The organism is Micromonospora sp. NBC_01655 (assembly GCF_026339755.1).
Classification (GTDB): domain Bacteria; phylum Actinomycetota; class Actinomycetes; order Mycobacteriales; family Micromonosporaceae; genus Micromonospora.
In genome coordinates this window covers 2,813,078-2,926,300 of record NZ_JAPEQF010000001.1, presented here as the reverse complement: position 1 = coordinate 2,926,300, position 113,223 = coordinate 2,813,078, and the positions used below count along the sequence as shown (strand labels likewise).

At 71.1% G+C, this 113,223-nt stretch carries 105 protein-coding genes, 1 tRNA gene and 10 pseudogenes (2 of these 116 only partly in view); 53 read left to right on the top strand and 63 right to left on the bottom strand.

Translation table 11 applies throughout. From position 1 onward, the window contains the following. The 4 genes from OOK41_RS13805 to rpmB all read right to left on the bottom strand — a co-directional run. A protein-coding gene (locus OOK41_RS13805; RefSeq protein ID WP_266265122.1) for a choice-of-anchor M domain-containing protein crosses the window boundary here: on the bottom strand, positions 1–140 show its beginning. It extends 1,333 nt beyond the left edge of the window; only the first 140 of its 1,473 coding nucleotides appear in the window; the start codon lies at positions 138–140; its stop codon lies off the left edge, out of view. A 106-nt stretch (positions 141–246) separates the two neighbouring features. After that, entirely contained in the window at positions 247–552 is a 306-nt protein-coding gene (rpsN, locus tag OOK41_RS13800) for a 30S ribosomal protein S14 (RefSeq protein ID WP_266265121.1), read from the bottom strand. After that, on the bottom strand, positions 552–719 hold the full coding sequence (gene rpmG, locus OOK41_RS13795; RefSeq protein WP_266265119.1) for a 50S ribosomal protein L33: 168 nt from the start codon (positions 717–719) through the stop codon (positions 552–554). Before rpmG ends, rpsN begins: the two co-directional genes overlap by 1 nt. Continuing rightward, the gene (gene rpmB / locus OOK41_RS13790; protein WP_266265116.1) at positions 719–955 is read right to left on the bottom strand and encodes a 50S ribosomal protein L28; all 237 of its coding nucleotides are present in this window, start codon (positions 953–955) and stop codon (positions 719–721) included. Before rpmB ends, rpmG begins: the two co-directional genes overlap by 1 nt. A 245-nt stretch (positions 956–1,200) precedes the next feature. Here rpmB and OOK41_RS13785 point away from each other — a divergent pair, with 245 nt between their 5' ends. Genes OOK41_RS13785 through OOK41_RS13770 form a run of 4 tightly spaced genes read left to right on the top strand, consistent with a single transcriptional unit; the run spans position 1,201 to position 4,045 of the window. Next, complete coding sequence (locus tag OOK41_RS13785; protein WP_266265114.1) at positions 1,201–2,490, top strand: GTP-binding protein; 1,290 nt, start codon at positions 1,201–1,203, stop codon at positions 2,488–2,490. Beyond that, positions 2,487–2,747 (top strand): type B 50S ribosomal protein L31, encoded by a 261-nt coding sequence (locus OOK41_RS13780; protein ID WP_266265113.1) that lies wholly within the window; start codon positions 2,487–2,489, stop codon positions 2,745–2,747. The genes OOK41_RS13785 and OOK41_RS13780 overlap by 4 nt, the downstream gene beginning before the upstream one ends. Continuing rightward, positions 2,744–3,613 carry a class I SAM-dependent methyltransferase gene (locus tag OOK41_RS13775; RefSeq protein ID WP_266265111.1) on the top strand — a complete coding sequence of 290 codons (870 nt, stop codon included), beginning with the start codon at positions 2,744–2,746 and terminating at the stop codon, positions 3,611–3,613. The genes OOK41_RS13780 and OOK41_RS13775 overlap by 4 nt, the downstream gene beginning before the upstream one ends. A 6-nt stretch (positions 3,614–3,619) precedes the next feature. Next, on the top strand, positions 3,620–4,045 hold the full coding sequence (locus tag OOK41_RS13770) for a Fur family transcriptional regulator (protein WP_266265109.1): 426 nt from the start codon (positions 3,620–3,622) through the stop codon (positions 4,043–4,045). 161 nt (positions 4,046–4,206) lie between these two features. On the opposite strand, the gene OOK41_RS13765 is transcribed toward OOK41_RS13770, so the two are convergent. Continuing rightward, complete coding sequence (locus tag OOK41_RS13765; protein ID WP_266265107.1) at positions 4,207–4,692, bottom strand: Fur family transcriptional regulator; 486 nt, start codon at positions 4,690–4,692, stop codon at positions 4,207–4,209. Positions 4,693–4,749: 57 nt separating this feature from the next. After that, positions 4,750–5,604: a class I SAM-dependent methyltransferase gene (locus OOK41_RS13760; RefSeq protein ID WP_266265105.1), complete on the bottom strand. Its 855-nt coding sequence runs from the start codon at positions 5,602–5,604 to the stop codon at positions 4,750–4,752. Positions 5,605–5,696: 92 nt separating this feature from the next. On the opposite strand from OOK41_RS13760, the gene OOK41_RS13755 reads away from it, so the two are divergent. Next, entirely contained in the window at positions 5,697–5,993 is a 297-nt protein-coding gene (locus OOK41_RS13755; protein WP_266265102.1) for a hypothetical protein, read from the top strand. On the opposite strand, the gene OOK41_RS13750 is transcribed toward OOK41_RS13755, so the two are convergent. From OOK41_RS13750 to rpmF, 3 genes are all read right to left on the bottom strand, one after another. Continuing rightward, a complete protein-coding gene (locus tag OOK41_RS13750; protein ID WP_266265100.1) occupies positions 5,988–6,716 on the bottom strand; it encodes a trans-aconitate 2-methyltransferase in 729 nt (242 codons plus the stop codon). The genes OOK41_RS13755 and OOK41_RS13750 overlap by 6 nt on opposite strands. Before the next feature lie 62 nt (positions 6,717–6,778). Next, positions 6,779–8,008, bottom strand: coding sequence for a GTP-binding protein (locus OOK41_RS13745; protein WP_266265098.1), 1,230 nt, complete (start codon positions 8,006–8,008; stop codon positions 6,779–6,781). Further along, positions 8,005–8,184: a 50S ribosomal protein L32 gene (rpmF, locus tag OOK41_RS13740; RefSeq protein WP_208813386.1), complete on the bottom strand. Its 180-nt coding sequence runs from the start codon at positions 8,182–8,184 to the stop codon at positions 8,005–8,007. Before rpmF ends, OOK41_RS13745 begins: the two co-directional genes overlap by 4 nt. Positions 8,185–8,425: 241 nt before the next feature. Here rpmF and OOK41_RS13735 point away from each other — a divergent pair, with 241 nt between their 5' ends. Continuing rightward, on the top strand, positions 8,426–9,148 hold the full coding sequence (locus tag OOK41_RS13735) for a trans-aconitate 2-methyltransferase (protein ID WP_266265094.1): 723 nt from the start codon (positions 8,426–8,428) through the stop codon (positions 9,146–9,148). A gap of 226 nt (positions 9,149–9,374) precedes the next feature. Here the strand turns inward: OOK41_RS13735 and OOK41_RS13730 are convergent, their stop codons facing one another. The 11 genes from OOK41_RS13730 to OOK41_RS13680 all read right to left on the bottom strand — a co-directional run bounded on the left by OOK41_RS13730 (position 9,375) and on the right by OOK41_RS13680 (position 18,437). Further along, entirely contained in the window at positions 9,375–10,070 is a 696-nt protein-coding gene (locus OOK41_RS13730) for a hypothetical protein (RefSeq protein ID WP_266265092.1), read from the bottom strand. Between the two features lie 38 nt (positions 10,071–10,108). Next, positions 10,109–11,200: a hypothetical protein gene (locus OOK41_RS13725; protein WP_266265089.1), complete on the bottom strand. Its 1,092-nt coding sequence runs from the start codon at positions 11,198–11,200 to the stop codon at positions 10,109–10,111. Continuing rightward, a complete protein-coding gene (locus tag OOK41_RS13720) occupies positions 11,197–11,829 on the bottom strand; it encodes an ATP-binding cassette domain-containing protein (RefSeq protein ID WP_266265087.1) in 633 nt (210 codons plus the stop codon). Before OOK41_RS13720 ends, OOK41_RS13725 begins: the two co-directional genes overlap by 4 nt. Further along, entirely contained in the window at positions 11,820–12,923 is a 1,104-nt protein-coding gene (locus OOK41_RS13715) for a peptidoglycan-binding protein (protein ID WP_266265084.1), read from the bottom strand. The genes OOK41_RS13720 and OOK41_RS13715 overlap by 10 nt, the downstream gene beginning before the upstream one ends. A 142-nt stretch (positions 12,924–13,065) precedes the next feature. Then, on the bottom strand, positions 13,066–14,268 hold the full coding sequence (locus tag OOK41_RS13710) for a HAMP domain-containing sensor histidine kinase (RefSeq protein WP_266265081.1): 1,203 nt from the start codon (positions 14,266–14,268) through the stop codon (positions 13,066–13,068). Next, entirely contained in the window at positions 14,265–14,912 is a 648-nt protein-coding gene (locus OOK41_RS13705) for a response regulator transcription factor (protein ID WP_266265079.1), read from the bottom strand. Before OOK41_RS13705 ends, OOK41_RS13710 begins: the two co-directional genes overlap by 4 nt. Before the next feature lie 129 nt (positions 14,913–15,041). Continuing rightward, positions 15,042–16,007 (bottom strand): AraC family transcriptional regulator, encoded by a 966-nt coding sequence (locus tag OOK41_RS13700; RefSeq protein ID WP_266265076.1) that lies wholly within the window; start codon positions 16,005–16,007, stop codon positions 15,042–15,044. Positions 16,008–16,020: 13 nt separating this feature from the next. Continuing rightward, positions 16,021–16,311, bottom strand: coding sequence for a hypothetical protein (locus tag OOK41_RS13695; protein WP_266265074.1), 291 nt, complete (start codon positions 16,309–16,311; stop codon positions 16,021–16,023). Between the two features lie 219 nt (positions 16,312–16,530). After that, positions 16,531–17,238: a hypothetical protein gene (locus OOK41_RS13690; protein WP_266265071.1), complete on the bottom strand. Its 708-nt coding sequence runs from the start codon at positions 17,236–17,238 to the stop codon at positions 16,531–16,533. Beyond that, the gene (locus OOK41_RS13685; RefSeq protein ID WP_266265069.1) at positions 17,235–18,131 is read right to left on the bottom strand and encodes an ABC transporter ATP-binding protein; all 897 of its coding nucleotides are present in this window, start codon (positions 18,129–18,131) and stop codon (positions 17,235–17,237) included. Before OOK41_RS13685 ends, OOK41_RS13690 begins: the two co-directional genes overlap by 4 nt. A gap of 15 nt (positions 18,132–18,146) precedes the next feature. Continuing rightward, entirely contained in the window at positions 18,147–18,437 is a 291-nt protein-coding gene (locus OOK41_RS13680) for a hypothetical protein (RefSeq protein WP_266265067.1), read from the bottom strand. Positions 18,438–18,704: 267 nt separating this feature from the next. On the opposite strand from OOK41_RS13680, the gene OOK41_RS13675 reads away from it, so the two are divergent. From OOK41_RS13675 to OOK41_RS13665, 3 genes are read left to right on the top strand one after another with little or no spacing between them, the layout of a single operon-like run. Continuing rightward, a complete protein-coding gene (locus OOK41_RS13675; RefSeq protein WP_266265065.1) occupies positions 18,705–19,838 on the top strand; it encodes a histidine kinase in 1,134 nt (377 codons plus the stop codon). Further along, positions 19,835–20,437, top strand: coding sequence for a DNA-binding response regulator (locus OOK41_RS13670; protein WP_266265062.1), 603 nt, complete (start codon positions 19,835–19,837; stop codon positions 20,435–20,437). Before OOK41_RS13675 ends, OOK41_RS13670 begins: the two co-directional genes overlap by 4 nt. Positions 20,438–20,460: 23 nt before the next feature. Beyond that, on the top strand, positions 20,461–20,763 hold the full coding sequence (locus tag OOK41_RS13665; RefSeq protein WP_266265059.1) for a hypothetical protein: 303 nt from the start codon (positions 20,461–20,463) through the stop codon (positions 20,761–20,763). 90 nt (positions 20,764–20,853) lie between these two features. Here the strand turns inward: OOK41_RS13665 and OOK41_RS13660 are convergent, their stop codons facing one another. From OOK41_RS13660 to OOK41_RS13640, 5 genes are all read right to left on the bottom strand, one after another. Next, positions 20,854–21,213, bottom strand: coding sequence for a nuclear transport factor 2 family protein (locus OOK41_RS13660; RefSeq protein ID WP_266265057.1), 360 nt, complete (start codon positions 21,211–21,213; stop codon positions 20,854–20,856). 22 nt (positions 21,214–21,235) lie between these two features. Next, the gene (locus OOK41_RS13655; protein WP_266265054.1) at positions 21,236–22,015 is read right to left on the bottom strand and encodes an SDR family NAD(P)-dependent oxidoreductase; all 780 of its coding nucleotides are present in this window, start codon (positions 22,013–22,015) and stop codon (positions 21,236–21,238) included. Between the two features lie 80 nt (positions 22,016–22,095). Continuing rightward, on the bottom strand, positions 22,096–22,650 hold the full coding sequence (locus OOK41_RS13650; protein ID WP_266265052.1) for a TetR family transcriptional regulator C-terminal domain-containing protein: 555 nt from the start codon (positions 22,648–22,650) through the stop codon (positions 22,096–22,098). A 14-nt stretch (positions 22,651–22,664) separates the two neighbouring features. Then, positions 22,665–23,627 (bottom strand): hypothetical protein, encoded by a 963-nt coding sequence (locus tag OOK41_RS13645; RefSeq protein ID WP_266265050.1) that lies wholly within the window; start codon positions 23,625–23,627, stop codon positions 22,665–22,667. Next, a complete protein-coding gene (locus OOK41_RS13640; RefSeq protein WP_266265048.1) occupies positions 23,563–24,099 on the bottom strand; it encodes a hypothetical protein in 537 nt (178 codons plus the stop codon). The genes OOK41_RS13645 and OOK41_RS13640 overlap by 65 nt, the downstream gene beginning before the upstream one ends. 70 nt (positions 24,100–24,169) lie before the next feature. Between OOK41_RS13640 and OOK41_RS13635 the strand changes: the two genes are divergently transcribed. The 3 genes from OOK41_RS13635 (at position 24,170) to OOK41_RS13630 (ending at position 25,415) form a co-directional block, all read left to right on the top strand. After that, complete coding sequence (locus tag OOK41_RS13635) at positions 24,170–24,955, top strand: pentapeptide repeat-containing protein (RefSeq protein WP_266265046.1); 786 nt, start codon at positions 24,170–24,172, stop codon at positions 24,953–24,955. Then, positions 24,952–25,212 (top strand): transposase domain-containing protein, encoded by a 261-nt coding sequence (locus tag OOK41_RS32040; protein ID WP_353962216.1) that lies wholly within the window; start codon positions 24,952–24,954, stop codon positions 25,210–25,212. Before OOK41_RS13635 ends, OOK41_RS32040 begins: the two co-directional genes overlap by 4 nt. A 71-nt stretch (positions 25,213–25,283) precedes the next feature. Then, positions 25,284–25,415 (top strand): hypothetical protein, encoded by a 132-nt coding sequence (locus OOK41_RS13630; RefSeq protein WP_266265044.1) that lies wholly within the window; start codon positions 25,284–25,286, stop codon positions 25,413–25,415. A gap of 20 nt (positions 25,416–25,435) precedes the next feature. Here the strand turns inward: OOK41_RS13630 and OOK41_RS13625 are convergent, their stop codons facing one another. The 6 genes and pseudogenes from OOK41_RS13625 to OOK41_RS13605 all read right to left on the bottom strand — a co-directional run. Continuing rightward, positions 25,436–25,987, bottom strand: coding sequence for a hypothetical protein (locus OOK41_RS13625; protein ID WP_266265042.1), 552 nt, complete (start codon positions 25,985–25,987; stop codon positions 25,436–25,438). Next, the gene (locus tag OOK41_RS31895) at positions 25,984–26,181 is read right to left on the bottom strand and encodes a hypothetical protein (protein ID WP_323136164.1); all 198 of its coding nucleotides are present in this window, start codon (positions 26,179–26,181) and stop codon (positions 25,984–25,986) included. Before OOK41_RS31895 ends, OOK41_RS13625 begins: the two co-directional genes overlap by 4 nt. Further along, the gene (locus tag OOK41_RS13620) at positions 26,153–26,659 is read right to left on the bottom strand and encodes an ATP-binding cassette domain-containing protein (RefSeq protein WP_323136163.1); all 507 of its coding nucleotides are present in this window, start codon (positions 26,657–26,659) and stop codon (positions 26,153–26,155) included. The genes OOK41_RS31895 and OOK41_RS13620 overlap by 29 nt, the downstream gene beginning before the upstream one ends. 397 nt (positions 26,660–27,056) lie before the next feature. Next, complete coding sequence (locus OOK41_RS13615) at positions 27,057–27,323, bottom strand: DddA-like double-stranded DNA deaminase toxin (RefSeq protein WP_266265039.1); 267 nt, start codon at positions 27,321–27,323, stop codon at positions 27,057–27,059. Between the two features lie 213 nt (positions 27,324–27,536). Further along, positions 27,537–27,772, bottom strand: a pseudogene (locus OOK41_RS31890) (DUF6244 family protein). A gap of 5 nt (positions 27,773–27,777) precedes the next feature. Then, positions 27,778–27,918: pseudogene (locus tag OOK41_RS13605) on the bottom strand (IS5/IS1182 family transposase); the annotation flags it as partial. 185 nt (positions 27,919–28,103) lie between these two features. Here OOK41_RS13605 and OOK41_RS13600 point away from each other — a divergent pair. Then, positions 28,104–29,426, top strand: coding sequence for a M23 family metallopeptidase (locus OOK41_RS13600; protein WP_266265037.1), 1,323 nt, complete (start codon positions 28,104–28,106; stop codon positions 29,424–29,426). A 23-nt stretch (positions 29,427–29,449) separates the two neighbouring features. Beyond that, positions 29,450–30,769, top strand: a complete 1,320-nt coding sequence (locus OOK41_RS13595; RefSeq protein WP_266265035.1) for a phage tail tip lysozyme — start codon at positions 29,450–29,452, stop codon at positions 30,767–30,769. An 845-nt stretch (positions 30,770–31,614) separates the two neighbouring features. Here the strand turns inward: OOK41_RS13595 and OOK41_RS13590 are convergent. Continuing rightward, positions 31,615–32,338, bottom strand: a pseudogene (locus OOK41_RS13590) (IS256 family transposase); the annotation flags it as partial. Further along, complete coding sequence (locus OOK41_RS13585) at positions 32,271–33,524, bottom strand: IS701 family transposase (protein WP_266267818.1); 1,254 nt, start codon at positions 33,522–33,524, stop codon at positions 32,271–32,273. The gene OOK41_RS13585 and the pseudogene OOK41_RS13590, both read right to left, overlap by 68 nt. Before the next feature lie 278 nt (positions 33,525–33,802). Here OOK41_RS13585 and OOK41_RS13580 point away from each other — a divergent pair, with 278 nt between their 5' ends. Next, positions 33,803–34,696 (top strand): IS5 family transposase, encoded by an 894-nt coding sequence (locus OOK41_RS13580; protein WP_117673546.1) that lies wholly within the window; start codon positions 33,803–33,805, stop codon positions 34,694–34,696. Between the two features lie 18 nt (positions 34,697–34,714). Here the strand turns inward: OOK41_RS13580 and OOK41_RS13575 are convergent. Then, positions 34,715–35,317 (bottom strand): annotated as a pseudogene (locus OOK41_RS13575) (transposase); the annotation flags it as partial. Further along, positions 35,296–36,323 (bottom strand): annotated as a pseudogene (locus OOK41_RS13570) (DUF5954 family protein). The pseudogenes OOK41_RS13570 and OOK41_RS13575, both read right to left, overlap by 22 nt. Before the next feature lie 326 nt (positions 36,324–36,649). Here OOK41_RS13570 and OOK41_RS13565 point away from each other — a divergent pair. The 4 genes and pseudogenes from OOK41_RS13565 to OOK41_RS31885 all read left to right on the top strand — a co-directional run bounded on the left by OOK41_RS13565 (position 36,650) and on the right by OOK41_RS31885 (position 39,058). Further along, a complete protein-coding gene (locus OOK41_RS13565; protein ID WP_266265033.1) occupies positions 36,650–37,375 on the top strand; it encodes a GntR family transcriptional regulator in 726 nt (241 codons plus the stop codon). A gap of 180 nt (positions 37,376–37,555) precedes the next feature. Next, positions 37,556–38,047 carry a winged helix-turn-helix domain-containing protein gene (locus OOK41_RS13560; protein WP_266265030.1) on the top strand — a complete coding sequence of 164 codons (492 nt, stop codon included), beginning with the start codon at positions 37,556–37,558 and terminating at the stop codon, positions 38,045–38,047. After that, complete coding sequence (locus OOK41_RS13555) at positions 38,026–38,460, top strand: hypothetical protein (protein ID WP_266265029.1); 435 nt, start codon at positions 38,026–38,028, stop codon at positions 38,458–38,460. Before OOK41_RS13560 ends, OOK41_RS13555 begins: the two co-directional genes overlap by 22 nt. Positions 38,461–38,557: 97 nt before the next feature. Next, positions 38,558–39,058: pseudogene (locus tag OOK41_RS31885) on the top strand (metal-dependent hydrolase). Here OOK41_RS31885 and OOK41_RS13545 read toward each other — a convergent pair. From OOK41_RS13545 to OOK41_RS13535, 3 genes are all read right to left on the bottom strand, one after another. Further along, the gene (locus tag OOK41_RS13545; protein ID WP_266265027.1) at positions 39,048–39,788 is read right to left on the bottom strand and encodes a hypothetical protein; all 741 of its coding nucleotides are present in this window, start codon (positions 39,786–39,788) and stop codon (positions 39,048–39,050) included. The pseudogene OOK41_RS31885 and the gene OOK41_RS13545 overlap by 11 nt on opposite strands. A 436-nt stretch (positions 39,789–40,224) precedes the next feature. After that, positions 40,225–40,608: a hypothetical protein gene (locus OOK41_RS13540; RefSeq protein ID WP_266265024.1), complete on the bottom strand. Its 384-nt coding sequence runs from the start codon at positions 40,606–40,608 to the stop codon at positions 40,225–40,227. A 190-nt stretch (positions 40,609–40,798) separates the two neighbouring features. Further along, positions 40,799–41,056: a GntR family transcriptional regulator gene (locus OOK41_RS13535; RefSeq protein WP_266265022.1), complete on the bottom strand. Its 258-nt coding sequence runs from the start codon at positions 41,054–41,056 to the stop codon at positions 40,799–40,801. 200 nt (positions 41,057–41,256) lie between these two features. Here OOK41_RS13535 and OOK41_RS13530 point away from each other — a divergent pair. From OOK41_RS13530 to OOK41_RS13505, 6 genes and pseudogenes are all read left to right on the top strand, one after another. After that, a pseudogene (locus tag OOK41_RS13530) lies at positions 41,257–41,514 on the top strand (hypothetical protein); the annotation flags it as partial. A 510-nt stretch (positions 41,515–42,024) separates the two neighbouring features. After that, complete coding sequence (locus OOK41_RS13525; protein WP_266265021.1) at positions 42,025–42,357, top strand: hypothetical protein; 333 nt, start codon at positions 42,025–42,027, stop codon at positions 42,355–42,357. 353 nt (positions 42,358–42,710) lie between these two features. Continuing rightward, positions 42,711–42,814: pseudogene (locus tag OOK41_RS13520) on the top strand (IS5/IS1182 family transposase); the annotation flags it as partial. 1,802 nt (positions 42,815–44,616) lie between these two features. Beyond that, positions 44,617–45,639: a tyrosine-type recombinase/integrase gene (locus tag OOK41_RS13515; protein ID WP_266265020.1), complete on the top strand. Its 1,023-nt coding sequence runs from the start codon at positions 44,617–44,619 to the stop codon at positions 45,637–45,639. A 1,707-nt stretch (positions 45,640–47,346) separates the two neighbouring features. After that, complete coding sequence (locus tag OOK41_RS13510) at positions 47,347–47,886, top strand: hypothetical protein (protein WP_266265019.1); 540 nt, start codon at positions 47,347–47,349, stop codon at positions 47,884–47,886. Positions 47,887–47,919: 33 nt separating this feature from the next. Further along, positions 47,920–49,200, top strand: coding sequence for an IS256 family transposase (locus tag OOK41_RS13505; protein ID WP_266265017.1), 1,281 nt, complete (start codon positions 47,920–47,922; stop codon positions 49,198–49,200). 1,199 nt (positions 49,201–50,399) lie between these two features. Here OOK41_RS13505 and OOK41_RS13500 read toward each other — a convergent pair. From OOK41_RS13500 to OOK41_RS13490, 3 genes are all read right to left on the bottom strand, one after another. Beyond that, on the bottom strand, positions 50,400–51,398 hold the full coding sequence (locus tag OOK41_RS13500; protein ID WP_266265016.1) for a tyrosine-type recombinase/integrase: 999 nt from the start codon (positions 51,396–51,398) through the stop codon (positions 50,400–50,402). Beyond that, positions 51,395–51,922, bottom strand: coding sequence for a hypothetical protein (locus OOK41_RS13495; RefSeq protein WP_266265014.1), 528 nt, complete (start codon positions 51,920–51,922; stop codon positions 51,395–51,397). Before OOK41_RS13495 ends, OOK41_RS13500 begins: the two co-directional genes overlap by 4 nt. Positions 51,923–52,291: 369 nt before the next feature. Further along, positions 52,292–52,765: a hypothetical protein gene (locus OOK41_RS13490; protein WP_266265012.1), complete on the bottom strand. Its 474-nt coding sequence runs from the start codon at positions 52,763–52,765 to the stop codon at positions 52,292–52,294. 648 nt (positions 52,766–53,413) lie between these two features. Between OOK41_RS13490 and OOK41_RS13485 the strand changes: the two genes are divergently transcribed. Then, the gene (locus tag OOK41_RS13485) at positions 53,414–54,643 is read left to right on the top strand and encodes a PIN domain-containing protein (protein WP_266265009.1); all 1,230 of its coding nucleotides are present in this window, start codon (positions 53,414–53,416) and stop codon (positions 54,641–54,643) included. Positions 54,644–54,735: 92 nt separating this feature from the next. Continuing rightward, positions 54,736–55,047, top strand: coding sequence for a DUF664 domain-containing protein (locus OOK41_RS13480; RefSeq protein ID WP_266265007.1), 312 nt, complete (start codon positions 54,736–54,738; stop codon positions 55,045–55,047). A gap of 434 nt (positions 55,048–55,481) precedes the next feature. Here the strand turns inward: OOK41_RS13480 and OOK41_RS13475 are convergent, their stop codons facing one another. The 4 genes from OOK41_RS13475 to OOK41_RS13460 form a co-directional block, all read right to left on the bottom strand. Continuing rightward, positions 55,482–55,769, bottom strand: coding sequence for a hypothetical protein (locus tag OOK41_RS13475; RefSeq protein ID WP_266265004.1), 288 nt, complete (start codon positions 55,767–55,769; stop codon positions 55,482–55,484). A 47-nt stretch (positions 55,770–55,816) separates the two neighbouring features. Next, positions 55,817–56,836, bottom strand: a complete 1,020-nt coding sequence (locus OOK41_RS13470; protein ID WP_266265001.1) for a site-specific integrase — start codon at positions 56,834–56,836, stop codon at positions 55,817–55,819. Further along, complete coding sequence (locus OOK41_RS13465; protein WP_266264998.1) at positions 56,833–57,204, bottom strand: AbrB/MazE/SpoVT family DNA-binding domain-containing protein; 372 nt, start codon at positions 57,202–57,204, stop codon at positions 56,833–56,835. The genes OOK41_RS13470 and OOK41_RS13465 overlap by 4 nt, the downstream gene beginning before the upstream one ends. Positions 57,205–57,431: 227 nt before the next feature. Further along, positions 57,432–57,515, bottom strand: a tRNA-Leu gene (locus tag OOK41_RS13460). A gap of 223 nt (positions 57,516–57,738) precedes the next feature. On the opposite strand from OOK41_RS13460, the pseudogene OOK41_RS13455 reads away from it, so the two are divergent. Further along, a pseudogene (locus OOK41_RS13455) lies at positions 57,739–57,942 on the top strand (tetratricopeptide repeat protein); the annotation flags it as partial. Positions 57,943–59,069: 1,127 nt separating this feature from the next. Here OOK41_RS13455 and OOK41_RS13450 read toward each other — a convergent pair. Beyond that, on the bottom strand, positions 59,070–59,330 hold the full coding sequence (locus OOK41_RS13450) for a hypothetical protein (protein ID WP_266268064.1): 261 nt from the start codon (positions 59,328–59,330) through the stop codon (positions 59,070–59,072). Between the two features lie 379 nt (positions 59,331–59,709). Here OOK41_RS13450 and OOK41_RS13445 point away from each other — a divergent pair, with 379 nt between their 5' ends. The 5 genes from OOK41_RS13445 (at position 59,710) to OOK41_RS13425 (ending at position 67,913) form a co-directional block, all read left to right on the top strand. Next, positions 59,710–60,426: a fibronectin type III domain-containing protein gene (locus OOK41_RS13445; protein ID WP_266267817.1), complete on the top strand. Its 717-nt coding sequence runs from the start codon at positions 59,710–59,712 to the stop codon at positions 60,424–60,426. Between the two features lie 173 nt (positions 60,427–60,599). Then, on the top strand, positions 60,600–63,212 hold the full coding sequence (locus tag OOK41_RS13440) for a fibronectin type III domain-containing protein (protein ID WP_266267816.1): 2,613 nt from the start codon (positions 60,600–60,602) through the stop codon (positions 63,210–63,212). Between the two features lie 27 nt (positions 63,213–63,239). Further along, positions 63,240–64,241 (top strand): MoxR family ATPase, encoded by a 1,002-nt coding sequence (locus tag OOK41_RS13435; protein WP_117669574.1) that lies wholly within the window; start codon positions 63,240–63,242, stop codon positions 64,239–64,241. Between the two features lie 16 nt (positions 64,242–64,257). Further along, positions 64,258–65,520 (top strand): DUF58 domain-containing protein, encoded by a 1,263-nt coding sequence (locus OOK41_RS13430; RefSeq protein WP_266264995.1) that lies wholly within the window; start codon positions 64,258–64,260, stop codon positions 65,518–65,520. Then, the gene (locus OOK41_RS13425) at positions 65,514–67,913 is read left to right on the top strand and encodes a transglutaminase domain-containing protein (protein WP_266264993.1); all 2,400 of its coding nucleotides are present in this window, start codon (positions 65,514–65,516) and stop codon (positions 67,911–67,913) included. Before OOK41_RS13430 ends, OOK41_RS13425 begins: the two co-directional genes overlap by 7 nt. A gap of 140 nt (positions 67,914–68,053) precedes the next feature. Here OOK41_RS13425 and OOK41_RS13420 read toward each other — a convergent pair whose 3' ends face one another. Both OOK41_RS13420 and OOK41_RS13415 read right to left on the bottom strand, forming a co-directional pair. Beyond that, positions 68,054–68,845 carry an SDR family oxidoreductase gene (locus tag OOK41_RS13420; RefSeq protein ID WP_266264991.1) on the bottom strand — a complete coding sequence of 264 codons (792 nt, stop codon included), beginning with the start codon at positions 68,843–68,845 and terminating at the stop codon, positions 68,054–68,056. A gap of 32 nt (positions 68,846–68,877) precedes the next feature. Beyond that, positions 68,878–69,831: an LLM class F420-dependent oxidoreductase gene (locus tag OOK41_RS13415; RefSeq protein WP_266267814.1), complete on the bottom strand. Its 954-nt coding sequence runs from the start codon at positions 69,829–69,831 to the stop codon at positions 68,878–68,880. A gap of 272 nt (positions 69,832–70,103) precedes the next feature. On the opposite strand from OOK41_RS13415, the gene OOK41_RS13410 reads away from it, so the two are divergent. Further along, complete coding sequence (locus OOK41_RS13410; protein ID WP_266264989.1) at positions 70,104–70,949, top strand: DUF1028 domain-containing protein; 846 nt, start codon at positions 70,104–70,106, stop codon at positions 70,947–70,949. Positions 70,950–71,059: 110 nt separating this feature from the next. Here the strand turns inward: OOK41_RS13410 and OOK41_RS13405 are convergent, their stop codons facing one another. Next, a complete protein-coding gene (locus OOK41_RS13405; protein WP_266264987.1) occupies positions 71,060–71,731 on the bottom strand; it encodes a maleylpyruvate isomerase N-terminal domain-containing protein in 672 nt (223 codons plus the stop codon). Positions 71,732–71,779: 48 nt separating this feature from the next. Next, positions 71,780–72,850 (bottom strand): LacI family DNA-binding transcriptional regulator, encoded by a 1,071-nt coding sequence (locus OOK41_RS13400; RefSeq protein WP_266264986.1) that lies wholly within the window; start codon positions 72,848–72,850, stop codon positions 71,780–71,782. 181 nt (positions 72,851–73,031) lie between these two features. On the opposite strand from OOK41_RS13400, the gene OOK41_RS13395 reads away from it, so the two are divergent. The 4 genes from OOK41_RS13395 to OOK41_RS13380 all read left to right on the top strand — a co-directional run bounded on the left by OOK41_RS13395 (position 73,032) and on the right by OOK41_RS13380 (position 79,518). Then, positions 73,032–74,735, top strand: coding sequence for a DUF4127 family protein (locus tag OOK41_RS13395; RefSeq protein WP_266264983.1), 1,704 nt, complete (start codon positions 73,032–73,034; stop codon positions 74,733–74,735). A 20-nt stretch (positions 74,736–74,755) separates the two neighbouring features. Then, on the top strand, positions 74,756–76,324 hold the full coding sequence (locus OOK41_RS13390) for a hypothetical protein (RefSeq protein WP_266264981.1): 1,569 nt from the start codon (positions 74,756–74,758) through the stop codon (positions 76,322–76,324). A 53-nt stretch (positions 76,325–76,377) separates the two neighbouring features. After that, positions 76,378–78,840 (top strand): DUF4127 family protein, encoded by a 2,463-nt coding sequence (locus tag OOK41_RS13385; protein WP_266264979.1) that lies wholly within the window; start codon positions 76,378–76,380, stop codon positions 78,838–78,840. Between the two features lie 225 nt (positions 78,841–79,065). Further along, positions 79,066–79,518, top strand: coding sequence for a YbhB/YbcL family Raf kinase inhibitor-like protein (locus OOK41_RS13380; RefSeq protein ID WP_117669584.1), 453 nt, complete (start codon positions 79,066–79,068; stop codon positions 79,516–79,518). 29 nt (positions 79,519–79,547) lie between these two features. Here the strand turns inward: OOK41_RS13380 and OOK41_RS13375 are convergent, their stop codons facing one another. Then, positions 79,548–80,432, bottom strand: coding sequence for a phosphatase PAP2 family protein (locus OOK41_RS13375; protein WP_117669585.1), 885 nt, complete (start codon positions 80,430–80,432; stop codon positions 79,548–79,550). A 94-nt stretch (positions 80,433–80,526) separates the two neighbouring features. On the opposite strand from OOK41_RS13375, the gene OOK41_RS13370 reads away from it, so the two are divergent. After that, positions 80,527–81,273, top strand: a complete 747-nt coding sequence (locus tag OOK41_RS13370) for a DUF3159 domain-containing protein (protein WP_243639806.1) — start codon at positions 80,527–80,529, stop codon at positions 81,271–81,273. Between the two features lie 327 nt (positions 81,274–81,600). Here the strand turns inward: OOK41_RS13370 and OOK41_RS13365 are convergent, their stop codons facing one another. Beyond that, the gene (locus OOK41_RS13365) at positions 81,601–84,498 is read right to left on the bottom strand and encodes a glycoside hydrolase family 48 protein (RefSeq protein WP_266267811.1); all 2,898 of its coding nucleotides are present in this window, start codon (positions 84,496–84,498) and stop codon (positions 81,601–81,603) included. Positions 84,499–85,414: 916 nt separating this feature from the next. On the opposite strand from OOK41_RS13365, the gene OOK41_RS13360 reads away from it, so the two are divergent. Then, positions 85,415–86,917 carry a GH1 family beta-glucosidase gene (locus OOK41_RS13360; RefSeq protein WP_266264975.1) on the top strand — a complete coding sequence of 501 codons (1,503 nt, stop codon included), beginning with the start codon at positions 85,415–85,417 and terminating at the stop codon, positions 86,915–86,917. 106 nt (positions 86,918–87,023) lie between these two features. Here the strand turns inward: OOK41_RS13360 and OOK41_RS13355 are convergent, their stop codons facing one another. The 3 genes from OOK41_RS13355 to OOK41_RS13345 form a co-directional block, all read right to left on the bottom strand. Next, positions 87,024–87,437: a roadblock/LC7 domain-containing protein gene (locus tag OOK41_RS13355; RefSeq protein ID WP_207892795.1), complete on the bottom strand. Its 414-nt coding sequence runs from the start codon at positions 87,435–87,437 to the stop codon at positions 87,024–87,026. A 5-nt stretch (positions 87,438–87,442) separates the two neighbouring features. Further along, a complete protein-coding gene (locus tag OOK41_RS13350) occupies positions 87,443–90,094 on the bottom strand; it encodes a nitrate- and nitrite sensing domain-containing protein (protein WP_266264972.1) in 2,652 nt (883 codons plus the stop codon). A gap of 96 nt (positions 90,095–90,190) precedes the next feature. Then, entirely contained in the window at positions 90,191–91,603 is a 1,413-nt protein-coding gene (locus tag OOK41_RS13345) for an FGGY family carbohydrate kinase (RefSeq protein WP_266264969.1), read from the bottom strand. A 283-nt stretch (positions 91,604–91,886) separates the two neighbouring features. Between OOK41_RS13345 and OOK41_RS13340 the strand changes: the two genes are divergently transcribed. Next, a complete protein-coding gene (locus tag OOK41_RS13340) occupies positions 91,887–93,839 on the top strand; it encodes a chorismate-binding protein (RefSeq protein WP_266264967.1) in 1,953 nt (650 codons plus the stop codon). A 69-nt stretch (positions 93,840–93,908) separates the two neighbouring features. On the opposite strand, the gene wrbA is transcribed toward OOK41_RS13340, so the two are convergent. Further along, on the bottom strand, positions 93,909–94,529 hold the full coding sequence (gene wrbA / locus OOK41_RS13335; RefSeq protein ID WP_117669596.1) for an NAD(P)H:quinone oxidoreductase: 621 nt from the start codon (positions 94,527–94,529) through the stop codon (positions 93,909–93,911). A gap of 104 nt (positions 94,530–94,633) precedes the next feature. Here wrbA and OOK41_RS13330 point away from each other — a divergent pair, with 104 nt between their 5' ends. From OOK41_RS13330 to OOK41_RS13315, 4 genes are all read left to right on the top strand, one after another. Beyond that, a complete protein-coding gene (locus tag OOK41_RS13330) occupies positions 94,634–95,122 on the top strand; it encodes a GNAT family N-acetyltransferase (RefSeq protein ID WP_266264966.1) in 489 nt (162 codons plus the stop codon). Positions 95,123–95,155: 33 nt separating this feature from the next. Continuing rightward, the gene (locus OOK41_RS13325; RefSeq protein WP_266264963.1) at positions 95,156–95,512 is read left to right on the top strand and encodes an HAD family phosphatase; all 357 of its coding nucleotides are present in this window, start codon (positions 95,156–95,158) and stop codon (positions 95,510–95,512) included. A 438-nt stretch (positions 95,513–95,950) separates the two neighbouring features. Next, complete coding sequence (locus OOK41_RS13320) at positions 95,951–96,658, top strand: YsnF/AvaK domain-containing protein (RefSeq protein WP_266264961.1); 708 nt, start codon at positions 95,951–95,953, stop codon at positions 96,656–96,658. Positions 96,659–96,869: 211 nt separating this feature from the next. Next, positions 96,870–97,946 carry a winged helix DNA-binding domain-containing protein gene (locus OOK41_RS13315; RefSeq protein WP_266267809.1) on the top strand — a complete coding sequence of 359 codons (1,077 nt, stop codon included), beginning with the start codon at positions 96,870–96,872 and terminating at the stop codon, positions 97,944–97,946. Positions 97,947–98,104: 158 nt separating this feature from the next. Here the strand turns inward: OOK41_RS13315 and OOK41_RS13310 are convergent, their stop codons facing one another. The 4 genes from OOK41_RS13310 to OOK41_RS13295 are packed head-to-tail and all read right to left on the bottom strand — an operon-like array spanning position 98,105 to position 102,419. After that, positions 98,105–99,310 (bottom strand): ABC transporter ATP-binding protein, encoded by a 1,206-nt coding sequence (locus tag OOK41_RS13310; protein WP_266264959.1) that lies wholly within the window; start codon positions 99,308–99,310, stop codon positions 98,105–98,107. Between the two features lie 10 nt (positions 99,311–99,320). Continuing rightward, positions 99,321–100,154, bottom strand: a complete 834-nt coding sequence (locus OOK41_RS13305) for a carbohydrate ABC transporter permease (RefSeq protein ID WP_266264958.1) — start codon at positions 100,152–100,154, stop codon at positions 99,321–99,323. Between the two features lies 1 nt (position 100,155). Next, positions 100,156–101,142: a sugar ABC transporter permease gene (locus OOK41_RS13300; RefSeq protein ID WP_323136162.1), complete on the bottom strand. Its 987-nt coding sequence runs from the start codon at positions 101,140–101,142 to the stop codon at positions 100,156–100,158. Next, on the bottom strand, positions 101,139–102,419 hold the full coding sequence (locus tag OOK41_RS13295; protein WP_266264956.1) for an ABC transporter substrate-binding protein: 1,281 nt from the start codon (positions 102,417–102,419) through the stop codon (positions 101,139–101,141). Before OOK41_RS13295 ends, OOK41_RS13300 begins: the two co-directional genes overlap by 4 nt. A gap of 43 nt (positions 102,420–102,462) precedes the next feature. On the opposite strand from OOK41_RS13295, the gene OOK41_RS13290 reads away from it, so the two are divergent. From OOK41_RS13290 to OOK41_RS13280, 3 genes are all read left to right on the top strand, one after another. After that, a complete protein-coding gene (locus OOK41_RS13290) occupies positions 102,463–102,708 on the top strand; it encodes a VOC family protein (protein ID WP_117669604.1) in 246 nt (81 codons plus the stop codon). A gap of 230 nt (positions 102,709–102,938) precedes the next feature. Beyond that, complete coding sequence (locus tag OOK41_RS13285; protein WP_117669605.1) at positions 102,939–103,370, top strand: hypothetical protein; 432 nt, start codon at positions 102,939–102,941, stop codon at positions 103,368–103,370. Positions 103,371–103,417: 47 nt separating this feature from the next. Next, the gene (locus OOK41_RS13280; RefSeq protein ID WP_117669606.1) at positions 103,418–103,693 is read left to right on the top strand and encodes a hypothetical protein; all 276 of its coding nucleotides are present in this window, start codon (positions 103,418–103,420) and stop codon (positions 103,691–103,693) included. Between the two features lie 448 nt (positions 103,694–104,141). On the opposite strand, the gene OOK41_RS13275 is transcribed toward OOK41_RS13280, so the two are convergent. Beyond that, positions 104,142–104,852, bottom strand: a complete 711-nt coding sequence (locus tag OOK41_RS13275; protein WP_266264954.1) for an HAD family hydrolase — start codon at positions 104,850–104,852, stop codon at positions 104,142–104,144. A gap of 63 nt (positions 104,853–104,915) precedes the next feature. Continuing rightward, positions 104,916–107,642, bottom strand: coding sequence for a glucosidase (locus tag OOK41_RS13270; RefSeq protein ID WP_266264953.1), 2,727 nt, complete (start codon positions 107,640–107,642; stop codon positions 104,916–104,918). A gap of 42 nt (positions 107,643–107,684) precedes the next feature. Between OOK41_RS13270 and OOK41_RS13265 the strand changes: the two genes are divergently transcribed. The 5 genes and pseudogenes from OOK41_RS13265 (at position 107,685) to OOK41_RS13245 (ending at position 112,866) form a co-directional block, all read left to right on the top strand. Then, the gene (locus OOK41_RS13265; protein WP_266264952.1) at positions 107,685–109,628 is read left to right on the top strand and encodes an amylo-alpha-1,6-glucosidase; all 1,944 of its coding nucleotides are present in this window, start codon (positions 107,685–107,687) and stop codon (positions 109,626–109,628) included. A gap of 102 nt (positions 109,629–109,730) precedes the next feature. Next, entirely contained in the window at positions 109,731–110,030 is a 300-nt protein-coding gene (locus OOK41_RS13260) for a hypothetical protein (RefSeq protein WP_243639808.1), read from the top strand. Between the two features lie 150 nt (positions 110,031–110,180). Continuing rightward, positions 110,181–110,609, top strand: a pseudogene (locus tag OOK41_RS13255) (protein kinase); the annotation flags it as partial. Positions 110,610–110,685: 76 nt separating this feature from the next. After that, positions 110,686–111,840: a hypothetical protein gene (locus tag OOK41_RS13250; RefSeq protein WP_266264950.1), complete on the top strand. Its 1,155-nt coding sequence runs from the start codon at positions 110,686–110,688 to the stop codon at positions 111,838–111,840. Between the two features lie 216 nt (positions 111,841–112,056). After that, a complete protein-coding gene (locus OOK41_RS13245; RefSeq protein ID WP_117669611.1) occupies positions 112,057–112,866 on the top strand; it encodes a metal-dependent hydrolase in 810 nt (269 codons plus the stop codon). Positions 112,867–112,953: 87 nt separating this feature from the next. Here the strand turns inward: OOK41_RS13245 and OOK41_RS13240 are convergent, their stop codons facing one another. After that, positions 112,954–113,223: the end of a glycosyltransferase gene (locus OOK41_RS13240; RefSeq protein ID WP_117669612.1), read on the bottom strand. It continues 1,014 nt past the right edge of the window; 270 of the gene's 1,284 nt are visible here — the last part of the coding sequence; its start codon lies off the right edge, out of view; it ends in the stop codon at positions 112,954–112,956.

The following is a 113,223-nucleotide window of genomic DNA, read 5'->3' as shown; positions in this document are numbered from 1 at the left end:
TCGACCGCGTCGGTGTGTCCTTTGGACAGCACCACCTTCTCGGCCGCCGACGCGGCGGCGGGAGCCAGCACCGTGCCGGCGACCACCACCGCCCCAGCAACCAGGGCCGCGAAACCGCGAGCCCTCAGAGACGCATTCATACCTCCCCTTTCCACACCGCGCCTTCCAGTGCACGGTGGTGCCTGTGGCCTGTTCGGGCGGTGAGCCCTCTGCCGGCCGCCACGTCGCTGGTGAGATGTGGTGACATCACCACGACGCCTTGCGGATTCCGGGCATCTCGCCGCGTAGGGCCAGCTCACGGAACCGCACCCGGGACAGCCCGAACCGGGACAGCACCCCACGCGGGCGGCCGTCGACCTGGTCCCGCGACCGCAGCCGTACCGGGCTCGAATCCCGCGGCAGCCGGCTGAGCCGGCGGACCGCCTCGGCGCGTACGTCCGGGTCGGTGTCCGGGTGGCTGACCAGCCGCTTCAGCTCCGCCCGCGCGTCGGCGTGCCGGGCCACCATTTCCTCGCGGCGGGCCTGCCTGTTGACCAGGCTTTTCTTGGCCATCAGCGGACCTCGCGGAACTCGACGTGCCGGCGCACGACCGGGTCGTACTTGCGCAGGACCAGCCGGTCGGGGTCGTTGCGGCGGTTCTTGCGGGTCACGTAGGTGTAGCCGGTGCCGGCGGTGCTGCGCAGCCGCACGATCGGCCGCACGTCGGTCTGCCGGGCCATCAGAGCTTCACCCCCCGGCTGCGCAGTTCCGCGACGACCTTCTCGATGCCCTTGCGGTCCACGGTCTTCAGCGCCTTCGCGGTCAGGGCCAACCGCACCCAACGGCGTTCCGAGGGCAGCCAGTAGCGGTGGTTCTGCAGGTTCGGGTTCCAGCGGCGGCGGGTGCGCCGATGGGAGTGGGAGACGGCGTTGCCGAAGCTTGGCTTCGCGCCGGTGACGTCACAGCGTCTGGACACAGTGCTTGCTCCTTGCTCGAATCTTAATGGTAACGACAACGGTTTTCAGTCTCACATCAGCCGTTCGGACACACCTACGCCGGGTCCTTGACGATCTCGACGGCACAATTCGGACCTCCGTTGCACCGTGACGGCGCCGGTGCACCGTCGCCCCGGCTCCCATGCGCCCGCGCCTCGCCACTGGCTTAGGCAACTCCCATGTGCTTAGAATGACAATCGTTTTCGGTTAAGTCGAGAGGAACCTGATGTCGTCGTCACCACAGGCCCCGACACACGACGTGGCCGCCGACGCTGATACCCGCCCGTCGCTGACCGTGCTGTCCGGGTTCTGGCCGGTGGCGACCTTCGCCGTCGCTCGCGCGCTGCTCGCCGCCGATGAGTCGCTGCTGCTGGTGCGGCACGACCTCACCGGAATTCGCGATGGCGTCGTCCGCCGGGTGATCCGTTCCGGCGCCGGCATCGTCGAGGACGAACAGGTCGCGTTGCGGCACGGGTGCGTCTCCTGCACCCTGCGCGAGGACGTGCTGCCCACCCTCGTTCGGCTCGCCCGCACCCACCCTCGCCGGGACTTGGTGCTGATGCTGCCCGAAGTCGTCGAACCGGAAGCCGTCGCCGCCGCCTGCGCCCACTGCCTCGTCGACGGCGCACCGATCACCGAGCTTCTCCGCGTCGACTCCTACGTCACCGTCGTCGACGCCGAGCACCTGCTCGACGGCCTCGCCAGCACCGACGACCTCCCCACGCTCGGCATCGAGGCCGCCGAGGACGACGACCGCGGGCTCGCCGACGTGGTGGTCCGGCAGATCGAGTACGCCGACACCCTGGTGCTGTGGGGAAAGTCCCGGGAGGGCGAGTTCGACACCGGCAGGTTGGCGGTCCTGCTACAGCGGATGGCGCCCTGGGCGGCTCACGTCCGCGTCGACGGCGATCTCGTCGACGCCGGCGCGCTGACTCGTCAGCTGCGCCACACCGATCGGCACCGGCCGGAAACTCCCGGGGTGCTCGGCCGCGGTCTGCAGGGATACGCCCTCGGCGCGCACGAACCGGAGCCTGACTGCGGAGTCGTCTCCGCGGTCTTCCGAGCCCGCCGTCCGTTCCATCCGCAGCGACTGCACGACGTCCTCGAAGAGGTCAATGCCGAGGTGATCCGTTCCCGAGGCCATTTGTGGCTGGCCAGCCAGCCCGACACGGTGGTGGCCTGGGAGTTCGCCGGCGGCGGTCTGGCCATGGGCTCCCTCGGGCACTGGCTGGTCAGCCTGCCCGAGGACCGCTGGGAGCACGTCAAGGACCAGCGCCGCCTCGCCGCCGCCCTCGACTGGGACCCCTACTACGGCGACCGCCACCAGCACCTGGTCTTCATCGGCCTCGACCTCGATGCCGTCGAGTTGCACCGCACCCTCGCCGGCTGCCTGCTCACCGACACCGAACTCGCCGACGGCGAGGAGATCTGGCGGACCTACCACGACCCGTTCGCCGGCTGCTTCCCCCTCGGGGCGGAAGAGCTGATCGACACCGAAGGAGTTCAGCGCACATGAAGCCCGGAATCCACCCCGCGTACCGACCCGTCGTCTACCGCGACAAGGGCGCCGACTTCGCCTTCCTCACCCGATCCACCGCCACCAGCGACCAGACGATCGAGTGGACCGACGGCAACACCTACCCCGTCATCGACGTCCAGATCTCGTCAGCCAGCCACCCGTTCTGGACCGGCAAGCAGCGCCTGCTCGACACCGCCGGCCGAGTCGAGAAGTTCCGCCAGAAGTACGCCCGCCGAGGGCCTCAGGGCGGATGAACGCGGACCCGCCAGTCGACTGGACCGACCTGACGCCGCAACTGGTGGACGCCGCCCGGCGGGACCGGGCCTGGTACCTGACGATCGCGCGTGAGCTGGTCGGTCCCGCCGACCGGCTCGCGGTCGACGTCGGTTGCGGCGCCGCCGGGATGGCCCTCGCCGTCGCCCGGATGATGACCTGCGGCCGGGTGGTCGCGGTGGACGCGCACCCGGCCGTCCTCGACGCCGCCCGCGACCACATCCGCGCCGAGTGGTCGGACCCACGTGTACGCGTCGAAGCACTGCGCGCCGCCATCCCCGCCGACACGGCCGCCCTGCGCGAGACGCTCGGCGCTCCGGCCGACCTGGTCTGGGCATCCGCCGCGGTGCACCACGTCGCCGACCAGCAGGCGGCGGTCACCGCCCTCGCCGGCCTGCTCGCACCCGGCGGACGGCTGGCCCTCGCCGAAGGTGGCCTGCCAGAGCACCACCTGCCCTGGGACGTCGGCCTGGGCGAACCCGGCCTGGAAATGCGACTGAACGCCGCCCAGGACTGCTGGTTCGCCCAGATGCGGGCAGGACTTCCCGACAGCCGACGGATGCCGTACGGGTGGACCGAAGCGCTACGGCAAGCTGGTCTGTCGCCGGTGACCACCCGCACCACCCTCGACGAGCAACCACCGCCGCTGCCCGACATCGTACGGCGGGCCGTCCTGGAAGCCCCCGCCGGACGAGTCGGCCGGATGCGGACCACCGGCCTGCTCACCGCCACCGACCTCGACGCCTGGAACCGGCTCCTCGACCCGACAGACGAGCGTTGGCTAGGTGACCGCGACGACCTGTTCCGGCTCTCCGCACGCAGTGTGCACCTCGGCGTACGCCCCTGACCCGCCGTGACCACGCCGCCCCTCGTCCCGGACGCGCAGTTGCGCGGCGCAGGTCTGACGCCCACCGTGCAGCGCCGCGCCGTCCTGGCGCTGCTGGTCGGACGTTCCCGCCCGCTCACCGCCCAACAGGTGCACGCCGAACTCACCGACACCGTGCGGCACATCGGCCTGACCACCGTCTACCGGGCGCTGCACAGCCTCGCCGACGCCGGCCTGCTGCACACCTTCGAGTTCGACGGTCAACGCGCCTACCGCCACTGCGGTACGGCACCCCACCAGCACCTCATCTGCACCCGCTGCGAGGCGGTGACCGAGTGCCCGCCTGACATCGTGACGAGCTGGCTCAACGAACTGCACCAGCACACCGGCTTCACCCCGCACCCCGACCGCCTCGACCTCAGAGGCGTCTGTGCGACCTGCGCCGACAGGTGACCGCCCCCGGAGGGGCGGCGGACGGGCCTGGCCGTACCGACCCGACTGCGAAACGCGGTTCGGCGGTCTGCGGCACGAGCCTCCGGCTGCAACGCGAAGCACGGACAGCCGCACAGCGCGATCCGGTCGAGCCCGGGCCGCCCCGCGCAGGACGGCGGTGATCAGCGAGAGCACTCCGCGCAGCTACCGAAGATCTCCAGGGTGTGGCCGACGTCGGTGAAGCCGTGCTGGGCCGCCAACTGGTCGGCCCACCGCTCCACGGCGGGCCCGGCGACCTCCACCGTACGGCCGCAATCGCGGCAGACCAGATGGTGATGGTGCTTGCTCTGGCTGCACCGTCGGAACAACTGCTCCCCGCCGGGCAGCCGAGTGGAGTCGATCTCGCCGGCATCGACCAGCATCTGCAACGTCCGATACACCGTGGTGAGGCCGACGCGCGCCCTCCGGGCGAGCAGCATTTGGTGCAGGTGCTGCGCCGAATGAAACCCCTCGACCTCGCGCAGCAATGCCAGCACCTCGCCACGCTGGCGGGTGTTGCGGCTCGCCTTCGGCGTCGCCTGGGTCACCGTGATCGCGTCCTCCTGGGCTGGCGGCGGCGGTATCCTGCCGGCGCTTTCGATCTCACCTTCTATCTGCGATGCCACCATTATGCCTCGCGGGGACAGAGGTCCCTGCCTCGCCCGTACGCTCGCCGAACGAGCTGGCTACGACGGGCTCTCTTGACGCGCGGCGGCGGGCCGCGCCGTCGCGACGGTGATCCGGATCGCGGTGGTCAAGGTCAGGCCGCCGCCGGCCAGGCGGGCGGGTTCGAGCGCACGGCCGGCGTCGGTGGTAGCGGCGTCGAGACGGTCGGCCGGGATGTGCCGCAGCAGCGCGCGTCCGCCGTGCGACCACATCCACTCCGTCCAGTGATCCACGTCGCGGAAGCGGCTCTCGACCCGGTACTCACTGATCGCAGTGACGGCGAATCCGGCCGCCGCCATGGTCGCCGTGATCACTCGATCGTCGGCGAACGGGTCAGCGGCCGGCGCCGGTCGCTGCCGGTCCGTCGGCAGGTGGGCGGCGAGGGCGTCCATGGCGGCGACGAAGGCCGGATCCACGGCGGCGAAGGTGCTGATCGCCAGTCGGCTCGCCGGTCGTAGCAGCCGCCTGTATGTCCCGAGGGCCTGCCCAGGTTCGGGCAGCAGAAAGACGACCAAACCGGCCAGAACCACGTCGAAGCCGCCGGGCGGAAAGTCAGGCCGCTGGGCGTCGCCCAACCGGACGTCGACGTGGGTCAGGCCGGCACGGGCGACGTCCTCGGCGGTGAGCGTCACCATGGCCGGCGCGAGATCGATGCCGGTGACGTGACCGGTCGGCCCGGTGGCCTCCGCCGCGGGAAACAGGACGGCTCCCCGGCCGCAGCCGACGTCGAGGACGCGCTCACCTGGCCGGATGCCGGCACGGCGGACCAGTTCGGCACCGAACGGTCCGAAAAAGGACACACCGGTACGGTCGTAACTCGTCGCGGCCTGCTCGAACACCTCAACGGTCCCGTTCGGCCGCCCACCACTGGTCATCTACGCTGCCTCCTCGTTCTCGTATCTCGCCGGTCCGCCGCCGTCGGCACCTGCCAACCGGCAGCGCGACGGTCGCGCCACCGTGAGTGTTGGTGGCCGATGACCACGTCGGTTGGGTTCCATCAGGGCTCGGTTCTGTCCGCCCGCCGGATGAGTTCGACAACAGCATCGATGTGTCGGGGTTCCTCGATCGGACCGATCAGCAGTCCACGTCGCTGCGCGGGGCGGGTGCCGGTGAGCAGGAGCAGTGCGGGTGCGCGATGGCAGGCGCCGAGGCACTCGGCCCGAATCAGGACGCCGCCGCAGCTGGCCCGGACTGCTTGGCGGAGGGCCTCGGTGAGGTCCGCCGGCTCGCCGTCGGGCTCGTTCAGGCGCTTGCGGTGTCATAGCGCGTGGCAGCGGTGACCGTCGCAGTAGTAGGCGATGGTGGCGCTGGCACCGCGCGGCGGTGAGCTGCTCATCGGCGGAACGCCATGAGGGCGTGGTTGGCGTCTTGGTGGAGCACCGTCGCGTCGCTGAATCGGGCGCGCCGGGCCGTCTCGCGGTGCCAGTCGGCCGGCGCGACGAATTCTGCTGAGTGCAGGCCGCTGAGCGCGGGCTGTCCGCTCCTTCAGCAGCGATCTCGTCGAAGGTTCCTCGTTCAGCGTGCTCCACCACGTTGTCCACGGGTCATCTCCGTTGTCCTGTGGCGGTGTGGTGGCGGGGGCGTCGGGCATGGCGTCGGCGACGAGGAGCAGGCCGTGCGGGTGCAGTAGGTGTCGGGCCTCGGCGTACCAGTCGCGTATCCGGTCTTCGGGGAGGTAGTGCAGGGTCATCAGGGCCAGCACCAGGTCGTATGGGCCGCCGGCCGACTGGAGCCAGCGGGGCGAGCTGATGTCGGCCCGCGTCGTACGCACCTGCGGCAGGGCGGTGTCGGCCAAGGCGAGTAGGGCCGGATCGACGTCCAGCACGGTGACGCGTGCGTCTGGCCACCGCCGCAGTACCGCCTCGGCGGTGGTGCCCGGGCCGCCCCCGACATCGAGCACCCGCGCGGGTGGGCGCCCGTGGGCAGTTTCGACGGCGGCGAGACCGGCGGCGAGAAGATCGTCGCGGCCGGGCTGGTAGTGGCGCATCATGGTTTCCCAGTCACGCCGCCACCGGGCGACGTCGTCCGGGTTCAGCTTGCTCCGCATGATCAGGCCGGGACCGGCTCGGCGTCGTGCTCGTGCAGGTTGCCGAGGTCCCAGGCGGGGAACGGGTCGGGCAGTGCCCGCCAGGCATCCTCTCCGGCAGCGATCTCCGTGTCGCTGAGCAGACAGGCTGCCAGGGCCGCCCGCAGGCCGTGGCCGTTCATGGCGACGCCGATGAGGACGAGTTCCTGCTGCCGGTCGCCGAAGACGGGATGCCAGCGGGACTCCAGCTCCGCGCATTCGTCGGGATCCTCTGGCCACTGCCCCGACACCACCACCGGCACGGCGACCGGGTCACACCGCGCGGACGGGCCGGCCTGCGACCACAGCGCCTGCACGTCCGGACGGGCGGCCAGCCACAGGAATCCCTTCGAGCGCACCACCCCGTAGGCGTCCAGCCCGTCGGCGAGCAGGTTCCACAGCCGCTGGGGATGAAATGGTCGGTGGTCGCGGAACACGACGCTGGAGATGCCGTACTCCTCGGTCTCCGGCACGTGTCCGCCGTTGAGTTCCGCGACCCAACCGGGAGCGGTCTCCGCCCGCTCGAGATCGAAGCGGCCGGTGTGCAGGATCTCCGTCAGCGCCACCCGGCCGTGCACGGCCGGAAGTTGCCGAGCCGCGGGATTCAACCGGGTCAGCAGCGCCTGCACCACCGCCAGTTCGGCTGGCGCGATCAGGTCGGTCTTGTTCACCACCAGCACGTCGGCGAACTCGATCTGGTCGACCAGCAGATCGGCGATGCCGCGGTCGTCGCCCTCGTACGCGGCCAGTCCGCGCGTCTCCAAGCTCTCCCCCTCGTCGATCATGCGGCGCAGGCTGGCCGCGTCGACGACGGTGACGGTGGTGTCCAGGCGGGCCAGGTCGTCCAGGATCTGCCCGTCGTCCACACCGAAGGCGAAGGTTGCGGCCACCGGCATCGGCTCGGAGATGCCACTGGACTCGATCAGCAGGTAGTCGAAGTGGCCCTGTCGCGCCAGCCGGGCCACCTCGTCGAGCAGGTCGTCGCGCAGCGTGCAGCAGATGCAGCCGTTGGTCAGCTCCACCAGCCGCTCCTCCGTGCGCGACAGCGTCCCGCCGTCACGCACCAGCGCGGCATCGATGTTGACCTCGCTCATGTCGTTGACGATCACGGCCACCCGCAATCCGTCCCGGTTGCCCAGGACATGGTTGAGCAGGCTGGTCTTGCCGGCACCCAGGAACCCCGACAGCACCGTCACCGGCAGCCGCCCGGTCACGGCTGATCCACCACCTGGCGGCCCTTGTAGAGACCGCAGTGGGCGCAAGCCCGGTGCGGCACCACCATCTCCCTGCGGGGGCACGGGCAGGGGGTCAGCTGGGGCACACTCGCCTTCCACTGCGCTCGCCGGTGCCGGGTGTTCGACCGCGACATCTTCCGCTTCGGTACAGCCACGAGGGTCTCCTTCAACGAGAGGCAGAGCAGCATCCTAACGATACTGGTTTTCGTTTTTCATTACGAGTCGGTGTCGGGCGACGCCAGGACGAGCCGCATGCCGAGGAGTGCGACGAAGCCACCGGTAGGTAGCCATCACCTGCCGCACCTCGCCGGAAGAACATCGGGCGAGAGGCTGCCAGCTCGCCGAGACGACTGATCTGCTATTGGAATTGACAATCGTTACCCTTATCGTGAGGACATGGGCGACGAGTACCGGGTCTCCGGGGAATTCCTGCACCTGCTCAGCGAGCCGGCTTGGCGGGCGCTGCACACACCCGTGGCCGAGGCGCTACGCGACGCGGTCGGCTCCGCGACCCTGCTCGACGTGGGAGCCGGCAGCGGACTGGGCACGGAGGGACTCGCTTCGGCCGCCCCTGAGGGTGAAGTGGTCGCCGTGGAGCCGTCGCCGGCGCTACGGGCGGTACTGCTGTCGCGCGTGGCGGCGCGCCCCGACCTTCGTCGCCGGATCACGGTCGTCGCCGCCGACGCGCTCGGCGTCGATTTGCCCGTCTCGCTCGGCGCCGTGCTGGCGATGAACATGATCGGGCACCTCGATCGGGCCGGGCGCCGGGCCTTCCTACGCCGGGTGGCCGAGCGTCTCGTTCCCGGCGCGCCATTGGTGCTGAACGTGCAACCACCGGCGGAGCCGACGCCGGTCCCGTTCTCGATCTTCAGTGCGGTTGCGGTCGGCCGCCACACCTACGAGGGCGGCGGTTCGGCCGAGCCGTCCGGCCCGGACTCGGTCACCTGGCGGATGCGCTACCGGGTCCTCGATGCCAACGGCGACCCGCTGCGGGAGGAGCACGTCGACTACCGCTGGCACGTCGTTTCCGTCGAGGTTCTGCTCGCCGAGTTGAGCGAGGCGGGCCTGGTTGGTGAGATCGGGCCGCTGGACGTCGTCCGGGCCGTCCGCCGACCGTAGCTCCCGATCGGGCCGGACCACCGGTCGACCTCGACCGAGGGATGACCGGCCGCGGGCCGCCACGAGGACCTGCTGACGTCCTGCCCCGAGTACGCCGAGCTGGTCGCCGCACAGGAGGTGGCCGGATGACCGCGTCGGGTTCAAGCGTTTGGAGCGATCCCGACGTTTCCAGTGGCCTGTCATTAGGCCGCGCCATTGTCATCGTGGGCTTCGTCCCAGATCCGCCCTACTGCGTGTTCTCGACCCAGCATTTCGCGACTGCCGCTTCGTTCTTCGAGCCTTGTTGCGGGGTGAACTGCTTGCCGCCCTGTTCGAGGTCGGCAAGGAACTCGTCGTACTTCGTGTCCTCCGGGACGAGTCCACGGTCGATCAGGCACGCGAGCACGGCGCGCTGCGTCGCGTCCCCGTCGGGCTTCTCCTGCCCGCCGCCCGCGAGGAGGGCGTACACCTCGTTGATGAACGCACTCGTCTTCTCATAGCACTCCTGGCTCGCTTTCGCGTCGGCCTGCTTGTCCGCCTCGGAGCGGTCGCCGCTGCCCGCGACAGTCTGGGTGAGCACCTTGCTGCCCTGGAAGATCAGCTCGATCTGGTAGCCCTTCGCGGCCAGGCAGTCCTTGAACCGGTTGTTGGCTTCTTTCCAGTCGGCTTCGCTGATCTTCCCGGTGTCCTTCGCAGTCGTGAGGACTTCTTTCTGGAAGTCGGACTTCGCGTTCGCAAGACCGTCCCGAATTAGCTTGTCGACGGCGCCGGCGCCTCCGCCGTCGCTCGGCGCCGCTACGGATGGCTCTGCGGCGGGAGTCTCGGGCGCGGTTGAGCATCCGGTGAGCGCGAGGGCTGACGTGACGCAGAGCGCTGCGAGCAGCGCGAGGCCTCGCCCGCGCCGGCTGAGTCTGCGGGCGGGATCGTGCGTGGTGGTGGACATGTGCGTTTCCTTTCGGGTGGATCGGGCGGAAGCGGCTGCTACCGGCCCTTGAAATAGGTGAAGAGCCGTCGTTCGCGGATCGAGAGCGCCGCGAGGAGCGTCCCGAGGAGAGCCCCGGCGGCGGTCAGCGTGGGGGCCTGCACGGCGGTGAGCACGACGGCCGAGTGATCGGCAACGTCGAGGTGCTGGGTGAGGATCGCGATCATGGGGAGCGCGACGAGTGCCCCGCAGGTCGCCCAGGCAGCAGTTTCGAGGAGCAGGGTGCTGGCCTGGTCGGTTTTCCGGATGCCGGCGTGCAGCGCGGAGGCGATCTCCAGCCGACGCAACCAGACCGCGCCCGCCCCGGTGACGAGGCCGAGGAGGAGCCCTGCAAGTGGGAAAACGGCGGTCATGCGGTTCGCGTAGACGGCTGCGGGTTCGATGGCGGTGCCGAGGGTCTGGTTGTGCTGGCTGAGCGTGGGGCCGGACTCCGGGAGGGTCGCGTCGGCGGCGATCGCGGTGTACAGCAGTTCTATGGTGGCCCGGCTCACGGGGTAGGCATCGATCCAGCACTGATCAAAGCGGGTGCTCGGCGAGACCGGCGCGATAGCGGCGTAGCCCAGGCCGCGGGGGCGCCCGTCGTCGGGGTATTCATAGGTGCCGCCGAGTGCTGTGGCCCCTGACGCGGTGTGGATCGGGTCGCCGATCCTGAGCCCGAGCTGTCGGGCGACATCCGTGGGGAGGAGGAGTCCGGGGGTGCGCTGTCCGCTCGCGTCGGGCAGCATGGTCGCGAAGCCGGGGCTCGCGGTGAAGAAGGTGAGCGGATTCTGCGGGAGCGCTGCGACGGTGAGCGGTGTGTCGGTCTTCGCGAGGGCGCCAGCGGCGCGGACACCGGGCTGCTCCGCGAGCCGATCGCATGCGCGACCGTCGATGCTGTGCTCGGCGTCGAGAATCGTGATCGACGCGCCCCGGTCGCGGAAGGTGCCGGCCGCAGTGATGATCCCGGTCATGCTGATCGCGTCGAGAGCAGCGAGGGCGGTGCAGATGAGCGCGGTGAGCAGGGCGAGAATGGTGGCCCGGGCAGTGCCCGTGCCCAGGTTCCTGCCGGCCTCGCCGCGGATCTCACGGAAGCGCATGCGGCTGCCAGTCATGCGTCGACCCGATCCGTAGTCCGCGGTTCCGCGGGCGCGCCGAGGTCGATGACGTCGGTGCAGGCATCGCGGGCGCGCGCGTCGTGGGTGGCGACGACGATGATGGTGCCCGCGGTGGCGATCTTCGCGAGCGCGTCGTTCACGGTGTGCGCGGTGCGCGGATCGAGTTGCGCGGTGGGTTCGTCCACAAGCAGCAGATCCGGGGCGCTCGCGATCCCGCGCGCCAGCATCAGCCGCTGCCCCTCACCGCCGGAAAGGGCGCGGAACGGGCGGTCCGCCGCGTGCGCGAGACCGAAGCGTTCCAGCAGCACGTCCGCTTCCCGGTTCGCGTCCGTCCGGCGGGCGCCGCGGGCGAGGAACGGCAGCGCAACGTGATCGCGGGCGCTGCGACGGGCGACGCCGTGCGGGTTCTGGAAGATCCAGCCAACCCGGTTCACGCCCGTGCTGGCAAGCGTTCCCGTGGCGGGAGTGATCCAGCCGGCGAGGATACCGAGCAGTGTCGACTTCCCCGAACCTGATGGCCCCGTGAGGGCGTACACGTGTCCCGGTTCGAGCTCCGCGGTGACGTGCTCGAACAGGTACGGCTGTCCGTCGAAGCGGTGTCCGAGGTCGGTGAGCGTCACGAGCATGACAGCTCCTTGTCCGCGACCGCGCGCACAGTCGCGACGGATGGCTTCTGGGCGAACGCGACGTAGCTGCGACCGAGCTTCGAGGCCACGATCGTCACCGAGATCGGACCGCCGCGCACAGGGGCGACGCAACCGCTGGACTCACCAGTCATTGAGACCGCCGCAGGCGGCAACGGGTACACCGTGACGGGTTTCTCGAGCACGAGGTCGGCTTGGAGTACCGCATCCTTCGGGTTCTGCGCGAACTGCGCGTAGGCCTCGGTTCCAGCGAGTGCCGTAAGCCCGTCTGCGGTCAGCTTGCCGTGCTCGTCGATCGGCAGCACGGTCGTGGCATCCCCGGAGCCGACGGTGAGGATTCGGGTTCCGGGAACGAGGTCGCCGGGATAGCTCTTCACGGACGCGGCAAGCACGGGCGTGGGCAGCGCCATGAGCGCCGCGCCTGCGGTGGTCGGCTGTCCGAGCCGGATCGGGCAGGATGCGATGACGACCTTCTGCGCGGGCATCCAGATGACCCGGTTCAGGGCGAGCATCCCGTAGTCGGTGTTCCCACCGAGCGATTCGGCGAGGGCATCCCAGGCGACCCAGGTCTGCCAGTCGAACCGTCCGCCGGCCTGTACGTCGTATCCGAGCCGCGCGAGTTCGTTCTGCAGCGCGATCACGTCCGCCCCCTCGGTTCCGAAGGCGAGGTCGCGCCAGAGCGGGGTGGCGGTGTGCAGGTTGATGAGCGGTGTCTTGTCCACGGTGAACGTCGTGCTTCCAGAAGCCAGCGACGCGCCCGCAGTGCAGTCGGTGCGGGTGACGGTGCCCGTCGCCGGTGATGCGATGGCGGATTCCTCGCCGAGCGTCGCTGCCAGCTCGACCGATCGCGCATCCGTCAGCTCTTCCGCCGTGAGTGGCACATCGGAGGGCGCCGGAGCGGTGGCGAGGGAAGCCGGAATGGGCCGGTAGAGCGCGAAGCCCACGAGGGCGGCAGCGATCGCGGCGAGGGCGACGCACAGCAGCCCTACCGTCCCGGACGGGCGGAGCCGTCCGGCACGCCGTGTCGTCGTATCGCCTGCGGCTTGGGCCTCGGCGGTCTCGATCCTGTCGCTCATCTCGGCGGTCCTCTCCTGCACCCGCACGGTGCGGGCGGTACAGGACCAGGCTGTCGGGGCGCGGGTGATCCGCCGGTGACGGGTTCTGTCACCTCTCCATCACCGGAGCCACTGCCGCAACAGGGCGAGTGCGGGCCCGAGTTCAGGCGGTCGGGAGGTCGAGCTCTGCGATGAGCCCGCCACCATCGCGCGGCATCAGGTGCAGGGAGCCTTCATGCAAGGCGGCGACGCTGTCGACAAGGGTGAGTCCGAGCCCCGTCCCGGCATGTGCACCGTCGTCGTGCACGCGGGAACGATCGCCGCGTTCGAACGGCTCAGTGAGGCGCGCGACGACCTCCGGGGAAAGCTGCGCACCGGTGTTCTCCACCCGCACCCTCGCCCGGTCGGAAGAAGCCGCGACGGTGACTTTGACCAGTGCGCCGTCGCCATGCCGGATCGCGTTCGCGAGCAGGTTCGCAATCATCGACCGCAGCAGTGCCTTATTCCCTGTCACCATCACCGGTGCCGGAGGTAGCGCGGACTCTACGGCGACGCCGCGCTGGGCAGCCGCGTCGGCCTGATCGCCCGTGATCTCCGCGCACAGTGCAGCGATGTCGATCGTGGCGCGGGGCAGTTCGGCTGCGGCCCTGCCCTGGGCGATGATCAGCAAGGCGGCGACCAGTGCTTCGAGGCGAGCGTTCGCGTCGAGCACGTCCTCGATCTCCGGGCGCAGCTCACCGGGCACTCGTCCCTGGCGAAGTGCGACTTGCAGCACAGTTCGTGTGGTTGTCAGCGGGGTGCGGAACTCGTGGGAGGCGTTCGCGATGAACGCCGCCTGCCGCACGAACGCCGCCTCCAGCCGCTCCACCATGCCGTCGATCGCACCGCCGAGGCGCCGGATCTCGTCATCAGGGCCCTGCACGTCCAACCGCCGGGACAGATCCTTCTCGGTGATCGCGTTGGTCACCGCGGTGACCTCGGCGATGCGCCGCAGCGCGCGCCGCGACACCAGCCACGCGCCCCCGACCGCGAGCGCCGCGAACATGAGCAGCAGCACGGCCGACCAGAGCTGCACGCCGCCGAGCACGGCGGACACCGCCGGTTCGGACATCCACGCGGGCCCGTGCGACTCCACGAGCACACCTGGCTTGCCGGTGGCCTCAGAACCACCGGAGAGCGTCCCGTTGCCGATTGCTTCCTCGTGCAGGGTCGTGGTCCGCTGCGAGAGCAGCACGCTTAGCACGACGTACTGCGCCACAAGCAGCACACCACCGCCAATCACGAACGCAACCGAGATCATCGCGACGAGCTGACCCCGAAAGCTCAGACGCTCCCACCAGCCCCGCCACGTCGCGCGGCGGCTCATGCGGCGATCCGATACCCGGAACCGTGCACGGTCTCGATACGATCAGGCCCGAGCTTCTTCCGCAGCGAGTGCACCACAGTCTTCACCACCGCTTCATCGGTGCCCTCCGCATCCCCCCACACCAGGTCGTAGAGGGCAGCCGGGCTCACCACGGTGCCGCGGGCGCGCAGCAGCTCGGTCAGCACCTGGAACTCCTTCGGCCGCAGGCGCACCTCCTCAGCCCCGCACCACACCCGCCGAGACTCCGGCTCCACCCGTATGCCGCCGAACTCGTACCCACCCGAGCCGCCCTGCCTCCGCCGCACCACAGCCCGCAGGCGGGCGAGCAGCACGTCGTAATCGAAGGGCTTCGCCAGATAGTCATCCGCACCGAGCTCAAGGCCGACAATCTGATCCTCGGTATCCCCGGCGGCAGTGAGCATCAGCACCCAGACTGGGCTGCGCCGGTCACGCAGCGTCCGTGCGACGATGTCGCCGTGCAGAATCGGTAGATCGCGATCCAGCAGCACGATCTCATAGACCGCGCTCTCCAAGAACGTCAGCGCACTCGCGCCGTCGTGCACCACATCGACCGCAAACCCGTCGCCTGCGAGACCACGCCGAAGCGACTCCGCGAACCTCGGTTCGTCCTCTACGAGCAGCACGCGCGCATCTGGCATCTGACACCTCCCGCCCGAGCGTCTCATAGCCCTGGTGACAGCAAGGTAACAACCGCAACTGGGCGGGCGCTTCGGTGCCGGCCCAGCGCCATTCTGCCTGGACACAACAGGAAACTATCGATACCAATAACCGTCGCCCTTCTCCTGCATGGCGCGGTAGCGGCCTGGCGTGACGCCGGCGCACTCCCGGAACGCGGAGGCCGCACGATTCCGGCTTGCCCATCCGACCAGGCGTCCAGCTTCCGCGATTGATGCATCAGATTCTCGAAGGATCCGCGCCATATCCTCGACGCGGAGCATCGTGAGATACGCAATCGGCGTCTTCCCGTAGGCATCCGTAAACACGCGGACCAGCTGCTTCTCGGAGAGGTGCACCGCATTCGCCAGCTCCGGTATCGACCAGGAGTGGCAGATGTCCGAGTGCAGCAGATCCCGTATCGTACGGGCTTCGCTGCGCAGCGGCGCGAACCGTCGACCCCGCGGAATCGACGGCCGAGTGCGTGCCCGCTGGTTCGGGAGAATACGGGTCGGCGAGACCTGGATGAACGGGGAGACCTGATCGATCACGGCATTCCACAGCGCCTGCATCCGGTGAAAACGCTGCTGATACTGCCCGTCGACGCTGAGCGCGACCAGCTCATCGAGCCAGGGCATCAGCATCCCGACCCGGTCCTCACCGAGCCGCAACAATTTGGCCGGCTCCGTGTAGATCGTGTCCGCGACGCTCTGGGAAGCGAAGCGATCCTTGACGAGATTGATGTACTGCCAGAAGAACTGATCGAGGATGAAGTCCAGATCAAGGTAGATCACGGTGACGGTGACGTGTCCCTCGGGTTGTGCGCCGCAGAGCACGTTCGCGCCACGCAGCAGCACGTCGCCGGCCTTGGCGTGTTTCTCCCCGAACTCGCTGTACACGAGCGCCGAGCCGTCGCGTACCGTGACGAGTTTCACGCAATCGTAGGTCGCCGGCCCGACCGGACGGTGAAAGGTCCGCGTACGGGCGAGCAGCGGCTGGAACCCCTCTGCACCGGGCAGGCGACTACTCGCCCGCAACGTTGTCGGGCTTTCACTGCCTGCCATCGCCGTCCCAACTTCATGAGTTGCTCGATACTTGGTGCCGCTTCACGGAGAGGACAGCGACCACTCCCGAAGACACGACGGCATAGGTGCCGGACAGTCCCGTGAACGTCCCCGTGGCGGCGACCATCGCCACAGCTGTCGCGCCGCCGAGAGTGGTGAGCATGTTCGTGAACCCGGACGCCGTGCCCGATTCGCCGGCGGCGACATCTGCGAACGCGCGCAGGTTCAGCACGACGAACGTGATCGGTAGCCCCGCGCCGATCAGGATTCCACCCGCAAGAAGCCAGCCCCACGTCGCGTCCATGAGGCGCACCGCAAGGACCACGCAGGTACCACCAAGCAACAGACGCCGGACTGAATTTGGTCGGCCCAGATGGCGAACCGGTCACGCTCGCCGTCCACTCCGCCGACCGCAGTCGCCTGCCCTCGGCCGACATTCATGTCAGGGAAGGAGCCGAGTAGTTTCCGGCATTGAGAAGGGATTGTCGCACGGCAACTTGTTCAACTCGGAGTGAAATCGAACTCATCGGCGTGGTTCCCATTTGAAGAGCTGGGTGGCGACGACGAAGGACACGAGTACCCAGGCGAGCGTGGGAAGCAGAAGCGAGATGGCGGCCCCGGCGTCAATGCCGTTCCAGGCGTCGATGATGAGTTCTGCGGCTGCGCCCCCAGGGAGGAGCCGTTTGACGAAGGCAAGATCCTCGGTGCCGGTAAGAGCGATCCAGAACGCGACACCAAAGGTGAGGAAGAACACGGGGAGGGTGGTGACCTGGGCGTGCTCGGGCGAGTTGGTGACTCCTGCTGTGCAGAGAGCGAACCCGAGGAACAGCGCTTCGGTGGCGAGGACTCCGACGATGAGAACCGGGATGTTCTGCGGGGCGGTCCCTGTGATTGCCAGTGCGGTGAGGATCACGGCGATCTGGACGACATTGATGAGGACGATCGGCGCGAGCAGGCCCGTGAGGATGCTCGCATCGCTCGCAGTCGTGCTGCGCATTCGCTTCAGGAACAGGTTCTGACGGCGGGCGGCCAGGGTGGTGGTGGCCGTGATGTAGACGCCGAGCGCCGCGACGACGGTCACGAGCAGGGCGGCGACGATGCTCGCTCCGCCGAAGTTGTCCTGGGTGAAAATCAGCACGGCGGCGAAGACGACGGGGACGAGGACGGCAGTGGCGGCGACGAGGCGGTTACGCAGCAGCATCCGCGCTTCAGCTCGGGCGATGGCGATCACGGGGTTACCTCCTGGTCGTCGGTGAGTGTTCGGAACACATCGGCGAGGCTGGGCGTGGTCGCCGAAAGGTCTCGGAGCTCGATGGCGCTCGCGTCGGCCCAACTGAGTAACTGGTAGAGGTCGCTCTGCAAATCAGAGGTTTCGATCATGACGCGATCTCCGCTCACAGATGTCGGGGCCACTGGTATGTCGCCGCTGAGGAAATCGGATTCAAACGTGATACGAGCGGGGAATGCGGCCACCAACTCGGAGAGACTGCCTTCGTGGGCGAGCTGTCCACGGTGCATGAGCCCGATTCGGTCAGCGTGAGCCTCGGCTTCTTCGAGGTAATGGGTGGTCAGCAGAATCGTGCTGCCTTGCGCTCGCAATTCGTCAACAACTCCCCACATCGCGTCGCGGGCGGTAGGGTCGAGCGCATTTGTCGGCTCATCGAGGAATACCAGCTCGGGGCTGCCATAGATCGCGGTGGCGAAATCCAGGCGGCGCTTCTCTCCGCCGGAAAGCTGCGCAACGCGCACCGTGCGCTTGCGGGCCAGGTCGACTCGATCGAGCAGCCGGGCAGGGTCGTCGGTACGGCCGGAAAGCGTGCCGATGAGATTGACGGTCTCTTCGACGGTGAGGTCTCCTGCGAAACCCGATTCTTGGAGCATCATGCCGATCCGGGGGCGGATGCTCTTACGGTCGGAAGGATTGTCTCCGAACACGGTGACCGTTCCTCGGCTTGGGGCACGGTGGCCCTCGATGGTTTCGAGAGTCGTGGTCTTGCCCGCACCGTTGGTGCCGAGGAGGGCGTAAAGCTCGCCAGTGTTGACGTGGAAGCTGAGCTCATCAACTGCGGTGAACGCGCCGTAGGTGCTGGTGAGGTTCTGTACCTCGATTGCGGGTGTCGTCATGCTGATCGTTTCCTCTCAATTGCCACGGCGCATGCTGGCGCGGCGGAGGCTGGTGATCCCGGCGAGGAGAGCGACGACCACGATCCAGGCGATGCAGGCGGCGACCACCCAGCCGGCGTTGTCGAGAATTCCTGCCGGCAGGAACGACTCGGCGGCGTAGAAGCTGTCTGGAATGCTGTCCGCCGCCCCGCCGGTACCGAGCGTGAATCGCCCCGTGCGGATGGCTTCGACGGTGACGATCACTGCGAATCCCGCCGGGATCAGGGTCAGGATCAACAGCACGATGCGCTTCGCTATCTTGCTCACTAGGATGCTCCTTCGTTGTCGTTCGTGACGCCTTGCGTCCTCGGGGTAGGTCTCTATCGTCGAAGAATCCCGAAGCGGGCGGCAGAGCACCGGGTCACGTCTTGACCTGACCTGAACCCCGGGTCTGACCTGACAGTTGTCACCTCGCGACGTGATTGCGCCCACTGTGCGACCCAGTCGGAACATGAGAATGTTGAAGAGGAAGCCACAAGGGCGCCCCTCGTCCGGACGAACAGGGACGGCGCGACTTCGATGGGAGGTGGAGTGATGATCGATACGTTCTCTGCGAACCTCTCGCTGAAGGCCTACCAGGACGTGACCCGATGGGTCTACGTCGGCGTCGGAGCGCTTTTCGGGGCTATCGGCATCTCGGCGGGGTTCGTTTCGACAACGTCACTGCGGTGGGTCGGCCTCGCGGCGGTCCTCACGACAGCGATCGTGGTCCTCTCCGCGCTTCTGTGGCCACGGCGGTCTCGGTTTCCGCTCCTGGAGATCGGTGGCCTGCTGGCAACCGCCGGATGGATTTCCGCGATCTGGTCTGGGGCCCCCGCAGCGACCGGGTTCGCCTTGTTTCTTCCGCTCGTGTACGGGATCGCCACTCGCCGCCCGTGGTGGCCGTGGGCTGCATCCACCGTCTTCGCTCTCACCGCTGCACCACTGATCGCAGGACTTGCGGGAGCGCTCTCCGCCGATGGCTGGCTGGCGAACCAACTGGTCGCCATGTCATTTCTCGGCGCGCAGGTCGCCGTGTTCCTGAGCATCGAGCTCGGCTGGGTCGTCTTCGCCCGCATGGACGCTCACCGAGCCGACGAGAACGAGCTTTCCCTCACTCGTGAACGGCTCCGCTTCGCCAACGAGCTCCACGACGTGCAAGGGCACACCCTTCTCGCTATCAAACTGAAAGCCGAACTCGCCCGGCGAAGCCTCGACCGCGACGTGGATACGACCCGAGCGGAGCTCGCAGAGATCGAGCGACTGGTTGCGGAAGCCTCCGTCCAGACGCGGCAGATCGCCAACGGCTACCGCACAGCCTCCCTCGCCACAGAACTCGCCAACGCCGAAAAGCTCTTTCATGCCGCCGGCATCCGCGCTGAGATCGAACAAGCCCCCGCAGGGCTTGGCGCGTGGGAACCGCTGATCGCCACAGCAATCCGTGAAAGCGTCAGCAACATCCTCCGCCACGCGACACCGACCGCCGTCACTCTCCGTTTCTCCGCTACCTCCATGGTCATCCAGAACGATGGCGCCGCCGTCGATCGCGAGACCGGCGGGGGTGGGGGCAACGGATTACGAAGCCTGCAAGATCGATTCAAAGAGCGGGGCGGCGACGTCCACTGGTCGCTCGATGGCGACGTATTCACACTGACCGCCACTCGATCACTGGAAGGCAGAATCCCATGATTCGCGTGTATCTCGCCGACGACGAAGAGATGTTGCGGACTGCACTCGCGTCGCTCCTCGAACTCGATGACGGGCTCACCGTCATCGCACAAGCCGCATCCGGCGACGCCGTCCTGACCGACTCCGCCCGCGCAGACACAGACGTGTTCCTCCTCGACCTGGAGATGCCCGGACTCGGCGGTCTCGACACCGCCAAAGCGCTTTTGGATGAGAACCCGGATTGTCGCATCGTGATCGTCACCCGACACGCCCGTCCTGGCATCCTCCGCAGCGCCCTCGCCGCCGGACTGCGCGGCTTCGTGCCGAAGAACACCCCGGCAGAACAACTCTCCGCCATCGTCCGCCGTATCCACGACGGCGAACGATACGTCGATGCCGATCTCGCCCTCGACGCCATCAGTGTCGACTGCCCACTTACGGAACGCGAACTCGACACCCTCCGACTCACCGAAGAAGGCAAAAGCGTGCCCGAGATCGCCACGCAACTCCATCTCGCCGCCGGAACCGTCCGAAACTACCTCTCCGATGCGATCACGAAACTCGGCGTGAAGACCCGCCACGCCGCCGCCAAGCAGGCGAAAGCGCGCGGCTGGATCTGACACCGGAAAAAGGGACAAAGCACATGGACCTCTTTCTCACGGCCGTCCAGGTCGTCCCGATGCTTTTCATTTCGCTCTTCCTCGATCGAAACGCCGACGACGATACTGCGACAAAACACGCCACAACGCTCCGACTGTTCCACCTCCTCGTCGCCCTGCTCGGACTGATCGCGTTCTCCATCTCGGTCTACATCATCGGCTCCCAAACCCAACCGGCCAGCTGGATGCGCAGCGTTGTCACGACGGCGCTCGCCTGCGCGATGGCAGCTCTTTCCGCCCAGATCCTCCTCCGCCTGACCGCCCGGTCCACGCGCCGTGCCAATTAGTACCCCCGCAGCATCGGAAGTACGAGGTAGCGCCTCCTGTACCGCTTCGTCCACGTCTGAACTGATCGCGGAGGATGACCCATCGTTCGGTCACCCGTTGAACATGTAGAGCTTCTCGATCTGACCCTCCGGATTCAGGAGAAGGAAGTCTCGGCCGCGTGCGATGGTTGTGCCGTCGGGCGTATTGACGGTCCATTCGAGCTGAACACTGTTATGGTTCTCGCGGAAATCGCCGGGAGCGAAGGAGAGTCCGGCTTTGACCAGATTCTCGTTGTTCACGCGGGTGATGTTCGCCTCGATCTCCTCGCGTCCGGTGAAAGTAACGTTCGCCGGCGCGGCGTGATGGGTGGCGTTCTCAGCGAAGATCGACGTCACGAGTTCGTGGCGGTGCGCGGTGTCGGTGGTCGCCCAGGCGTCGAAGTAGCGGTCGACCAGGGTGGATGCGGTCATGAGTGGGGTTTCCTTTCTGGGGTCAGACGGTGCGGATTGCGCCGCCGTCGATGAGGTAGTCGGCGCCGGTGATGTTGGCTGCGCGGTCGGAGAGCAGGAAGCAGATCAGGTCGGCAACTTCCTCGGGTTCGGAGAGTCTGCCCGTCACCATGGTGACTTGTTCGGGGGTGCCGGCGACGATCGCTTCGATCGGCGCGCCGAGGGCCGCTGCGAGCTTTCCACCGAGCCCGGTTTCGGATTCCCACATCGCGGTGCGGGTCGGGCCGGGCGACACGGTGTTGATCCTGATCCCGGATGCGGCGAGTTCGGCGGCGGCGCCGCTGAACGCCGTGAGGGCGGCTTTCGCGACGTTGTACGCGAGCGGCGGGCCGTCCGGCTTACGCGCCCCGATCGAGGAGACGTTCACGATCGCGCCTCCGTGTCGTGCGAGGAGCGGCAGTGCGGTGCGGGTTGCGCGGATCGTGGACATCGCATTCGTCTCCCACGCGTCCTGCCAATCGGCATCCTCGAGCTGCCCGAACGGGGCCAGCGACAGGCGGGCGCCACCGCCGACATTGTTCACGAGCAGATCGAGCCGCCCATGCGCGCGCTCGACTGCTGCAATGACTTCGTCGGCGCCGTCCGGCGACGCGAGATCGGCGCAGACGATCGTCGCACCCGTCGCCTCAAGATCCGGGCTCGCGGCGCGCGCGACGGCTGCGACCGTGGCGCCTTCCCGCTGCAGGGCGCAGACGGCTGCGAGTCCGATGCCCCGGCTCGCGCCCGTCACGAGCGCTACGTTTCCTGACAGATCGAGTTCCATGTGCAGGTCTCCTTTATTCGACTTACAGGTACAGAATGAAGGCGTGAAAAGGCTAATTGGCGGGGAGTTGGCCTTGGGGCTTAAAAGGGTGCGAGCGCGAGTTGCGCTGAACGCTTCATGAGCTCGGGGTCGCGGCTCGTCTTCGAGAGCAGCTGTATTCCGACAAGGGTGGTGAGGAGATGGTTCGCGAGCGCTTCCGCGTCGAGATCGCGAGAGATCTCGCCGGATGCCTGCCCGACGCGGATGCCATCGAGAAAGGTGTGAGTAGTGCGCTCGAACATGGCGCGCACTCGCTCGGTCGCATCCTCATCGAAGCCTGCAAGCTCCGCCGCAGTGTTCACCGCGAGGCACCCGCGTCGATCGGAGTCGGCGAAGTTCATTTCGATCAAGAGCTCGAACGCGGCGGCGATGCGCTCCTTGACGGAACCGGGGCCTTCGAGTGCCTGATCGACTTGAACGGCCTGCTGCTCGCGGTAGCGATCCAAAGCGAGCGATCCCGAGGTGAGCCCGGGAGGGCGCTTGGTGCCCCGACGAGAGACCAGACGGGCAGTCGCCTCAGCCGCTTCCAATGCCAGCTCTGGCAGAACGGCTGTGTACGTCTTCGCAGTGAGCGCGTACGACGAGTGCCCCAGCATCTCCTGTACCACCTTCATCTTGCAGTGCGAGGTGGGTCGGCTCGTCGGCGTCGTAAAGCCGGGCGGCGTCGCGGGCCTCTCGCACGGCGGCCACGTCGTCGTCGGCCGCCTCGGCGAGCGGCTTGCGCACCAGCGGGGCCAGCGCCATCGGCGTCAGGTCCCACCGGCACACCGTGCCGGCGTCGGTGGGGGCGCCCACCGGACTGTCCCCGCCGTCCTGCGCGACGGCGAGCAGCCAGCCCCCGGGGCGACATCGCGATCCGCCCGCGCGGGTCCCCGGGCGCCGGGCGCAGCTCGACCGCCGTGCCGTCGACCCCGGCCGTCGGCCAGGGGTGGACCCGGGTGACGCCGTCCTTCGCGCTGACGACGATCCGGCCCGCCGGGGCGGCCAGCACCACCGGGAACCGCTGGTGCGACGTGAGCGTGCCACGGGCCCCGAAGTCCGGGCCGAGTAGCCGTACCGCGCCGTCGATCGTGCCGGCGAGCAACCCGTCGCCGTCCTGCAGGAAGTCGAGATGGGCGATCCGGCCCGCGGCCAGGTCGTACCTCAGGTCGGGCAGGGCGGGGCTCGGGCGGATCGTGACCGTGGCGTCCCCGCCGGGCAGCGGCTCCAGCGGCGCGGCTGCGGCGACGAGTTCCCCGGTGCGCCGGTCGACCAGCGTCGCCGTGGTGTGCGACCAGGTGGCGACGAGCCGGCCGTCCGGCGAGCCGGTCGCGCCCCACACCGGGACCGCGTCGTCCGGCAGGTCGAGCGCGGCGCCCCGGTGGCTGGACCCGTCGTCGGCGTGGATCCACGTCCCGCCCTGGGCGGTCACCGCCGCGCAGGCCCCGTCGGGAAGCCGGAGCAACGCGACGACGTCGTCCGGCAGGCGGCTCAGCCGCCGCCAGCCGCCGGCCTCGGCGAGCAGGAGATCACGGTACGGGCCGCCGGCCGGCCCGACGGCGGCCAGCACCCGCCGCCGGGGCAGGCAGAGCACGTGGCGTACGGAAAGAGGTGTTCCGCGCGCCCGAAGACGTCGCCGCGGTGGGCGGGTCGGTGGCGGGGTCCGGCGCGGGCAGGCGCGTGACCAGGCTCGGGGTGCCGGTGGTCCAGATTTCCGTCCCCTGCGCGTGCCGCCCGACGGCGAGCAGCGGGGCGTCCGGGGCGAAGGAGAGCCCGGAGACGGATCCCGGGCCGGGCACCGGCGGCAGCGGGCGGGGCGTGCCGGAAAGGGACGGCCCGAGCGCCTCGGGGCCGAGCCGGGCGGCGGGCAGTGCCCGGTCGAGCAGGTCGGAGCCGCCGTCCGGCGGGGTCCAGTCGCTTCCGGCGAGCCGGACGGCCACGTCCAGCGCGGCCGGGAAGGTCAACCGGGGCAGCATCGCCCAGGCGTCCGCCTGCCGTCCCTCCCCGACGAGCCGATCGGCCTCCCGGGCCGTCGTACGGTCGAATGCCTGTCTGAGTGCGTACAAGCCCCTCGGCACGGCCCCCTACTATCGTCCTTCCGACCTCACCCCACCGACCCGGATCCGGAAGGCCCCCATGACGCATCCACGTCCCAACCCGTCCCCGACCGCGCCGCCTTGGCCGCACTGCGGCCACGGTTCCAGCGAGCAGGATCCGGTCGGCTGCCGGGGCATACATATCCCCGGCCACACGGCCTGCCTCACCCACCTGACCCGCGCCGACCGCCGCGCATACCTGGACGACCTGAGCCCCCGCGCGAACCTCGACCTGCGCGGCACCACGTTCGAAGACCGTCTCTGGGAGTCCCTGCTCGATGCCCTGCGCGACGGGGAGCCCGGCATCGGCGACGCTCAGTTCACGGCGGCGGTCTTCGAATGCACCGCCTGGTTCGACTCGATGGCCTTCGACGGTAACGCCGTGTTCGACGCGGCGACCTTCCAGGGCAAAGGCTGGTTCGAGGCGGCGACCTTCGCGTGGCCAGCCTCCTTCGAGGGGGCGACCTTCGAGACCTATGGGGGCTTCCAGGACGCGACCTTCGAGGACAGGGTCTCGTTCAAGGGGGCGACCTTCACCGGCATGGCCGCCTTCGACCGGGCGACCTTCGAGGGCGCGGTTTCGTTCGAGGGGGTGGCCTTCAAGGAGTTCACCCGATTCGGTGAGGTGTCCTTCCGGTCTACCGCCGACTTCACGTCGACAAACTTCGGGGCAACCGCCACGTTTCAGGAGGCGACTTTCGACGGCCCCGCCGCCTTCAACTCGGCGACCTTCGAGCACCACGCCTGGTTCACCGAGAAAATCTATAACGTCACCGAGGGCCTGCGGTCGGCCACGTTCAGACACGATCCGAAACTGACCCGCTGAGCCCGCCCATAGCCCAACGCCGCTTCCTTAGGTCCACAGTAGATTACGATCTACCCTGCGGCTGGGGTGACTCGTATCGTCGGGGCAGCGCGGAATCGTTTGCCCGATCGGGTGGTGATCGAGGTTTTGACCAAACGTTTCCGCCGGAGTTGGTGGACGCAGTGATCGATGAGGCGCAGGCTCGGGAGCAGCGAAAACGGTCGTTGCCGGCCCGGACCGACCACGTACTTCACCCTGGGGATGCGGTTGTGGCGTGAGCACGGCTACGAGAAAGCGCTGCGGCAGTTGATCGACGGGCTGGGCTGGGGCCGGGCCGGATGAGGCGGACGTGGCCTGGTCCGGGTCGATCACCAAGGCGCGGGCCCGGCTCGGGGTCGAGCCGTTATGGTTGCTGTTCACCCGGGTCGCCGACCCGATCGCCGCAGCGGGGCGACCGGGTCAACCCCAGGACACGCCGTGATGCGTCAAGCCCTGTACTGGTCACGATGGCGCCGCAGACGCCAAGCCCAAGCCACCCACTAGCGTGCCGCCCGCCCGGTCCGCTTCGGCAGCGGGCACACCGACGTAGGCCAACAGTTCGTCCGGCGCGACCAGGCCGGCGGGGTCAACAACGCCGACGACACGCTGCGGGAACCTCGCGGTAGCGCGTACGTCGTCGCCGATGAGTTCTGCCAGGGCCGGTGACACGACGATCTCACCAGCCGCTGGCCACACTGGCACGCCGGGCGGCCAAGGCGATCGCGCGGTGGTGTTCCACACGGCGACCCGGTGTAACGGGCGGGTGCCGATGTTGTCCTCGACGGTGCGCAGCTTGAGACACCCCGGCGGGCCGGCGGACGTCGCCAGGACATGCTCCCGATCACCGATCCGGCCGTCCTGCCGTTCGGCGACACCCGGCGCAGCGAGGGTCGCCAGGAGCACGAACGCGCCGAAGGCGACCGCTGCCGCCTGCAGCACCAGGCGGACCAGCCCAGCGGCGCCGCCGCCGCGGCACAGCCGCAACCCCAACCGCACGAACGGCAGGTAGCTCACGTTTGCAGCACGCCGTCTCGCATCGTCAGGACCCGGTCGGCCGTGGCGGCGACCTCGGCGGCGTGGGTGACCAGGATGAGCGCGCTGCCGCCAGCGCGAGCCAGGTCGAGCAGCGCTGACATCGACTGCGCGGCCGAGTGGGAGTCCAGCGCGCCGGTCGGCTCGTCAGCGAAGACGACACTCGGCCGGTGCACGAGCGCGCGCGATGGCGGCCCGCTGAGCCTGCCCACCGGACACGCGCGACGGTGTGCGATTCCGCTCACCGTCGAGGCCGAGGCGGGCCAACAGGCCGTCCGCGGTGGCGCGGGCCTTTCTGGCGGACATGCCGGTCAGGCGCAACGGCAGCTCCACGTTCTCGACCAGCGTCAGCTCCGCTATCAGCTCACCGAACTGCATCACGAAGCCGCACGGGCGCAGCCGCAAACCGGCCCGGGCGCGGTCACTGACCGCGCCGAGGTCGACGCCGTTGAGACGCACCGACCCCCTGTCGGGGCGCAGCACTCCCGCGAGCAGGAACAGCAGAGTGGATTTGCCCGAACCGGACGGGCCCGTGATCGCTACGACCTCGCCCCCGGCCACCCGCACGCTGACCTCGCGCACGGCAACCGTCTGGCCGACCGTGTAAGTCAGACCGTCGCTCGAGACAACGTCAGCACCCAGACCGATGCCCATCCCGAAGACCACCCCCGAAGTTGCTCACGACGCAGGCGATGCCAGCCATGCGCTCCATAGCACCCGCAGAGCAGCCAGAAGTGCCGCAACCATGTTCCGCCCGGTGACGCTCTACGCGACGCCCCCATCCGGCCCGCGTCATCGGGGCATCGGGGCGTACTCGGCGACCAGGTACGACCGGTAGGAGATCACCGCGGGAACCGTCACGTTCAACTTCCCCGCCGTCGTGGTCAGCACCTCCTCGTATCCCGTCGGTCGCTTGGCTGAAGATGGTGACCGCGACGGGCTCTCCGGCCTGGTGGATCTCATGCAGTACGGCGCTCAGGGCGGCGGGGTCGCTCAGGCCGACCTCGTGGTTGTCGCGGTGGTCGCCCCGGTCGTATGCCCACGTCACCTTTCATGCGATGGCCTTTCCGTTGCCGGTGTAGGTACGCCACAGACGTACCTGCCCGTCATCGTCGCGTACGTACACGGTCAACTGCGCACCGGACGGCAGGAGCCGCGAGAGGATCCTCTCGCAGCCGTAGGGCTCGTAGTCACACGGCGCGTTGTTGGTCAACACGACCGCGTACGTTGCCTGTTCGCGGCGCATCCGGGCGGCGAGCTTGGCCTCCAGGTGATCGGTCGTGGTGGCGATGAGCTTGTAGGCCGGCTTGAGGTCCACGGCGGCGGCGGGATCGCGGGCCCGACTTCATGGGCACTCGTTCGCCGTTGATCAGCGCCACACCGGACGTGGGGTCTTTCGCTCGCCGTCCGGGCAGGTCGCGGGCGGCCTCCGTCAACCAGCCGGGCAACCGATCCGTTTCGGCCGGCACCTGGGTTGGGCTCGAGGAGGTGTCGCTCGTGCCGGGCGGTCGGCTGACGCCGCCGCCCGTGGTCATTTTCCCAGGTCACCGACCTGCCGGGCCTGATCGAGCGCCGCTTCGACGTGATGGCGGGCCTCGCCTCCTCGGGCCCTGACCGCGGCAAGTCCCTGTCCGACCTGCTGCAGGCGGGCCAGTGTCGGTCCGGGTTCCCACCCTGCAATGCCGCGGTGACGAGTCGCCGTGCTTCCTCGATGCCCGCTGCCGCCGCCTCGACCGCCCCATCGGCAGCGGCGAGGGCGGCGACCAGGGGCGTGAGCGGTTGCCGCGGCTGGTGTACGCCTTGTCGGCCAGCATTAGGTCGGGACGAGTGCGGGGTCGGCCGCCGGCGAGCCGGTACACCTTGATCCGCTCCAGCACGGTGATGAACTGCGGGCTGTCTCCGCGCTGTCCAGCGAGCCGACGGCGATGTCCCCGGCGGCGATGATCGCCGCGCCGTCACTCTCGACGGTGAGTGGCGGGAGGGCGGAGGGTGTCGCGGACCAGGCAGGTCCCGGATGGCGCACCCGTCGTTGCGTCGATCGGCCATCGGTCGAACAACTGATGTATCGCAGATTGTCGCTTCCTATGTTCGTCCCCGGATGATCCGTGAACGCAGTGAGACGCAGGTGGTGGGCATGGACGGGATCGATAGGCGGACTTTCTTGCGTGTGACGGCGACAGCGGGCGCGGTCGCCGTCGCGGGGGTGACCGTGGGGACTGGGGTGGCGGCCGCGGCCGTGCCCGGGTTCTACAATCCCTTTACGGGGTACCCGATGACCGAGACGTGGGAGGGGCACCTGGCCCGCGGCTCGCTCGGCGGGATCGACTATGGCATGCCCGTCGGCACCCGGCTGCCTGCGGCGGGCGGCGGTGTGGTCTACAACGACCCCGACAACGGCACCGGCGGCTACACGGCGGTCATCCACCACGACAACGGCTACAAAACCCAGTACCTGCACCTGTCCGGGTTCGTCGTGGCGAACGGCACCCGGGTCGCGATGGGCGCCATCGTCGGGTTGTCCGGCGGCTACCCGGGCGCGCCGGGCTCGGGCTCCTCGACCGGCCCGCACCTGCACTGGCACATGAACGACTCCTCCGGCACGCGCATCAACCCGTTGGCGTTCCTTGGCGGTGACGCGCCCGCGGGGGACACGCAGGTGTTCGAGACGGCGCACAACTCCGGCTGGCAGCCGCTTCCGGTGGCCTCGATCGTGGCGTCGAAGGTGAGCGCGGTCCTGCGCGCGGACGGCACGAAGATCATCTACTCGGTGCGTGACGGGTACGTGTACGAGGCGGCGAGTAACGCGGGTTGGCGCAACGTGCGCGTGCCCAACCTGGCCGGCGTGTCGGCGATTTCGGCGATCGCGGTCGGCAGCGGGGTCGTGCTCTACACGATCCGGTCGGGCGCGTTGTGGGAATGCGCGAGCGGTGACTGGGTTCCGTTCTGCGTTGGGTACAACGGAAGTCCGATCTACGCGGACGCGGTCAGCGCGGTGCTGCGGTCCGACGGCACACGGATCGTCTATACCGTGCGCGACGGCGCGGTGTTCGAGGCGGCAAGCAACGCGGGATGGCGGAACCTGCGGGTACCCAACCTGGACGGTGTGGCCGTCGTGTCGGCCATCTCCCGCAACGGGATCACGACGCTCTACACGATCCGCGCGGGCGCCTTGTGGGAGGCCTCCAGCGTCGACTGGCGGCTGTACGCCGTGGGGTACAACGGAAGTCCCATCTACGCGAATGCGGTCAGCGCGCTTCACCGGCCCGACGGCACGCGGATCGTCTACACGGTGCGCGACGGCGCGGTGTTCGAGGCGGCAAGCAACGCGGGATGGCGGAACCTTCGGGTGCCCAACCTAGGCGGAGTCGGTGCCGTCTCCGCCATCTACACCAGCGGCACGGAAATCCTCTACACCCGGTGACACCGAGACGAGTGGGAAACACCATGAATCGTTTGCCGAACGCGCTACTGCGGCGCGTTGGTCTGCTGGCCCTAGCAGGGCTCATCGTCGTATCCGGGATCGGCTTCCCCGGTGAGGCACGCGCCGCCGACAACCCCAGGACCGCGTGGGACTTCTTCGTCGGCAAGGGACTCACCGCGGAACAGACCGCAGGCGTTCTGGGCAACCTAGCGCAGGAGTCCAACATCAACCCGCTGGCGCAGGAGCCCGGCGGCCCTGGCCGCGGGATCGCGCAGTGGAGCACCGGCGGCCGCTGGGACACGACCGCGAACGCCAACGCGACCTGGTACGCGGCGGTGACCGGCCAGAACGTGTGGAGCCTGGACGCGCAGCTCGGCTTCATCTGGTGGGAGCTGACGAACATCTCGGGCTACGGGCTGGCGCAGTTGCGGGCGTCGAGCACGATTGCCGACGCGACCGTCGCGTTCCAGGACCTTTACGAGCGCTGCGGAACCTGTCACGAGTCAACGCGGATTAGCTACGCGACGAACTACTACAACCAGTACGCGGGCACGACCCCGCCCGCGTCGAACACGCAGGTGCACGAGACAGCGGACAACTCCGGCTGGCAGCCGCTTCCGGTGGCCTCGATCGTGGCGTCGAAGGTGAGCGCGGTCCTGCGCGCGGACGGCACGAAGATCATCTACTCGGTGCGTGACGGGTACGTGTACGAGGCGGCGAGCAACGCCGGGTGGCGGAACCTGCGGGTGCCGAACCTCGACAACGTCTCAGCCGTGTCGGCGATTGCCTTCAACGGCGGGACCATTCTCTACACGATCCGCGCGGGCGCGGTGTGGGAGTCGTCCAGCGTCGACTGGCGGCCGTACGCGGTGGGATACAACGGAAGCCCGATCTACGCGGACGCGGTTAGCGCGGTGCTGCGGGCCGACGGCACGCGGATCGTCTACACGATGCGGGACGGCTACGTGTACGAGGCGGGTAGCAACGCCGGCTGGCGAAACCTGCGAGTGCCCACGTTGAGTGGTGTGTCGGCGCTGTCGGCCATTCCCTATAACGGCGGCACGGTGCTGTACACGATCCGCGCCGGCGCGGTGTGGGAGGCCGGAAGCGGCAACTGGACGCCGTATGCCGTGGGGTACAACGGTAGCCCCATCTACGGGAGCGGTCTGTCCGCCATCTCGTTGGCGGACGGCACGAGAATCGTCTACACGGTCAACAACGGCCGCGTGCACGAGGCGGCGAGCAACGCGGGCTGGCGGAACCTGCAGGTGCCCAACCTGTCCGGGGTCAACTCCGTCTCCGCCGTCAACGCGGGAGGCACCAAGATCCTCTACAGCCGCTGACGCCGAACGGCACCTCAGTGACGGGGTGCCTCCGGCAAGCGGCCCGGCGTTCCGCGAGGGCGGCATCCCTGGACCAGCACGGAACCCCTGCCGGACAGGGTCCAGGCCGGATGTCATGCCGATGCCGGACCGGCCCGCGCGATAGGGCGCCGGTGCTCGCATCGATGGTGAGGACGTCGTGCCGTGACACACCGCTGCGGTCGGTGTACGGAAAAATGACGTCCATGCGCGCCGGTGAAGGCGGTCTGTGACGCCGGTGCGCACGAGCAGGTTGGGCTGTTCGGCGAGTAGACACAGTGCTGCGGCGCGGACCGGACGGGTGAGCGCCTGGCGTTCGTAGAGCATTCGCGAGGTTGCGTCCAGGAAAGTGGTGTGCGACTTGCCCGTGATGGGCGTGTTGCGTAGATGAGAGACGGCCATCGCGTCGGTCCTTCAAGACGACCAAGTCAGAGAAGGAGAAGAGGACGCGATGGCCGCATCTGAGAGTGTGAGCCCTGTTGACCTGCCCCTCGCTGGTCGCCGCCTTGTCGCAATGAGGGTCACCCGCGAGCGGGTGACGCAGGGATCGTGCCCGGACGCTCGCCGTTCTCGTCGAGGTAGGGGACTGCTGGTGTTGCGAGGGCCACGGCTACCACCGGCCGCCGGCGGCGGTAGGGCCAGCGCCGGCCCGATCGCCCGCCTCTGCCGCTGGTGCCGGCAGGCCGGCAAGCGCTGGCGGCTCGGCCAGTGCGCGGCCAGCACGTTCCGCCGTCGTCACAGGGAAGGCACCGGGTGGCCCCAGCACCGACGGGGTCGCGTCCGCGCGTGTGGTGTAAGAGACGGCCATCGCGGGATCCGGTCTGATGCTATGCGGCGATCGGGGCGGGGTCGGGCTGGTCGGTGTCGTGTTGGTCGGTGTCGACGGTGATCAGGCGGGCTTTGGTGAGGAGTTCCAGGCCCATGTAGCGGCGGCCTTCGGTCCACTCGTCGGTTTGTTCGGCCAGGACGGCGCCGACGAGTCGGATGATCGCTGGTCGGTTGGGGAAGATCCCGACGACGTCGGTGCGGCGGCGGATCTCCTTGTTCAGCCGTTCCTGCGGATTATTCGACCAGACCTGGCGCCAGATCTCGCGGGGGGAAGCCGGTGAAGGCGAGGAGGTCGTCGCGGGCGGCATCGAGGTGCTCGGCGGCGGCTGGGAACTTCGCCTCGATCGTGGCCACGACCCGCTGGAACTGGGCGCGGACGGCATCGGCGTCGGGCTGGTCGAAGATCGTGCGCACCAGGGTCGCGATCCACGGCTGCGCCGACTTCGGGACTTTGGTGAGCAGATTGCGCAGGTAGTGGGTGCGGCAGCGTTGCCAGGAGGCACCCGGCAGGGCGGCGCCGATCGCCTGCACTAGGCCGGCATGGGCGTCGGAGATGACCAGACGGACGCCGGACAGGCCGCGGGCGGTCAATGAGCGCAGGAACGCCAACCAGCCGGCGCCGTCCTCGTCGGAGGCGACGTCTAGTACTCCAACGTCACTTGATCTTTGGGCTGATGTGGTGAGCGAGTCTGCGCTGGTAGTGGGACCGGCGGGCTCGGGCTTGGGATGTTCGCCGCCAGATCGACCAGTGCAGGGTGTGCGCTGGGAGTAGCGGTATGGCGAGGACGAAGGTGTTGAGGAGTCGGCGGATCTCGGCGACGGTCAGCGCGATGGTCTCGGGCTCGGGGCAGGGCTGTTGCGCGGCGAGGATGGTCAGGACGGCCAGTGCGAGCATGGCGAGGGTGACGAACCGCTGCCAGCCGGTCCAGCCGCGGACCTGGTAGTGGTCCAGGCCGACCTGGCCTTTGCCGGTCTGGAACAGCTCCTCGATGCTCCAGCGGGAGCCGGCCGCCCTGACGAGGGTGTGTAGTGGCGCCGGGCGGGGTGACCAGCACAGGTAGTAGGCCAGCTCTGCGGTGGTGTGGTTGCGGCGGATGAGTAGCCACCGGTGCTCACCGGGTGTGGTGGCGGTGGTGATCCACGCCCATAGGTAGTCGCGGGGGCCTTTCGCTCCAGGCCCGCAGCTGTGCGGCTGCCAGCTGGTGGTGGGGATCCCGTCGGCGAGGTCGTCGACACGGATCAGGGTGCGGCCGTCGTTGACGTGCACGCGTCGGTCGCAGCCGACTGCCAGGACGTAGCCGATCCTGCGATGTTCCAGGTCGGCGCGTAGGCCGGGGTCAGCGCCGTAGACCTCGTCGCCGGTCACCCACCCGACCGGGACGTCGGCGTCCAGTGCGGCGGCGATCATCTGCCGGGCCAGGGCCGGTTTCGTGGCGAACCCGACTTCGTCGGGAACGCCGGCGGCGACGAGACGCTGCGGCTGTTGGCACCAGGTCGTCTGCGGTAGGTAGAGCCTGCGGTCGATCATCGCCCGCCCGTGCCCGGTGACGTAGGCCAGGAACACCCCGACCTGGGCGTTCTCCACCCGGCCGGCGGTGCCGGTGTACTGCCGCTGCACCCCGACCGAACACCCGCCCTTCTTCAGGAACCCGGTCTCGTCGACGACGAGCACCCCGTCGGGGTGGCCGAGCCGCTCGACCAGCCAGGCGCGTACGTCGTCGCGGACGGCGTCGGCGTCCCACACCGCCGTGCGCAGCAGCCGTTGCATCGCCTGCGGATCGGCGTGACCAGCCCGCTCCGCGAGGGACCAGCAGGTTTTGCGTTCCAGACCCGAGAGCAACCCTTCCACGAACTGCCCGGCGGTCGCACGCGGTTCCGCCCGGGCGAACCTGCCGGCGACACGCGCCACCGCCTCGTCCAGGATGACCCGCCACCGGTCGGGGTCTACGCTGTGGCACGCGGCCACCGCATGATCTTCGTTTGTCTTCACAAACCATCGATGATCAACGCGGTGGCCGTCCTCATGCGCACGCCACGCCCAACGCCGAACCAAAATGACGTTGGAGTACTAGGCCGTGTTTGGTAAGGGGTCGGCGTGAGGTTTCGGCGTGGCGGTGATCGATAAAGGTTGAGGTCTCCGGTAGATCGGTTAGCGACCAAGCAAACCGAAGACCGACCGGAGACCTCGTGCCCAGCGTAGCGGCGACGAGGCGGCACGATCTCACCGACGCGCAGTGGGCGGTGCTGGAGCCCGCTCTGCCTGCCAGCTCGGGCAAGGGACGACCGCCCAAGTGGACCAAACGGCAGATCATCGACGGGATCCGGTGGCGAGTGCGCACGGGAACCCCGTGGCGCGACGTGCCCGGAGCGTACCCACCCTGGCAGACCCTGTACGACTGGTTCCGGCGCTGGCAGCGCGACGGCACCTGGGCGAAGATCCTGGCCGAGTTGCAAACTGACGCCGACGCCGCCGGGAGAATCGACTGGACAGTGAGCGTCGACTCGACGGTCAGCCGAGCGCACCAGCACGCGGCCGGCGCCCGCCGCGACGGCCACCTGCAGAAGGAACCGCCGGGCGGGCTGCGGACCGAACCCGCCGATCATGGGCTGGGCCGGTCCCGGGGCGGGCTGACCACCAAGACGCATCTGGCGTGCGAGCAGGGCCGCAAACCCCTGGCAATGGTGATCACCGGCGGGCAGCGCGGTGACAGCCCGCAGTTCATCCCGGTCCTGCGCAAGATCCGCGTGAAGCGGGTCGGCGGTGGCCGGCCGCGGACTCGCCCGGACCAGGTCCTCGCTGACAAGGCGTACACCAGCAAAGGCAACCGTGGTCACCTCCGCGCTCGCGGGATCAAGGCGTGCATCCCGAGCAAAGCCGACCAGGACGCCCACCGTAAGGCCAAGGGATCCAAAGGCGGCCGACCGCCCGCGTTCGATCCGGTCGTCTACCGGCAGCGTCACGCCGTCGAGTGCGGCATCAACCAGCTCAAACAACACCGCGCCATGGCCACCAGGTACGACAAACTCGCCGTCCGTTACGAAGCCACCATCACCATCGCCGCGATCAACCAATGGCTATGACCCTTACCAAACACGGCCTAGGCCCAACACTTCGCGTTGGCCGTCGGCGTTGACACCGACCGCGATCAGGGCGTGGACGTTGACGGTGCGCCCTGCTTCGCGGACCTTCATCGTCAGCGCGTCCATCCACACGAACGTGTAGTGCCCTGAGTCGAGAGGCCGGTTGCGGAACGCCTCGACCTGCACGTCCAGGTGCGTGGCCATCTCCGACACCTGCGACTTCGACAGCTGCCGGATACCGAGTTGCTCGACCAGCTTCTCCACCCGACGCGTCGATACACCCAGCAGGTAACTCGTGGCCACCACCGAGACCAGGGCCTGTTCCGCCCGCCGGCGGTGCGTCAGCAGCCAGTCCGGGAAGTAGCTGCCCTGCCGCAGCTTCGGGATCGCCAGATCGATCGTGCCGGCGCGGGTGTCCCACTCTCTCGGCCGGTAGCCGTTGCGGGAGTTGACCCGCTCGTCGCTGCGCTGCCGATACGCGGCGCCGCAGATCGCGTCGGCCTCAGCGGACATCACCGCCTGCGCGAACGTTTTGATCATCGCCTGCAACACATCAGGCGACGCGCCCGCGATCTGCTCGCACAGCAACTCAACAGGGCTCACACTCTCAGATGCGGCCATCGCGCATCACTCTCCTTCGTTCGACTTAGCCGTCTCGAAGGATCGCGCGGTGGCCGTCTCTCATCTACGCAACACGCCCAACACGGGCAAGTCGTACACCACTCCCGTGGACGCAACCCGCGTGGCCCCTCCGGACCACCACCGGACATGCGCAGCATGGTTTCGATGCGAGTCACCCGGAAGCGGCGCCCGAGCACGGTCAGGTCGTCAACGGGATTGGCGTCTAGCTCGTCGGCGGCCTGCTGTAGGACGGCCGTCTGCTCGTCGGTGAGACTCAGCAGGTGCGGCTCGATGTAGCGCAGGCCGAAGGCGATCTCGTCACGCGCCAGCTGAGGTGTGGCCACCGCCGACTGTACGGCCGCCACGACCCGCCGACGCACTCAGCGGCAGCGTAACGGGCTGGGAGAACCACCCCGAAAGGGTAGGAGGTGACGGCGGCGACGCTGTCGGCGTACACATCGGCGGGCACCTGCGCGCGCGGATAGTGCGCCGTCATCAGCTCGACCCGCAACATCGCCTCATTAACTCCGGTCACCGCTTCTGGATCGGCAACGATCTCGTCGTCAAGGAAGCTGTCATGGTCCTCGGCGTCGCGGGGATCCCGGTCCGTAGGCCGAGGCGGTTCGGGGCCATCCACACCGAACCGCGCGAACGTGTCCACCCGCACGATCCGATGCTCCCGTCCGGCGACCGTCACCACGTCGCGCTTCTCCCGGTCCAACACCTCGACCACCACGGTCAACTCCGCAGCCAGCCCGACGTCCTTGGTCACGTCCAGCAGTTCCCGCAACTGATGCGCGAGGAAGTCCCGCGCCGCCTGCGGCGCATCCGACACCACCGCACACACCCGCCATCGTCCGCCCTCGGCCTGCACAGCGTGCCCGAACAACGCAGCACCGACCCGAAGCCGCGGATACAGCTCAGCCCGCCGCGCCGCGTCGCACTCCGTGACAGCACCAACCGGGTCGTCACGCCGCTGCACGCGCAAGACCACCGACGTTGACATCTCCTCGTCACCAATAGCAGCCATTGTGTGACCACTCCGGAACTCACCCCGGGCAGCGGAGGCAGCGTGTCCGCGGCCGGTGACCGGCGGGCAGGCGTCGACGCGGGCCCGGAAAGCGTGGCGACAAGCCGTATGCCGCCCGGGCCAGCCGCCGCACGCCGTCGACTAAGAATCGAGGCTTGGTGGTGCCGGTGTCGCTTCATGCCGTGAGCGCGGGCCGGAGTATCGGTCGCATCTCACCATCGGCTCAGCTGGCTTGTCTTGTCATGCACACAACTCTTAAGCTGCTGTCATTTACGCTGCCTTCATAGGTGGGATGGTCCGCGATGGCGTACGAGATTCCGACGCCGAAGTACCTGCGCGTGTTGAACACGCTGCGGAAGCGCATCGACGACGGCGACTACGCGCCCGGTGCGGCTCTGCCGTCGGAGAACCAGCTCTGTACGGAGTTCGGGGTGTCCCGCCCGACGGTGCTCAAGGCGCTGGGCATCCTCAAGCAGGACGGCTGGATCGAGTCGCAGCAGGGCAAGGGCAGCTTCGTACGCGGCCGGCCCGCCTCCGGCCGCACCTCGCCCGACTACGCCCGCGACGCGGTCGAGCTGGACGAGACCGGGGAAACGGAGATCCTGCACGTCGGCCCCGTGCTCGCCCCGCCACGCATCGCTGCGGAGCTGGAGATCCCGGAGGGCACGCCGGTCTACGAGCGGCGCCGCCGGACCGTCTCGGAGGCGGGGCCGGTGGACCTGGTGACCACGTTCGTGCCGGTGGACATCGCGGTCGGCACCGACATCACCAAGCCGGCCCCGATTCCCGGTGGCCTGCTCGACGTCATCGCCCGCCACAAGTGCCTACGAGCCGACTACGCCACCGAACGATTGACCGCACGGCGGGTGAGCGAAGTCGAGGCTGAGGCCCTGGAGGTGCCGGCCGACGAGTCGGTGCTGAGCGTCGTCATCACCGTCCACCAGGCATCCGGAAACCCGATCATGACGTCGGTCCTCGTGATGCCGGGCAGCCGCCACGAGATCAAAGACACCTACGCGCTGCCCTGACGTCCACGAGCCCTGCCGACAGCGGCAGGCCAACACACCAGGGGCTAACCGGCCGCGGGCCAGCACCGCCGGCCGTGACTCGATAGACCCCCACTCATCCGACCGCACTACAGATCTTGAATAGCCAGGTTCGTCCGATGTGGTCTGTGTGATGGCCTTGGGCTGGGGTAGATCGATGGGATGAGGTATCCCGATGGAGGTGGGTTGTCCGCGCGGGGGCGGGCGAAGCGTGAGGCGGTACGACACCAGGCTGCCGGGTGGTTCGCCCAGGATGTGTCGGTGCCGGAGGTCGCCCGCCGGCTGCGGGTGTCGCAGACGGCGGTGTACGGGTGGCGTAAGCGGTGGCGGGCCGGTGGTGAGCAGGCCCTGGCCTCGAAGGGGCCGGGTGGGTCTCGGTGCCGCCTGGATGAGGGCCGGCTGCGGCGGCTGGCCGATGCCCTGGAGGAGGGTCCGGCGGCGCACGGCTTCGGCACTGATCAGCGGTGGACCCTGGCGCGGGTGTCGGACCTGATCGCCCGGATGTTCCGTGTCCGGTACACGCTGCGTGGCACGGCGAACATCATGTACCGGCTGGGCTGGTCGGTGCAGGTCCCCGCGCATCGTGCGGTCGAGCGTGACGAAGCCGCGATCACCACCTGGCGGCGGGAGACGTGGCCGGCGGGAAAGCGGTAGCGGCGCAGCGGCAGGCATGGCTGGTCTTCGAGGACGAGGCTGGTCAGACGTTGCGCCCTCCGAAGGCACGCACCTGGGGACGACGCGGGCGTACCCCCGTGGTTCCGGTGTCGGGCAAGGGCTCCGGCCGCGTCTCGATCGCCGGGTTGACCTGTTACCGGCCCGGGCAGCGGTCCCGGTTGATCTACCGAACGATCGTGCACCGCGGTCGCAAGAACGAGCGCCGCAGCTTCAGCGAACGCGACTACATCGCCCTGCTGGATGCCGCTCACCAGCAGCTCGGCGGCCCGATCGTGTGCGTCTGGGACAACCTCCCGCTCGGCCCACTCGCCACCAGCCTCAACATCGCCGGCCCCGCCCGTGGAAGAGGCGCCCCCGACGCTGACCAACTGGGGTCGGTTGTTTGCCGGTGAAGCTGGGTGAGCAGACCGAGCCGGGCGAGGTGGCCTGCCAGGTATCGATTCCGGCGCTCACGGGAAACTCTCCACCCTCACCCCATGCGGGCCCCACATGTCTGTGCTCCCTGCGATGCTTCGTTCACGTTTCGTGTTCGCGGGTGGAGGAAGGGTGGTGGCGCGGCGGTGATGGGGCGGTCTCACGCGTTGTCCGGAGCGGTGGTGTGGCTGGCCGGTTGCGCGCTGGCTGCGGGGTTGGGGGCGCGGCCTGTGGTGGGCACGGTGGTGGTCGGTGCGGCGGTCACCGCCGGTGGGGCGTTGCTGCCGGACATCGACCATCCCGGGTCGGTCGTCGCCCGGTCGTTGGGTCCGGTGACCCGTCTGATCGCCCGGGGCACGGCGTCGGGGGCGGCAGCGCTGCGAGGGGCCTCCTGCGGCTGCTGCGCAGGCCGGGGCGGTCACCGGGCCGGTCCGGATCCGGGGCTGCCGGTGGGCGGCGCTGGGCATGTGGGCCCCGCTGCGCTTCCGCACCGGCTCGGCGGCCGAGCTGCTGCTGGTCGTGCCCGCTCTGATGCTGCTGGGCGTGGTCAGCGCGTGGACCCTGATCACTCCGTAGCTGACCAGCAGCCCCGCCGCTGATCTTCGGTGGGGGACGTTGTCGGCACCGTGTGATATCCAGTCGTGTCGTTCAGTAGCGATCCGATCACGGAGGCGTCATGCCGTTCGTCAGTCCCCACAAGCGAGGCGGGAAGCCGGTACGCGGCTACTACCGCCTGAACTCGATCTGAAACTTCTGGTTCGGCTTGATCCTGATGCTGTTCTTCTTCGCCTACGTCAGCAAGCACCAGTAGCAGCTTCGGGTAGCGCCAAGTCAGTACAGCGCCGGTGGGCGTGGCCAGTCGCTGGGCGCGGGCGTAGAGCTCCTCACGGGCGACCGGGGGCGGAGACCATCCGTCGGCCCAGGTGGTGAGGAACCGTTCGGCGGCCTGCTTGCGGGCGGCTGCCGACCCGGCCCGCTGGTATGCCGGGTCGGTAAGCAGGTCCGCGGCGAGCTGATCGTAGTGGCCGTCGATGTCGGCGTACCGCTGGCGGGCCGCCTCGTCGGCGCGGTCGCAAGCCAGCCGCACGGCCGTGTGCGTGACCCGCTCGTCGAGGTCGGCGGGCAGGTGCTGCTGCGCGAACCGGAACCGGCCGCCGCCCGGTTTCTCGGCACGGAACTGCGACATCGCGAGCAGGACCCGCACGACGGGCTCGGCCAGTTCCTCGCGCTCACTCTCGCTCAGCCAGCGCGGCCCGTCGTCGTCAACGTCCTCGCCACCGGCGCCACCACGGTTGGCGGCGAGCACCGTCCTGCAGCCGCGTACGCCGTCTCCGTGGCCACCCCACCCGGACTCCCGGGCACCGGGCGTCAGTCCGCGCGCAGACAGGGTGCTCGCGCGCGCGTTTTGTGGTCCGCACGTGCGCACCGGGGCCGTGGGCACCCGGTGATTCCCCAGAGTCATCGGCGGGGGACGGAGTTTCGTACAGGGCCCCGAGGCGCTAACCCCCGCCGCTCAGCCGCCCCCACCCGGCAGCACGGGCGCCTAGTGCTCGTTGACGTCGGGCGCGTCGCCGGGGACGTCGGTGGGGCCGCTGAGGGTTTCGGCCACCTCCCTGGGGATGCCGGGGTTGGCACGTCTTATGGGTTGGCGGGTGTGCGGTTCGCGCGCACGTTTGCGAGGTGTCCGGACACCGCCCCGCCGCTGAGCCGATCCCGGTGGTGGGGGGCCTCCCCCTGGCCGGTCACCGCGTGACCGTAAGGGTCGCCCAGACCTGGCTGACGCCGATCGGGTCGATGGCGCGCAGGTTCACCGGCACGTCGAGCACGACCAGGTGCGCGCGCTCCTGGCTGCCCCGGCCCGGAGCGACCAGGCCGCGTACCGCGTGCTCGGTCCCGTCGTCGCCGGCACCGGCTTCCGGCACTCCCAGCAGTCTCGCGGCAGCCTCGGCCGGGAAGGGTCCGCCCTGCCACTCGATTTCCCATGTCCGTCCACCGTTGCCAGGCCACCAGTCGAGGTGGGTGGCGCCGTTGAGCGCGCCGGTCTCGCGCAGGGCGGACATGACTCGTCCCAGCACCTCGTAGTACCGCGTCGGGTTGTCCAGCAGGTGGTGCACCTGATCCGTCATGGCCTGTTCAACGAACCGGTCGGGGGTCAGGTCCGCCTAATGCCGTGGGCCGCGTGGAGATCATCCGGAATCGGGCAGATCCGGCCTCTGACCAGGGCGGGAGTCCTCAGCGATTCACGACGTTTGACACCCGCTTTCGGGCTCAGTTGTGCCGGTTCTGTGCCCGATGATCATGGGCGGACATCGAAGGCTATTCACCCTCTGGCTTGACGAACGTCCCTCGTTGCGGCACCACGAACAGCGTGCCCTGGTCCACCAGCACAGCGATCGCACGGCGGACGGTCGCCCGAGCAAGGCCGTACTCCCCGACGAGCTGCGCCTCGGACGGGATGGCCCTGTTTGGCTGCCAGTCGCCGCGACGAATTCGGGCTACAAGGATGCCGGCCAGTTGACGGTAGGGCGGCAGCGGTGCGCCGTGGTCGATGCGGGCGTCCGGGTCGGCCTCCATACGTCTGACGGTAGAAGTCGCGACACGAGCGTCCTCGACCTTCTACGTAGCTAGACGTAGGTATACCAGCGTTGGTACGGTGCCGCCATCCCGCTGTGCTGGTCGTGGAGACCCGAACTCGCCTCGGCACGGCGGTACCCCCTGCCCCGGCCGGTCTCCTTCGAACCGGCCGGGGCAGGGCCACCGGAGGGAGGAAGGTCATGTCTCCTGACGCACGGGCCGCGGCCCACCTCCGGCCCCCGGCGCCGGATGAAGAGCTGCTGGTCAGCCGAGAGGCGTCGGTGCAGTTCGCGAGACAGCCGGCCTTCATCTTCCGAGTGATCTCGGTGTGCCCGAAGCCCAACTACCCGGGCTGGGTGTGGGTGACCGGCTACCAACTCGACGGCTAGGGCCACGCCATTGCTAAGCGAGAGATCTACGTACGACTGGCGGGCCTCAAGCGTGTCCGTCGCTCTGATGGGTACCCGGGGTCGGACTCGGCTCTCGTGTCACGGCCCGGCACCCGGCGGACACCGCCACAGCAGCGCCCTTGACCTGACCGGGACCGGCCACAAAGTCGGCTCCTGGACGACGGTCCCGACCACGGCGGCCCCCACCCCCTTCCCAGGTGCAGGGTTTGACTTGACCTGGACTTCGGTGGGAGCTGGCACAGGGGGTCGCCTGCTCGGCACTGCGGGCGCCGCCCCCATGCTTGGGGCTTGCCGGCTCTCCACTGCGCGTCATTCTCGGAGCCAGACTCCGGCGGCGTCCGTTCTGGTAGTAGGTAGGACAGCCCGGGTTCGTTATGTAGATGCCGGTTGATGGACGAACTGTCCCGCGTCGGCGGTAGCGGCTGGCCCGTCACGCATGACCCGGATGCTGTCCCGCGCCTTCCGCCGGATGGGCTTGCCGGCCGCGTCAATCGACTACGCGGCGTTCAACTTCAGCTGATCCCGGTCGCGGGCATCCGTGCGATAGCGTGTGGCCCCATGGGATTCGTGGACCAGGTTTTGGCCGTCGTGGTCGCCGCGTCCAGCCTGGCCGTCGCCGCCGTGCTGCTCGCCAGGAGCCGTGGCGGCACGGCGGTGCCCCGGATCTTCGGCCGTCCGCAGCCCTTGCCGCGCCTGCGGGCCGCGATGCACGCCTGCCTGGGGCTGGGGCTGGGCGTGGGCTGGCTCGTCAAGGACGTCTTCCCGCCTCACTCCACGGGCGACACGGTGGTGTTCAACGTGATCCGGATTCTGCTGGTGGCTGGCCTCGTCACCGCCCTGCTGGGCGCCTTCCGGTACCCGCGGCCCATCCGCAACAAGACCGCCCGCTAGGGCGGGGCGATCGCTGCTGCACCGCTACCGGCCTGCCAGCGGGCAGCGAGGCTCTGACCGAAGTGCCATTAGCTAGCGCCGGGGTACCCCGATGGGCTTGTCCGATCGGCCGCCCTCGCGGTAGCTGTCGCGGTCGGCGTTCGGGAGCTGCGCGCACTCCGGTATCTCGGGTGCCCCGCCTCCGGCGGCTGCGGCTGTCACCCGCTCCTCTTGGTACGCCGTGCGCCGGGGCGTGACCGGCCGCCGGCCGCACGCGCGCCCCGGCGCGGGCACGGCGGCGGGCCGCAGGCCCGCCCTTGACCAAGTAAAGAAAGTCTGAACACACTACGCTGTAGCCATCGAACCCAGCGCCGAGCAGGTGGCGACGTCTGAACCCAGACGACAGGCGCCGCTGGTCCTGGCCCACCTGCGCAACGGCGGCACGCGATCCCGCCTCGCCGCCGGGTTCGCGATCGGTGCCACCACAAGACCTTGCAACTGTCGCTCCCGGCCGGACCTGTTGCCTTGTCAACGTGCGGCGGGTCTGCACGCGTCTTCTGACTGTGGCCAACGCGCAAACCTGAGGCGGTCTTGGTTGCTGGGAGTAAGGGGACCGGCGCCAACCCCAGGCGCAAATCTTTAGTCGTGTCGAGAGAGAGGACGCACTTATGGCATCTGGCAAGGTAGCTAGCTTTCGACTGGACATTGGGGGTGTCGATGTACGACGAGATTGAGGCACTCATTCGTGAGGGCCTGCGTGACCGCGCGAACGTCGGGCGGCAGCCTAATTCAAAGCGGATTCTATACTCGGCAATGAATCGCGGTGTGCAACTTCGGCAGAGTCGGCGCATTCTCAGTGCCTGCGCTTTCGCTCTTGCTGGTGTCGCCCTATTGATCACACTTGTGTGGAATAACCGATAGCCCATCACCAACAATTTTATGTGCGGGCTCCAACCTATGGAGCCCGCACATAAGTGCGACAAGTGTTGTTCTCTACTTACAGTAGCGCCGCAGGGACCTGCCGGGCGTCATATCTTCTCGATGCCGCCGCCGCCGACCTGCTCACTGCTGGTGCAGGTCGCCGTCGACGGAGAACTGCCGGCGGCTTTCCAGAGGCCGTAGCGAGTGACGTAACTCGTACCTGCAGCGTTGTAGCACCGTGCGAATGCGCGGAACGAGCCGGTGCCCGAAGAGCAGTAGGCCGTCCATCCGTTCCCGGAGGCACCGTCCGAGCAACCGCTTGGGACGGCGTAGGCTGCTGATGCAGGCAAGATTGCTCCTGCGGCAAGCAGTCCGGAGGTGACCATCAGTCGCAGGGTTAGCCTTGCTTTGCTCACTTCAGCCTCCAGTTTTCGGACGCGCCGTCCGAGAGGTATGCGGACCCTTGACGGCGTGGCTCATCGGACTACAGCAACCCGCTCCTATTGAAGCAACGGATTGACGACCGCAACCATACATTGATCCCAGTCATCCCGCAAGGGATCGACATCTCCGATTGCGGACGGGCCGCGAGGCGACGTGTCGTCTACCGGACTGCTTCAAGGTGGTGAGTCGACGAGGCTACTGCCGGAGAAGGCGAACGCTCTCAGGCTGATTGTCAAGTTTTTGGGACGGCGCCCGGAAGACTCGCCCGTTCCGAGATGCGGTGGTGGTGCTGATCGCGAACCCTGCGGCGAGGCGGGATCGCGTGCCGCCGTTTGTGCAGGTGGGCCAGGACCAGCGGCGCCTGCCGTCTGGGTTCAGACGTCGCCACCTGCATCGGCGCTGGACACAACGTTGTGGGACTATCGGTCGGGACATCGGATTTTGGTCGACTGCTGTCTTACCGGGAGCCTCGCCCTACGTCGATCACCGCTCGCTATGCGGCCCGTGACCAGCACCGTCACGATGGGAAAGGCTCACTGAAGCACGAGGGGCCAATGCGTTACGGCCGATCACGCATAACCGCTCTATGGCATTTGCCGCTTCACTGACTGACACAGCCTCGGTATCGATTCGCATGTCTGCGGCCGGTAGGCGAAGCGTTTGCTTGACAGCCGCAAGGCGTTGGTCTTCGTCCCCGGTGCCCCGCGACCGGATGCGCCTGGCGAGTGTGGCAGGCCGGGCGTATAGCTCGACTACAGTCCAGTTCGCCTCGGTGCCGTCGGCTATAGATTCAATCGTCTCGATCTGGCCAAGGTGCACGACTGGCACCCGGCCTGACTCCCATAGCTGCTCAAGTCCGAAGCAATCAACGAAGTATGTTGCGCCGTATCCAAGGTCGACTAGGCGGAACGACAGGTGACCTTCCGGGAGTACGGCGAGCGGTGGCGGCTTTCGCGTCAGATCGGACAGGCCCTCGACTACCAGCGCCATACGGAGTCCCGCCTTCGGCACCACCTCTACCCGCACATCGGCAAGCGGCAGGTACGAGCGATCACGGTCACCGACGTACTGGAGTGGGTGGCGCTCCTGCTCCGCAACAACGTCGCGCAGTCCTCGGTGAAGACCTACTTCGACCTGTTCAACGCCGTCATGAACGCGGCTGTCGCAGACAAGGTCATCTCCGACAACCCATGCAAGGCGGTGCGCCTCTCCGCGATCCTGCGGGGTTTCTCCCGGGCTCCGAAGTGGGTTCCGACCGATGACGACATGCTCGCCCTGGTCGCCGCCGTCCCCGACCGCTATCAGGCGGCCATCTGGTGCGGCGCCGGTGAAGGTCTGCGCCTGGGTGAGGTCCTGGGCCTGGAGGACGGGACACGGTGCGTCGACCGGCCTCGCCAGGAGTTGCACGTGGTTCAGCAACTCCGCTTCCACAAGGGCCAGTACGGCGGGTTCTACCTCGCTCCTCCGAAGGCTGGCTCCGTGGGTGACGTCGACCTCGATGATCACGTGGCGCTGGTGCTCGCGGAACACGTCCGCAAGTACCCGCCCGCGTTGGTCGAACTGCCCGACATCACCACGGGGACCCCGGACCCGGGGAAGCAGGCGAAACGCCGGGCGGTCCCGCTGCTGTTCACCGACGAACAGGGCAAGCCGCTTCATGACCAACGGTGGTCGGAGCTGTGGCGTGGCTGGCGCAAGGTGGCGGGATGGCCCGACGAAGGCACCTTTCACTCCCTGCGGCACTACTTCGCGACTCGCCTGATCACCTCGGGTGCCGACCCGACCGACGTACAGAACGCGCTACGGCACTCCAGCTTGCGCATCACGCTGGAGACGTACGTGCACTGGTGGCCGAAGAAGACCCGCCGCCGGAACATCGTCAGCACGGCGCTTCGGGAGGCTGCGGGCACCCGCTCCGGGGCGACGCTTCCGCGCTGAGTTGTGCCGGATCTGTGCCCGATGATCAATGGCCAGCGTTTCCGCTGGCCATTGGTGTTACTGGTGGAGCTGAGGGGATTTGAACCCCTGACCCCTGGCCGGTTGATCCTGGCGGTGGACCGTACGGATCACCGGCTGATCCCTACGGTCGATCCTGCGTTCCCCTCGCCGACCGGGGAGATTTCTTGGACCGCCCGTACTCCATGTCGAGGTCGGGCGCGTCAAGGCCGAGGATCTCCTCGGCGCGGGCGCAGGTCTCGTAGAGCATCCGCCACAGCACCCGCTCGCGCAGCGGGTTGCGGTCGTCGGTGAACAGCCGCTCCAGGCGGGCGCGGGGGATGGCCTTGTCTCGGGTCCGGGTGACCTTGCGGCGTTCCAGGCGCCGGCCGGGGTCGGTGGTCAGCCAGTCCTGGCGGTGGCAGCGCCGCGCCGAACTGGGGCAGTCCTGCTCGCGCCTCGCGGCCGGCGACGACCAGAAGTGACCGGAGGTAGCCCAGCCGGGCGGGGGGCTTCCCGCCGACCCTCGACCGGTAGCCGCTCTGGGTGCCGGCCCAGGGGCTGCCTCGTCAACCTCGAATGATCAAGGTTCAGAGGTTGTTTACTTGTCCCTCCGACAGGCCGACTGACGATTACCTTCGGTAGCTACAAGTGTGGCTTGGATTCCTCCACATGAGCCTCTCGTCAGGGCAGACAAGATCGTCTCTTCTTTGGGAGACGGATAGGGAGAGCCTTCGCCGGCTTCCGCTGTCGCGTCACGAGTAGCGTAAAAGCCGGTCTACATGAGACGCTCAGGCCGGCAGGAAATGCCGCCTCATCCCAAATGTTCGGAGCGCCTACTCTGGCGTGGTCAGGAGGATCAATTGGCACTACGTAACGCCCCGACTGAACCTGAAGACCCCCACTCGCGGAGGAAGGAGCAGGACGCGCTGGCGACCCTCAGCTTGGCGTCTGCGCTGGTGGAGCTGGCTAACAACCTCAGCAACCAGTCCCCCACCCTGGCGGGGATGGGGGCCCTGGCCGCGGCCACGGTCTTGATCGTGCTCTGTCGAAGGCGCAACGATCGATGATCCTGACCTAACTTCTACCTAGGTTCATCGGTAGAGGGTCGCTCGTTGAGCGACCCTCTACTTTTATAGCACGATCCGGGGCTGAGATTCATCCTGAAATTCCGGGCGTTAAGTATCGGAGACAGGGTTCCAAGTTTCTATTTTGAGCACGATCGCGGTTCGGCGGAACCGGTAATTATTCCGCGTTGGCCTTGACGCATCGCCAAGGAAAGTGACGACAAAAGAAGTGGGCTGGACCCCTATCGGCCCCTCCGGTCTCGGCCCCTCCGGTCTCGGCCCCTCCGCTCTCCGCTCTCCGCTCTCCGCTCTCCGCTCTCCGGCCCCACCGATCGACCACCGACCGTGGCCACCGGAGGCGTCACCGTCACCGACCGACCATGGCCACCGGAGGCGTCACCGTCACCGACCGACCATGGCCACCGGAGGCGTCACCGTCACCGACCGACCATGGCCACCGGAGGCGTCACCGTCACCGACCGACCATGGCCACCGGAGGCGTCACCGTCACCGACCGACCATGGCCACCGGAGGCGTCACCGTCACCGACCGACCATGGCCACCGGAGGCGTCACCGTCACCGACCGACCGTGGCCACCGGAGGCGTCACCCATCGCGGTAGCCGATACCGAGCGTGATGCCAGTGGGATTACGTCAACTCCGGAACCGGAAGGGCATCAACCCGGAAGGAGAACCGGAACCGGAACCGGAACCGGAAGAGCATCACCAGGAAGGAAGACACAACCTGGTCCACCACCTCGACCGGCTCACGGCTCACCGCTCACGGACCAACAACCTGGTCCACCACCTCGACCGGCTCACGGCTCACCGCTCACGGACCAACAACCTGGTCCACCACCTCGACCGGCTCACGGCTCACCGCTCACGGACCAACAACCTGGTCCACCACCTCGACCGGCTCACGGCTCACCGCTCACGGACCAACAACCTGGTCCACCACCTCGACCGGCTCACGGCTCACCGCTCACGGACCAACAACCTGGTCCACCACCTCGACCGGCTCACGGCTCACCGCTCACGGACCAACAACCTGGTCCACCACCTCGACTGGCTCGTGTTCCTTCCTGGTCGCTTCCTGGTGATGCTCTTCCGGTTCCGGTTCCGGTTCCGGTTCCGGTTCTCCTTCCGGGTTGATGCCCTTTCCGGGGGTCTGTACAAATAGCGGCTGATCGACCGATCAAGGGAGAGACGCCAGATGACGACTGAGACCACCATCGAGCAGCCGGCCGTGGAGCCGGTGGGTGCGGTCACGGATGAGCAGTTGATCGCATTGCTGGTCGATCGGGCTCGCGGTGACGGGCTGAAGCTGACCGGTGAGGGCGGGCTGCTGCAGCAGCTGACGAAGCGGGTCCTGGAGTCGGCGTTGGACGGGGAGATCACCGACCATGTCGGCTACGACAAGCACGACCCGGCTGGCCGGGGCAGCGGGAACACCCGCAACGGCAGCCGAACCAAGACCGTGCTCACCGACGTCGGCCCGGTCGAGGTCCGGGTTCCGCGCGACGCGGCGGGCACGTTCGAACCACAGATCGTGCGTAAGCGGCAACGCCGCCTGTCCGGGGTCGACGACATGGTGCTGTCGCTGTCGGCCAAGGGTTTGACGCACGGCGAGATCGCCGCGCACCTGGCCGAGGTGTACGGCGCCGAGGTGTCGAAGCAGACGATCTCCACCATCACGGACAAGGTCATGGACGGCATGGCCGAGTGGCAGAACCGGCCCCTCGACCGGGTCTATCCGGTGGTGTTCATCGACGCCATCAACGTCAAGATCCGCGATGGTCAGGTCGCGAACCGGCCGATCTACGTCGTCATGGCGGTCACGGTCGACGGGCACCGTGACATCCTCGGGATCTGGGCCGGTGACGGTGGTGAAGGCGCGAAGCACTGGCTGCACGTGCTCACCGAGCTGAAGAACCGCGGCGTCGCCGACGTGTTGATGCTCGTCTGCGACGGGCTCAAGGGCCTGCCGGACGCCGTCGCGACGGTGTGGCCCCGCACGATCGTGCAAACGTGTGTCGTTCACCTGCTGCGCAACTCGTTCCGCTACGCGGCCCGCCAGGACTGGGACAAGATCGCCAAGGCGCTCAAGCCGGTCTACACCGCGGCGACCGAGGACGCCGCGACCGAACGGTTCCTCGAGTTCGCCGAGACCTGGGGACGCAAGTATCCGGCGATCGTCCGGCTCTGGGAGAACGCATGGGCTGAATTCGTGCCGTTCCTCGCCTTTGACGTGGAGATCCGCAAGGTCATCTGCTCCACCAACGCGATCGAGTCGGTCAACGCCCGCATCCGCAAGGCCGTCCGCGCCCGTGGGCACTTCCCGAACGAACAGGCCGCGCTCAAGTGCGTGTACATGGCCTTGATGAGCCTCGACCCCACCGGTGCCGGCCGCCGGCGGTGGACCATGCGCTGGAAGGCGCCGCTGAACGCCTTCCAGATCGCCTTCGAAGGCCGGCTCACCCCGGCCAACGACTGACCAACTCAACAACCAAGATCAGCCGTTAACTTGACAGACCCCCTTCCGGTTCCGGAGTTGACGTAATCCCACTGGCATCACGCTCGGTATCGGCTACCGCGATGGGTGACGCCTCCGGTGGCCACGGTCGGTCGGTGACGGTGACGCCTCCGGTGGCCATGGTCGGTCGGTGACGGTGACGCCTCCGGTGGCCATGGTCGGTCGGTGACGGTGACGCCTCCGGTGGCCATGGTCGGTCGGTGACGGTGACGCCTCCGGTGGCCATGGTCGGTCGGTGACGGTGACGCCTCCGGTGGCCACGGTCGGTGGTCGATCGGTGGGGCCGGAGACCGGAGAGCGGAGAGCGGAGAGCGGAGAGCGGAGGGGCCGAGACCGGAGGGGCCGAGACCGGAGGGGCCGAGACCGGAGGGGCCGAGACCGGAGGGGCCGAGACCGGAGGGGCCGATAGGGGGTCCAGCCCACTTCTTTTGTCGTCACTTTCCTTGGCGATGCGTCAAGGCCGACGCGAAACGAGCACCGGTTCTTCCCACCCCGATCGCGGTCGTAGTCAGTCTTCACTGACGCTCCGCTAGCGAGTCATCAAGACGAGTTGTTCCCGCGTTCGGGCGAGTCCCCTGAAGTACCAAGTGTTGATCGCGATGGTGACAGTGTGTGGAGGGACCTCTCCCGCTGGCCAACGTGAGCCAGTGGATCTCAAGCCATCGTTCATGCTTGCTCCCGGCGGGTCCGCAGGCAGCATCGCCAGAGGTGTACGAAGGTCTGCTTTCCGGGGGGTGTCCTAGAGAGAAGCTGGTGCCCAGCCTGCCAAAGACGTGGCTGAGCTAGCCCTCGACAACCGGAGCCAGAGCTCGTCTGCCTGCTTCTTCGATGGACATGAGGCGTGATGTGCGTCACGTAAGAGCTGCTTGCGGTGGGGGTGGTGGTGGTAGCCGACCGAAGGAAGGAGTGGCTCCCCCTCTAAGGAGGCAAGAAGCCATCTCGATGGATCGTTACTTTCTGTAGTTGTGATTGGGTAGCCGCAGCCTGGCTGTGGCCGGCCGGGCGGCGGCCGTCCGCCATCCCCGAATCAACGGGGTCAGGTGCGCGCCGAGCCGGTTTGACCGGTCCAAGCGCAAGCGCGTGTGCGCGGAGCCGGGTACGCCGGCCCCGGAGGGTCAGGTCTGACCTACCCGCCCCCCTGATTCCCGGGAATCGCGCCGCTACTCGGCGTTCAGGTAGCCGGCGAGGGTGTACGCCGGAGACCGGTCGAGGCGGGCGCCGCCGTGGTCGTAGCGGCGGGTGGTGCGGACATCGGCGTGGCCGAGCTGGTCCTGGATGTCCTCCAGGCGGGCGCCGGCGTCGCGGGCGAGGGTGGCGCAGGTGTGCCGCAGGACGTGCGGCGACATCGTGACCGAGATCCCCGCCGTGCAGGCCAGGCGCTTGAGCAGTCGCCACACCGCGCCCCGGTCGAGCCGGCCGCCGCTGGCGGTGGCCACCAGCGGGCGGCGCGGACGGGCCCCGGGCGTCTGCGTCGGGAGCCGGTCGCCGGCCAGGTCGACCCGGCCGGCGAGGTAGGCGTCCAGGCGGCGAGTCACCGGCGCCGGGAGCGCCACCAGGTGCGGCTGGTCGCCCTTGGCGGTGAACCGCAGCACCCGGTGGCCACGGTCCTCGCCGAGCTGCTCCCGGTCGGCGCCGACAAGCTCTCCGACGCGCAGCCCGGTGTAGAGCAGCAGGGCGACGATCGCTGCGGCGCGGGCGGCCTGCGGGCCGGTGTCGGCGTCGGCCGCCGCGAGCAGCGCGCCGGCCTGGTCCCGGGTCAACCCGGCCGTGGTCGAGCGGTCCGGGTTCACCCGGGGCTTGCGCTTCGGGTCGATCGCGGCCGGGTTCGCCCGGTCGGTGTGGTCCTCGGCGACCATCCACGTATAGAACGCGCTGACGGCGCGGCGGGCACGGGTCGCCGTGGCCGCGCCCGAGGACTCCTGGGCGCGCAGCCAGGCGTGGGTGTGCACCCGGCGGGCCTCGGTGAGCGGGTCGACCCCGGACACGGTCAGGAAGGCCAGCCAGTGCGCGACGTCGCGCCGGTACGCGTCCCGGGTGTTCGCCGACTGGTAGCCGATCAGCCACTCCCGCAGCAGCGCAGCCAGTTCCTCGGCGGCCACCGAGGAACTGGCTGCGGGCAAGGGAGCGGCGGGCAGCAGCTCGCCGGACAGGACGGTCACTGGCGGCCCTGTTCATCGGCAAGGGCCTGCATCGCGGTGGCCGTCAACCCCTCGGTGCTGGTCAGCACGCTCTTGAGGTTGGCTCGGCCCATGCCGTGCGGGTCACCGGTGGTTCCCAGGGCATGCTGCACCGCCGCGAGCAGTCGCGCCGCCTGCGGCAGCAACCGGTCCAGTGCCGGCAGATCCTCAGCGAGCGCCAGCGGTTCGGCGATGGCACGCAGCCGGGTGGTGAGGGGATCCAGCTGGGCGACGAGGGCCTTGCGGTCCGGTGGTGGTGTCGGCTCGACCGAACGGACGTTCCCGCCGATGCCGCCCCACGCCTCGCCTTGGCCTCCGTCGCTAGCAAGCACCCGGATCCGCCAGGTCTCAGTGTCCGGGTGCTCGGCGGTCCAGTCCCCGGCTTCTTCCGCCGCCGCCTGCAGCGCGGTGGCCTCCGAGTGGAGCGGAACGATGCGCTCGTATCCCCGGTAGACCTCGTTGCCGTCGGTGTCGTACTCCGCAATCTGCATCTGCCAGGTTTCCATGTGCCCCTCTCCCACCACTCCCGCAGATTGTCAGTGCCGCGCTGTGCTGCTCGTCTTGGCGACAGGCACGATCAGGGTGCCGTACTGGAGCCGGGTGGGGGCAGAACCGGCGCGCGTCGACGGGCGCCTGGCCCACGCGATCCGGATGCGGAGACAGCCGGTATCGACTCATCGTCGTTCAGCACGAAACTCCACCTCGCTCGGGGTTAGACGTCGGTGTCGTCTGCCAGTTGAGCTGAGGCACGATGGCAGACGACAGTCGGGTGGAAATCTATGGCCTGGATGTGACGTTTTCATGCCTCGATAAGATCAGTTATGGAGGCATCGCTTGGGCGGGGCGATTCCCGGGAGTCGGGACGCCCCCCGGGGTCAGCCGGCCGCTTCCCCGCCTTCGCCGCGCGGTGAATCAGGTCCGACGAACTTCATGTCCTCGGGCTTGATCGCCAGCGGCACCCCCGAGCTTTCGAGGGCACCGACGATCTGCTCCACAAGACGTTCTTCCTCGGCTCGCCGGCGATCGCTCTCTTCGCCCTCCAACCGTTCGGCAGCTCGGGCGGCCAACACCTCACGCAACACCGTCACCTCAGGTGTCCATTCCAGCCAGCCTCCGGCACGGCCTTCCGCCCACTCGACCGGTAGACCGGCGTCCGCGGCAGCACGGACGGCGAACGCGAGCTGAATCAGTGCGTCCATCTGCGCGGCGGCGGCGGCCCGGGTCTGCTCGGCCAGCTCGTACGCTCGGCGCCGCCACTGGTCCACTGCCGTCGCGGCGTTGAACGTGGCGGGCTTGGAGGTCAGCTCCGTCCAGCTCCACAGATCGAGCGCGGCGCCACTCCTCGACACTTCTGACGCCCTCGCCTACGAGATGTCGCGCTACTTTGGACTGGACCCGAGGCCGACTATCCAACGGACTCACCTGCACCGCACCGCTCTTGCGGCAGACGCAACCGAGCGACAGCCCCGCCGTGGGCGTCGACCTGTATCGGGAGACCATTGGCCTGCCACCTCTGCCGAGATCCTGAAGCACGCAAAGCGCGGCACATGAGAGAGCACCCCTGCCATACCCCTGACCAACGGCAGGTTATGACTAGCGCCCAACCAGGGGATAATCATCGCCATGCTCCGCAAATTCACCAACGCCGACCAACTCAACCTTGTTGGGGACAGCCTTGCCGTCGGCTGCCTCGACCTAGGGCCTGTTCGGCGGATCACGGTTAGACAGGCCCAATGCGCTCGACACGCATCGCCTCTCTGGCCAGTCCATGGAGGCAAGAGAAGGAAGCCGGAGCCACGCCTGACGCTTGTGGACTCGCGCCGGAGACGATCTTGACGGTGACGACTGGCCGCCTAGACTGCCCTGGCGCCGACGAAAGCCTCATCCTTGCCGAAACGTGCTGGCCTCGCTGACGGCAAACCGATACTGCACCCGAGTTCTGAATCTGAGAAGGTGTGCCCGCACGAGTCGGACCGGCGTGGAAGGAGCCACCACCCTTGATCATTCTGGACACCAACATCCTCTGGGGCATGAAGCCAGACAGCAGCACCGCCGACCTCCTCCGGGCGCTCAAGGCAGCCGGAATCCGCGTCGCTGTCCCGTGGGTGGTCTTGGAGGAACTGGCCTCACACCGGGCTCTCCCGTACGCCGAGGCTCACGCTAAGGCGACTTCGACGCTCAACGAGCTGAAGGGGCATGTTCCGTGGGAAGGAGTGCCCAGCCTCGGCCAGGTCGACACGGAGCGGCACCGGATGCACTGGCGAAACATGTACCGGCAGATGGTTGAGGTCATCGAGCCGAGCGTGGAAGTACTGCGGACCGCGTTCTTCCGGGAGTCCAACGTCCTCGCGCCGTGCAAGCGGGTCGGCCAGAAGGGCGGCAAGACTGGTTCCCGGGATGCTGCAATCTGGCTGACGGCCATCGAGTACGCACGTGACCACGGGGACGAAACGGTCTACTTCGTTAGCGAGAACACGAAGGACTTCGGCGACGGCACGGAGTACCTGGAGCCGATGAAGAGCGACCTCGCGAGCATAGAGGACCGCTTCTATCACCTCACCGCGCTGGACGCCGTGGTGGAGCGCTTCGCGAAGCCGGCCGAGGTCGACCCGGAATTCCTCCCTGCGCTCCTGGCAGGCAAGGATTCGATCGAACTGCTCACGGACGCGCTGTCCGAACATCTGCCGACGGTCGCCCACAAGAACGACTCGGGATGGATGAACGCAGGTCTTGCCCACACCCGACTCGGGGACGGCGAGAACGTGGGGGAAATCCCCGCCGGGTCGAGGTGGCTCTTCTCGCCCTCGCTCACCCTCGATGGTGTCTCGGACGTGACGGCCCACAGCATCGGCGGACAGGACTGGTACATGGCCACGGTCCGGTTGATCGTCTCCGGCTTGATGGTGCTGCCCGGACCAAACCTCATTCCTGCGGCGAACGCTCTGGAGGCCCGCGTACTCGTGACCCAGGACGAGACTGGCGCACGCCCGTCGGTCCTGCGATGCAAGCCGCCCCGTGCACTTACGGCTGAGGAAGTCAGCCGGGTTCCGAGCACGGAGGTCAACCAACGACAGGAGTTGGCAGCGCAATTTCTATCCAACCGGCTGTCAAGGCAAGCATCCGCCGCGACACCGGAATTTCCGCAGCCCGGCTCGCCAATCGACGTTCTCTCCACTCTGTCCACGTGGGCCATCGCTGCCTGGGCGATTCGGGATTCGTTGAAGTAGGGCCGTCTCCTGGAATAGTTGGGCTGCGACTAAGGCGTGTCCTGCCGATCTTGATTGAGCGAGACAGAACCTCAGAGGGTTAGGGTGTCGATGTGACGACTGCCCGACCGCTCGACAGCGAGGAACTCGCGAGCACGGCTGCGGAGCGCGAGCTTCTGGAAGACTCCATCGATGCGTACCGCGATGTCATCACCGCCAAGCTCCGAGGGCTGTCGGAGGATGACGCCCGCCGGAGCCTGGTACCCTCGCTCACCACGCTCATCGGTCTCGTCAAACACGCTGCCGCTGTTGAGCGGAACTGGTTCCAGCACTGCCTGGAACAGCAGCCGCGTGAACAATGGCTTCGACTGGCGCACCCCTTCATCGACAGGCTGGGCGAAGAGCGTGTCCGTCGAGACGGCTGACTGCGTGGGCGCCAACTGCGCTCATCGGGGCTACTCGCAGCGGTGCCGGGCACCCGCCCGCGGGGCCGGCGGCCCGAAAGCTATCAAGAGGCAGAGTGGTCGTCCACGTTAAGCTGCATGTCGCCCGGTGGCCCCCGTGCTGTTTAAAGGCGGCGCGGTGAGCCCGATGTGAGCCCGGACGCCTCCGGATTGGACGGCACCACTGAGGATTCACCGGCAACCACAGGGGTGCCTACCAGGACAGATAGACACCCCTGTGGATTGTCAATCACAGGCAATCATGACCGGGATCCAACTTCTAATCCCAAGGCCGCAGGCTGCTCCCCGCGTACACGGGGAGAATCCGGAGGGATCGCCTTCGCGAAGCTCACCCCGGCTGCTCCCCGCGCCTGCAGGGCTGATCCCACAACCCGGTCGGCACTGCTGCCGGACGGCTATTCGCGGCCGGTAGACATGATGAGGGCCTCGGTGAACTGCTTCCAGGTCGGCTGGTCGGGGAAGTCGTCTCCTCGGTTCAGGTAGAGGCCGGGCAGGGCTTTGAGCGAGGACTCGAGTGCGCCCAGGAAGCGTTCGAGGGTGTGGTTCTCCCACTCGGTGGGGTGGGCGCGAAGGTCGGTGAGCATCCGGCCGACGATGTCGGCAGCGTCAGTGTGTGTGGTGACGTGGCTCACCTCGTCGGGACAGATGCTGGTGAATCTGCCGGTCTCGTAGGGGCTGCTCATCGGGTCATCGTGCCTGTTCTGTTGGGGACACCTGTTCCGGGTCCGCTTCACGCCAACGGGTGCGGCTCACCGGCAAGTGCCGCGAGTGCGGCGGCGACTTCATGGACTGTCGCTCGGACGTAGGTAGCGGTAGTGCCGGTGTCGCCACCGCTGCCCGAGTGACCGGCATATGCACGGGCGATGGCGTAGCCGAAATTCCGTTCCACCCACGTCAACGTGGTATGCCGCAGCCAGTGCGTACTGATCTGCTGGGCGTGCACCCACGGCAGGCGCTCACCGATGCGCACCCACAGGTGATCATATCGCCGGTAGGTGATGGGTTGCCCGCTGCGATATCGGAACAGTGGCCCTGCCTCGGTGGCATGCCGCTGCTCCGCATGCCGCTGCAGGTACCGCATCAGCGTCGGCGACACCGGCTGCCACCGCACCGTCTCGCCCTTCTCCCGCAACATGACCAGACACTGATCCCGGTCCAGATCCACCGGCCTCAACGCCAACGCCCCACCCCGACGGCACGCCGTCTCGATGTGCAACCGCAGCAGCAGACTGTCCAACGCTGGATCATCACCCGTGGACGCCGCCACCTCATTGATCTCCGCCAGCCGACTGTCGGCCAACGCCCGCCGCGTACTCGGCAACCGCCGCGGCTTCGCCACCTTCAACGCGGGATTGTCAGCCTCGGTCATGAGGCCGTCAGCGACCGCCCGCCGGTACAGACAGCGCAACGCCGCGATCAGATGCTCCGCCGCACTGCGCCCACCCCGAGCGTTACGCCGAGCCACCACATGCGCCTTGACATACTCCGCCAACCGCTCGATCTCCGACGGCGTCGGCTCATCGATACGCCGCTGACCCCACTGCTCGACCACACGCTTCCAGTACGAGCCGTACGCCCGCCGCGTGCCGGCCGTGACCGCTGCCGCCACCACCGGCACGTACTCCGCGAACGTCGGCGCCGCTGGGCGATCCGACGCCGCCCCCACCAGATCCGCCGGCGAGATCCCCATCCGCGCCAGCAACAACCGCGCGGCATCCAACTCCGCCCTGCCCGCCATCGCCGCGCTCATGCATCATCACCACCCAACACCGCACGCTGAGCCTGGGCGACCATGTCTTCCAAGGCCGTCGGCGGATACACCACGAGCAGGTCTGCGCCAGGATCGGCGGTCAACAAGGCCCGATCCCCAGCTTTGAGCCCACACCAGTGCCGCACCGGAGCCGGCAGCAACAGGTGTCCCTGACCGGTGAGAGCGAAAACTCCACCGAGATCCCGACGCACGACAATGACGCCAGCTCTCTCGCGGATCTCCAGTCGGGCACCCGGCTCCCAAGCCAGGGCACGGACGATGCCTTGATCACGGATTCGGCCGCTGGCATCGACCGACGCTAGGCGGTACACCTTGGCCTCGGTCCGCTGCTGCGCGACCGCTGGCATCGGTAACGGAGCCCGTCGCAGGGTTGCGTGTGAGTCACGGGGGTTGCTTCGCCCACGGTCCGGCAGAAGAACCGGGGGAACGACAGAAGTCAGAGAGGGCTCAGCCACAGCGACCACCGCCGTCGACCGACACAGGGTCGGTTAGGTTGGTCGCGAAGATCAGATTCACGTGGTCAAGGAGCCTTGACCACGAGTACGTAAGAGACGGCATGGATGCCGCAAATTTGTGTCCGAGGGGGGACTTGAACCCCCACGCCCTATACGGGCACTAGCACCTCAAGCTAGCGCGTCTGCCATTCCGCCACCCGGACTTACTCGTTCAGCCTACCCTGTCGGCCTGGGTGGCTTCACCACCCGTCGACCGCCCTGGAGGGCCGCACGGGGGATTACTGTACACGGCGGCCGTGGATCATGCACACCACCTTCCCGGCGACCCGTTAGGCCAGGTCAGAGGGCTGACACCCACGACTGGGGCACGCCGACTCGATCGTGATCGGCAGGGCGGGTGGCGTCGAGCCACCTCCTCCGGGCAGCATGACTGACGTGTCACAGCCCTCTCCCCTGGCCGCCCTCCAGCACCGGGCGCTGGCCCAGCGCGCCTCCGGCGACCTCGCCGGGGCACGTCGGCTGCTGGCCGACGCGCTCGGACCGATCCGGGCCAGCTACGGCGAGGACCATCCGGAGGTACTGCGTACCGCGCACCTGTTGGCCCGCCTGCACCGCGAGACGGACGATCCGGCCGCCGCGCGGCGCGTACTGGAGGAATGCCTCGCGGCCGGCGAGCGCCGCTGGCATCCCGCCGACCCGCTGCTGCTCGCGCTCTCCCTGGACCTCGCCTCGGTCTCCGAGGAACTGGGCAACCGGCACGAGGCCCGCCGCCACTACTCCCGCGTCGCGAGCGCCGGGCCCGCCGTGCTCGGCGCGGACCACCCGGCGGTACGCGAGGCGCGGCACTACCTCGGCCCGGGCGCGCCCGGGGCGGCGCCCTCCGCTCCCGCGTACGACCCGTCCGCCGCCCAGCCCCAACCGATCACCCCCCAGCCCGGCCCGATCGTCCCCCAGCAGGGCCCGACGGCGCTCGATGGTCCGACCATGCCTCTCACGCCCGTTCCGATGCCCCCGCCGCCGCGACAGGCGCAGGCCGCCGCGCCGCGGCCCGGAGCCGCGCCGCCTCCGTCGGCGTCCGCCCCGCCCCGGCAGCCGTCGCCTCCGCCTCTGCCGCCGGTCCCGGCACCGCAGCAGTACCTTCCGGCTCCGCCTCAGGTACCAGCCCCGCCCCAGCAGCTTCCACCGCGGATCCCGGCCCCGCCGCCGGCCGAGCCCGCACCAGCACCAGCACCAGCACCAGCACCAGCACCAGCACCAGCACAGCGAAGTCCCGAGCCGTCCCGTGCACCAACGGCGCAGGGGCCCCTGCCCGTACCCCAACTTCCCGCTCTCCCACAACAACGCACCACGCCGGTTGACGCGCCCGCCCAGCAGGCGGCCTCCCCGTGGTCACCGGCCCGGGTCGCCGCGCCGCCAGAGCCCCAGGCTCCGGCTCACCCGGCGCCAGCACCCCAGCCCCCGCCTTACCCGGCGCCGGCTTCCGGCACCCAGCCCGGGCCGCCGCATCGGACCTACCCTCCGCCGCCGGCCGTGCCGTCTCCGCGTACCGGGCCGCCCACGCCACCCCAACCACCGGCACCGGCCGCACCGACCTCCCCGTGGGGACCGCAGCCCACGTCGAGAGGCGCCCAGCCCACGTCCGCCCCACCGGCACCGGCCACGCCGCAGGCAGTGCCCGCGCCGCGTCCGCCCACCGGGCCGGCACCGCAACCGGCACCGCAGCCCGTCCCGGCGCTCGGTTGGGACAAGCCGACCATTCAGGTACGGCAGATCGACGCGCTGCTGCGGGAGGAGGCCACCCGCGGGGCCGGTACGCAGGCCGGGCCGGTCAGCGGCGGGCCGGCGGCACCGGTGAGCAGCGCTCCGCCGGACGCCGGTGCTCCGATCAGCGCCCCGCCCGCCAGCGGTCCCCCGGCCATCCCGGTCAGCGCCCCTCCGACGAACGTACGACCGGTCAGCGGCACACCGGTCAACACGCCGCCCGTGACCGCGCCACCGGTGGTCGGAACGCCGTTCATGTCACCGCCCGTGAGTGGACCACCCGTAAGCGCACCACCGGTGAGCGGTACGCCGTACAGCGCACCACCACACAGCGCACCACCACACAGCGCCCCACCACACAGCGCACCACCCTTCAGCGCACCACCCTTCAGCGCAACGCCGGTCAGTAGTCCGCCGGTCAGCGGGGCGCCCGTGCCGCCCTGGGGCATGACGGCGCCGCCGTGGAGCAGCGCCGCGCCGCCGCAGCCACTGGCTCCGACCGTTGACCCCGACCCGGCCCCGGACCTTGGGGACGGTTCCGACCGTTCCGCCGAGGAGCCGGACGGGCCGCCCGCCGACCGGCAGCCGGAGCCTGGCCCCGCGCCACCGCCACGGTCGCCCGGTCCGGAGCCGTCGGTGCCGGGGCTCGACGCGTCCGCCGTCGCGCCACCCCCGGTCCCGCCACCCCCGGGCCCGCCGCCCCCGCACCTGGACCACCGCTCCGGCGCCGCCGACCAGGGGCCGGCCGGGCAGGACTGGACGCGGCAGCGGGCGACCGACCCCGGGCCCGCCGAGCAGGGGCAGCAGGGGCAGGCCTGGCACGAGCAGGACGGCTGGCGGGCCGCCGACGACTACCCCTCGCCGCAGGATGCGTGGCAGACGACGTACCAGGAGGAGCCGACCGGACGCGGCTGGACGGTGGTCCTGGTCGCGGTGGTGGCGCTGGTGATCCTGGCGATCGTGGTCGGCGTCGCGGTGCTGGTGTTCGACCGCGACGAGGCGGCTCCCCCGGGCTCGGCACCGGTGTCGGCACCGGCGTCGGCGTCGGCCGTCCCGAAGGCGAGTGGCCCCCCGCCGGGTGACCTCAAGTTGCGCGACGACAGCAGCACGATCACCCTCACCTGGACGGATCCGTCCTCCGGCGCGGTGCCGTTCATGGTGGCCGGTGGACGGACCGGGCAGAAGCTGGGCGTGCTGGCCACCGTGGATCCGGGGCAGACCAGCTACACGGTCAACGGCCTCAACTCGCGGGTGGACTACTGCTTCACCGTGCTGGCGGTCTACTCCACCGACGCCTTCGCCACCTCCGGGCAGGTCTGCACCGCCCGGACGCCGGCCCCGACGGCGAGCTGACCCGCCGTCCACCCCGCACACGCTGGGTGTCCACAGGCGGACGGTGCGGGTTTCCCCTGCCTCAGGGTGGCCATATGATGGCACCCGGCTCGGGGAGGGTCGCCGGTCACCGGCGCGCCGACCGGCATGACGACACGGGGAGGCAGCCGCTTGTGGCCACCATCGACGACGCCGTGAGCACCGGGCCGGAGGTTCCCGGCCGCCGTTCCCGCTGGCGTGGCGGCCTGGTCACCATCGGCACGGTGGGGGCGCTGCTGGCCGCGATGGGCCTCACCGTCCTCGGGCTGGGCGCCGCCGACAACGCGGTGGCCAACTACGACGCCAGCAGTTGGCTGTGGAGCGCGGCGCGCAGCGAGATGGCCCGGGTCAACGGCATCACCGCGCGCGTGGACACCCGGGTGGAGGTCCCCGACGCCCGCCGGCACCCGATGCAGGTCGTCCAGACCGACCGGCTGCTGGTCCTGCGTGACCTGAACACGGGGCAGGTCAGCTCGCTGGACCTGGCCACCCTCCAGATCACCGCCAGCACCCGCACCACCCCCGGCCTGGGCGTCAACGTCGCGCTGCACGAGGACGCCGCATTCGTGGTGGACGCCGTGCAGGGCATCGTCCGGCAGCTCGATCCGCGCTCGCTGGCCCCCGTCGGCGAGCCGGTGCGCTACCCGCCGGGCATCACCGGCGGGGCGTTCGACGGGGAGGGCCGGCTCTGGATCGCGGTCCCGGCCGAGGGCACCGTCTCCGCGGTCACGGCGGCGGAGCTGCCGTCCGAGCCGGGCTCGGCCGCGCCGGCCGGTTCCGGCGTCAGCCCGAAGAAGGTCGAGACGCACGAGATCGCCGACCCCAGTCACGAGCTGGTCGTCTCCACGCTGGACGACGGGGTGGCGGTCCTCGACCGCACGGCCGGCGCGCTGGTGCGGGTGCAGCGCGGCGAGGTCACCCGGACGCAGTTGACGATGGCCGGGCCGGGTGCCCTGCCGGCGCGGACCAGCGGGCCGAAGGTGCCGGTGACGGTGCCCGGCGACCGGACGGTGCACGTGGTCGGCGCCGGCGGCGAGGAGCGTGCGTTCACCGTGCCTGGCCGGGGTGACGGGCTCAGCCCGGCCGTGGCCTGGGCGGACCGGTACTACTGCGCCGACGAGAGCACCGGCACGGTGTACTCCTTCGACGCCGGCGGGCAGCTCGTCGACACGATCGGAGGCAAGGGCTCGACCGGCCCGCTGGAGCTGGAGGTGCGGGAGAACCGGCTGTTCATCAACGCGCCGGACTCGTCGACCGCCCGGGTGGTCGACGACAAGCACCAGGTGCGCGAGGTCAACAAGTACGCCAACGACGTGCTCGGCGGCGACCCGCCGCCGGCGCCCCCGCCGCCCCCGCCGAAGAAGCCGAAGGTGAGCAAGCCGAGCGCGCCGCGCAGCGTCACCGCGTCGGCCGGCAACGCGCAGGCCCGGGTGAGCTGGCGGCCGGCCGCCGCGAACGGCGCGGAGATCATCCGGTACGTGGTGGAGGGTGCCGGCCAGCGCCGGGAGGTGGGCGCGAACCAGCGGTCGGTGGAGATCACCGGCCTGACCAACGGCGAGACGTACCGGTTCTCGGTGCACGCGGTCAACGCCAAGGGCGACGGCCCGGCGCGGACCAGCAACCCGGTCACCCCGACCGCCGCGGTGCCGGACCCGCCGGCCAGCGTCACGGCCGAGGCCCGGCCGAACGGCACGGTGCTGGTCAAGTGGCCGGCCGCCAACGGCCAGGGCAACACCATCGCGAAGTACGCGGTGACGGCGACCTCGGCCGGCGCGAACGCCCCGGCCGGCGAGTCGGCGAAGACCGAGCTGGTGGTGCCGGCCGGCGAGCTGGAGTACGGCACGCAGTACGCGTTCACCGTCGTCGCGGTCAACGACCGGGGCGCCGGCTCGAAGGCCTCCCCGGTGAGCAACAGCGTGGTGCCGTTCGCGGCGCCCGACCAGCCGGTTGGCCTGCGGGCGTCGACGGTGGCGGACCAGCCGGGCACCGTCGCGATGCAGTGGTCCCCGGCGCCGGCCAACGGCCGGCCGGTCACGAAGTACCTGGTGGACGTCGGCGGCCGGGCCAGCGAGGTGACCGACACCCGGGCCACCGTGAACGGCCTGGGCGACGGGCAGAACGTCACCGTGAAGGTGAAGGCCGTCAACGAGGCCGGCCCGGGCCCGGAGGCCACCGCCACCGCCCGCACGGTCGCCCAGCCCCGGGTCACCGTCACCGGCTCGTCGGCGACGGCCACGGCCGTCACGGTCACCTTCACCGTGGACGCCGGGGGCGGGAAGGCGACCTGCACCGTCAGCGTCCCGGGCGAGGCGCCGGTGCAGGCGAGGAACTGCGCCAGCGCGACCGTGTCGGGCCTGACGCCGGGCACGAAGTACACGGCCACGGTCACGGCGAGCAACGCCGCCGGCAAGGGCACCGCGGACCGGGCCCAGGCCACCGATCCGCTGTACGGGATCGCGACCTGCAACAACGGGCCCGACGGCGACCAGCGGACGTACTGCGACCGGGACGTGGCCGGCCGCAACGGCAACGAGATCTTCCGGGTGCCCCGGCAGGACAACGACCAGCAGGCCGGCTGGGCGAAGCCCGGAACCCGGCTCAAGGCGTACTGCAAGAGGCAGGGCGAGAACGTCGACTCCTGGATCTACAACAACCAGAAGCAGAGCACCTGGTGGGTGCAGGTCGAGTACAGCGGGAAGAACTACATCCCGTGGGCCTGGCTCAACCTCGAAGGCGGGGACAACATCAACGTCCTGCCCACCTGCTGACCGCGCCATCAGGCAAGGAGCACCACCGTGAACACCAACGAACCGCTCACCCAGCCGGAGGTGCAGGGCTTCGCCGCCCTCGCCGCCCGGCTGGCGGAGAACGTCAACTCGGTGGTGCTGGGCAAGCCGCAGGTGGTCCGGCTGGCGCTGACGGCGCTGTTCGCGCAGGGTCACGTGCTGCTGGAGGACGTGCCGGGGGTCGGCAAGACCACCCTGGCCCGGGCGATCGCCGCCACCGTGAAGGGGCAGTGGCGGCGCATCCAGTTCACCCCGGACCTGCTGCCCTCGGACGTGTCCGGGGTGACCATCTTCAACCAGGCCACCCGGGGCTTCGAGTTCCACCCGGGGCCGGTGTTCGCCAACATCGTCATCGCCGACGAGATCAACCGGGCGTCGCCGAAGACCCAGTCGGCGCTGCTGGAGGTGATGGAGGAGCGCACCGTCACCGTGGACGGGGTCCGGCACCCGGTGCCGCAGCCGTTCCTGGTGGTCGCCACGCAGAACCCGGTGGAGATGGACGGCACGTACCGGCTGCCGGAGGCGCAGCTCGACCGGTTCCTGGTGAAGCTCTCCGTCGGCTACCCCGACGAGGCGGTCGAGGTGGAGGTGCTGCGCGGGGCGACGGTCCGCTCCCCCGAGGCGCTGGCGGCGATCACCGACACCGACACCGTCGGGGAGATGGTGCGGATGGCGAGGCGGGTGCACATCGCCGAGCCGCTGTACGCGTACGCGGTCCGGCTGGCCGCCGCGACCCGCCACCACCCGCAGGTACGGGTGGGGGTGAGCCCCCGGGGGGTGATCGCGCTGACCCGGGCGGCGTGCGCGTACGCGCTGATCGACGGGCGGGGCTGGATCATGCCGGAGGACCTCAAGGCGCTCGCCGAGCCGGTGTTCGCGCACCGGCTGCTGCTCGGTTCGGACGCGCAGGTGCGCGGGGTGACCCCCGCCGAGGTGCTCCGTCAGGCGGTCGCCTCGGTGCCGGTGCCGCTGCCGTCGGGTCAGGTCGCCCCGGCCCCGGTTCAGGGCTGAGGCGGGCCGTACGGACGTGGGGATCACCGCCCGGGGCGCCGGGCTGCTCGTGGCCGCCGTGGCGCTGCTCGGCACCGGGTTCCGGTTCGCCTACCCGGAGCTGACACTGCTCGGCGCGGCGGCGGCCGTCGCGGTGGGGTACGCCCTGCTGGTGGCGCTGTGGCGGCCCCGGCTGGAGGTGACCCGGCACGCCGACCCGGACCGGGTGTCCCGGGGTGAGCCGGCGCGGATGGTGCTGACGGTGCGCAACGCCGGACGGGTGCGGGCGGCGAACCTGCTGGCCGAGGACCGCTGCGGAGAGCGGGCGGTGCCGGTGCCGGTGCTGCGGCTGCGCCCCGGTCGGGACACCACGATCAGCTACGACGTGCCGACCGACCGGCGGGGCGTGGTGCCGGTCGGGCCGCTGCGGGTGACCCGGCGCGACCCGCTGGGGCTGGTGGCGCTGGCCCGCCCGTACTCGGGCACGGTGCCGGTGTGGGTGCACCCGCGCGTCCACCCGCTGACGGCGGTGCCGAGGGGGGCCGGGCGCAGCCTCGACGGCCGGGTGGACGGCGTGCCGCACGGGTCGATCACGTTCGACTCGTTGCGGGAGTACGTGGTCGGCGACGAGCTGCGCCGGGTGCACTGGCGCACCAGCGCCCGGGTGGGCGAGCTGATGGTGCGGGAGAACGTGGACACCAGCCTGCCCCGGATCGTGGTGCTGCTGGACGACCGGGCCGCCGCCCATCCCGACCCGGAGTCGTTCGAGGCGGCCTGCGAGGCGGCGGCGTCGGTGGTCGCGGCGGCGCTGCGCGCCGACCTGCCCGTGGCGCTGCTGCTGGTGGCCCCGGAGCAGCCCACCGACGACGGGCAGCCGGCGTCGGCCGGGGGCCGGTGGGCGGCCCGGGTCGTGGGCCGGCTACGGGCCCGGCGCGCCGCGCCGCCGGCCAGCACGGCGGCGAGCGGGGCGGCGAGCGGGGCGGCCGAGGCCGGGGGCGGGCCGCTGGACCGGCTCGCCGCGGTCCGGCTGGACCCGGGGGACGCCGGTGCGGCGCTGCGCGCGGCGACGGCCCGGCTGCGTCAGCAGCGACTGGGCGACACGCTGGTCTTCCTCACCGGGCCGGGCGGCCGGGGCGACCTGGGGCACCTCGGCGCGCTGCGCGGGGCGTACCCGTCGGTGGTGGTGGGGGTGTTCGGGGCGGCGGAGCCGACGCCGCCCGGCGCGACCGGGATGGTGGTCGTGGACGCGGCCGACGGGGCCGCGTTCGCGGCCGAGTGGGACGGGGTCCGCCGGTGGTGAGGGTGCTGCGGGTGCTGCGGGCGGCGCCGCTGCCGCTCGCGCTGGTCGCGCTGGTCGCGCTGACCGGGGTGGCGCTGGGCCGGGTGTACGCTCCGGGCCTGCTGCCCCGGCTGGTGATCGGCGCGGCGGTGGGTTCGGTGCTGGTCAGCGTGGCCGCCCGGCGGCTGCCGTCCTGGCTGGTCGCCCCGCTGTCGGTGGCCGGCCTGGCCGGGTACGCGGCGTGGTCGCTGCGGGTGGCCGCCGACGCGGCCGGACTGCCCGGCTCGCTGGCCGAGGTGACGGCGGACGCGGCGCGCAACGGCATTCCCCGGCTGCTGACCGCGATGATCCCGGTCGAGCCGACCCCGGACACCGTGCTGGTGCCGCTGGTCGCGGCGTGGCTGGCCGGGCTGGCCGGCGCGGAGGTGGCGCTGCGGGCCGGCCGGGTGCTGCTGGGGTACCTCCCACCGGCGCTGCTCTACGCCGGGGCGCTGTACGTGGTCGGGCCGAACGCGGACCCGGCGATCTGGCCGACGGTGGCGTTCGCGGCGGTCGCCGCGGTCGGGCTGGCCGTGCCGTCCCGGGGGCCGGGTCCGTCGGGTCCGGACCCGACCGTCGGTCTGGCCCCGGGGGTGCGGGCGGCGGTGCGGGTACGTCTCGCCGCCACCACCGCCGCCGGGCTGGTCGTGGTGGTGGGCCTGGCCGCCCTGCTCGGCCCGGTGGTGGCCGGGCGGGTCGACGACCGGCCGGTGGACCCGCGCCGGTACGTGGAGCCGCCGCAGGTGGAGTCGCTGGACGAGAATCCGCTGATCCGCATCTCCGGCTGGGCGTTGAACCCGCGGCAGAAGCTGCTGGACGTGACGACGCGCCGCCCCGGTACCCCGGCCGGAGCCCCGGATCCGGCGCGCACGCCGGCGGGGTCGACCGGCCCGGCGGACGGTGGCCGGCCGGACGCAGGTGCCTCGCCGGGCGAGAGCGCCGGGCCGGACAGCGGCGACGGGCCGGGCGACGGTGACGGGGGCCGGTCGGAGCGGATCCGGCTCGCGGTGCTCAGCGACTACGACGGGGTGACCTGGCGGGTCGGGGCGACGTACCGCAACGCCGGGCGGATCCTGCCGGCGACCGAGTCCGCCCCCGGGGCCACGGTGGAGACGGTCCGACAGGAGATCACCGTGGCTGACCTGAGCGGGCGGCTGCTGCCCGCGGTGGCCACCCCGCGGGAGGTCAGCGGCGCCCGGGTCGCGTACGACCCGCAGACGGGGACGCTGATCCGGCCGGAGGGGCTGACGCCGGGGCTGCGGTACACGGTCACCTCGGCGGCGGAGCGGCCGGACAACAACCTGCTCGCCACGGCGGACGTGCCGGCCGGGGACGAGGTGGCCCGGGTCCTGCGGGTGGCCGACGGGGTGCCCGACCCGGTGCGCCGGCTCGCCGCCCAGCTCGCCGAGGACAACGGCGCCCCGTACGCGCGGGCGGCAGCGATCGAGCAGTTCCTCGCCGAGCACTACCGGGTGGTGGCGGACGCGCCGAGCGGACACGCGTACCCGAATCTGAACTTCTTCCTGTTCGGGCCGCGCAACGGCGGTGGCCAACGCGGCACGTCGGAGCAGTTCGCGGCGGCGTTCGCGGTGCTGGGCCGGCTGGTCGGCCTGCCCACCCGGGTGGTGGTCGGGTTCTCCTCCGGCGGGGACGGGCCGGTGCGCGCGGCGGACGCGTTCGCCTGGCCGGAGGTGCTCTTCTCCGGCCTGGGCTGGGTGCCGTTCGACCCGCTGCCCCGGCCCGACGACGAGCCGCGCCCGGTGGAGGAGGACTTCCGGCCGACGCCGGAGGACCCGCCGCCGTCGGAGGTGCCCGAGCCGACCCTGGAGCCGACGGAGACCCCGCCGGCGCAGGCCGGGCCGGCCCGGCCGGTCGACTCCGGTGGCGTGTCGACGCCGGTGTTGGTCGGCGGCGGGGCCGGCGGTCTGCTGCTCGTCGTCGGGGCGGCGCTGGCGGTGCTGGTGGCGTTGCGCCGGGCGCGGTCCCGGGCCCGGCTGTCCACGGGCGACCCCGGCCGGCGGATCGCCGGCGCCTGGCGGGAGCTGACGGACGCGCTGCGGCTGGCCGGCCGGCCGGTGGGCGGGGACCTCGCCGCCACGGAGGTCGCCGAGCGGGCCCGGGCCGCCCTGGCCGAGGCCCGCGCCGGCCGCACCGGGGCCGGCACCGACCCGGTCCCCGCGCCGGTGCCCGCCGTCGACGAGCTGGCCGGCCTGCTCAACCAGGTCGCCTTCGCCCCGGGCAGCGCCAGCGAGGCACAGGCCGATTTGGCGGCGGCCCTGGCGACGGACTACGTCACGGCGCTACGCGCCGCCCGCCCCCGATGGCGCCGCCTACTCTGGTCAGTCCACCCAGGCCCCCTCCACTGGCCCACCTAATCCCACCCCCACGCCCCCACCCCACCCGCCGCGTTGATCAAGAGGTTTGCGTCGGGGATCGGGCGCACCGGTGACGCAAACCTCTTGATCAACCGGGGTCAGCCGGCCGGGGGTGGGGGCCGGGTGAGGTGGGGTGGGGGTCAGGGGTGGAGGCGGCGGATCAGTTTGCGGAGGCCGGCCTGCCAGCCGTCGGGGTCCTCGGCACGGCGGCGGGCGTAGTTCGCGACCTCGGGGTGGGGCAGGATGAGGAACCGCTCCTCGGCGAGGCCGGCGATCACCGCGTCGGCCACCCGGTCGGGGTGGAGCACCGCGCCGGATGCGGCGATCACCCGTGCCCCGAGATGACCGGCGGCCAGTCCCTCGGCGAGCATCGGGGTGTCCACCCCCTGCGGGCACAGCGCGCTGACCCGGACGCCCTGGTCCCGGTAGGTGATCGCGAGCCACTCGGCCAGCCCGACCGCCGCGTGTTTCGTGGCGGTGTACGGGGCGTCGCCGACGGCGGTGAGCAGCCCGGCGGCCGAGCAGGTGTGCAGCAGGTACCCCTGGCCCCGGGCCAGCATGCCGGGCAGCACGGCCCGCGTCGAGTGCACGTGGGCGAGCACGTTGACCCGCCAGGCCCGCTCCCAGTCGGCGTCGGCGGCGTCCAGCCCCGCCTCGGTGGCGACCCCGGCGTTGGCGCAGAACAGGTCGATCCGGCCGTACCGTCGCTCGGTGTCGGCCACCAGGGCGCGGACCTGCTCCTCGGCGGTGACGTCGAGCTGCACGGCGTGGGCGACCGCGCCGACGTCCTCGGCGACGGCGCGGGCCCCGGCGGCGTCGAGGTCGGCCACCACGACGGCCGCCGCCCCCTCGACGGCGAACCGGCGGGCGAGGGCGGCGCCGATGCCGCCGGCCCCGCCGGTGATCACCGCCACCCGGTCGGTGAGGTTCATGTCGGCTCCCTCCGTGGGCCCGGCTGGGCGGGTCAGGCCGGTCCCAGCCGGGCAATGAGGTCGGCCGGGTCGCCGGCCGGTTCCGGGGTCGGCAGCAGGGCCAGCACCGGTACGTCCACCCCGGCGTCGGCGTAGCGGCGCACCTGGTCGCGGCAGTGCTCGGGCGAGCCGTGCAGCACCAGCGCGTCGACCACCTCGTCGGGCACGGCGGCGCTCGCGCCGCGCCGGTCCCCCGCCGCCCAGGCCCGCCACATCGGCCCGAGCGTCTCCGCCCGGCCCAGCCACCGGTGGAACTCCGCGTACGCGGGCACGGTGAGGTACCTGGTGATCAGCCGGCGGCCGAGGGCGCGGGCGTGTGTGACGTCCTCGGTGGGGCAGACGAAGATCCGGGCCACCACCTCGAACCCGTCCCGCCGCTGCCCCAACGCGCCGAGGGCGGTCGGCACGTCGTCGGCGGCGAGCCAGTTGAGGATCACCCCGTCGGCCTCGGCGCCGGCCAGCCGCAGCATTCCCGGGCGCAGGGCGGCCAGCAGCAGCGGCGGCGGCACGGCCGGCGGCCGTTCCAGGGTGAACCGGCGCACCTCGAAGGTGTCGAACGCGCCGTCGACGGTCTGCCCGGCCAGGGCCGCCCGGACGAAGCGCAGCACGTCCCGGGTGCGCTTGAAGGGCTCGTCGAAGGGCACCGCGTTCCAGTCCCGCACCAGCACCGGCGAGGACGCGCCGATGCCCAGCGCGAACCGGCCGGGGGCGGCCTCGGCGAGCGCCGCGGCGTGCATCGCGAGCAGGCCCGGCCCCCGGGTGAAGGCCGGGGCGATGGCGGTGCCGAGGCGCAGCTCGGGCTGCCACGCGGCGGCCAGCGCCAACGGGGTGAACGCGTCGGCCCCGGCCACCTCGGACGACCAGAGGTCGGTGAACCCCGCCCCGTGCAGGGCCCCGTAGACAGCCGCGTGGTCGACCAGCGGAATGCCGCCGAGCGGCACGGTCATACCCCATCGGTTCGTCACCGGTCGATCCTCCCGCTGCCCGGGCCTTCCGGCAAGGCGCCGCCGGGCCGCGCCGCGCCCGCCCGCGGCGGGCCACGCCTGCCAGTTGGGCGACCGGCGCGGACGACAGCGGCACCGGGCCACCAGCGGCACGGGCAGCAGCGCCACGGGCCCGGCGGTCCGGGGCGACAGCGGCGCCGGGCCCGGGCGACGCGCGGCGCGGCCCGGCGGTACGGGCGACGCGCGGCGCGGCCCGACGGCGCTAACCTGCTCGGGTGACCTTCTCGATCGTGGGCCGCTCCGCCGACGGCCGGCAGCATGGTGTCGCCGTGGCCAGCAAGTTCCTCGCCGCCGGGGCGCTGGTGCCGGCCGCCGCGGCGGAGGTCGGCGCGCTGGCCACCCAGGCGCATCTCAACCTCGCCTACCGGGAGCAGGGGTTGGCGCTGCTGCGCACCGGGGTGGCCGCCGCCGACGTGGTCGCCGGGCTGGTGGCCGCCGACCCGGGTCGCGACGACCGTCAGCTCGGGGTGGTCGGGGCGAGCGGCGACGGGGCGACCTGGACCGGCCCGGGGTGCCACGGCTGGGCCGGCGGTCAGGCCGGGGACGGCTGGGCGGCCCAGGGCAACATCCTGGCCGGGCCGCACGTCATCGACGCCGTCCGGGACGCCTGGCTGGCCGGGGCGGCGCTGCCGCTGCCGGCCCGGCTGCTCGCCGCGCTACGCGCCGGCGACGAGGCCGGGGGCGACCGGCGGGGCCGGCAGAGCGCCGGCCTGTTCGTGGTCGAGCGGCGCGGCGGGTACGCGGGCACCGGCGACAGCCTGGTCGACCTGCGGGTCGACGACCATCCCGATCCGGTGGCGGAGCTGGGTCGGCTGCTCGACGCGCACACGCTGCTGTTCGGCAGGCCGGACCCGGCGACCTTGCTCGACCTGGCCGGCCCGCTGGCCGGGGAGGTCGCCGCGCTGCTGGCCGGCGCCGGGTATCCGGTCGGGGCGGCCGGGGTGTACGACGCGCTGGACTCCTGGGCGGGCGTGGAGAACCTGGAGCAACGCCTGGTTCCCGGCCGGATCGACCCGATCGTCCTGGCGCACCTGCGCCGCACCGCCCCCGACAGCGCCTGACCGGAGCCCGGCGATCCCACCGCCCGAGCCGAGGCGGACCAAGCCGAACCGGCGCGGGGCGGGCCGGGGCGGAGCGGGCGGGCCGGGGCGGGGCGGGCCGGGCTGGGCGGTCAACCACCGAAGGAGAGCCAGCGCACCCCGGCGGCGGTGAGCACGGCCCGTTCCCGGCCGGTGAGCGGCACCCGGCCGGTGGCCCTGCTCACCAGCGCGAGCCGGTCCCAGCCCAGCTCCGCCGGGACGTCCCGGCCACCGGTCAGCAGCGCCGCGACGACCTCGGCGGCGTCCGGGGTCAGCCACGGCGCGCGGCCCAGGGCGGCGGCCAGGTCGAGGCCGTGCACGCCGACCTCCACCACCCGGGTGAGCAGGAACTCGGACAGGGCCATGGCGTCGCCGTGCCGGGTGCGGACCACCCGGCCGGGCGGCTGGCGGCCCACCGCGTCGTCGGCCGCCTGCCAGGCGCGTTCGAACTCGGCCGCGACCGCCGCCGGGTCGGGCAGCTCGCGGGCCTCCCGGCGGGCGCTGTCGATCCGCGCCCGGTCGACTTCGGGGGTGAACTTCGCCGCGCCGAAGTAGCCGGCGGCGTCCACCTCGGCCCGGCCGGGTGTCGGCGCGGAGAACATGCCGGCGAGGCGGCCGACGCCGGTGGAGACGTGGGCGACCAGCTCCCGTACCCGCCAGGGCGGGCAGCCGGTGGGCCGATCCAGATCGGCGGGGCCGAGGCCGCGCAGGACCCCGCCCAGCGTGGCGCACTCGGCGCGGAACGCCACCCGTACCGCTCGCATAGGCCTCCCCGTCGTAGGTGAAGCCTCCAGTTTCGCAAACTCCGCTGGTCAGTTGCGGCCGGTTGCCGGGCCCCGGGCACCGAGGGTCTCACCCTCGACCAGTTCGCAGGGGAGCAGCCGTTGGTGGTCGCTGGTCCGGCCGTGCAGGATGTCGTCGAGCACTTCGATGGCCTGCCAGCCCATGTCCTCGCGGGGGATGCGGAAGCCGGTGAAGTCGAGGTCGGTCTCGGCCTGTTCGGTGGGATCGCCGAGCGCCAACAGGGACAGGTCACCGGGCACGGACAGGCCCCGGGCCCGCGCCGCCTCGGCCATCGCCACCGCCTCGACCAGTTCCTCGCAGAAGACGGCGGTGACCCGGGCCGAGCACAGTGCGTCGAGCAGTTCCGCCCGGGTCCGTCCGTCGGCCGGTTCGTGCCGACCGTCGACTCCGGTCTCCCAGACCGCAGCGGTGAAGCCGGCCAGTCGGTCGATGGCGGACTCGGGGCCGGCACCGGCGCCGACGTACGCCATCACCCGGTGCCCGAGGTCGACGGCGCGGCGGACGAGGGCGGCGGTGGCCTGGGCGTAGTCCGCACCGACATGTGGCACCGGACCGCCCTTGCCGGAGGGTAGATAGGCGTCGTCGCGTCGACCGACAGACACGAAGGGCATGTCCTCGGCGACCATCCGGGCCAACTCGTCGCGGGGAATCTCCCGACCGAGCAGAACACACCCGTCGGCGAGCCGGATGCGGTTGTTGTCGTGGAAGATCCGCCGGCTGCCGCCACTCACGGGGGCGCTGGTGAACAGCAACAGGTCGCACCCGATGCTCTCCGCGCACGCCTCGATGCCGGACAGGAACGGGTGGTAGAAGTTCACGCTGGTGCTCGGGAACACCGACTCGTAGGTGAACACGCCCAGGATCTGGTTGTGCTGCTGGAGCAGCCGCCGGGCGAGCGGGTCGGCGACGTAACCTGTCTCGCGGATGACGCGCAGCACTCGCTCCCGGGTCTCCGGGGCGATCCGCCAGGCCGCCTCACAACGGCCGTTGAGCACAAGGGACACCGTCGTCTGGCTCACCCCGGCCATCCGGGCGATCTCATTCTGCGTCAGCCTGCCCCGCCCTACGGACACGGACACCGGCCACCTTCCGAGGTGTAGGTATTGCCGACTGTTGTTGCGGAGGATGCTGCCCGGCCCGCGGAGCCAGTGTCAAGGGTGGACAGACGCAGTAATACGAATTACGGGCTCCGGCGCTCTTGACCCGGGGTTCCTGTTGATCCAAGACTCAGCGCACCGCCCGGCAACGCAAGGAGCCGAAATGCCTGATCATGCCCTGTCCCGACGTGGCCTTCTCCGGGCAGCAGGCCTCGCCGGTCTGACCGGCGCCGGCCTCGCCGCCCTCGGCCCCCCGGCTCACGCCCGGCCGAAGACCCCACGGCTCGGCGGTATCGCCCTTGTCCCCCTCGACGACCGGCCCTACACCTGGTACGCCCCGCAACAGATCGCCACCGGCGCCGGCTACGACACCCTGTTGCCGCCACGGAAGACCCTGGGTCGGCACTTCACCCCCGGCGACGGTCGCGCCGTCGGCCGGTGGCTCACCTCGTTCACCTCGTCGGCGGACGCGCTGGTCGTCGCCCTACCGATGCTCGCCTACGGTGGACTGCTCAACTCCCGCAACAGCTCCGTACCAGAGGCCGAGGTATTCGCCCGGCTGGCGGCGGTACGGACCGTCCGACGGCGCCGCCCGCACCGGCGGCTCTACGCCTTCGACACCATCATGCGGCTCACCCCCGAAGGGCCGTGGCGCAACGAACTGCGGGTCTGGGCAACGGTGAAGGACGAGGTCGACAACCTCGGAATGGTGGAGAAGCGCCCTCACCTCGACGAGCTGGAGTCCCAGATCCCGGCCGACGTGCGAAGCGACTATCTGTCCACCCGGGCCAGGAATCACCGGGTCAACCTGACGATGATCGAATGGGCTGCCGAAGGGATCTTCGACTTCCTCGTGGTGGGCCAGGACGACGCCACCGGCAACGGCCTGCACCGACCGGAGTCCCAGGCACTCGCCGCCCGCATCGCCGAACTGGGCGTCGGTGACCGGGTGGTGATCTACCCGGGTGCCGACGTGGTGGCCGCCCTGCTCATCGCCAAGATCGCCATCAGCGACGCCGGCGTGCGTCCCAAGGTGAGCATCGAATACTCCCGGGTGCCGGGTGAGGCCTGGACCGCGCCCTTTCAGAACATCCCGTACGCCCAGCTCGTCCGGGGCTACGTCGACATCCTCGGCGGGACGGTCGTGGACCAGCCGGAGCAGTCCGACCTGGTCCTGATGGCCAACACAGGTGGCAGTTCCGCGTCGGTGGCGCCGTTCGCCGACCGTCTGGTGGCCCACGTCCGGGCCGGCCGCCCCGTGGCCCTTGGCGACGACGCGATCGCAGGACACTCCGACCGGCGACTACTGTCCCTGCTCAACGGCCGAATCCGGTACGTCGAGCTGGCTGGCTACTCCGGCTGGAACGTCGGGATCAGCCTTGCCCAGGCGATGTCCCGCTGGGCGCTGCGGCAACGATCGGTGTGTGGTGACCTGCCACCCGGCGCGCGGGCCACCGCCGGCGAGCCGGTGCTGGCCGCACGGCGGGCACTCCTGCACGACGCGGCCCGAGCCAGCATCGAACTGTCCGTCTCGGAACTGGTGCAGACCGACTCGTACCGCAACAACGTCCGCACCGCCACCACCGCCTACGCGTCCTCGCTGGGCGAGCCGGACCCGCAGATCATCAAGACCTACTTCTCCCAGATCAACGCGTACGCGGTCGACAACACCACCCCGTACGCGGAGAAGCTGTTCACCGACGAGTTCGCCGGGGCCACGCTCGCCCTCGGCAGCGATGGACGATCGCCGGTGACGGCCCGCGTGGACCGACTCGACGCCTGGCACATCTACCTACCCTGGGACCGCACCGGCGAGATAGCCGCCGAGCCCCGGATCGTCCTGACCTCGAATCGGGGGCACCGGTGAGGGCGCGGGCAGCGGCTTTGGTGGCGGCGCTCATCGTCGGCGTCGCGGCGCCGATCCCGGCCGCTCCGGCCGTCGCCGCCACCCCCGTCCCTCTCGTCGACAGCTACTTCGACTGGCTCCTGGCGTCGTACGACGGGGTACGCAACGGGTTGCGCCGGGACATCGAACACATCTACGGCAACCAGTTCACGGTAGCCGGCCGGCCCTGCTCCCCGGCGAGTCCGTGCACCGTCGGCGGACCGCGGCAGAGCACCGCCGCCTGCACCAGCCTCCAGTTCATCTCGGTCTACCTCGACCAGCGGGCCGCGTACGAGCAGCGGTCGCTGTCGAGCGTGGAGACCGGAATCATCGACGAGTTCGCCAACGCGGTGCTCGCCCACCGGCCGACCAAGAACCCGAACGCACCGAAGATCTTCGACGATGCGGTGGCCGGCACCACGGACGGCCAGATCCGCTACTTCACCTCGTTCGGCAACGCGGCGTGCGGAGAGGCTCTGCTGGCCGCCCACCAGGCGACCGGCACCCCCGGATACCTCGACGCGGCCACCGGCATCGGCGAGTTCCTGCTCCGTATGCAGGACCCGCGCGCCTACTACCTGTCCTACGGCATCCATCCGTTCGTCGACGGACTCGGCCAGCCCACCAGCCCGCCGGGCGGCTACGTGGACCAGATCTCCAGTTGGAGCAACCTCTACTCGACGATCTCCATCTGGAATCTCACGGCGATCGCGTTCATGCAGCGGTTGGAGACAGCCGTAGCGCCGTCGGACAACAGGTACGGCCTGTCGGCCGCCACCGCCCGGCAGTTCCTCAGCACGGGCCTCCAAGCCGGCGCGGACTGGTACACCTTCGACTTCGACTCCCCCACCACCAGCCAGAACCGGGTGGTCGCGCAGAGCGCGTACAGCGCGGACTGCCGTGACAACCAGTGGCACCGCAAGGGATCCTGCACCTACACCAACGGCCAGATCGCCGGCGGAACCCTGGGCACCGACATGATCGAGTACGGACTGGCCGGACTCTACGACCACGAACGCCAGCTCAACGGCGCCAGTTCCGCGGCCGCCGCCGTAGCGACCCTCTACACCACCTACACCAGCCTCCCGGGCTGGCACACCGCCTCGGCCAGCGACCCGCTCGACTGTGTCGACGACACCGCGTCCGGAGCCGTGGACCCGTACTACCCACCGGACAACCAGGGGGCGACGCCGTCGGGTGACGCGTGGGACTACGACCCGCACCTGTCCTTCGGTGGCTTCTTCCGCCTCACCTCGCCCAATGTGAACGCCGAGGCGAAGTACTACGACATCGTCGGCTTCGGCGTCCTCGCCGAGCTGCGCAAGGAACTGGTACCGGCCAAGTTCACGGCGGGTTACCAACGGTTGCAGCAGGCGGACCGGCAGGACGCGCTCTACGCCCTGCTCGACCGCTCACTGGTCGCGATGTTCCTACCCACCCGGGACACCAACGACCTCGACGGTGACACCGACACCACCGAATACCTGTGCAAGGGCACCCGGGGCACTCTCCCGATCGCCCACAACGGGCTCGGCATCCTCAAGGCGGTCGGCTACGCCGGCACCCGGTGACCCTCCCACCGACCGGCGACCTTAATCCCCCAGCACCGAACGAGAGAGAACCGATGCGTCGCACCAGACGACTCATACCCCGCACCCTCAGCATCGTCACCATCACTGCGGTCACCCTCACCCTCGCGGTCGCCCTACCGGGCGCTCCGGCCGCAGCCGCCCGGCCGCCGGCCAACCTGGGCCAGCTCGCCGTCGTACCGCTGGACGACCGGCCGTTCACCGCGTACACGCCGGTCGCGGTCGCCGAGGCCGGCGGGCACCAGGCGCTGACACCACCGAAGAACCTGCTCGGCGAGTACTTCACCTATGGTCAGGCCGACGCGGTCGGCGCCTGGTGGCGGAAGTCCGCCGCCGGCGCGGTCGGCTCGGTCGTCGCGGCCCCGATGCTCGCCTACGGCGGCCTGGTCGCCTCCCGGTCCTGCGAAACCAGCCTGGCCGACGCGCGGCGGCGGCTCACCGTGCTGGACGAGGTGAAGCGGAAGAACCCCGACAAGCCCCTCTACGCGTTCGACGTGATCATGCGCCTCACCATCGAGCCGACCAGCAGCTATCCCGGCATGTACTCCGGTCCCATCCGGCGCTGGGCGATTCTGATGGACCAGGTGGAGAACCTCGGACAGGAGGAGCACCGGGCCGAGTACGAGCAGGTCGCCAACGAGATCCCCGAGGAGGTCAAGGCGGACTTCCGCTGTGCCCGGGCTCGGAACCACCAGATCAACCGAGACATGATCGAACGGGTCGCGAACGGCACCGTCGACTACCTGATCCTCGGCCAGGACGACGCCACCGAGTACGGCCCGCACCGCCTGGAGAAGGCCGGCCTGGCCGCGCTCACGGCGAAACTCGGGGTCCAGGACCGGGTCAAGATCTACCCGGGCGCGGACATCCTCGGCGCGCTGCTGGTGGCCAAGCACATCACCAAACGGCTCGGCGAATCCCCGACTGTCGACGTCGAGTGGTCCCGGACCCCCGGCGACCAGTGGGTCGCGCCCTATCAGGACGTCCCCTACGCCACCCTGGTCGACGAATACGTGCGTACCCTCGGTGCCCGCCCCTCTGACCGGCCCGACGCCGACATCCTGTTGATGGCGAACACGGCCGGGGGCGGAGACCTGGAACCCTTCGCCGACCGCATCCACGACGCGGTGGCCCGGGGCCGACTCGTCGCAGTCGGCGACGACGCGGTGGCCGGGAAGGTGGACAGCGAGCTGCGTTCACTGCTCGCCCCCCGAATCCGGTTCGGGGAACTGGCCGGTTGGTCCGGCTGGAACATCGGTCTGTCGATCTCCCAGTCGGTGGTCCGCGCGGCGCTGTTGCAGGCGAGCCGGACCGGACGACTGCCGGGCTTCCCGGGCAAGTCGAAGGGGCTTCCCTTCCACAACGCACGCCAGGCCATCCTGCTGGGCGCCGCCACCGCACACGTCGAGTTGACGTTGCAGGAGCTGGCCCACACCGATGTCTACCGAAACCAGGTGCTCAGCCAGGTCCAGGCGTACGCCCGGGACAACGGCGACGATCCGCAGCACATGACGAAGGTGTTCGAGGGCGCCAACCAGATCGCGGTGGAGCGGACCAGGCTGCTGGCCGATCAGCTCTTCGCCGACGAGTTCGCCGGCGCCCCGATCCGAGCCGGCGACGACGGCCGGTACGAGGTGAGCGCCGTCGTGCACCGGCTGAATTCCTGGGAGATGACGCTGGCCTGGTCGCGCTACCAGGAGCTGGAGGCCTTCCCCACACTCGCCCTGAGCACCGCCCCCACCGACCGCGGCGCGCTGCTCACCGTCTCGGCCCTGCCCGTGCGAACCACGGTTCGGCCGGACTCGGACGTGGACACCCGGATCACCGCGGTGCTCCGTAACGACGTCGACGTTCCGGTGACGGCAAAGCTCGGCGCCGTCGTCCCGCAGGGGTGGGCCAGCCCGGCCCCGGTCGAGGTACGGCTCGCCCCGTTCGCGGTGGTGGAGGTTCCGTTGACCGTGGGAGTCCGACAGCTCGCGGCCGAGCAGAGCGCCACCGTCACGGTCGACGCCCCACACGGCGTGCTGCCAAGCGGGTTCCGCCCGTTCACCGCGAGCGCCACCACGACCGTCAGCGCGGTGTGGCGCAACGTGGCGCTGGCGTCCGAAGGCGCCACGGCCACCGCGTCGGGCTGGTGGCAGAAGTACGTGCCAGCACACGTGATCGACGGCAACCGAGCCAGCGCCGGTAGTCGCTGGATCACCGATCCGGCCGGCAGCCACTGGCTCCAGGTGGGGTTCGCCGACCCGGAGCTGATCGACACCGTGCAGCTCCACCAGTACGGCGGGTACGAGCTGACCGCGTACCGGATCTCGGGCCTCGTCGGCGGTGTCTGGCAGGTGCTCAGCGAGATCACCGGAAACACGACCCAGGTCACCACGCACACGTTCACGCCGGTCCGCGCAACCTCGGTCCGCCTTGACGTGCTCCACAGCCGGGACAGCCGGGCGCGGCTCTACGAGATCGAGGTGACCTGCCGGGCCGACTCCTGCGGCTGACCGTCCGCCCCACCGGGCCCACGGACCAGCGTCAACACCACCGCCCGCAGGTCCGGTTACCGGATGTTTCTCCACCGGTAACCGGACCTGCGGGCGGCCTGCGGGGTCCGCCGCACTCCGGGTGCGGGTAGGTCGCGGCTGGCACCAGGTGTCGTCGGGGCGGCCCGTTTCGCGCCGGCCCCGGCGGGTACGCGCGCCCCGGACGAAGGAGAGGGGTGCCCAGAGATGGCCGGCATCATGCTGCGCAGCACCGCGTTCAACGATCATGACCAGTTGCCCGGACGCTTCGCCCGTGACGACGCGAACGTCTCGCCGCCGTTGCAGTGGGCCGACGTGCCCGACTCGGCGCAGGAGCTGGTGCTGCTCGTCGAGGACCCCGATGCGGGCCGGGAGCCGTTCGTGCACTGGCTGGTCACGGGGATCACGCCGGAGAGCGACGGGGTGGCCGAGGGGGCGGTGCCCGACGGAGGGCGGGAGTGGCCGAACGGGTTCGGCGCGGCCGGCTGGGGTGGCCCGCGCCCGCCGCAGGGCGAGGATGCGCACCGCTACTTCTTCCGCCTGTACGCGCTGGACCGGCCGCTGGAGCTGCCCGCCGAGCCGTCCGCCGGGGACGTGCACCGGGCGTTGGCCGGCCGCGAGCTGGCCAGCGGCACCACGGTCGGCACCTACCGCCGCTGACCGGGCAGCCCCCCGGCCTCCGCGCCGGGTCAGCCCTTGATGCGGGGGACGAGCCGGTGCACGACGGCGAGCACCAGCGCCGCGACGATGGCCATGCTGCCGGCGATGCCGGCGGCGCTGCCCGCGTAGCCGACGAACAGCGACCGGCGGCCCATCTGGTCGGGGTCCAGCCGGGGCAGGTCGACCAGCCAGGACAGGGCCAGCCCCGAGCTGACCACGGCCAGGGCGCCGGCCAGGCCGAGCACCACGGCGGCGACGCGGTGGGCGTCGGCCGGCTCCACCTGGGCCTGTTCCCGCTGGGTGACCAGCAGTAGCAGCCCGGCCAGCGCCGCCCAGACCCCGACCACCAGGAACGCCGCCACGGCGTCGCTCGGGCGGTGCCAGCCGGCGGAGAGGGTGGCCACCCCGGCGACGGCCGCGTACCCGGCGCCGACGAACGCGCCGAGTACCCGCACGGTGCGCGGGAGCACCAGGATCAGCGCCAGGGCCACCGACGCCGCCACGGCGGTGTGCCCGCTGGGCAGGCTGTTGCCGGCGACGGCCCGTTCCGGGTCGATGCCGTACTCGGGCCGGTCCAGGACGTACTTGAGCAGTTGGGTGGTCGCGTTGGCCCCGGCGATCAGCAGGGTGGCCGTGATGGCCAGCGCGACCCGACGCCGGATCAGCGCGATGAAGCCGATCACCGCCGTGGCCACCAGCAGCGACAGCGCCGACATGGTGTTGAGGACGCGGTTGACCGGCTCGGCGATACGGTCCTGGCCGATCCGGTTGCCGGTCAGCGCCACCGTGTCGACCCACTGGCCGAGTTCGGTGTGCAGGGCGGCGCGCCACACCACGACGAACGCGACCGCCTGGGCGAGGGCCAGTACGACCAACCAGACCGCCGTCCAACCCCTCGCCGCGCGCACCCGCACACCGTAGCGGCCCGTCCGGGCACGCCTCCTGGTGGCCCGCCGACACCCTGACGTTAGTTTGGAGCGGACCGACAGGAGGTGGCCGGTGACCGCCATGCCCGGGCCCGACGGGCCGTCCACCCGTGAGCCGCACCCGGCCGATCGACCGGAGTCGCTCGCGGACCTGCTCGGCGGCCGGCGGGGCGCGGTCGACGCCACGCTGCCGCCGGTGGCGTTCGCGGTCGGCTGGCTGGCCACCGGGCACTCACTGGTCGGCGGGGTGGCCGCCGCGGTGCTGGCCGGGACGGCCGTGGCCGGCTGGCGGCTGCGCCGGGGGGACCGGCCGGGCTCGGTGCTGGTCGGCCTGCTCGCGGTCTGCGTGGCCGCGCTGATCGCGTTGCGCACCGGGCGGGCCACCGACTTCTTCCTGATCCAACTGCTGTCCAACGCGGCCAGCGCGCTGGCCTGGGTCGTCAGCATCGCGGTCCGCTGGCCGCTGCTGGGCGTCGTCGTGGGGGTGGCGCTGCGCCAGCGGGGGCGGTGGCGGCGCGACCCGGCGCTGCTGCGGGCGTACTCGCGGGGCAGTTGGGTGTGGGCGGCCACGTACGTGCTGCGGCTGGCGGTCTTCGTGCCGCTCTACCTCGGCGGTCAGGTGCTGGCGCTGGTGGTGGCGCGGGTCGCGCTGACCTGGCCGCTGGTGGCGACGGCGCTGGCGGTGAGCTGGCTGGTGATCCGCCGGTCGCTGCCGGCCGGGCACCCGGGGCTGCGGCACCCGGTCACCGTGCCCGGGCCGGCGGTGCGGGCCGGTGCGGACGACGTCAGCGGCGCGGGCCGCGCGGGCGGAGTCGGGACGGGCGCCTGAGCAGCGGGCGCGGCTGGCGGGCGCGGGCCGGGGCCAGGACGTAAAGGGAGAGGCCGCCACGGGGGGAGCGGCCTCTCCGGTGACGTACGTTACTCCGTCCACGACCGTCGCGTGATCCCTCGACGACCACTTTTTCCGGTGCTTTTTCGCGGCAACTTCGGTTTCGGGCGGTGGGACGGGCCGGCCGGTCCGCTGCGTCGACCGGACAGCCGGCCCGTCCCGGCCTGACCGTGGGAGTCAGGCCGCCGGCCGACCGGGCTCATAGTTCCCCCTGGCCCGGCCGGACTCCGGGCGGGCGGGCCGCGCCGCCCACCCGGAGGATCCGGGTCACCCGTTCGGGAACAGGTTCCCGTAGTCGGCGTACGCCATGGCGACGTCGGCCTGGGCCCAGAACCGGTGGTAGTTGAACGTCGGCTCCGGGCCGCCGTTGAGGTATGCCTGCACCTTCGGCCAGTCGGGGTCGTTCTTGTAGAAGGACCGGATGTCCAGGAAGCTCTTGCCGGCGGCGATGGCGTCGCCGTTGGGCATCTTCCCGGTCCAGCCCGGTGGGATGTACAGGCCCTGGCCGTCGGCGGCGTTGTAGACGTCGTCGAAGCGCTTGTAGTCGCCGCGCTTCTCCGGCATCGAGACGCCCTTGGCGTCGCTGGCCGCGTACAGCGCGTCGAGCAGCCCCTTGGCGGTGGTCTTGGCCGCCGCGTTGCCGGACTTCGCGGCGTACGCGATCAGGGTCCGGGCGTAGGCGGCGGCGACACCGACGTCCTGGCCCTTGACGGTGACCTCGACGTGCAGGTTGGTGTTGGGCTGCGGGCTGGCCGGGTTCCAGTTGGCGGGCTGGCCGGTCCACTTCATGTCCGACGGGATCGACCAGTTGGCGCCCACCGTGGTGTTGGCGATCGCCCACGGCACCCACTTGTCCAGCAGGGCCTTGGCCTTCGCGTTGCCGGTCTCCAGGTACAGCTCGGCGATGCGCTGCATCGACCACGCCTGCATGCCGAACCACTGGTTCGACGGCGGGTCGTTGTAGACCGGGTCGACGTCGTAGAACATGCCGTAGAAGGTGGCGGTGCCGGCCGGCGGGGTGCCGTAGTTGCCGTCCCAGCTGTTGGTGGCGCCACCGGCGATGCCGCCCTCGGCGGACTGGAGCCAGGTGTAGAACTCCAGCTGCCGGTCGAGGCTCTTCTGCCAGTCGGCGACGGCGGTCGGGGACTGCGGCTTGAGCTCGGCCACGTTGGTCAGCGCCCAGGCCGCGAACGGGTTCTGGTAGCCGAAGTGGTTGTGGCTGGAGCCGATCCGCCACGACCAGTTCTGGTTGGCCTCGTACGCGCCGCCCCAGGCGTAGTACCAGGACATCAGGTAGTGCGCCGAGTCCTTGCCGGTGCCGGCCGGGCAGGCGCTGGCGCCGACGCAGTTGCCGATCTTCTTGAAGTACTTGTCGAACATCGCGTACCGCAGGTAGTCACCCATCTTCGCGGCCTTGGTCACGGTGGCGGCGACGTCGGCCTGCTTGCCCTGCGCCTTGGCCCAGGTCAGGGCCCAGTACGCGGCCTGCACGGCACGGGCGTCCGCGTCGGGGGCGTTGGTGTACTTCCACTGCTTGGCGGGGGCGTTGGCCTCCTTGACGAACAGGTCGAGGTAGCCGTACTGGCCGCCGTGCTTGAAGGTGTCGCAGGACGGCTGCGGCACGGTCTCCCACACCGACTCCTGGGTGCCCCGCTGGAAGGTGTTGATGTACGCCGGCCTGGTGGTGCCGTCACCGCAGTGGCCGTAGCCGTAGGTGTTGTCGACGTCCAGCAACCAGTGCATGCCGTAGATGTCGCCGGTGCCGTAGGTGCTCTGCAACTCCGAGCGCAGCGGGTCCTGGCCGACCGGGACGTTCGGCTGGAGCTGCGACGGGTACTGGTTGGGCAGCGGCCACTCCGCGGCGTACTGCGGGGTGCCCGCGGCGCCGGCGGTCGCCTGGTCGGCGTGCGACGGGATGATGTACTTCTCCATCACCGTCCAGGAGTTGTTGAACGGGGCCCAGTTCTGGGTGACCCGGCCGTACTGGGCCTCCAGCCACAGCCAGAAGCTGAACGCCTCGGACGTGGTCTCGTGGCCGTGGTCGGGCGCCTCGACGATCAGCGTCTCGATCGAGTGGTACGGCACGCCCTCGGGACTGAAGTAGCCCGAGTTCTTGATCTTGCCGTACTGGTCGAGGAAGCGCTTGATGTAGGCGTTGTCCCCGCCCGGGGCGTCGTTGTCGATCTCCGTGGCGGTGACGGCCAGGGGGGCGACGCCGGCGCCGGAGGCGGTGATGGTGGCGGTGCCCCCGACGGTGTCGGCGTCCTCCGCGGCGGCCACGGTGACGGTGACGCCGGTGTTCCAGTTGGCGGTCGTCAGGGTGACCGAGGCCGGCGTGACGGTGATGTCGGCGTCGCCGGTGCGGGTCAGCGTCACCGGCACGTTGGCCGTCGGCGCCGCGCTGAGCTTGAGGTTGAACGTGGCGGTGCCGCCCTCGTTCACGCTGACCGCGGACGGGGTGGCCACCAGCTTCGGGCCGGTGGCCGCGGCGACGGTGAACGCCTTCTCGTCGACGGCGATGCCGTTGGCGTTGTCGTATGCCTTGGCCTGGACGGTGTAGCTGCCGGCCGGCAGGTCCTCCAGGGTGTAGCCGTACGGGGCGGTGGTGTCGGTGTTGACCAGCAGGCCGTTGCGGTAGAACTCGACCTTGCTGATCGTCCCGTCCGGGTCGCTGGCGGTGGCGGTCAGCGGCACGTCGGCCGGGGCCTCGAACGGGCCGGCCGGCACGCCGAGGGACACCGTCGGCGGCTGGTTGGCGGGGGTGCCGTCGCAGGCGACGCCGTTGAGGGTGAACGCGGTGGGCTTCGGGTTGCTGCCGGAGTAGCTGCCGTTGAAGCCGATGGTGGTCGACGCCCCGGTGCCGAGGCTGCCGTTGTACGACTCGTTGGTCGCGGTCACCTCGCTGCCGGCCTGGCTGTACTTCGCCGACCAGCCCTGGACCACCTTCTGGCTGCTGTCGGGGAACGTCCACCTGAGCGTCCAGCCGTTGATGGCGTCGCCCAGGTTCTTGATGGTGACGTTGGCGGTGAAGCCGCCGCCCCAGTCGTTGGTGGCGTAGACCACGTCGCAGGCCGGGGCGGCCTGCGCGGCGCCGGCCGGCAGGGCGACCCCGCCGACGGCCAACGTGGCGGCGGCGAGCATCGCCGTCCGGCGACGTCTTGCCATGAGTCTCATGTGCGCGGTGTCTCCTCGGACCAGGCCGGGGCGCGGGGCCCCGGCGGGGAGCGCCTCCACGTGCGGGTGGCACGGGGGGACGGAGGCGCTCGGGATGGTGGTCGTTCCGGCCCGGCCGGGTTCGCAGGACGGGGCGTCGTCGCTGGCAGACAGCGCCGTCCGTCCTCTCGGGTGCCGTCCGGAAACCGGATGCCCTCGGCGACCCGCGCTCACGCGAGCTGGCTCCTCGTCGCGGTAGGTCGACAGTGTGGCATGGAAGCGCTCCCACAACAAGGAGCGAGCATGAGGCGGCAGCTAGATGTTTCGATCTCGTTTTGGGTCTTTCACAAACCCGTGACGGGCGTTACAGTCGCTGCATCGTCGATGGGAGCGCTTCCATCGACGGAGATGCACAGAAGATGTTGACCGGGGTCGTCGTGCGCGACGCCCCCGGGACCCTGCCCGAAGGCTGACGGCGGGCCAGCCCGGACGCCGCCGCCAGCCACCACCCACCGACGACGGAGGGAGGTGGAACCAGAGCCACTCGCGTGGCCCGGCTCCCGCGCGACACGCACGGCAGGACGCCAATTCCACTCGTGCGTGTTTGCATCAAGGTGGGGACGGGGGTTGCCCTCCCCCGTCCCCACACTAAACCCCCTGCCACCATGGGAAAAGAGGCCGACGGGTCAGGCGTGTCATCGCCGCCCGGCCGGCCTCGCTCGCTATCGGCGTACGCCGGCGCACCCGCGCCCCCGACCGCCGCCCCCGGCAGCGCCCCACCTGCGCATCCGCGCAACCGGCCGCGCACCGGACCATTCCGCACAGCAGAGCCGACCCGGCACAGTCGCGGTCGTCCGCCCCCGCCTGCCTTATGCTGGGAGCGCTCCCGGCCGGTTGCGGCGGGCACCCACCACAAGGAGAAGGCCCCATGTCGATGCTCACCCGGCGGCGGCTGCTCAGCCGCGCCGCACTTTCCGCCACCGCCGGGGCCGCCGGCGCCGGCCCGCGCACCGGCGCCCTCGCGACCGCCGTCGCCGCGACCGCCGGCAGCCTGGCCGCCGGCTGCGGAACCGGGTCGGACCCCGACACCGACCCGACCGACCGGCCCCGGGGCGAGCGGCGCTTCCCGACCGGTTTCGGCTGGGGCGCGGCCACCTCGGCGTACCAGATCGAGGGCGCCGCCAAGGAGGACGGCCGGGGCGAGTCCGTCTGGGACACCTTCAGCCACACCCCCGGCCGGACCCGCAACGGCGACACCGGCGACGTGGCCGCCGACCACTACCACCGCTACGCCGACGACCTCGACCTGATGCGCGACCTGGGGCTGCGCAGCTACCGGTTCTCCATCTCCTGGCCGCGCATCCAGGCCGACGGCACCGGCACGGTCAACCAGCGGGGCCTCGACTTCTACCGCCGGCTGGTCGACGGGCTGCACGAGCGGGGCATCTCGCCGATGGCCACCCTGTTCCACTGGGACCTGCCGCAGGCGTTGCAGGACGCCGGCGGCTGGGAGAACCGGGACACCGCGTACCGGTTCGCCGAGTACGCCGAGGCGGTCTTCCGCGGCCTCGGCGACCAGGTGCCGGCCTGGCTCACCATCAACGAGCCGAAGACCGTGGTGCAGAACGGCTACCTCTCCGGCCACCACGCCCCCGGCTTCCAGGACCCGCAGGCGGCGTACCTGGTCGCCCACCACCTCCAGCTCGCCCACGGGCTCGCCGTGCGGGCGCTGCGCGCCACCGGCGACGCCGGCCGGATCGGCCCCGCGCTCAACCTGCACCCCTGCTACCCCGCCGACGACAGCCCCGAGGCGACCCGCGCCGCGCACCTCTACGACGGGTACGAGAACCGCCTCTACCTCGACCCGGTCTTCAAGGGCAGCTACCCGGCCGACGTGCTCGCCGACCTCGGCGCCGACAGCCGGCTGGCCCGGGGCGTCGCCGACGGCGACCTGGAGATCATCTCCTCGCCGGTCGACCTGCTCGCCGTGCAGTACTACACCCCGTACTACGTCACCGGCGACGGCGGCACGGTCATGCGCTGGCCCACCTCGCAGGCGGACTGGCAGCAGATCTACCCGGACGGCATGTACGACACCCTGACCCGGGTCACCCGCGACTACGGCCCCATCCCGCTGACCGTCACCGAGAACGGCCTGCCCCAGGCGGACACCCTCTCCGCCGACGGCACGGTCGACGACGCCGGCCGGATCAGCTTCCTGCGCGACCACCTGGCCGCCGCGCACCGGGCCATCTCCGACGGGGTGCCGCTGGAGAGCTACCACGTCTGGTCGCTGCTGGACAACTTCGAGTGGGCCGAGGGGTACGACCAGCGCTGGGGCCTGGTCTACGTGGACTACCCCACCCAGCGCCGGGTGCTCAAGCGCAGCGCGCACTGGTACCGCGAGGTGATCCGGAGCAACGGCCTCTAGCCCGACGGCGAGCCACCCGGACGGGCGCGGCCGTGCCGCGCCCGCCCGGGTGGCCTCCGGCGGACCCGTCGTCCCGGCCCCGCCGGGCGGGGCCGGGACGACGTGGTCAGCGGGGCAGCGCCTGCTGGAGTTCGGCCCGCAGCGCCGGGGTGAGCATCTCGCCGGCCTGCTTGGCCAGCCGGGCCATCTCGTACCCGACCACGCCGATGTCGGCGTCCCCGGCCGCCAGCGTGGCCAGGATCGAGCCGTCGCGCACCTGCATCACCAGGAAATAGCCGCGGCCCATCTCCACCACCGTCTGCTTGACGACGTCGTCGTCGAACATCTGCGCAGCCCCGGCGGTGATACTCATCAGGCCCGAGGTCACCGCGGCGAGCTTGTCGGCGTTGTCGCGGGGCAGGTGGTCGGAAACCGCCACCAGCAGCCCGTCGGACGAGACCACGATCGCGTGCGCCACGCCGGGCACCCGCTGCGCGAACCCGCTCACCAACCAGCTCAGGTCCCGGGCCTCCTGGCTCAACGTCATCACTGTTGTCCCCCTTCGGTGTTCCCGCCGGCCGGCGGCAGGAAAATCTCGGTGGTCTCCTCCGCCTCGGCCCGCCGCACCCCGCTGTACAGCCGGGACAGCATGCCGCCGACGGCCTCCGGGTCCAGGTCGTGCCGCGGCGGCCGGGCCGTGCCCGGTCGGGCGGATCGGGTCACGGCGGACAGCTGCGCCATCGGCACCCGCACCGGCAGGCCGCGCTCGTTGGTGCCCCCGGTGACCGGGACCGCCGGGGGCGCCGGGGCTGCCGGGGCGCCACCCTGGGCCGGGCCCTGCCGCGACCACCAGCCGCCCCCGCCGTCGGCGGGCACCCCGGCGGCCGGGGCGAGCACGTCCTCCGCCCGCACCGGCACCGGCCGGGACTGCCGCGGCGTGGTCACGCTGCGCGGCCGGCGGCCGGCCACCGGCAGCTCGCCCGGGCCCGCCGGCCCGCCGCCGGTCCACCCCGCCACATCGCCGCCCGGCTGCGCGGACCCGGCGGCGACGAAGCCGTTCTGCGCGGACCCCGCGACGCCGGCCTGCCCGGACCCCGCGACGCCGGCCCATGCGGCAGCGGCATCGCCCGAGCGGGCCGTCCCGCCCAGCGCGGTGGTCAGCATCCGCCGCGACGGCGGCGGGTCGAGCTGGACCGGCGGGGCGGCGGTGAGCAGGGCCGCCGGGATCCGGACCAGGGCCACCAGGCCGTCCTCGCGGGGGTGCAGGCGCACCTGCACCGCGTGCCGGGCGGCCAGGTGGCTCACCACGAACAGGCCCATCCGCTCGGACGCCGCGACGTCGGCGGCCGGCGGGGACGTCAACACCTCGTTCGCCTCGGCCAACGCGGTCGGGCTCATCCCCAACCCCCGGTCGGTCAGCTCCACCAGGGCACCGGGGCCCTCAGGGCGGGCGGCGACCAGCACGACGGTGTCCGGCCGGGAGAACGTGGTCGCGTTCTCCAGCAGCTCGGCGAACAGGTGGACCAGGTCACCGATGACGTGCCCGACGACGTGCAGGTCGGCCGTCTGCTCGTGGCGCACCCGCTGATACTGCTCGATCTCGGCGCTCGCGGCCAGCAGCACGGCGGCGAGGCTCACCGGCCGGTTCCACCGCCGGGTCGACTCGCTGCCGGCGAGCACCAGCAGGCTCTCGTCGCTGCGCCGCAGCCGGGCGGCCAGGTGGTCGAGCCGGAACAGGTTCTCCAGCTGGTCCGGGTCGCTCTCCTCGCGTTCCAGGTCGTCGAGGAGTTCGAGCTGCCGCTCCACCAGCACCTGGCTGCGCCGGGCCAGGTTGACGAACATCAGGTTGACGTTGCGGCGCATGGTCGCCTGCTCCACCGCGACGCTGACCGCGCTGCGGTGCACCGCGACGAACGCCTCGGCCAGTTCGCCGATCTCGTCCAGCGAGCGGACCACCGCCGGCGGTACCTCGATGTCGGACACCCCACTGTTGACCTGCCGCAGCCGGTCCAGGGCGTCGGGCAGGTCGATCTGGGCGATCCGCAGCGCCTGGCCGCGCAGCAGCCGCATCGAGCGGGCGACGGACCGGCCGACCAGCACCGAGATCAGCAGGGCGACCAGCAGCACCGCGACGATCCCGCCGACCACCAGCAGGGTGGCCCGTAACTGGCCGGCGCTGGCGTCGTCGGCCCGGGTCACCGCGTCGTCGAGGACGGCGGTCTCCAACTGCCGCAGCCGCTCCTGGCGCTGCTCGCCGGCCGCCCACCACTGCCGGGCGTCCAGGACGCGAGGCGCGGCGCCGCCGATGGGCAGGCTCTGCTCCTCCAGCTTCGTGGCGGCGGCGAGGGCCGGCTCCTCCGACGCGGCGTCGTAGCGGCGGATCTGGTCGGTGGTGGCCACCACCCGGAACGCGCCGAGGGCGGTGAGCTGCTGGGCCCGCAGGTCGGTCAGCTCGACCTGGTCCTCCACTCCGAACCGGCCGGCACGGGCCGCGGCGTAGAGCTCGGCGCGGACCCGGGAGGACAGCTCCTTGACCCGGGCCAGCTGGACGTAGCGCAGCACGCTGTCGTTGAGCGCCCGCTGGCCCTCCCCCGGCGAGGGCTGGGCGAGCAGGGTCAGCAGCGCGTCGATCGCCCGGTGGTAGTTGCCGAGGATGGTGTCGTTGGCCAGCACCGCCGGGGGAACGGTCGCCCGGATGTAGATCACCTGGTCGTACGCCTCCAGCGTCTCCGAGTAGGCGACCTGCCAGGCGGCGTCGGCGTCGGCCAGCGGGCCGGCCGCCCGCCGCAGCTCCCGCACGGCGGCGTCACTGGCGGCATGCAACGGCCGCAGCGCGGCGATCGCGGCGTCCCGGTCCGCCCGGCCGCCGACCCGGCGCAGCTCGGCCAGCTCACCAGCGGTGCGGTCGCGTTCCCGCTGGAGCTGGTGCACCACGGCGGTGATCTCCCGCCCGATGCCGACCTGCTGGGCGAACTCGCTCAGCGCGGTGGTCTGCCCGACCAGCCCCCGGGTCTGCACCCCGGCCAGCACCAGGAACGCCACCGAGGGAATGACGAGCACCGTGACGAGCTTGGTCCCCATCCGCCAGTCCCGCAGCCGCAGCGGCGAGCGGCGGCGGTGCGGCACGACGCGGACGTCGAACCGACGCCGACGGTGGTTGGACACCCCGCTTCCCGCCGGGTCGGGACCTACGCCCACACAAGCCTCCTAGGCCCTCGCGTCCACCGCATCGGGGAGCGGGGTCCATCCAACCAGGCAGGCCGGCGCTGTCAACGGGCTCACCTGAGCGAAAGGTCAGGAAGGACACCGAGGGCCGCGCCGACCTGGCGGGGTCGGTGAGGGCACCTCATCCGTCCGGCCGATGTCGCGGAGCGCCACCGGCTCGTCCCACCGGCCCAGCGCCACCCGGGCCGCGCCGGTCGCGCCGATCTCCGGGTCGGGGCGGTAGCGCACCCGACGGGGCGCCAGGACGGCCGCGAACGACTCCCGCCACCACCCGGACGCGGCCAGCGCGCCGCCACCCAGCACCACCTCGACCGGCCCGTCCACGGTGGACTCCAGCTCGGCCAGATCGGTGTCGACCAGCCGGCAGATCCCGGACATCAGTCCGGCGAGGACGTCGACCGCGCCCGTGCCGAAGCTCAGCCCACGCAGTTCGCCGGAGCCGGCCGGGGCGTGCCCGGGGGGCCGGTCGCCGCCGAAGCGCGGATTCGCCGGCACCCCGCCGCCCGGCGTGATCCGGGCCAGCGCGGCCTCCAGCTCGGCGCCCTCCGGCAGCCGCAGTTCCCGCCTGGCCCAGGCGAACAGGTTGCCCCCGCTGGAGTACGCCGCCCCGGTGACCACGTGGTCGTGGTCGACCCGGTACCGCCACAGCCCGGCGGGCAGCGGCGGCAGCTCCGCGCCGGCCGGCACGGCCTGCACCAGCCGGACGGCCGCGGACGTGCCGACGGTCACCGCGGCCCGGCCCGGACCCACCGCGCCGGAGCCGACGTTCGAGGCGGCCCCGTCCCCCACCGGCGCCGACCAGGCCGCGCCGGCGAGCTGCGGCCAACGGCGGGCGTGCTCCGGCCGCAGCCGGCCCCGCCAGTCGGCGGGGGCCAGCTCGGGCAGCTCACCGGGGCCCGCGCCGGCCAGCTCGCACGCCTCGGCGTCCCAGGCCAGCGTGCTCAGGTCGAGCAGCCCGGTGCCGGAGGCCTCGGACACCGACATCGGGGCCGCGTCGAGCAGGGCGCCGAGCACGAACTCGGCCAGGCCGACGAAGCGGGCCGGCGGGGTCGAGGTGCGCTGCCGCAGCCAGGGCAGCCGGACCGACCAGTAGCAGCGGTGCCACCAGGTGCCGGTGCGCCGGTGGTAGGCGGCCTCGTCGGCCGGGCCGGTCGCGCCGGCCGAGGGCCCCGGCCGGGTGTCCAGCCAGGTGAGCACCGGGCCGAGCGGCTCGCCGGCCCGGTCCACCGGCAGCACCGAGTGCCACTGGGCGGAGACGGCGACCAGCCCGACGTCGCGCAGGTGACCGCCGGCGGCCAGCTCGTCCAGGCACTCGACGAGGCAGGCCAGGTAGGCGGGACCGTCCAGGGTGCCGGCGCCGGCGCCGTCGACGGTGAGGCGCACCTTGCGGCGGGCGAGCGCGCCGGGCCGGAGGGAAGCGTCGGCGTCCAGCACGAGGCCACGCACCGAGGAGGTGCCGAGGTCGAGGGCGAGAATGTCCATCGTCGATCACCGTACCCGGCGGCCGGCGTGGCGGCCCGGCGGTCCGCGCCGGCGCAGCCGGCCGGCGGCCGGTCCCGTACCCCGGGATCGGGTTACCGGCGGGCGGCGGCGCGCGTAGGGTGACCGCATGCCCGCGCACCTGACCTGCTGGTGGCCCGCCGACCCGGCGGCCCACCCCCGCGCGTAGCTTCCCACGCGGCCGCCCGAGAAGGCGGTCGCCGGTTTCTCTCCCCGGCCCGGGGCCGCCTCCGACGGCGCCGCCCGGCCACCAGGAGAAACCCCGATGACCAGCCCGCACGACCTGCTCGCCGCCGCCGCCCGCGGCGTCGACCCCGGCCCCTTCGCGCTCGTGCGCCGCGAGGGCGTCGACCACCTGGAACTCTTCACCGGCACGGTACGCCCCGTCGACCGGCTCGCCGACGTCCCGCTGCCCGACGGGCCGCCCGGCCCACGCACCCTGGCCCTGGTGCCCTACCGGCAGGTCACCGAGCGCGGGTTCGCCTGCGTGGACGACGGCGTCCCGCTGGAGTGCCTGGAGATCACCGGACAGGCCCGGTTACCCCTGGCCGACGCGCTCGCCGCCCTGCCCGACGCGCCGGTGTCCGCCGCCGACGCCGGGTTCGACATCGCCGACACCGAGTACGCCGACACCGTGGCCCGGGTGCTCGCCGAGGAGATCGGCCGGGGCGAGGGCGCGAACTTCGTGATCCACCGCACCCTGCGGGCCACGGTGCAGGGCTCCCCGCTGGTCGCCGCCCTGGCCGCGCTGCGCCGGCTGCTGCTGCGCGAGCGCGGCGCGTACTGGACGTTCGTGGTGCACACCGGGACGCGGATCCTGGTCGGGGCCAGCCCGGAGCGGCACGTGAGCGTCGATGACGGCCTCGTCATGATGAACCCGATCAGCGGCACCTTCCGGCACGGCGGGACGGCGGACCGGACGGGCCTGCTGCGCTTCCTCACCGACCCGAAGGAGGTCGACGAGCTGTACATGGTGCTCGACGAGGAGCTGAAGATGATGGCGACCGTCGCCGAACGCGGCGGACAGGTCGTCGGCCCGTACCTCAAGGAGATGTCCCACCTGGCGCACACCGAGTACCTGCTGGCCGGGCGGGGCTGCCTGGACGTGCGGGCGGTGCTGCGGGAGACGATGTTCGCCCCGACAGTGACCGGCAGCCCGATGGAGAACGCCTGCCGGGTGATCGCCCGGCACGAGACGAGCGGACGGCGCTACTACGCCGGGGTGCTGGCCCTGCTGGGCCGCGACGACGCCGGCCGGCAGACCCTGGACGCGCCGATCCTGATCCGCACCGCCGAGATCTCCCCCGCCGGCGAGCTACGGGTGCCGGTCGGGGCGACCCTGGTACGCCACTCCACGCCCGAGTCAGAGGTGGCCGAGACCCACGCCAAGGCCGCCGGGGTGCTGGCCGCCCTCGGCCTGCGCCCGGACGCCCCCGACCCCGGGCCGGGACCGGCGCCGAGGCTGGCCGACGACCCGCAGGTACGCGCCGCGCTGGCCGCTCGCAACGCCCCGCTGGCCCGGTTCTGGTTGGACCAGCGGCCCCCCGGTGCGCTGGCGCTACCCGGGCTGGCCGGCCGCCGGGCACTGATCGTGGACGGCGAGGACACCTTCACCGGCATGCTGGCCCACCAGCTACGGGCCCTCGGTCTGACCGTCGAGCTGACCCCGTGGCACCGGCCCACCCCCGACGACGGGTACGACCTGGTGGTGGTCGGCCCCGGCCCGGGCGACCCGCGGGTCGTGGACCGGCCCAAGATGGCCGCGTTGCGCACGCTGCTCGCCGGGCGGCTCGCCGCCGGGGCGCCCACCCTGGCGGTGTGTCTGGGCCACCAACTCCTGGCCGGGCTGCTCGGGCTGCCGCTGCACCGCCGGGACGCGCCCTACCAGGGGTTGCAGCGCGACGTGACGGTGTTCGGCGCGACCCGACGGGTCGGCTTCTACTCCACCTTCACCGCGCTCGCCGACGCCGACCGGGTGGCCACCGCGTACGGGCCGGTGGAGCTGTCCCGGGACCCGGTCGACCGGGCGGTGCACGCGCTGCGCGGGCCCGGCTTCGCCGGGGTGCAGTTCCACCCCGAGTCGGTGCTCAGCCGCGACGGCCTGACGGTCCTGGCCGACCTGCTCGGGCACCTGCTGTCGGTGCCGCCGAGCCGGTCGCCGGCCGCCGCGCGCCCGGCGCCGGCGGGGCTGGCGCAGGGGCCGGCCGATCGGGCGTAGGGATGCCGCGACCGGCGGTCCGGACGGGGCGGGAGCCCTCGCCCGGGCCACCGGTCGCCCGACGAGGGGTCAGCCGGCGGCCATGCCCCTCTTCAGCGCCGTGCCGATCTGCACCGCCCGCCGCGCGGTCAGCGCCGTCGCGCCGAGCGCCACGGAGTCCGGCGCCACCTCGCCGTTGTTGCTGGTGTGCGAGGCGCCGTACGGGTTGCCGGCGACGAACTGGCTCGGATCGGTGTAGCCGGGGGTGACCACGATGCCACCCCAGTGGTAGAAGACCGTGAGCAACGACAGCAGGGTGGACTCCTGCCCGCCGTGCGACGTCGCCGTCGAGGTGAACGCGGCGTACACCTTGTTCGCCAGCGTGCCCTGCGCCCACAGCGGGCCGGTGGTGTCGATGAACTGCTTGAGCTGCGCGGCGACCATGCCGTACCGGGTCGGTGAACCGAAGATCACCACATCGGCCCAGGACAGGTCGTCCGGCTCGGCCTCCTCGACCTCCTGGGTCTCCAGGCGGTGCGCCTGCCACCCCGAGTTGGAGCGGATCGCCTCGTCCGGCGCCAGCTCACGCACCTTGCGCAGGCGGACCTCGGCTCCGGCCTCACCGGCGGCATCCGCAGCCGCCTGCGCCATCTGGTACGTGATGCCGGTCGCGCTGTAGTAGATCACCGCGACCTTGGTCTGGCCGTCCATCAGATCCTCCTCGGTTCGGGTCAGCTCCGACGACTACCCGTTACTTGCGGCGTCAAACGCCGGGTCGGTGCCGCCGCCCGGCCGCGCGCTGGCATTCTCGACGCATGCTGATCAGGGAGGCCAGCGCCGCAGACTGGCCCGGAATATGGCCGTTCCTGCGCCGGATCGTGGCCGCCGGTGAGACGTACACCTGGCCCCGGGACATCGACGAGTCGACCGGCCGGCGGCGGTGGCTGCCCGGCCCGCCCGCCCGCGTGGTCGTCGCCGTCGACGACACCGGGACGGTGCTCGGGACGGCGAAGCTGGCCCCCAACCAGCTCGGCCCCGGCGACCATGTGGCCAACGCCAGCTTCATGGTCTCCCCGGCCGCCGCCGGGCGCGGGGTGGGCCGGGCGCTGGGCGCGCACGTGCTGGACCTGGCCCGGGCCGAGGGCTACCGGGCGATGCAGTTCAACGCGGTGGTGGCCAGCAACGAACGGGCGGTGGCACTGTGGCGGTCCCTCGGCTTCACGGTGGTCGGCCGGATCCCCGAGGGCTTCCGGCACCCGAGCCAGGGGTACGTCGACCTGCTCGTCATGCACCGCGGGCTCTGACCGGACCTCTTCTACGCCTGGGCGGGCCGGCCGGTGGCCGACATCGTCGCCGACCTCAACGCCCGACACGACCTGACCATGCCGGTGGCGGCCGTCGCCGCCCGCCGGGAGGCCGGGCGGGTCCCGTTCGCCGTGGTCTCCGGCAGCACCCGCGAGTCCGTCACCGCCTCGCTGTCCGCGCTCGGCCTCCTCGACCGGTTCGACGTGCTGGTCTGCGCCGGGGACTACGCGCGACCCAAGCCCGACCCGGAGGCGTTCCTGCTCGCCGCCCGGCTGCTCGGCGTACCCCCGCGGTCCTGCCTGGTCTTCGAGGACGCCGACCTGGGCATTCGGGCCGCCACCGAGGCGGGGATGGCCTCGGTGCGCGTCCCGCAGCCGCGCCAGGGGTGACTGCTCAAGATTTGCGCAAGTTCCACGGTCGGCGGGCCCCGGCGGGGCGGGTAAGCGCCATCCTGAGCGGACCGGCGCCGGTGGCCTGGGGCCGCCGCCCCGCGCCGGGCGACCTGAACGGGGGATCGCGCTCCGCCGGCGGCGGGCCGGCGTAGCGCGATCAGGGCACCCCGCACGCAGCGCGCTCAGCGGACCAGGGCACCCAGCAGCCGGTCCAGCTCCGCCGCCGGCTGACCGTCGACCCGTCGAACCACAGCACCCGGGACGCCAGCGCGGTGGGGTGACATACCGGATCCCGGTGCCCGACGGAGCGCGAGCCCACCCTAGCCGGCACCCGGCCGAGGCCGCCCGGCCCTGCTCCTGTTCACGACCGTCGCGGCGAATGCGCCCCCGCCGCCCGGGTAGGCACGTCGTGACCCACGAGAGGAAGGACGAACCATGCGACTGACCGAACAGCAGGTCCGCTCGCTGTACGGGCAGGACGTCCAGGACCGCTCGGGTGCGAAGATCGGCAGCGTGGGCCAGGTGTGGGCCGACGCCGCCGGCGAGGCGACCTGGGTCAGCGTCCAGACCGGCACGACGGGCCGCCAGGAGTCGATGGCCCCACTCCAGTCGGCCCAGGTGCGGCAGGACAACGTGAGCCTGCCGTACGACAAGGCGACGGTGCGCGGGGCGCCCAGCGTCGAGACCGGCACCGACGAGCCGCTGAACGCGCAGCAACTCAGCCAGCTCTACGCGCACTACCAGCTCCAGCAGCCGGGCCAACGCCCGGAGGGGCCGGAGGTGACCCGCTCCGAGGAGCGGCTGCTGGTCGGCACCGAGAGCGAGCCGGCTGGAACCGCCAGGCTGCGCAAACACGTCGTCACCGAGGACGTGCACACCACCGTCCCCGTGGAGCACGACGAGGTGCGGATCGAACGCGAGCCGATCGCCCCGGGCGACCGCCGGGCGCGGGCCGGGATCGGCGACGAGCAGCGGGAGATCCCGCTGCGCGCCGAGCACCCCGTGACCAGCAAGGAGCAGGTTCCCGTCGAGCGGGTACGCCTGGCCAAGGACGAGGTGGTCGAGGACCGGCCCGTCGACGATCGGGTGCGCCGCGAACAGGTCGACGCGGACGTACCGGAACGGGCCCGTCGCCGCCGCTGACGCGACGACCGACGCAGCCCTCGGGCGGGCGGACCTCGGTGGTCCGCCCGCCGACGCACGGGCCCGACCGCTGTCGGTGCCCGGTCCTATGCTGGCCGTCGACCGGATGAAAGGCGGCTGACCAGTGGCAACGAGCGACGCGGGGAGACGGACATCGGCGGCACCGGCCGGCTCGGCGCGGCTGACCGGCCCGGAGGCGCTCGCGCTGCGGATGACCAGCCTGCTGCTTCGCCCACACCCCACCACCCGGCCCACCGACGTGACCGGGGTGGTCGAGTGGTTCGGCGCGATGCAGGCGCAGGACGTGGCGAGCGGCCTGTGGTCGCTCGGGCTGCGGCTGCCCGGCTGGACGCAGGCCGACGTGCACCAGGCGCTGGAGCGCCGGGAGGCGCTGCGCACCTGGCCCATGCGCGGCACCGTGCACCTCGTGCCGTCCCGGGACGCCCGCTGGCTGCTGGAGGTGACCGGCGTGCGGGCCCTGGCCGGGGCGGAGCGGCGGCGGGCGTTCCTCGGGCTCACCGAGGCCGAGGCCGACCGGGCCGCCGACGTGCTCGGCGAGGCGCTGGCCGGCGGCCTCCGGATGACCCGGGCGGAATGCCTGGGCACGCTCAACGCGGCCGGCATCGAAACCACCGGCCAGCGCGGCTACCACCTGCTCTGGTACGCGGCCCAGCGTGGCGTCACCTGCATCGCCCCGCACATCGGCACCGAACAGACGTTCGCATTGCTCGACGAGTGGGTGCCGGACCCGCACCGCCCCGACCGCGACGAGGCGCTCGGCATCCTGGCGGTGCGCTACTTCCGCAGCCACGGCCCGACCACCCGGCAGGACTTCGCCGGCTGGACGGGCCTGACCGCCGCCGACGCCAAGCGGGGCATCGCCGCCGCCGGGGCGGCGCTGACCACCGTGTCGGTGGACGGGGTGGAGGCGGTGGTCGACCCGGCCCTGCTCGACGCGCCCCGGTCCCCGGTCGACGACGTGCACGCGCTGCCCGGCTTCGACGAGTACCTGCTGGGCTACAAGGACCGGTCGCTGATGCTCGACGAGGCGCACAAGCAGGCGATCATCCCCGGTGGCAACGGGGTATTCCAGTCGACGGTGGTGTGCGGCGGGCGGGTGGTCGGCACCTGGAAGCGGACGCTGGGCAGGACCCGGGTGAAGGTGGCGGTTCGCCCACTGGCCGACGTCGACGCCGACAGCCGGGCGAGGGTGGGGGTGGCCCTGGAGGCGTACGCGACGTTCGTCGGGCTCCCGCTCGCCGTCGAGTGGGCCGCCGGCACTTCATGATCGCTCTCTTGATCGACTCGATGTCACTGACGACGCGCTGTCCCGGCGACCCGAACCCGCCAGGTCAGTGACCTGGAGTCGATCAAGAGCGGCCGGGGTGCCGCGGCCCGCCCCGGTGCCCGCCGTCGGGCGACCGGGGCAGGCCCGAGCCAGCACGGTCAGTCGGCCAACGCGCCGGACGACCGCCCCTCGTGCAGGGTCAGGTTCCGGCCCGTCGACGGGTCGAACAGGTGGATCTTCTCCAGGTTGAACCAGACCCGCCGGCTCTCCCCCTCGCGTACGGCGGACTCGGCCGACAGCCGGGTGACCAGGCCGGCGCCGCCGCCGCTGAAGTCGGCCCCGGCGTCGGCCGCCAACTCCTCCAGCTCGGCGGCGCTGGCCCGCTCCCCCTCGACCGTGAAGTAGACGTACTTGTCGGAGCCCATCGACTCGACGATGTCCACCGGCGCCTCGAACTCCAGCCCCCGGCGGCGGGTGTCGTCGTCGACCAGCTCGGCGTCCTCGAAGTGCTCGGGGCGGATGCCGAGGATCAGCTCGCGCGGGGCGTCGCCGGTCTCCAGCCCGCGGCGGATCCGGTCGCCGATCGGCACGTCGCCGACCGCCGTGCGCAGCTTCCCGTCCTGCACTGCGGCGTGCAGGAAGTTCATCGACGGGGAGCCGATGAAGCCCGCGACGAACAGATTGCGCGGGTGGTCGTACAACTCCTGCGGCGGCCCGACCTGCTGCACCGCGCCGCCCCGCATGATCACCACCCGGTCGCCGAGGGTCATCGCCTCGGTCTGGTCGTGGGTGACGTAGACAGTGGTGGTGCCGAGCTGCTTCTGGAGCCGGGACACCACCGTGCGCATCTGCACCCGCAGCTTCGCGTCCAGATTCGACAGCGGCTCGTCCATCAGGAACGCCTTGGGCTGGCGGACGATCGCCCGGCCCATCGCCACCCGCTGCCGCTGGCCGCCGGAGAGGTTGGCGGGCCTACGGTCCAGCAACGGGGTCAGCTCCAGCACCTTGGCCGCCTCCTCGACCTTGGAGTTGATCGTCTCCTTGTCGAGCTTGGCCAGCCGCAGCGGGAACGCCATGTTCTCCCGGACGGTCATGTTCGGGTAGAGCGCGTACGACTGGAACACCATCGCGATGTCCCGGTCCCGGGGGGCCTTGTCGTTGACCCGCTGGCCGCCGATGCGCAGCTCACCGGAGCTGATGTCCTCCAGCCCGGCGATCATGTTGAGGGTGGTGGACTTCCCGCAGCCGGACGGGCCGACCAGGATGACGAACTCGCCGTCGGCGATCTCCAGGTCCACGTCGCGCACCGCGACGGTCCCGTCCGGGAACCGCTTGCCCACCTTGTCCAGCACGATGTCAGCCATGACTACACACCTATCCCTTGACTGCGCCGGAGGTCAGGCCGGAGACGATGCGGCGCTGGAAGAAGAGCACGAACAGGATGATCGGAACGGTGATCACCACGGCGGCGGCGCAGATCGCCCCGGTGGGATCCTCGAACTGCGACTCGCCGGTGAAGAACGACAGCGCCACCGGCACCGTGCGGGCCCGTTCGGTGGAGGTGAGCGTGATGGCGAACAGGAAGTCGTTCCAGCAGAAGATGAAGACCAGGATCGCCGTGGTGAACAGCCCCGGCGCGGCCAGCGGGGCGATGACCCGCCGGAACGCCTGGCCCTGCGTCGCGCCGTCCATCTTCGCCGCCTTCTCCAGGTCCCACGGGATCTGCTTGAAGAACGCCGACAGCGTGTAGATCGCCAGCGGCAGCGCGAAGGTGATGTAGGGCAGGATCAGCCCCGGCCAGGTGTCGAACAGCCCGAGCTGCCGCTCGATCTCGAACAGCGGCGACACCAGCGACACCTGCGGGAACATCGCGATCAGCAGGGAGACACCGACGAGCAGCTTCTTGCCGGGGAAGTCCAGCCGGGAGATCGCGTACGCGGCCATCGCGCCGAGCACCACCGCGATCGCGGTGGCGATCAGGGCGATGCCGATCGAGTTGGCCAGGGCCCGGACGAACTGGTCCGTCTCGAAGATCGTCCGGTAGTTGTCCAGCGTCCACTCCCGGGGCCAGAACCTGCCGTCGGTGAGGGTGCCCCGGGTCTTGAACGACAGCGAGGCGATCCAGAGCACCGGGACCAGCGCGAAGACGACGACGATGACGTCCAGCAGGCCCCAGCGCAGCTTCGCCCGCGTGGTGGTCTCGGCCATGTCAGCGCCTCTCCGAGTCGTCACTGCCCGGGGCAGCGGTGCCGAACAGCTTCACGAAGACGAACGCGATGACCGCCACGGTGAGGAAGATCAACACCGACATCGTGGACCCGATGCCGAGGTTCAGCCCCCGGATCAGGTTGTTGTAGGCGAGCATCGACACCGACGAGGTCTCGTTGCCGCCGGCGGTCAGCACGAAGATGTTGTCGAAGACCCGGAACGCGTCCAGGGTGCGGAACAGCAGGGCGACCAGGATCGCCGGCTTCATCACCGGCAGCATCACCTTGGTGAACCGCTGCCACCCGGTCGCGCCGTCGGTGGAGGCCGCCTTCAGCAGGTCCTCCGGCACCAGCGCCAGGCCGGCCATCAGCAGCAGCGCCATGAACGGCGTGGTCTTCCAGATCTCCGCGAGCATGACGATCGCCAGCGAGCTGGCCCGCTCGGTCAGCGGCGCGCCGTCGCCGAACAGGTTCGCCAGGTAGCCGGTGCCCGGCGTCCAGGCGTACCGCCAGGAGAACGCGGCTACGACCGTGACGATCCCGTACGGGATCAGCGCCGCCGTGCGGACGATGCCCCGGCCGACCAGGGTCCGGTGCAAGATCAGCGCCAGGCCCATGCCGAGCACCAGCTCGACCGCCACGGTGACCACCGTGATCAGCGCGGTCACGCCGAACGCCGTCCACCAGAACTCGTTGGTCAGCACGGTCCCGTAGTTCTCCAGCCCGACGAACTCGCGCTGGTCGGGGAAGCGCAGGTCGAAGCGCTGCAACGACAGCCAGACCGAATAGCCGATCGGGTACGCCGTGACCAGCACCATGACCAGCGCGGCGGGGGCGCAGAGCAGCCAGCCGAGCCTGCGTTCGGCCTTCTTGTTCTCGCTCAGCGGTGCCCTGCCCCGGCGGCCGGCCCGCTGGGCGGGCACCTCCGGCCGCCGGCCGGTCCCGTCGGCCGCGGCCCGCGCCCCGGGCGCGGAAGCGTCGACGCTCACGGCAGCACCCCCTTCGACTCCAGCGCATCGGCGATGGCGTCACGCAGCTCGTCGGCCGTCCGCTCCGGCCTGATCGCCGACGGCGGCGACAGGATCGCCGACATCACGGTGGAGATGCTCTGGTACGCCGGGGTCAGCGGACGCGTCCCCGGCTCCTTCAGCTCCTCCAGGATGGTCTCCTTCATCGGGTACGCCTCGTCCATCTCCGGGTCGTCGTAGACCCGCTCGATGGTCGGCGGCACGCCGTCGTTGACCGCGGAGAACTTCTGGTTCGCGGCGTTGCGGACGCACCGGGCTGCCTCGAAGGACTCCGTCGGGTGCTTCGAGTACGCGCTGACGGCCAGGTTCACCCCGCCGATGGTGACCTTGCTCGGGGTGTCGGCGTCGATCCCCGGCACCCGGGCCCACTTCACCTTCTTCGCCAGCTCCGGGTCGGCCTCCTGCAACGCCGGATAGACGAAGGGCCAGTTGACCTGGAACGCGCCGTCGCCGGACTGGAACTCCAGCCGGACCGGGTCCTCCGTGGCGTTGCTGAACGACGGGGAGGTCACGCCGGAGGCGGCGAACCGCTGGAGCTGGTCCAGCGCCTTGACGGTGCCGGCGTCCATCACGGCCCTCTTGCCGTCGTCGCTGAGGATCTGCCCGCCGGCGCTCTCGGCCAGGGTGTTGTAGAGGACGACCAGGCCCTCGTACTGCGCCCCCATGGTGAGCACCTGGTACGGCTTGCCCTGGGCCTTCAGGTCCTGGGCGGCTCTGATCATCTCGTCCCAGGTCTTCGGCGGCTGCCGCACCAGGTCGGTGCGGTACCAGAGGAGCTGTACGTTGGTGTTCTTCGGCGCGCCGTACAGCCTGTCCCGGTAACGGGCCGTGTCGAGCGGCCCGGCGAGGGTGCCCTGCTCCACCTCGGCCTTGTCCTGCCCGGTCCACTCCCGGATCCAGTCGGCGCTGGCGAACTCCTGCGTCCAGGTGACGTCGAGGCCCAGCACGTCCATCCCGGTGTCCCCGGCGGCGAGCCGGCGGACGAGCTGCACCCGCTGGTCGTCGGCCTGTCGCGGCAGCACCCGGTACGCGATCTCGTAGCGCCCCCGGGCCTGGGCGTTGCAGTCGTCGACCACCTTCTGCAGGTTCTGCTCGGGTGGGTAGTACAGGTTGATGGTGGGCGTACCGCCGTCGTCGCCGGAGCCGCACGCGGCCAGCGGCGCGACCAGCGTGAGCGCCGCGGTGGCCGCCGCCAGCCGGGCCACCGGTCGGCGCCGACGTCGGGCCGGATCTGTCATCGCCCTCCCCCTCTCTTCGGCGAACGGCCGGGGAAGCTCGCCCGTGCCCCGGCGCACGGCGGAACGGTCCGGAGCGGGCCACCACCGGCCCCGTCCCGGGCGCGCTTCGTGCCCGGAACACTGCCCGACCTGCGCAGCCGCGAAACCTGAGGGCGACGCCGCCGCCACGGAGCTGCTGGCGGCCGGAGCCCGGCTGGTCCGCGAGCCGGACGTGGAGGTGAGCTGGTGGGTGCTGGCCGACCCGGAGGGCAACGAGTTCTGCGCCTTCGCGCCGCGCCCGAGGTCCTGAGCGCCGGTCCGTCGCCCCGGCGCGCCGACACGTGACCGGCGATGCTACCCAGCGTCCGCCGGTTCGACTAGCGTTTCCCTGGCGTTCCCCCACTCCGCTGCCAGCGCGTCGCCGTCGAAGTCGATACGCCTCCGGCCGGACGCTGCCTGCCCGATCGGTGGGTAATCGAGCGAACCCCCGCCGCCGGTCCACCGGTTGGGCAGGATCGTTGACGACGAGGAGGTGCCGTCGTGCAGGACACCCGCGCTCTCGCCCTGACGTTCGAGGTGAGCGGCCTGCCACCGGTGAAGACCGAAGCCCTGTCCATCTTCGCCGCCGGGCACCGGCAGGCGGCGAGGGTCCGGACCCTGCTCCTGGCGGCCTGCTCGGCGGCCCAGCGCACCGGCTGGACCCCGCTGGACGGGTCGGTGGAGGTGGAGGTGACCCTGCGCTGTCCGCCGGGGCACCGCACCTCCGACGCCAGCACCCTGCTCGGCGGGATCTGCGCGGTGCTGCAGGACAAGAAGCGGGTCGCGACGATCGGCCTGACCCACCTCGGGGTCCTCGCCGACGTCGCCCTCTACACCGACGACCGGCAGATCCGCCGGCTGTCGTACCTGGAGGAGCCGGCGGAGGAGTTCTCCTACCAGGTACGGGTGGCCGCCCTGCCGGCCAGGGTTTGACCGACGTCCACGGTGGGGTACCGCGGACGCCGACGAAGGGAGCGCCGATGTCGGAGCCACATGTCACGCTCGACCCGAGCGGGCTCGACCCCGTGCAGCAGAAACTGCGGGGTCCGCTGGAGGATCAGCTGACCTCGGCTCTACAGGCGGCCACCGAGCGGATCCGGGCCAGCTACGCGGGCGAACCGGTCGAGCAGGTCTGCCAGCGGCTGCTGGACGAGACGCGGTCCGGGCTGCACCCGGACATCGCCGCCGGCTTCCAGCCGGACATGGACGAGTTCTGCCGGGTCGCGGTGGCGATCGTCCGGGGCGAGATCTCCTGACCCGCGGTCGCGGTCGCGGGCGCCGGCCTGCCCGGGACCGGTGGCGTCGGCCCGACGGGCCGGCACGGGTCAGGACCGGGTCCGCAACTCCCCGGCCCTGACCCACCAGCCGTCCGGCATGGCAGCGGAATCCGCCGCGAGGAGCGCGTGGGCGCGGCACGCCGCCCACGCCGGGCTCAACGCGACGGGCCAGCCCGCTCGCACTCAGCTCCACGGTGCCCCACCGCCGGACTTCGGCGCGCTCGTGATTCACCCCGAAGAGCCGCGAGCGCCGGCCCAGGTTAGGCCCGTCGCCGCAGGTCGGACAAGGTTCTCCCGCTGCCCGGCGGGGTGATTGATGTCAAGGCTGAAAACCGGCATGTCCCCGTAACACGGTCAGCGCCCCCGGCGCTGTTCCCACCGGGAGCGGGTCCGTCCGGGGGCGTTCGGCAAGGACCGGACGGCTGGCTCAGAAGTGCCGGAGCAGGTCCGGGAAGGTGGCCAGCCGGAGCACCCCGGTGTCCGTCGGGTCCAGGTCGTCGTGCTCCAGCACCCAGGTGTTCTCGTTGGGGATGAACACCGCCCGCATCCCGGCCGCCCGCGCCGGCAGGATGTCCGACCTCGGGGAATTGCCGATCATCCAGGCGTCGGCCGGGTCGATGTCGTGCTCTCCGACCAGCCACCGGTAGGTCTCGGCGTCCTTCTCCCGCACGATGTGCGCGGCGTGGAAGTGGTGCAGCAGCCCGGACGCGTCCAGCTTGCGCTGCTGCTCCGCCAGGTCACCCTTGGTGAGCAGCAGCAGCCGGTGCCGCCCGGCCAGCGCGTCGAGCGTCTCGGCGACCCAGGGCATCAGCTCGACCCGGTGCGCGACGAGCGCCTCGGCCAGCAGGTCGATCTCCCGGCGCTCGGCGTCCGTGGCGGGGCGCTCGCGCAGCCGCTCCAGGCACTCACCCAGGCTGCGCAGGAAGACCTTGCTGCCGTACCCGTGGACGGCGGCGTTGGCCCGCTCCACGTCGTCGAGCACCTTCCGGATCTCGACCCGGTCGAGCGTGGGGTGGTCCAGCCAGTCGAGGTAGTCGTGGATCACCCGCTCGAACAGCACGTTGTTCTCCCACAGCGTGTCGTCGGCGTCGAAGACCAGCACCTGCGCGTCCCGGCGCTGCCCGGTGGCGTGTTCCATCGCTCTTCCCTTCCGCACGGCCCGGGACACCGTACTGCCGGCGCCTGGACGGGGGCCGGCGGGTCAGCGGCGCAGGGTGAGGATCAGGTCGGCGACCAGCGCCGTCCAGCCGGTCTGGTGCCACGCGCCCAGGCCCGCGCCGTTGTCGCCGTGGAAGTACTCGGGGAAGCAGATCAGGTCCCGCCAGTCCGGGTGGGTCTGGAAGAGCTGGGCGGCCCCGTAGATCGGCCGCCGGCCCCAGCCGTCCCGGGTGAACAGCGCGATCAGCCGGGCGGAGAGGTCGTCGGCGATCTCGTCGAGGGTGCGCTTCACCCCCGACCTGGTCGGGTACTCCACCTGGAGGTCGTCGCCGAAGAACGCGGCGTAGTCGCGCAGCGCGCTGATCAGCAGGAAGTTGGTCGGCATCCAGATCGGGCCGCGCCAGTTGGAGTTGCCGCCGAACAGGCCGCTGGTCGACTCGGCCGGCTCGTAGCCGACGCTGAACTCCTGCCCGCCGAGGGTGACGGTGAACGGCTTGTCCAGGTGGGCGCGGCTGAGCGTGCGCAGGCCGTACTCGGAGAGGAACTCGTCGGGGTCCAGCATCCGGGCCAACAGCCGGACCACCTGCTCGGGGCCGACCATGGACAGCAGCCGCTGCTGGCTGCCGTCCGGGCCGATCCGGCGGGTGCCGATCACGTCGGCGTACTCGGGGCGGTTGGTGAGGAACCAGCGCAGCCGGGCCCCCAGCTCGGGCAGCCGGCGCAGGGTCCGCGCGGTGAGCCGGGTGGTGGCGGCCAGCGGCAGCAGCCCGACCACCGAGCGCACCTTCAGCGGCACCTGGCTGCCGTCGGCCAGCCGCAGCACGTCGTAGAAGAACGCGTCCTCGTCGTCCCACAGCCCCTGCTCGTACGCGGCGGCGGCGATGTAGGCGAAGTGTTCGAAGAACTTGGTGGCGGTGTCGGCCCAGGTGCGGTCGTGCTCGGCCAGGACGACGGCGATGTCGAGCAGGTTGAGCGCGTACATGCCCATCCAGCCGGTGCCGTCGGACTGCTCCAGCACCCCGGCCACCGGCAACGCCGCCGAGCGGTCGAACGGGCCGACGTTGTCGAGCCCGAGGAAGCCGCCCTCGAAGACGTTGTTGCCGCCGGTGTCCTTGCGGTTGACCCACCAGGTGAAGTTGAGCAGCAGCTTGTGCATCACCCGGGTCAGGAACTCGTGGTCGCGGGAGCCGTCGATCTCGAAGACCTTCAGCGCGGCCCAGGCGTGCACCGGCGGGTTCACGTCGCCGAACGCCCACTCGTACGCGGGGATCTGCCCGTTGGGGTGCAGGTACCACTCGCGGAGCAGGAGCAGGACCTGCGACTTGGCGAAGCCCGGGTCGACCCGGGCGATGCTGACGCAGTGGAAGGCCAGGTCCCAGGCCGCGTACCAGGGGTACTCCCACGGATCCGGCATGGAGATCACGTCGAAGCTGGTCATGTGCCACCAGTGGCTGTTGCGCCCGTGCCGGCGGCCGGCCGGCGGGGGCGACGAGCCGGGGTCGCCCTCCAGCCACCGCTTGACGTCGAAGTGGTAGAACTGCTTGCCCCACATCAGCCCGGCGATGGCCTGCCGGGCCACGAGGGCCTCGTCGGCGGTGGCGGCGGCCGGGACGACACTGTCGAAGAACCGGTTCGCCTCGGCCCGCCGGGCCCACACCACCGCGTCGAAGCCGTCCCCGAGGTCGGCCCGGGGCGGCGTCGTGTCGCCGGGCGGCGGGGCGGTGCGGGTCAGCCGCAGCCGGATCTGACGCTGCCCGCCGGCCGGCACGTCGAACACGTAGTGCAGCGCGCCCTTGGTGCCGACCCGGTCCGGGTTGACCGTCGGCGCGCCGTCGACCACGTGGTCGTTGATCCCGTCCTTCGGGTACGCCGAGCGGCCGGGCAACCCCCACAGCCGCTCGGCGTTGGTGTCGTTGTCACACAGCAGCGGGACCGGGTCGCCGTCGCCCTCCAGGAGGATCTGGCCGAGCACCCAGTGCTCGCCCACCAGCCGGGCGGCGGAGCCGGAGCCGGCGGCGGAGCCGACGATCCGGGGCACCCGGTCCCCGCCGGGCAGTCCCCACGCCCAGGTGTTGCGGAACCACAGCGACGGCAGCACGTGCAGCCGCTCGTCGGTGTCCCCCCGGTTGGCGACGGTCACCACGACGCACATGTCGGTCGGGGACGCCTTGGCGTAGTCGACGCTCACCGCCCAGTACCGGTCGTCGTCGAAGACGCCGGTGTCGACCAGCTCGTACTCCGTGTCGTCACGACCGCGCAGGGCGTTGACGGCGACCAGCTCGTCGTACGGGAAGGCGGCCTGGGGGTAGTGGTAGCGCCAGCGCATCCAGGAGTGGGTGGGCGTGGAGTCCAGATACCACCAGTAGTCCTTGACGTCCTCGCCGTGGTTGCCGCCGTCCCCGCCGAGGCCGAACATCCGCTCCTTGAGGATCGGGTCCCGGCCGTTCCACAGGGCGAGCGCGAAGCAGAACGTCTGCCGGTCGTCGCAGACGCCCGCCATGCCGTCCTCGTTCCACCGGTAGGCTCTGGACCGCGCGTGGTCGTGGGGGAAGTAGTCCCACGCCGTACCGTGCTCGCTGTAGTCCTCCCGTACCGTCCCCCACGCCCGCTCGGACAGATAGGGACCCCATGCGCGCCAGTCCTGCTCCCCCGAGTCGGCCTGGGCCAGCCGGAGCCGTTCAGCGTCGGCTGCGGACGCGGTTGCGGGGGGCACGTCGGTGATCACGTGCCTATCTTCGACGCCGCCGGGGTACTTCACCACAGCGGCCATTCTCGTCGTGGCGTGTTACACCTCGCGGCTGGTGGAGGAAAGTTGATCGACATTCGTTTCGGCCCCCAGGTGTGCGGGGAGCTGACCGGCGGGGCCACCAGGGAGTGGCTGGTCCCGGACGGCCTGGGCGGGTACGCGATGGGCACCGTGTGCGGGCTGCGCACCCGGCGCTACCACGGGCTGCTGGTGATCCCCGGCCAGACACCGGCGTCCCGACGGATGGGACTGGTCAGCCTGGACCCGACGGTCACCCTCCCCTCCGGGGCGCGGCTGCGCCTCGGCGCGCACGAGTGGTCCTCCGGCGACGTCGACCCGCGCGGCTTCGAGCTGCTGGAACGCTTCGACCTGACCGACGGCCTGCCTCGCTGGCGGTGGCGCGTCGGCGATGTGGTGATCGAGCGCGAGCTGGCCATGGCGTACGGGCGCTCGTGCGTGGCCGTGGTGCACCGGCTGGTCGCCGGCGGTCCGGTCCGGCTGGACCTGTCGGCGGCCTGCACCTGGCGGGACGCGCACGGCGAGCGGCGCGCGGACGGCCCGGCGCCCCGGGTCGAGCCGGTGGACGGCGGCGCCGTGGTGGAGGACGCGTTCCGGCTCGCCGGGCCGGGCTGGGCCCCGGAGGGCCAGTGGTGGGTCGGGGTGCACCACCGCGAGGAGGAGACCCGGGGCCTGCACCCGGACGAGGACGTGTGGCACGCCGGCCGGTTCTCCGGTGCCCTGGAGCGCCCCGGCGACACGGTGTCGGTACTGGCCTGGGCCGGCGACCTGGCCGCCGAACCGCCCCCGGCGGAGGAGATCGTCGCGGCGGCCCGGCGGCGCAACCGGCGGGTGGTGGCGCGGGCCGCGCCCGCCGACGCGGTCGAGGCCACCCTCGCGCTGGCCGCCGACGCGTTCGTGGTGCGCACCGCCGCCGGCCCCGACGTGGTCGCCGGCTACCCCTGGTTCGGCGCCTGGTCGCGGGACACGATGACCTCCTACGAGGGGCTCTTCCTGAGCACCGACCGGGCCGACGAGGGGCGGGAGCTGCTGCGGGCGTACGCGGCGACCCTGTCGGAGGGGATGCTCGCCAACACCGCCGACACCGGGCGGGTGGAGTACAACACCGTCGACGCGACGCTGTGGTTCCTGCACGCGGTGAGCCGGCACGTCACCATCACCGGCGACACCGACCTCGGCGACGAGCTGCTGCCCGCGCTGCGCGGGGTGGTCGACGCGCACCTGGCCGGCACCCGGTACGGCATCGCCGTCGACCCGGCCGACGGGCTGATCACCCAGGGCGGCACCCCGGACACGGCGCTGACCTGGATGGACGCCCGGGTGTACGGGGTGCCGGTCACCCCGCGCACCGGCAAGCCGGTGGAGGTCAACGCGCTGTGGGTCAACGGCCTCGCGGGGCTGGCCGAGCTGACCGAGCTGGCCGGCGCCGATGCCGACGGGCTGTGGCGGCTGCACGCCCGGGCCACCGCCTCGTTCGCCGGCCGCTTCCCCTCGCCGGCCGGCTGGCTGCACGACGTGGTGGACGCGCCCGCGCCCGCGTACCCGCTGGGTGGGGCGCCGCTGCACGACGACGACCTGCTGCGGCCGAACCAGTTGCTGGCCTGGTCGCTGCCGTACGCGCCGCTGGAGCCGGACGAGTCGACCCTGCGCCGGGTGGCCGCCGGGCTGCTCACCCCGCTCGGGCCGCGCAGCCTCTCCCCCGACTGCCCCGGCTACGTCGGCCGGCACCGGGGCGGCCCGGCCGAGCGGGACGGCGGCTACCACCAGGGCACGGTGTGGCCGTGGCTGCTCGGGCCGTACGTGGACGCCGCCCGGCGGGCGAAGCTCGACGTCGACGGGTTGTTCGTGGGCGTCGACGCGCACCTGACCGAGTACGGGCTGGGTTCGGTCAGCGAGACCGCCGACGGGGCGGCGCCGCACGGCGCAACCGGCTGCCCGTTCCAGGCGTGGTCGGTGGCCGAGGTGCTGCGCGCCCGGCGGGTCCGCCGGTAGCGCTCTGCATCCCGGCAACGGTGACGTCTCCGCTGGTTATCCGGCCGGGGGCCGGATAGGTCCCCGATCCAGGGCGCGTCGTCGGCATCCGGGCTGCGGGTGGTGATCGCCGGCGACGGCCCTGCCCGCACAGCGACCCGGACGCGCCCGCCGGCGCGGTCGACCGGCTCCTCCGGCGACGAGGTCTTCGCCCGCCGGGTGGCCCGCCGGGCCCGCACCATGGTCAGCGAGCGGTACGGCTGGGCGACCATCGCCGCCCACACCGCGAGCAGCTACGCCGCGGCCCGCCGCGAGCACGACACGTTCCAGGCCCGGCGGGCGGCGAGCCGGCTGGCCGCCGGGCGGGCCCGGATCGTCATCCCGGAGGGGAACCTGCTGACGGCCGGGCCCGCGGCCTGCTGACCGTTTCCCGGCCTGTCGTCCGATAGGTCGACGCCGATCCGCTGGCTATGGTGTACGTCGCGGCCAGCGGAGGAGAACGGTGCAGCAGGTAGTGATCGCCGGCCGGTACCTCCTGCTCGACCTCGTGGGTCGCGGCGGGATGGGCCGGGTGTGGCGGCGAGAGACGACGTGCTGCACCGCGACGTCGCGGTCAAGCAGGTCGTCCCGCCGGCCTGGTTGTCCGACGACGAGCGCGACGAGCTGCGCCTGCGCACCCTGCGGGAGGGCCGGACGGCGGCCCGGCTGAACCACCCCAACGTGGTCCGGGTCTACGACGTGGTGTCGGTGGGCGACGACCCGTGGTTGATCATGGAGTACGTCCCGTCCCGGTCGTTGCAGAACGTGCTGGACGCGTCCGGGCCGGTGTCGCCCCGGCAGGCCGCGGTGATCGGGCTGGCGCTGCTGGCCGCGCTGCGCGCCGCGCACCACGCCGGGGTGCTGCACCGCGACGTGAAGCCGGCCAACGTGCTGATCGCCCACGACGGGCGGGTCATGCTCACCGACTTCGGGCTGGCCGTGTTCGACGGCGGGGACGGGGCGATGACCCGGCCGGGCCTGGTGCTCGGCTCGCCGCAGTTCGTCGCCCCGGAGCGGGCCGCCGAGGGGGCGCTCCAGCGTGGAGGCGGATCTGTGGTCGCTCGGGGCGACCCTGCACTCGGCCGTCGAGGGCCGGTCCCCGTACGCCCGCAGCACCGCGATGGCGACGCTGAGTGCCCTGGCCACCCGGCCGCCCGACGCGGCGCCGCACGCCGGCCCGCTGCGCCCGGTCCTGGCCGGCCTGCTGCGCCGCGAGCCGCGCGACCGCACCGGCCACGACGAGACGCGGCGGCTGGCCTCGGCCGCCACCGGGATCGGGCAGCCGTGCCCCCTGGCCCTCGCCGCGCCGGCCGCGGTGCTGCCACCGGACCTCCTCGACCCGGACAGCGTCCCCGGACCGTCCGGCCCCGCCGGCCCGGCGTCCGCCGGCGGGGGCCCCGACACCTTCGCCACCTGGGCCAGCGGCACCCCCGGCGCCGCTGGCCGGGGCACCGCCGGCCCAGGTGGCGATGCGGCCGGATCGGGTGGCCGGCGCTGGCCGTTGGCCGTGGCGGCCGGGGCGTTCGCCGCGCTCGCCGCGGTCTCCACCGCGATCGCGCTCGGGCAACGCGAGCACGAGCGGGGGGCGCCGCCGGGGACCGGGGCCGGGCGACCGGGAGCCGAGCCCTGGGCGGGGCCGCCGGGCGCGCCGCCGCCCGACGGAGGCGTACCGCCCCCGCCCTTCCCCTGCCTGCGGCCCTACCCCGCCGGCAAACCCGCCCCCACCGTCTCCCCCGCCCGGGGCGAGCGGCTCCGGCTGCCGGTCGGTTGGCGCTGGTACGCCGACCCGGCCGGGTTCCGGCTCGCCGTGCCGCCCGGCTGGCGGCACTACCGGCAGGGGGTCGCGGTGTGCTTCCAGGACCCGACGGCCCGCCGGGTGCTGACCGTCGCCCCGGCGGGCGATCCCGCCGCCGCCGCACTGACCCGACTACGGTCGAACGAGTGGCGCGCGCTGGACGCGGGCGCCCTGCCCGGGTACGCCAGGATCCGGCTGGAGACGGTCGCCGGCCGGGGAGCGGAGTGGGAGGCCACCTGGGACGCCCCGTACGGGGCCCGGCTGCGCGCGGTGCAACTGATCCCACGCGAGGCCCGGGCGTGGTCGCTGGCCTGGAGCGGCCCCGACGCGGACTGGTCGGCCGGCGCGACCGAGCGGAACAGGGTGCGGGTCAGCTTCCGGCCCGGCGACCCGGGCTGAGCGCCGGTCCCCTGCCGAGATCCGCCCCCGGTTCGGGTGGGGCGCGCCGGACGGGGAAGTGTCGGATCCCCCCGGTACGGTGCCCAGGGAGGCGACGCGCACCCGCCGCAGCCCGACACCGTCCCCTGTGGACCGTCCGGGTGATTGCCCTCGGGCGGCGGCTCTGCCAGAGTGGCGTAGTTTGTCGATCAAGATCCCTGGGGAGGGCGAGGCGTCATGATGGGACCGTCCCACGCACTGTCCGGCGCGGCGGTGTGGCTGACCGGGTCCTGGGCGCTCGACCAGTTCGCCGACTACCACCAGTCGCCGCTGGCACTGGCGGTCGGCACCGCGGTCTGCGCGGGCGGGGCGCTCTTCCCCGACCTCGACCTGTCCGGCAAGGTGACCCGCAACCAGGGCGGCGCCACGGTGGCCCGCACGTTCGGGGTGTTCAGCCTCTTCGTCGCCGAGGTGATGGAGAAGATCTCGCTCGGCGTCTACTACGCCACGAAGCTGAGCAAGGACCCGCGGCGCAACAACGGCCACCGCACCCTGACCCACACCATCCCGTTCACCGTGCTGGTCGGCTGGGGCACCACCACGTTGTGCGCGGCGTACGGCAAGTGGGCCGTGGTCGGCATCCTGTTCTTCATGTTCGGGCTGGCCCTGCGCGGGCTGTTCGACCGGTGGGCCGAGCGTGCCGGCTGGGTGATCGTGACGCTGACCTCGGCCGCCGCCGCCTGGTACACCTTCGCCAACCTGCCCGGCGACCGGGGATACCCGCTGATCGGGCTGGCCGTCGGGGTGGGCTGCTTCGTGCACATCCTCGGCGACATGATCACCCGGGCCGGGGTGCCGATCCTCTGGCCGATCCCGATCAAGCGCCGGATGTGGACGATGGTCGGCCTGCCGAACAGCATCGCCCTGCGCACCGGCAGCAAGGCCGAGGTGATCGTGCTGCGCGCCGCGATGACCGCCGTCGCCGTGCTGGCCGCCGTAGGCCTGGTCGCCCCCTCGGTGCTGCGGAAGTTCAACATCGAGATCTGACCGCGCCCGGGCTCGCGTCGACGACCCGCCCGCCGAGGTCGGTGCCGCCCGCCGGTTCCCGGCGGCACCGACCTCGGCCCCGGCGGATCAGCCGGCCGTGTCGGACGCGGGCTCGGCGGCCTCCAACAGCGGCCCGCGTACGGATCGGCCGATGCGGTGGGCCTCGGCCAGGATGTGGGTGCGCCAGCGTCGCCACAGTGGGGTGAGCCGGGAGGTGATCAGGACGACGTCGACGGCGGCGTCGGGCAGGACGGTGCGGATGCCGATGGCGTGGTGGGTGGGGTGTGCCGGGTCGGTGGGCAGCCGTTGGCGCAGCGTCTCGTCGTAGTCGAACAGGTCGGCGGGCGGGAACCCGGC

Excerpts from the sequence above, each read along its gene's own strand:
- OOK41_RS13385 (WP_266264979.1), top strand. The coding sequence starts at position 76,378 with ATGCGTCGCACCAGACGACTCATACCCCGCACCCTCAGCATCGTCACC.
- OOK41_RS13365 (WP_266267811.1), bottom strand. The coding sequence starts at position 84,498 with ATGGCAAGACGTCGCCGGACGGCGATGCTCGCCGCCGCCACGTTGGCC.
- OOK41_RS13760 (WP_266265105.1), bottom strand. The coding sequence starts at position 5,604 with ATGACCAGTGGTGGGCGGCCGAACGGGACCGTTGAGGTGTTCGAGCAG.
- OOK41_RS13415 (WP_266267814.1), bottom strand. The coding sequence starts at position 69,831 with ATGACCGTGCCGCTCGGCGGCATTCCGCTGGTCGACCACGCGGCTGTC.
- OOK41_RS13475 (WP_266265004.1), bottom strand. The coding sequence starts at position 55,769 with ATGAGCAGCCCCTACGAGACCGGCAGATTCACCAGCATCTGTCCCGAC.
- OOK41_RS13320 (WP_266264961.1), top strand. The coding sequence starts at position 95,951 with ATGCGACTGACCGAACAGCAGGTCCGCTCGCTGTACGGGCAGGACGTC.
- OOK41_RS13765 (WP_266265107.1), bottom strand. The coding sequence starts at position 4,692 with ATGGTGGCATCGCAGATAGAAGGTGAGATCGAAAGCGCCGGCAGGATA.
- OOK41_RS13700 (WP_266265076.1), bottom strand. The coding sequence starts at position 16,007 with ATGGCAGGCAGTGAAAGCCCGACAACGTTGCGGGCGAGTAGTCGCCTG.
- OOK41_RS13370 (WP_243639806.1), top strand. The coding sequence starts at position 80,527 with ATGCCCGGGCCCGACGGGCCGTCCACCCGTGAGCCGCACCCGGCCGAT.
- OOK41_RS13340 (WP_266264967.1), top strand. The coding sequence starts at position 91,887 with ATGACCAGCCCGCACGACCTGCTCGCCGCCGCCGCCCGCGGCGTCGAC.
- OOK41_RS13595 (WP_266265035.1), top strand. The coding sequence starts at position 29,450 with ATGAATCGTTTGCCGAACGCGCTACTGCGGCGCGTTGGTCTGCTGGCC.
- OOK41_RS13295 (WP_266264956.1), bottom strand. The coding sequence starts at position 102,419 with ATGACAGATCCGGCCCGACGTCGGCGCCGACCGGTGGCCCGGCTGGCG.
- OOK41_RS13635 (WP_266265046.1), top strand. The coding sequence starts at position 24,170 with ATGACGCATCCACGTCCCAACCCGTCCCCGACCGCGCCGCCTTGGCCG.
- OOK41_RS13775 (WP_266265111.1), top strand. The coding sequence starts at position 2,744 with ATGAACGCGGACCCGCCAGTCGACTGGACCGACCTGACGCCGCAACTG.
- OOK41_RS13720 (WP_266265087.1), bottom strand. The coding sequence starts at position 11,829 with ATGCTCGTGACGCTCACCGACCTCGGACACCGCTTCGACGGACAGCCG.
- OOK41_RS13535 (WP_266265022.1), bottom strand. The coding sequence starts at position 41,056 with ATGGAGGCCGACCCGGACGCCCGCATCGACCACGGCGCACCGCTGCCG.
- OOK41_RS13650 (WP_266265052.1), bottom strand. The coding sequence starts at position 22,650 with ATGCTGGGGCACTCGTCGTACGCGCTCACTGCGAAGACGTACACAGCC.
- OOK41_RS13405 (WP_266264987.1), bottom strand. The coding sequence starts at position 71,731 with ATGCGAGCGGTACGGGTGGCGTTCCGCGCCGAGTGCGCCACGCTGGGC.
- OOK41_RS13395 (WP_266264983.1), top strand. The coding sequence starts at position 73,032 with ATGCCTGATCATGCCCTGTCCCGACGTGGCCTTCTCCGGGCAGCAGGC.
- OOK41_RS13600 (WP_266265037.1), top strand. The coding sequence starts at position 28,104 with ATGATCCGTGAACGCAGTGAGACGCAGGTGGTGGGCATGGACGGGATC.
- OOK41_RS13270 (WP_266264953.1), bottom strand. The coding sequence starts at position 107,642 with ATGGCCGCTGTGGTGAAGTACCCCGGCGGCGTCGAAGATAGGCACGTG.
- OOK41_RS13750 (WP_266265100.1), bottom strand. The coding sequence starts at position 6,716 with ATGCGCCACTACCAGCCCGGCCGCGACGATCTTCTCGCCGCCGGTCTC.
- OOK41_RS13505 (WP_266265017.1), top strand. The coding sequence starts at position 47,920 with ATGACGACTGAGACCACCATCGAGCAGCCGGCCGTGGAGCCGGTGGGT.
- OOK41_RS13655 (WP_266265054.1), bottom strand. The coding sequence starts at position 22,015 with ATGGAACTCGATCTGTCAGGAAACGTAGCGCTCGTGACGGGCGCGAGC.
- OOK41_RS13560 (WP_266265030.1), top strand. The coding sequence starts at position 37,556 with ATGAGGTATCCCGATGGAGGTGGGTTGTCCGCGCGGGGGCGGGCGAAG.
- OOK41_RS13275 (WP_266264954.1), bottom strand. The coding sequence starts at position 104,852 with ATGGAACACGCCACCGGGCAGCGCCGGGACGCGCAGGTGCTGGTCTTC.
- OOK41_RS13420 (WP_266264991.1), bottom strand. The coding sequence starts at position 68,845 with ATGAACCTCACCGACCGGGTGGCGGTGATCACCGGCGGGGCCGGCGGC.
- OOK41_RS13730 (WP_266265092.1), bottom strand. The coding sequence starts at position 10,070 with ATGTCCACCACCACGCACGATCCCGCCCGCAGACTCAGCCGGCGCGGG.
- OOK41_RS13565 (WP_266265033.1), top strand. The coding sequence starts at position 36,650 with ATGGCGTACGAGATTCCGACGCCGAAGTACCTGCGCGTGTTGAACACG.
- OOK41_RS13380 (WP_117669584.1), top strand. The coding sequence starts at position 79,066 with ATGGCCGGCATCATGCTGCGCAGCACCGCGTTCAACGATCATGACCAG.
- OOK41_RS13675 (WP_266265065.1), top strand. The coding sequence starts at position 18,705 with ATGATCGATACGTTCTCTGCGAACCTCTCGCTGAAGGCCTACCAGGAC.
- rpsN (WP_266265121.1), bottom strand. The coding sequence starts at position 552 with ATGGCCAAGAAAAGCCTGGTCAACAGGCAGGCCCGCCGCGAGGAAATG.
- OOK41_RS13470 (WP_266265001.1), bottom strand. The coding sequence starts at position 56,836 with ATGAGCGCGGCGATGGCGGGCAGGGCGGAGTTGGATGCCGCGCGGTTG.
- OOK41_RS13495 (WP_266265014.1), bottom strand. The coding sequence starts at position 51,922 with ATGGAAACCTGGCAGATGCAGATTGCGGAGTACGACACCGACGGCAAC.
- wrbA (WP_117669596.1), bottom strand. The coding sequence starts at position 94,529 with ATGGACGGCCAGACCAAGGTCGCGGTGATCTACTACAGCGCGACCGGC.
- OOK41_RS13780 (WP_266265113.1), top strand. The coding sequence starts at position 2,487 with ATGAAGCCCGGAATCCACCCCGCGTACCGACCCGTCGTCTACCGCGAC.
- OOK41_RS13525 (WP_266265021.1), top strand. The coding sequence starts at position 42,025 with ATGGGATTCGTGGACCAGGTTTTGGCCGTCGTGGTCGCCGCGTCCAGC.
- OOK41_RS13540 (WP_266265024.1), bottom strand. The coding sequence starts at position 40,608 with ATGACGGATCAGGTGCACCACCTGCTGGACAACCCGACGCGGTACTAC.
- OOK41_RS13450 (WP_266268064.1), bottom strand. The coding sequence starts at position 59,330 with ATGAACGGCGTTCCGACCACCGGTGGCGCGGTCACGGGCGGCGTGTTG.
- rpmG (WP_266265119.1), bottom strand. The coding sequence starts at position 719 with ATGGCCCGGCAGACCGACGTGCGGCCGATCGTGCGGCTGCGCAGCACC.
- OOK41_RS13245 (WP_117669611.1), top strand. The coding sequence starts at position 112,057 with ATGATGGGACCGTCCCACGCACTGTCCGGCGCGGCGGTGTGGCTGACC.
- OOK41_RS13345 (WP_266264969.1), bottom strand. The coding sequence starts at position 91,603 with ATGGACATTCTCGCCCTCGACCTCGGCACCTCCTCGGTGCGTGGCCTC.
- OOK41_RS13725 (WP_266265089.1), bottom strand. The coding sequence starts at position 11,200 with ATGACTGGCAGCCGCATGCGCTTCCGTGAGATCCGCGGCGAGGCCGGC.
- OOK41_RS13665 (WP_266265059.1), top strand. The coding sequence starts at position 20,461 with ATGGACCTCTTTCTCACGGCCGTCCAGGTCGTCCCGATGCTTTTCATT.
- OOK41_RS13310 (WP_266264959.1), bottom strand. The coding sequence starts at position 99,310 with ATGGCTGACATCGTGCTGGACAAGGTGGGCAAGCGGTTCCCGGACGGG.
- OOK41_RS13695 (WP_266265074.1), bottom strand. The coding sequence starts at position 16,311 with ATGGACGCGACGTGGGGCTGGCTTCTTGCGGGTGGAATCCTGATCGGC.
- OOK41_RS13710 (WP_266265081.1), bottom strand. The coding sequence starts at position 14,268 with ATGAGCCGCCGCGCGACGTGGCGGGGCTGGTGGGAGCGTCTGAGCTTT.
- OOK41_RS13670 (WP_266265062.1), top strand. The coding sequence starts at position 19,835 with ATGATTCGCGTGTATCTCGCCGACGACGAAGAGATGTTGCGGACTGCA.
- OOK41_RS13305 (WP_266264958.1), bottom strand. The coding sequence starts at position 100,154 with ATGGCCGAGACCACCACGCGGGCGAAGCTGCGCTGGGGCCTGCTGGAC.
- OOK41_RS13315 (WP_266267809.1), top strand. The coding sequence starts at position 96,870 with ATGACCAGCCTGCTGCTTCGCCCACACCCCACCACCCGGCCCACCGAC.
- OOK41_RS13715 (WP_266265084.1), bottom strand. The coding sequence starts at position 12,923 with ATGAGCGACAGGATCGAGACCGCCGAGGCCCAAGCCGCAGGCGATACG.
- OOK41_RS13465 (WP_266264998.1), bottom strand. The coding sequence starts at position 57,204 with ATGCCAGCGGTCGCGCAGCAGCGGACCGAGGCCAAGGTGTACCGCCTA.
- OOK41_RS13330 (WP_266264966.1), top strand. The coding sequence starts at position 94,634 with ATGCTGATCAGGGAGGCCAGCGCCGCAGACTGGCCCGGAATATGGCCG.
- OOK41_RS13685 (WP_266265069.1), bottom strand. The coding sequence starts at position 18,131 with ATGACGACACCCGCAATCGAGGTACAGAACCTCACCAGCACCTACGGC.
- OOK41_RS13735 (WP_266265094.1), top strand. The coding sequence starts at position 8,426 with ATGGGCGACGAGTACCGGGTCTCCGGGGAATTCCTGCACCTGCTCAGC.
- OOK41_RS13785 (WP_266265114.1), top strand. The coding sequence starts at position 1,201 with ATGTCGTCGTCACCACAGGCCCCGACACACGACGTGGCCGCCGACGCT.
- OOK41_RS13280 (WP_117669606.1), top strand. The coding sequence starts at position 103,418 with ATGTCGGAGCCACATGTCACGCTCGACCCGAGCGGGCTCGACCCCGTG.
- OOK41_RS13360 (WP_266264975.1), top strand. The coding sequence starts at position 85,415 with ATGTCGATGCTCACCCGGCGGCGGCTGCTCAGCCGCGCCGCACTTTCC.
- OOK41_RS13660 (WP_266265057.1), bottom strand. The coding sequence starts at position 21,213 with ATGACCGCATCCACCCTGGTCGACCGCTACTTCGACGCCTGGGCGACC.
- OOK41_RS13620 (WP_323136163.1), bottom strand. The coding sequence starts at position 26,659 with ATGGGCATCGGTCTGGGTGCTGACGTTGTCTCGAGCGACGGTCTGACT.